The following is a 104,959-nucleotide window of genomic DNA, read 5'->3' as shown; positions in this document are numbered from 1 at the left end:
CCGACCACCGAGATCAACCCCCCTTTGGTCGTGGTCTGCTTCTTTTTTTTATAAGAGACTGGCCGTACGCTCTGCTGGGCTTGGCCTGGCTCTGCCTGGCTGGGCTTGCGGGGGGGGGGGGCGGCGCCCCGCCACCCCGTTTCCTGTATCTGTACCTGTACCTGCTGTACCTGTACCTGTACCTGTACCTGTACCTGCTGTACGTATGCCGTATGCGAGGAGACGCAGCGCAGATGTCCGACGCGAACGCCCCCTGGCTCGTCGTGGGCCTCGGCAACCCCGGGCCCGAATACGCCGCGAACCGGCACAACGTCGGGTTCATGGTCGCCGACCTCCTCGCCGAGCGCATCGGCGGCAAGTTCAAGCGTGCGCAGAAGGCTCAGGCGCAGCTCGTCGAGGGCCGGATCGGCGCGCCGGGTCCGAGTGGCCGTCGGGTTGTGCTGGCCAAGCCCATGTCGTACATGAATCTCTCCGGCGGTCCGGTCATGTCGCTGCGTGACTTCTACAAGGTGCCGACCGCGAATATCGTCGCGATCCACGATGAGCTGGACATCGACTACGGCGCGCTGCGGCTCAAGCTCGGCGGCGGAGACAACGGGCACAACGGTCTGAAGTCGATGACCAAGTCGATGGGCGCGGACTACCACCGGGTGCGATTCGGGATCGGCCGTCCGCCGGGCCGGATGCAGGTCGCGGATTTCGTTCTGAAGGACTTCTCGTCCACGGAGCGCAAGGAGCTTGCGTATCTCGTGGACCGCACGGCGGATGCGGTGGAGTGTCTGGTGACTGAGGGCCTGGAGCGGGCTCAAAGTACGTACAACTCCTGATAAAGCCGGGCCGCGAGTTGACCGGGCGCGTGTGCATGGCCAAGGATCGCGGCCCATGAGCCCGAAGCGGACCCGCATGCTCCTTTACGGCCAACGGGCGGCGATGGCGTGCGTTGCCGCACTGCTGCTCGTCGCCGGCGTCTGGTCGTCCTGGGGCACGGCTCAACACGTCCTGCTGGCCAAGGGCCGTGAACACGGCACCCTGAAGATCGCCAGTTGCGGCAAGGACACCTGCACGGGCCCGTACGAGCCCGAGGACCCGGCCCCTCCCCGCTCCGGCGTGACCATCGACAAGTCGGTTGCCGTGCGGAAGGGCGCGAAGCTCGCGGTCGTGGTGAAGCCCGGTACGCACGAGGTGGTGCGGACGGGCACGGCGGGTGCTCTGTTCGCCTGGCTCCCGCTCGGCGGCGCGCTGGTTCTGGCCGGTCTGGTGATCGGCGGCGGACTGCGGCTGACGCGCGTGGCCTGGGCAACGGCGGCGGCGGGCGGGGCGCTGCTGGTGGGGGCGTTCTTCGCGCTCTGAACGATCCGGCTCCCTTACCGGAACGTCGCATTCACCTGATCGTTATCCAGGACTATTGGGACAAGTGTCAGCGCTTGGGGCGGATGCGTCACGAGGTGTCTTGACCGGCCCGCGAGTTCACAGGACGCTGAGCCGCCCCCCACGGCATCCGTCCTCTCTCACGTTGGATTGCCCATGCGCACCCTCACGTCCTCCAGCGCACTGGTGGCGGCAGCGGCTCTCTCGCTGCTGGCCGCGCCTTCCGCGCTCGCCACCCCTCCCGGCGACAACGGCACCGTGAAAATCCACGATGCCAAGACCGGTGAGGAACTCCGCAAGAACGAGCCGCACGTCTGCTCCTTCTATCTCGACGCCTTCGGTTTTGACGCCCGCCAGCAGGTCGACTGGCGCATCGAGGCCTGGGCCCCGACCGCCGACGTCAAGGGCGAGACGGTTCAGTCCGGTTCGCTGACGCTCGACGGCGACGGCCACGGCAGGACCACGGATCTGGGTCTGCCCGACGGCCACTACAAGCTGTTCTGGAACTTCGACGGCGAGCACGGCCGGGCCAAGCACAAGGTCTTCTGGACCGACTGCGGAAGCGAGGACTCGAAGCCGGACGACAAGCCGAGCGCCACGGTGAGCGACAAGCCGGGCGAGCAGCCGAGTGAGCAGCCGTCCACGCCGGCCGCGACTGCCCCGACCGCCCCGACCGCCGCGGGCGACTCGAAGCCGAGCGCGGCGCCGAGCGCCGACGGCACCTCCGGCGACCTCGCCGAGACCGGCAACGGCGCGCCCATCGGCCTGCTCGCGACGCTCTCGGTCGCGCTGGTCGCGGGCGGCGGCTATCTGCTGGCCCGTCGCCGCACGGCCCAGCGGCACTAAGAAGCGCTGAGAGGCGCTGAGAAGGGCGCCCCCGCCTGGAGAACTCCGGCGGGGGCACCCCGTATCGCATACCGGTGCTTGTCCCGCCGCGCGGCAACGGGTGTGGGGCGCAGCCCCCGGAATGCACCGGGACGACGGATGCCCCGCACCTCACCGGCCTCACCGGCGCGGGGCATCCGCCATTCATGTCTGGCCGCGGGCGTCAGCCCGTGTTGCGCAGGCCGGCCGCCACACCGTTGACCGTGAGCAGCAGCGCCCTCGACAGCAGCGGGTCCGCCTCCTCGCCGCGCTTTGCCGCCGCGCGCTGGCGGGCGAGCAGTGAGACCTGGAGGTAGGAGATCGGGTCCAGGTACGCGTCCCGGATGCCGAACGTCTGTTGCAGCGCGGGGTGGGAGTCGAGCAGCTGCTCACCGCCCGTGATCCGCAGCACCTCGCGTACCGTCAGCGCGTGCTCGGCCTCGATGGTGGCGAAGACGTGCTTGAGGTCCTCGGGCACGAGCGTGTCGACGTAGTGGCGGGCGATACGCAGATCGGTCTTCGCCAGCGTCATTTCGACGTTGGCGATGAAGTTGCGGAAGAAGTGCCACTGCTCGTGCATCTCGTCCAGGACCGTGTCCAGGCCGGCCTCACGCAGCGCCTTCAGTCCTGACCCGACGCCGAACCAGCCGGGCACGATCTGCCGTGACTGCGTCCAGCCGAAGACCCACGGGATGGCGCGGAGGCCGTCGAGACCGGCGCCGGAGTCCGGCCGCCGGGAGGGGCGCGAGCCGAGGTGGAGGTCGGCGAGCTGGTCCACCGGGGTGGCTGCGAAGAAGTACGCGGGCAGGTCCGGGTCCTCGACCAGACGCCGGTAGGTGGCGTGCGCGGCGTCCGACACGGTGTCCATCGCCGCGTCCCAGCGGGCCAGCGCCTCGTCGGACTGGCGCGGCGCCGTGTGCAGCGCGGAGGCCTGCAGTGTCGCCGCGACTGTCAGTTCCAGGTTCTCCCTGGCGAGCGACGGGATGAGGTACTTGTCGGAGATGACCTCGCCCTGCTCGGTCACCTTGATCTCGCCCTCGAGTGTGCCCCACGGCTGCGCGAGGATCGCGTCGTGGGAGGGGCCGCCGCCGCGGCCGACGGTGCCGCCGCGACCGTGGAAGAGCCGCAGCCGTACGCCGTACCGGTGTGCCACATCTCGCAGCCGCCGCTGCGCCCGGTGGATCTCCCACTGCGAGGTGGTGATGCCGCCGAACTTGGACGAGTCGGAGTATCCGAGCATGACCTCCTGGACATCACCCCGGAGCGAGACGAGCCTGCGGTACGAGGGGTCGGCGAGCATCGCGTCGAGGATGACGTCCGCGGCCTTCAGCTCGTCGGTCGTCTCCAGCAGGGGCACGATGCCGATCTTTGCCCAGCCGGCGTGCAGATCGATCAGACCGGCCTCGCGTGCGAGCACCGCCGCCGCGAAGACGTCGTCCGCGCCCTGGCACATCGAGATGATGTACGACTCGATGACTTCGGGCCCGAAGCGTTCGAAGGCCTCCTTGACGGTGTGGAAGACGCCCAGGGTCTTCTGTCCCGCGGCGTCCAGCGGCGCGGGCGTCGGGGCGAGCGGCCGTCGTGAGCGCAGTTCCTTGGCGAGCAGCTTCTGCCGGTAGTCGCGCGGCATGTCGGCGTATCGCCAGGATTCCTCGCCGAGCCGGTCGAAGAGCTGCCCGAGCGCGTGGTGGTGCGCGTCGGCGTGCTCGCGTACGTCCATCGTGGCGAGCTGCAGTCCGAAGGCGGCGAGTGTGCGGATCGTGCGGTCCAGGCCGCCGTCGGCGAAGTGTCCGCCGCGGTGTGCGCGGAGCGACGTCTGGATGAGGGTGAGGTCGTGCAGCAGTTCGGCGGTGCCGAGGTAGTCGCGGCCCGCCTCGTGCGGTGTGCCCTTGGCGAGGCGCTCGCGGGTGTTGACGAGCTTCTGCCGGATGCAGGTGGCCTTGAGGCGGTACGGCTCTTCGGCGTTGAGCCGCTTGTAGCGGGGGCTGATCTCGGGCAGCCGCTCGAGGTCCGTCTGCAGTGATGTCAGCAGCTCTTCCGTCGCGCCCGCGTAGCGGATGGAGTTGGAGAGCAGTCCGCGCAGATGGTCGATGACCGCGATCGCGTCGGTGATGCCGTGCTCGTGCTGGAGGATCAGCACTTCCCAGGTCACCGCGGGGGTGACGTTGGGGTTGCCGTCGCGGTCGCCGCCGATCCAGGTGCCGAAGGTCAACGGCCGGGTGCCTGCGGGCAGTTCGACGCCGACTCGTTCCAGCTCGGCGGACAGGTCCTCCAGCACGTCGCCGACGGCGCCGGCGTGCAGCTCGTCGAGGTAGTAGATGGCGTTGCGTGCCTCGTCGGCGGGCTCGGGCCGCACCACGCGCAGCTCGTCGGTCTGCCAGATGAGGTCGATGTTCTCGGCCAGCCGGAGATCGTGCCGGCGCCGGTCGGCGGCGATGACGGGGGTCTCGAGGAGCTCGGCGATACGGCGGAGCTTGTTCAGTACGGAACGCCGTGCCGCTTCGGTGGGGTGCGCGGTGAACACGGGCCGGACGTTCAGGTTCCTGACGGTCTCGCGCAGATGCTCGGGGTCGGCGTCCTTGAGCATGTCCGCCGTACGGGACAGCAGTCCGCCTTCGGCGGCGCGCCGCTCGCGCATCTCGTGGCCGCGGTGCACCTGCTCGGTGACGTTGGCGAGGTGGAAGTAGGTGGAGAAGGCGCGTACCAGCTTGGCCGCGGTCTCGAGGTCGGTGTCGCCGAGCAGCTCGGCTGCGGCCTCACCGTCGCTGCGCGTCAGTGCGCGGACCCGCTCGACGAGCTCGAGGAGCTCGGGGCCCTCCTGCCGGACGAGGGTTTCGCCCAGCAGATCGCCCAGTCGGCGGATGTCGGCGCGCAGCTCGGCGCTGGCGGTGGGGGTCTGGTCGGCACTGCTCACAGGTGCGGCTCCTTGCAGTGTTTGAGCACGTCTGGAGGGGTCTGGAGGCTGCGGACCGCGCTGTCCGACGACACCCAGGATAGGTGTCCATTTCCCTGACGTTATCCACAGGTCTCTTGCCGCGGGGCCGCACACCTGCATACTTACGATGGCGTAGGTTACGCATCCGTAGCCTCGATCTTCAGTCCCATCTCTCACCCCACAGGGGACCCTCATGGCCACAAGCCCGCATCTGCTGGACGACGCCCCGAAGCCGTCGGCAGCCGACGATCTCCCCTTCGCCACGCTGGGCGGGGACAAAAAGCGGTCGCTGGAGCAGATCGCCCTGCTGCTGTTCATCACGGTGCCCTTTGTCGCGCTGCTCGCCGCGGTGCCTCTGGCCTGGGGCTGGGGTGTGAGCTGGCTGGATCTCGGCCTGCTGGTGGCGATGTACTACATCGGCTGCCACGGCATCACGATCGGCTTCCACCGCTATTTCACCCATGGCTCCTTCAAGGCCAAGCGTCCTCTCCGGATCGCTCTCGCGATCATGGGGTCGCTGGCGGTCGAGGGCCCGCTGGTCCGCTGGGTGGCGGACCACCGCAAGCACCACAAGTTCTCCGACGCGGAGGGCGACCCGCACTCGCCGTGGCGCTTCGGCGAGACCGTGCCGGCGCTGATGAAGGGCCTGTGGTGGGCACATATCGGCTGGATGTTCGACGAGGAGCGCACGTCCCAGCACAAGTACGCACCGGATCTGATCAAGGATCCCGCGCTCCGTCTCATCTCCCGCCACTTCATCTACTGGACGATTCTGTCCCTCGCGATCCCGCCCCTGGTCGGCGGCCTGGTCACGATGTCCTGGTGGGGCGCGTTCACGGCCTTCTTCTGGGGTTCGCTGGTCCGTGTCTGCCTGCTCCACCACGTCACCTGGTCGATCAACTCCATCTGCCACGCGGTCGGCAAGCGCCCCTTCAAGTCCCGCGACCGCTCGGGCAATGTGTGGTGGCTGGCGGTGCTGTCCTGCGGCGAGTCCTGGCACAACCTCCACCACGCCGAGCCGACGAGCGCGCGGCACGGCGTGCTGCGCGGCCAGATCGACTCCAGCGCCCGGCTGATCCGCTGGTTCGAGCAGCTGGGCTGGGCGTACGACGTGCGCTGGCCGGATGCGTCACGTATTGACGCCCGGCGCAGGATTGACGCCGCCGAGACGGCATGATTGACGACGTGGCGATCGACGGCGGTACCAGCAGCACGGACAAGAACCGGCCCTCCGGGAGCCGGCGAGCGCGCCGCGTCCGTATGACGGGGGCGGAACGCCGGGAGCAGCTGTTGGACATCGGCCGCACCCTCTTCGCCGAGAAGGGCTTCGAGGGCACCTCGGTCGAGGAGATCGCCGCGAAGGCCGGTGTCTCCAAGCCCGTGGTGTACGAGCACTTCGGTGGCAAGGAGGGTCTGTACGCCGTTGTGGTGGACCGCGAGATGCGCCAGCTGCTGGACATGGTGACGAGCGCGCTGACCGCGGGGCATCCACGCGAGCTGCTGGAGCAGGCCGCCTTTGCGCTGCTGGACTACATCGAGACGTACACGGACGGTTTCCGCATCCTGGTGCGCGATTCTCCGGTCGCCCAGTCGACCGGTACGTTCGCGTCGCTGATCAGCGATATCGCGACCCAGGTCGAGGACATTCTGGGTCTGGAGTTCAAGGCCCGCGGTTTTGATCCGAAGCTGGCGCCTCTGTACGCGCAGGCGCTCGTCGGCATGGTCGCGCTGACGGGCCAGTGGTGGGTGGACGCCCGCCGTCCGAAGAAGGCGGAGGTCGCGGCGCATCTGGTGAATCTGGCCTGGCACGGTCTGGGCAGCCTGGAGGCGAAGCCGCGGTTGATAGGGCACCGCAAGAACTGAGCGGCGCCGCCTCCGGCCCCGGGGCGAGCACAGGCGCGCGGCGTCAGCCGCGCCGTCCGGGAGCGCGCCACCCGACGGCGCGCCGTCCGGGGGCCGTCTCCCGGCACAGGGCGACCGCCGCGACGACCGCGACGCACAGCACCAGGGCCCAGACACGGCGCGACGGATCCCAGCCCGCCGACAGCGGCTGGGCGAACGGATCCAGGGCGTCCGGCAGCGGCAGCAGCACCGACACGATCACGCCCATCACCACCCCCGGGGCCGCCAGCGCACCGCCGCCGGTGCCCGCGCCGGTGCCGTTGCCCGTGCTGAGCCTGAACCCGAGCGCGGCGAGCGCGATCACCATCGCCAGCAGTGCCGCCGCCTCCAGGGTGAGGCCGGGCTGCGGGAGCAGTGGCCGCTCGTCCGGGTTCACCGCCATGGCGCCCAGGAGCAGCACCGCCGTCCAGCCGGCCGCCGCCCCGAGCAGCGCGACGAAGATCCGCAGCCCGTGCACCACCCAGCGCGGAGTCGGCACCACTTCCGTCGTACGGGCGGCCGGGTCGTCCAGCAGGAAAGCCGCACCCACCGCGATCAGCACGGCCGCGGAACGGATCAGCAGGACGACGTCGATGAGCCGCATGCCGCCGGAGACCAGGGCGGGGACGCCCACCAGCAGCACCGCGGCCGTCACGGCGATCAGCAGCGGCAGCGTGCGGGCGGAGCGCAGCGCGTACGGCAGGAGCAGCGGGAACAGCCTTCGGGGCCTCACGCGCAGGCCCGCTCGCCGGCCGGCACCTGCGCCGGCGCGCGTACTCCGAGGAGCTCCGCGGCACGGTCGGTGGTGGTCCCGGTCGCGGTCAGTTCGCGCCATGACGCCTTCACCCGCTCGCCGATCCGGTCGGACGGACCGTCCAGCAGCTTCAGCGCGAACTCCCGTTCCCTGGCGTCGAAGTCGAGTCCGCTGGACGATTCGAGAACCAGCAGGCTCAGACCGCCGGTGGTGCGGCCGGTGAGGTCCTTGAGGGCGGCTTCGGAGTCGCCGGTGGCCTGACCGGCCAGCCACAGGGTCAGTACGGCGCGGGCGCCGCAGACGGTGGTCCCGCCCTCTTCCCGCGGCAGCGTGCCCGTCACCACGCGGTAGGCGAACAGCGCCGAGAACTCCGCCACCGCGTCGCTCTCCGCGTCCTGTCCCGCATCGCCCGCGCTCCACCAGGTGCCGACGGGCACGGCGCCCGGCGTCCCTTCCCGGCGGTCGTCGGCGTCCCAGGCGGTGTACGGCAGCGGCTTGTTGGCGTGTGCCTCGATGCCGTCCCGGAAGATCCGCTGGCGTACGGAGTAGCGGGCGTCGGCCACGGCGTCCGGGGTACGGGCGAGAACGCCGTGCACCACGCCGTCCCACTCGGTCACCCGCCCCTTGAACTCGGGGAACGCGCAGTAGGTGACGCTCTTCCTGGTCACGCACTGCTGGCCGGCGGCCGGGTGCTCGGTGACGTCGGCCCTGGCCCGTACGACACTGTCGGGCAGCGGCCGCATCTGCAGCGCGCCCGCGACCACCGCCACGGCCGCTGCCACGGCGGCGCACGCCCACAGCGGACGTGTGCCGCGGCGCGGCGGTCCGGGCGCCGCGCCCGGCCGGCCGCGCAGCAGGGCGCACGCGGCGAGCAGCACGGTGAGGCCGGTCAGCCACAGCAGATGCAACCCGGCCGGCCTGCCGACCAGCGCCGACGGCAGCGGCTGCACAAACTCGTCCTCCATGGCGACGACAGCCAGCCAGCGCCAGCCCGCGGTGTTCTGGACGGCCGCGATGAAGGTGAACACCGCGAGCAGGGCCAGTGCGAGCGAGGCCGCGGCGGGAGCCGGGAACAGTCGCGCGAGCAGCACCCCGAGGACTCCGGCGAGGAGCACCACGGCGGGGCCGGTCGCCACCTCGAGCCACTGGACGGTACCGACGGCTCCCGGTTCGGCGGCGAGGTAGCCGATCCTGGCGAGGCTGAGGCCCGCGCAGAGCAGGACCGCGGGGAGCACCGCCAGCAGATGGGCGAGGGAGCGGCCGCGGGCGCCGACGACAAGCACCTCGTACACCGGCTCCACGCCGTTTCGGACGGCCCGCAGCACACCGAAGTCGGCGGCGAGCAGGGTGCCTGCGGCGAGCAGCAGGGTCGGCAGCTGGATGTAGCGGGAGCTGTCCTGCAGGACCGGGTAGCGGTTCGCCGCGTCCCCGGTCGCCAGGGCGTAGCCCCATAGCGCGAGGTAGCCGGCCAGGGCGCCGAGCATCGCCGGGTGGCGCAGCAGGCGCAGCGCTTCCACGCGGGCCAGCGCGAGGACCGCGCCGCGCGTCCCGCTCTGCCCGGCCGGGGTTGCGGCCCGGTCCGTCTTGCCACGGCGGGCGTCGCCGACGACGGTCATGCCGCGTGCTCCTTCTGGGCGGTGGCGTCGAGGAGCAGCAGGTAGCCGTCCTCCAGGGTGGGTTCGAGGAGGGGCGCGCCGGCGGGGGCGGTGCCGATGTTCCGTACGGTTCCGACTCCGGTGCGCCATCCGGCGAGGGCCCGCGGGTCCCGTTCGGCGCTGCTCCATACGCGGCCGGCGGCGACGGCCGCGAGCGCGGGCGGCTCGCCGTCGAACTTCACGGTTCCGTGGTCCAGTACGACGACGCGGCGGCAGAGCGCGGCGACGTCCTCGGTCTGGTGGGTGGACAGCAGTACGGTGCGGCCGTCGCCGAGGTCGGCGATCAACTCCCGGAATCGCAACCGCTGTTCGGGGTCGAGGCCCACGGTCGGCTCGTCCAGGATGAGGAATTCGGGGTCGCCGACGAGTGCCGCGGCGAGCGCGACGCGCTGGCGCATACCGCCGGAGAGCTGCTTGATCTTCTTGCCGCGCCGGCCCGGCAGCCCGACCGCGTCGAGTACCCGCAGGACTTCGCGGTGCCTGGCGGCGCGGTCGGTCAGCTCCTTCAGGATGGCGACGTAGTCGACGAACTCGAAGGCGGTGAAGGCCGGGTGGAAGCCGGGGTCCTGCGGCAGATAGCCGAGGCGGCGCCGGATCCCGAGCCGCCCCTCGGGCGTCCGCGGGTCCATGCCGAGCACCGAGATGTCACCGCCGTCGGGCAGCGCCGCGGTGGCGAGTGTCCGCAACAGGGTCGTCTTACCGGCGCCGTTCGGGCCCAGGAGCCCGGTCACGCCGGGTCCCAGGGTGAAGGACACCCCGGCCAGTGCCTTGAAGCTCCGGTAGTTCACTGCGAGTTCACGGACGGTGACCGCGGCTGGGCTCATCGGGATTTCCTTCCGGTTCACGCGCGTGCGTGCTGGGTGTCCCGGTCGTACCGGGTGCGGGTCAGGGTGATGGAGAGGGCGGCGGCGAAGAGCACTCCGGCCGCGGACAGCTGTCCGGCGGCGCTCAGCAGCGCGTCCTGTACGGGCCCGAAGGCCGCCAGCAGGCAGAGCGTCCAGGCTCCGCCGACGACGCCGGCCGCCGCGGTGGGGTCGATGCGCGCCGACAGCGCCAGCGTGAGCGACGTCAGCGCGAGGGAGGGCAGCAGCCAGCCGAGTGTCTCCAGGGCGGGGCCGGGCAGCGCCACGGCCGCGGCGGCCGTCGGGACCAGGGCCGTGGTGACCACGGCGACCGTGCGCAGCATCAGCAGCCGCAGTCCGTACACGGGGGTGACGAGGGTGATCTCGTACATCGGATCGCTGCGCGGGCCGAAGGAGAGGGCGACTCCGATCACCGGCAGCGCGGGCGCCACCACGAAGAACGGCAGCGAGGCGGAGGCCGCGTGCCCGAGCCGGGCGACGACCAGGGCGAGCAGCAGCGTGACCACGGCTGCGGTGAGCCAGGAGCGGCGCAGTGCGGGTGTCGCGGTGATCAGCCGTGCCGTGTGGCCGGGTACCCGCAGCCGGTGCAGCGCACGTTCGGCGGGCCCTGGCCGGGGCACGTCCTTGGCGATGGCCAGCCGAGCCCATCCCGCCTCGGTGCGGGAGGTGTCGGCGTACGCGGCGAGCCGTGCCCGGCAGTGCGCGCACTGCGCCAGGTGCCCTTCCGCGCCGGCGAGAGCGGGCGGGCCGAGCTCCCCGGCGGTGTAGTCGCGCAGCAGGGCGTCCGGGAGGTGTACGCGGCTGTGCGGTACGGGGCGTCCCGGGCTCCCCCGGCTGCCGGTGTCCCACGGGGAAGTCATCGCCTGCTCCTCTCCTGCGCCCCTCATGTCCTCTCCTGATCCGCTCATGCCAGCTCCTTCCGGAGCCGCTGGCGTGCCCTCATCGCACGGGTTTTGACGGTGCCTGCCGGAATCCGCAGCACTTTCGCGGCCTCGGCGGTGGTGAGGCCGTCGACCACGGTGGCCTGCAGCACCGCCTTGAGTTCCGCCGGCAACTTCTCCAGGGCGTGCGCGAGTTCGCCGTGCGGGATGCCGTGCAGCGCCTCGTCCTCGGCGGAGGGCTGTTCCTGGTGCCGGAACCGGCCGAGTGCCCGGATAAGCCGCTGCCGTGCGCCGTGCCCTCGCTGGATGTCGACGAGCCGGCGGGATCCGATGCGCCACAGCCAGCCGGCCGCGTCCGCGCCGTGTTCCTCGCGGTAGCGCGCGGTGCCCCGCCACACGGCGAGGAAGGTCTCCTGTACGACGTCGTCGACGACGCCGGGATCAGGACACCGGTACTGGAGCCGGGCGACCAACCACGGCTCGTAGCGCCGGTAGAGCAGCTCGAAGGCACGGCTGTCGCCGTCCTCCACCGCGCGCAGCAGGTCCCCGTCACTGGGGTGCTGCTCCTCCACGTACGCCACATCCCCTCATCGGACGGGCGGGTCGGATCGGTTCACGGAAGTCGGAGATTCTTTTCCGGCCCCTGCCCCCACCAGCATTCAGCCAACCGTGGCTCTGTACAGGCCATTTACCCGCCGTTCCGTAGGCCACTTTTCGACCATTGGCCACTGAACTACACATAGGCCATTCGGAACTCTTTCGTCCCCCCACGCCACAGACGTACCTTCGCCATCGCTCGGGCCCGACCAACCCGAGGACGGGTCCGACCAACCCGAATGAAGAGGGGAATTCGCATGCCCAAGAACCTCACGTCACTGGCGCGCCCTGCCGCCGTCCTCATGGCCACTGGAGCGATCGCCGGAGTGATGGGTGTCGCTCCGGCAGCCGCCGCGCCTGCCCAGGCCACCGCCGTCCCGTCGTGCATCACCATCAAGAACACGTCGAGCTGGGCCACCACGACGACGCGGGTGACCAACAACTGCCGTGGGACGTACCGCTACTACTTCAAGTGGGACCGGCACACCGACGGCCCCTGTGAGACCTACGGGCCGGGCCACTGGCACTCCGAGACCGTGGCCATCACCGCGCGTTTCGCGGGTCTCGGCGGCTGCTGATCCGGCTGCCTGTCCCCTGACCGGTCCGGCTGCCCGTCCGGCGGCTGATCCGGTCGGTCTGAGCGGCTGACGTCGCACCGCACCAAGGCGAGGGGCCTTCCCTGAAGCCCTACTCCAGGGAAAACCCCTCGCCGACCGTGGTGCGCGTCGGTCCGCGCATGCCCGCTGCTACGCCGGCTCCAGGAACTCCAGCCGGTTGCCGACCGGGTCCTGCGAGTAGAAACGGCGGTGCCCCGGGAGGCCATCGTCCCAGACCACCTTCGCGCCGCGCTCCTCCAGCCGCGCCGCGTACGCCTCGATGCCCGTGACCCGCAGTCCGGGGTGGGCCTTCCTGGCGGCCCGGAAGTCCGCCTCGATGCCGAGATGGAGCTGGACGGGACCCTGCTGGAACCAGCAGCCGCCGCGGGCCGCAAGCACGGGAGGCTTGGGGATTTCCGTCATACCCAGGACATCGGAGTAGTACGCGCGCAGAGCGTCCTCCGAGCCGGGCGGCGCGGCCAGTTGGACGTGGTCGACGGCGGTGAGCATCAGAACCCCTTTCGCCCGACGGCGAAGATCCGGCGGAACGGGAACACCGTGCCGTGCGGGCCCGGCGGATACGCCTTGCGGAGCAGATCGCGGTACTGGCCCAGGAATTCGGCCTCGGCCGTGGCGTCGTCGCCGAGCGCGGTGAGGACGGGACGCAGCGCCGTGCCCTTGACCCAGTCCAGCACCGGATCCTCCCCGGCGAGGAGCTGGAGATACGTGGTCTCCCAGACGTCCGCCTCGCAGCCGAGATCCACCAGGCGGGCGAGGTAGTCGGCAGGGTTCAGGATGTGGACGAAGCGCCGCCCGCGGTCGCCGAGCCGGCCGCGCCACTGCGGGGCTTCGCAGAGCTCGCCGAGGAGGGCGTGGCTGGGGGAGGTGAAGTTGCCGGGGACTTGTAAGGCGAAGGTGCCGCCGGGAGCGAGTCCCTCGATCCAGACCGGGAAGGACTCGGGATGGTTCGGCACCCACTGCAGTGCCGCGTTGGAGACGATCAGGTCGTACGGTTCGTCGGGCGTCCAGTACGCGGCATCGGCGGGCCGGAAGTCCAGCCAGCCGCCGCCGGGTGTGGCGCCTGCGTGCTCCTTCTCCGCGATCGCGAGCATCTCCGGGGAGAAGTCGAAGCCCGTGATGTGGGCGGTGGGCCAGCGGTCGGCGAGGAGTGCGGTGACATTGCCGGGTCCGCAGCCGATGTCCGCTATACGGGCGGGACGGTCGCCATTGGGCAGCCGGGGTATTCGGGCGAGAAGGTCCACGAATGGTCGTGTGCGGTGCCCGGCGTAGCGCAGGTACTGCTCCGGATCCCAGGTTGGTGCGGAATGCATGTTCGAGCCCCCTTGCAGGAACGGTGTGCCGAAGCGGAATGAGGTTCCGGCCCGACCATGCCCAAGCCTGCGCCCGAATATATCTTGATGTCAAGAGACTTCACGTCGACAGACCCTCTACACTGATCGACATGGAGGACGAGGTCGATCGACTGGTCGCAGCATGGCGCCGTGAGCGCCCCGACCTCGACGTGGAACCGCTCGAGGTACTCAGCCGCGTCTCCAGGCTCGCCCGCCATCTCGACCGGGCCCGGCGGCTCGCCTTCTCCGAGCACAATCTGGAGCCGTGGGAGTTCGACGTACTCACCTCGCTGCGGCGCGCGGGGGCTCCGTATCAGCTCTCACCGGGACAGCTGCTGACCCAGACCCTGGTCACCTCCGGCACCATGACCAACCGCATCGACCGGCTCGCCAAGAAAGACCTGGTCGAGCGGCTGCCCGACCCCAGCGACCGGCGCGGTGTGCTGGTGCGCCTCACGCCCGAGGGGCGGGACCGCGCCGACCAGGCGCTGGCCGGGCTGCTCGCGCAGGAGCGCGCGATCCTCTCCGAGCTTTCCCGGGCACAGCGGGCCGAACTGGCCGCGCTGCTACGCCAGTTGACCGCCCCGTTCGACAACGTTCCCGGCTAGGTCGACCGGACCGACCCCGGCGCGGCGCGCGAGAGCGACCGCGGCGAGCGTGGAGTGCACGCCCAGCTTCCCCAGAACGTTCTGCATATGCGTACGAACGGTGTGCGGAGACAGGAAGAGGCGCTCGGCCACTGCTTTGCGCCCCAGGCCCGCGACCATGCAGCGCAGCACCTCACGCTCGCGCGGCGTGAGCGACTCGACGAGCTGCTCACTCTCGGTGCGGTGCTTGCGGGCCGCGGTCAGCTCTCGCAGTACGCCGGTGAGCAGGGCGGGGGGCAAGTGGGTCTCGTCCCTCAGCACTCCCCGTATCACCGCGAGCAGCCGCTGCAGCGAGCAGTCCTTGGCGACCCAGCCGGAGGCGCCGGCCTGGAGAGCGAGCGCGGCGCGGCGCGGGTCGTCCTTCTCGGCGAGCACGACCGTACGGACGGCGAGATGGCCGGAACGGACGCCGGCGACCAGGGATATGCCGTCGACGACACCCTCCTCGCCGTTGTCGGACACGGCACGGGCGACGGCTACGGCACGGCCGCCCGGCACCGCGAGGGCGCCGAGGTCGGCGTCGACCAGCATCACATCGAATCTGCGGCCGTCGGCGGCCGCCCGCTCCAGGCACCGCAGCGCGGCGGGGCCGCTGCCGGCCGCGGCGACATCCACATCGGGCTCGGCCGCAAGAGCGGCGGCGAGTGACTCGGCGAAGATGCGGTGGTCGTCCACCACCAGAACCCGGATACGAACCACAGACACCCCCAGTGTCGGAGGACGGACCGGCGCGGGTACGCCGCCCGGGTATTCGGGGTAGTTCAGCGGTCGCTCGGCCGCCGCCGTGCTGTGACTGATACCCCGCCCCGGGCGTCGTACCCGACTGTCTCGCCCCCTGATCAACACCGGCCCCCACCGGTGCTGAGCATCAGCGTACGGCTGGGGGGCCGGAGCGGAAGGCTATTTGCAGAACTGATTGGCCAGGGTGTTTAGGGTGGGCCGCATGTTTCGTATTGCGACAGAAGTCGACAAAGATCGGCGGATGCTGCTCGGTGAGCGGCTGGACCAGAGCAACTCGGGGCGGTCACCGGCGATACGGGGGTTGCGGGGTACACCGCACGACGACGAAGTGCCGCTGGAGGTCTGGGCGCTCGAACCGGGCACGGCCGAGCTGGCGGGCGGGCTGACGGCACTGACCTGGGGACGCTGGCTCCATGTGGATCTGCTGTGGGTCGCGGACGCCCACCGCGGCACGGGCCTCGGCACCCGGCTGCTGGGCGAGGCGGAACGGACGGCGAAGCAGGACCGGGGCTGCGTGTACGCACGCCTGGAGACCTGGGACTTCCAGGCGCCGGAGTTCTACCGCAGGCGTGGGTACGAGGTGGTGGGCAGGGTGGACGACTACCCGCCGGGGGCAACGGAGTTCATCCTCACGAAGCGGCTGGCGTAGCGGGCCGAGGGCTCATGACACCCGCGTCGCGCCCCGGGAAGGCGTCGCCGGGAAGATCCTCGGCTCCGCGTGACCGGCGGACGCGAACGCCTCCAGGACCGACTTCGTCACCGTCGGCGTCGTCGGCGCATCCGTCAGGACGATCGCCGAGCCCCCGAAGCCGCCGCCCGTCATCCTCGCGCCCAGCGCGCCCGCCGCCAGCGCTGTGTCGACCACCAGGTCCAGTTCCGGGCAGGAGACCCGGAAGTCGTCCCGCAGCGAGGCATGCCCCTCGGTCAGCACCGGGCCGATGGCGCGCACCTCGCCCGCCTCCAGAAGGCCGATCACCCGCTCGACCCGGTGGTTCTCGGTCACGACATGCCGCACCAGGCCGCGCACCTCCGGATCGTCCAGCCGGTCCAGCGCCCGGGCGAGGCCCTCGTACGGAACGTCCCGCAGGGCGGGAACGCCGAGCGCCGCCGCGCCCGCCTCGCAGCCCGCGCGGCGTTTGCCGTACTCGCCGTCGCTGTGGGCGTGCTTGACACGGGTGTCGACGACCAGGAGTTCCAGGCCCAACGCCGCCAGATCGAAGGGGATCTGGCGCTGGGAGAGGTCCCGGGTGTCCAGATGCAGCGCGTGCCCGTCCGTGCAGCACGCCGAGGCCGTCTGGTCCATGATCCCGGTGGGCGCGCCGACGTAGACGTTCTCGGCACGCCGGCACAGCCGGGCCATCCGACACCGCTCCAGGCCCAGTTCGTACAGGTCGTTCAGAGCGAGAGCCGTGACGACCTCGAGCGCCGCGGAGGAGGAGAGGCCCGCGCCCGTGGGCACGGTGGACTCGTAGTGCAGGTCCGCGCCGGCGGCCGGGTGGCCCGCCTCGCGCAGCGCCCAGACGACGCCCGCAGGGTAGTCGGTCCAGCCGCCCGCCCCTCGCCCCGGCGCGAGGTCGCCGACGCGCAACTCGACCGCGCCGCCCTCGACGTTCGCCGAGTGCAGCCGCAGTACGCCGTCGTCGCGGCGCGCCGCGGTGACGACCGTGGTGTGGGGCAGCGCGAAGGGCATCACGAAACCGTCGTTGTAGTCGGTGTGTTCACCGATCAGGTTCACCCGGCCGGGGGCCGCCCACACACCGTCACTCATGAAGCGTTCTCCCTCCCACGGGCAAAGGCCCAGGCGTCCGACACGATGCCCGCCAGGTCGGCGCGGCTGGGCTGCCAGCCCAGGAGTTTGTGCGCGGTGGCCGCGGAGGCGACGAGCACCGCCGGGTCGCCGCCGCGGCGCGGGGCCACGACCTCCGGGACCGGATGGCCGGTGACCTTGCGTACGGTTTCGATGACCTCACGGACCGAGAAGCCGTTGCCGTTGCCGAGGTTGCAGATGAGGTGCTCGCCGGCGGTCGGCGCGTCCAGCGCGAGCAGATGCGCCTCGGCGAGGTCGGCGACATGGATGTAGTCGCGGACGCAGGTGCCGTCCGGGGTCGGGTAGTCGTCGCCGAACACCGAGATCGACTCGCGCTTGCCGAGGGCGACTTGAAGCACCAGCGGGATGAGATGCGACTCGGGGTCGTGGCGCTCGCCGCAGGTGATGTTGCCCGACGGGCCGTACGCGCCCGCCACGTTGAAGTACCGCAGGGAGACGGCCGCGAGGCCGTGCGCCGCGGCCTCGCCCGTGATCATGTGGTCGACGGCGAGCTTGGACGCGCCGTACGGGCTGGTGGGGGCCGTCGGGTCGGTCTCGGTGATCGGCGTGGAGACGGGTTCGCCGTATGTCGCCGCGGTGGACGAGAAGACCAGCTTGCGCACGCCCGCGTACCGCATGGCGGCAAGCAGCGCCATGGTCCCGCCCACGTTGTTGGTCCAGTACTTCTCGGGGTTCACCACCGACTCGCCGACCTGCGAGAAGGCCGCGAAGTGCAGCACCGCGTCGTACGAGGAATCCAGCCACTTGGCCGCATCCTGGATCCGGCCCTCGATGAACTCGGCGCCCGCCGGAACCCCTTCCAGGAACCCGGTCGAGAGGTCGTCGAGCACGGTCACCCGGTGGCCGGCCTCCAGCAGATGCTGCGCCACCACGCTGCCGACGTATCCCGCGCCACCCGTGACCAGGTACTTCTTCTGCGGCATGCCACTCACTCGCTCGCTACCTCTCGCAGTCGCTCGGCCGCGGTTTCCGGCGGCACGTCATTGATGAACACGCTCATACCGGACTCGGAACCCGCGAGGAACTTCAGCTTGCCGGAAGTCCGGCGGATGGTGAAAAGCTCGAGATGAAGCCCGAAGTCACTCCGGTTGACATCGGCGAAGGGCGCCTGGTGCCAGGCCGCGATGTACGGCGTCGGCGGCTCCCCCGTACCGAAGATCCGGTCGAAGCGTCTCAATAGTTCCAGATAGATCTGTGGGAACTCTGTGCGCGCCGCGTCGTCCAGCGCCCGAAGGTCCGGAACACGCCGCAGCGGGTACAGATGCACCTCGTACGGCCAGTGCGCCGCGTACGGCACGAACGCGACCCAGTGCTCACCCTCCAGCACCATTCGTACGCCCTGCTCACGCTCGCGGGCGACCAGGTCGTCGAAGAGATTGCGGCCGGTCTCGGCCCGATGTCCGGCGGCCGAGCGCAGCATCAGCGCGGTGCGCGGGGTGACGAAGGGGTACGCGTAGATCTGGCCGTGCGGGTGCCCCAGCGTCACCCCGATCTCGGCGCCCCGGTTCTCGAAGCAGAAGACCTGCTCCACCTGCGGAAGTTCGGCGAGCTCGGCGGTGCGGTCGGTCCAGGCCTCCAGCACCAGCGCGGCCTGCTCCTCGCCGATGTCGGCGAACGAGGCGTCGTGGTCGGAGGTGAAGCAGACGACCTCGCAGCGGCCGGAGTCGCCGGCCAGGGACGGAAAGCGGTTCTCGAAGACGGCGACGTCGTAGTCGGCGGCCGGGATCTCGCTGAGGCGGCCGTCCCTGGACGGGCAGAGCGGGCATTCGTCGGCCGGCGGATGGTAGGTGCGGCCCTGACGGTGCGAGGCGATGGCGACCGAGTCGCCGAGCAGCGGGTCGCGGCGGATCTCGGAGGTGGTGGAGATCGGGTCGAGCGGCCGCCGGTCCACGGCGTCGCGTACGGCGTCGTCGCGGGAGTCGTAGTAGAGCAGCTCACGACCGTCGGCGAGCCGGGTCGACGTCTTCTTCACTCTGGAGCTCCCTCAGCCTCCCAGCAAACAGAACCGCACATAACAAATCACAAGCCAACAGCCATCGTCAATGGGCATGCAGCATGCGCTTACTTAGGACATTTCAACCAGATGAGCCATTGAACGAGGGGAACCAGGGGAACCAGGCGAACCAGGTGAGATCCGAGCCGGCCGTGCCGATCCTTCGGTACGAGGACGTCGGTGACCACGCCCGAGGCCACAGACCTCGAGGACGCGTAACGCCTACTCCGCCGCCGGCCCGGACGACGAGGCGATCGTCGCCCGGTCCAGCAGTCCGGTGCGCGCCGCCAGCGCCGCGGCCTCCAGCCGGGAGCCCACTCCCAGCTTCATCAGCACCCGCTGCACATGCGTACGGGCCGTGCTCGGCGCTATCCCCATCCCGGCCGCGATCAGCCGGGTGTCCTCGCCGTCCGCGACCCTGACCAGCACCTCGACCTCGCGCGGAGTGAGCAGCTGCAGCAGTCGCTGCCCCTCGTCGTCCGGCTGCGCGGCCGGGTTGAGCAGCTCGGCGAACGCGCCCTGCAGCAGCTGCGGAGCCACCACGGCCTCGCCCGCCCGCGCCTTGACCATCGCCCGCTCGACGCCCTCGATCCGCTCGTCGTGACGCACATATCCGGAGGCGCCGGCCGCGAAGGCCGCGGCGATCCCTCGCGGGCTCGGCACCGGGCCGAGGACCACCACAGCCACCTGCGGGCGCTCCCGCTTGATCTTCACGATCGGGTCGAAGGCGCCCGGTTCCGCGGGTGCCGCCGTGCCCAGCAGGCACACCTCGGGCGCCCTGGCCACCACCAGCTCGGCCGCGCCGGCCCCCGGAGCGGCAGCAGCGAGCACCCGGTGCCCACGCAGTTTCAAGGCCGAGGCGAGTGCCTCGGCGAGCAGTCGGTGATCATCGACCACCACGAGCCGCACGCCCATCGAGCAACCCCCATCCCCGCGAGCTGGCCCCCCGGCCCTCCTGCCCCGGCAAGCTACACGCTTGTTCGACGTTGCGCGCCCCTAACTCGGCAGAAGCCCCCCAGAATGCCGAATTCTTCGCCAAACAGGGCTACAACAGGTCTAGTCATGACTGAGGCCCGGCACATCGGAGAACCGATGTGCCGGGCCACTGACCGGAGTTGTGCCGCGCGCGGCGTGCGCCCGGTCGGAAATCAGTCGGCCGTGCTGAAGGCGACAGCCAGGTACTTCTTCCCGAACGACGCGCCGGATGAGGTCGGCTTGCTCATCAGGACCGCGCCGATGTACAGCCGGCCGTTCGCGTAGCGGTACTCGGCGTAGTCCGAGGAGAAGCTGGTCTCCGCCTCACGGACCGGCTTGTCGGCCGGATTGTCCATCAGCACCGTCTGCTTGAAGGTGGCGCCGTCGATGCTGATGACCTGGCCGCCCTTGTCATAGGGGGGCCACCTGTAGGCGATGATGTTGCCGCCGTCCATCCGGATCGGGAACATCGTGTACCGGTCGCCCGCGTCGGCCCGGTCGCTGGTGGGCTTTCCGGTGGCGAGGTCGAAGGAGAGGATCTCGTTGGTGTCGCCGTACTCCCCCGTGCCCTCGTGGTCCGCGGTCGGCAGGTAGATCTTGCCGTTTCCGACGACGACCTTCTGGCACTCCTCGACCTCGGTGGAATCGCACCGCGCCTCGTACTTGTCACCGGTGGCCGGGATCTTGGCGCGCAACGCACCCTTCTCGTCGAGCGAGAAGAAGTCCGAGATGCCGCCCGAGCCCGTGTCGCCGACGTTGGCGGCGACGACCAGCGGCTTGGTGGAGACGATGCTCGCGTAGCCGACGCCGGGCGGCAGCTTGTACGAGAACAGCGGGGTGCCGTTGGCCGGGTTCAGGCCCTGGATGCTGACCTGCGCGTTGTCGTACGAACCGCACTTGCGGACCGCGACGAGCGCCTCGCCGCCGCCGTACCCCATGTCGTAGCACTGCTCGCCGTTGACCGTGGGCTTCCAGCGGACCGCGCCGCTGTTGAGGTCGAACGCCCCACCGCCGTCGGTGCCGCCCGCGGCGACCGTGGTGCCGCTCTGGGTGACCTCTCCGAACTGGGCCTTGGAGTCACCGGACTTGGCGCTGGTGACGGACTTGCTCCACAGCAGCTTGCCGGTGTTGAGATCGACGACGCCGACCTCGGTGCACGGCTGGAAGTTCTTCGGCGGAGTCCGCTTGGCGGCCTCGAAGACGATCGCGGCCTTGAAGTCCTTGGACACATGGCGCGAGGCCGCGCAGACCTGACCCGGGAGCGGGACGGTCCACAGCGGGGTGCCCTTGGCCACGTCGTAGCCGACGATCGAATTGATCCCGGGCTTGACGTAGGCCTTGTCGGTGACCCAGGAGCCCTTGACGCTCGTGAGGTCGGTGCGCACGGGCTCCGGCAGCTGGAAGGCCACCTTGGAGTGGATGTTCGCGGGCGCCTGCTCCTTGCCGGGGCCGTCGGCGGCCTTGCCGCCGCCGGTGGAACCGCCGTTGGAGCCCTCGGAGCCGCCGCCCGAGCTGTTCTTGCTCTCGTCCTTCTTGCCGCCGCCGTCGTCGTCCTTGGAGGCGAACCAGATGCCGCCGACGACGATCAGCACCACGGCGAGCGACGCCGCGATGATGATCTGCATCTGCGTGCTCAGCTTCTTGCCGCCGCCACCGCCACTGCCGCCGGGCTGGGGCTGTGCGTACTGCGGCTGCGCGTACTGCGGCTGCATGGGCGTGGTCGGGTAGCCGTAGCCCGGCTGGGCCGGCGGCTGTCCGGCCGGAGGCGTCTGCGGGTAGCCGTAGCCGGGCGCCTGGCCCGGCGCCTGCGGATAGCCGTAACCGGGCTGGCCCTGCGGCGGCTGGGCGGGCGGCTGCGTCTGCGGATAGCCGTACGAAGGGCCCTGCGCGGGTGGCGGCGTCGGGGCTCCGAAGCCGCCGGGCGGCGGATCCTGCGGAGCGCCGAACCCGCCCTGCGGCGGCGGCCCCGGCGGCTGGTTCGGCGGCGGTCCCGGCGGTTGGTTCGGCGGGGGTGGTGGCTGCGTCATGGCGTACTTACCTCTGGAGAAGGGGAGTTGGGCCTGAAGGACTCAGGACGCGGTCACTTGCCGAAGGCCATCAAGGTCTTCGTCTCCTTCTCCTCCGCGTCGTTGCTGGCGCTGACGCGGCCACTCGCGATGAAGAACCGGCCGTCCGCGTACACCATCTTGGCGGAGTAGAAGGAGTTCTCGATCTCAGCGGTCGAGGCCGGGTGCTGCAGCAGCACCTTCGGCGCGCCACCCGTCGGCGCGATCGTGGCGACCGCACCGCCCTTGTCGTACGACGCTTCCTTGTAGACGAGTACGCTCCCGTCCTGCATGCCCAGCGGCGTCATCGAAGTGTCGCCGCCCGCGGGCGAACGCCACTTGGGCTTGCCGGTGTCGAGATTGAACGCGACGACCTCGTTGGCCCCGCCCGCCCGGGCCGGCTCGGTCGACATGTAGAACGTGCTCGCGTCGGCGGCGACGCCGGTGCAGCCCTCGAGGTTCTGGCCGAAGACCACGAACGAACCGCCGCAACGCGGCTGGAACTTGTCCTTGCCGCCGTCGATCTGCGAGCGCACCGTGCCGTTGTCCTTCAGCGCGACGATGGACCACTTCTTCGGCTCACGCTGCGTCAGGGAGATGACCAGCGGGCTGGCCGAGTAGACCTTGTCGATCTCCCAGCCGACCGGAGCGTTGAATGTCCACTTGGGCTTGCCGGTGGCCGGGTCGACCTCCGACAGCTGCTGCTTGGGCTTGTTGTAGTCCGACGTCGGGCAGCTCGCCGCGGCGATCAGCTTGGGGCCGCCCGCGAAGGCGAACGGCTTGCAGCCCTCGCTCGGGCCCTTGAAGAGCTGCTTGCCGTCGGCCATCGAGAAGCCGTAGGAGTTGCCGCTGCCCCCCGCCGCGAGGGTGTTGCCGCTGATCGACAGAGTGAAGTCGGAGAGCGAGCTGAAGGCGCCACTGGCCTTGGGAATCGGCTTCTTCCAGCCCGCCTTGCCGGTCTTGAGGTCGATCATCTGCAGATTGAGGCACTTGGACTTCTCGGTGAGACCGTCCTTGACCCCCACGACGATCTTGCCGTCGGCGGAGGTCTGCGCGGGCGCGGAGCAGATCTCGGCGCCGAGCGGCAGACTCCACTTCTTCTTGCCGTCGGTCGCCGAGTAGCCGACGACCTCCTTGTACATGCCCTTGACGACGGTGTCGCCGACGACCCACGGGCCGAACACATCGGCGCCGTTGCGCGGCAGGTCGACATCGTTCTTCGTCAGGAACAGGACCTTCGCCTCGCCCGGCTTGCGCCCGGCGTTGAGGTCGTCGTCGGTCTGACGGCCGTCGCCGCTGCCGTCGCCCTGGTCGACGGACACCGAGCCCGTCGGCTTGGGGTCGTCGCTCTTGCTGACGTTCTGCTTGTCGTCCTTCTCGTCGTCACCGCCGCTGACGGCGAGGTAGGTGCCGCCGCCGATCACCAGCAGCGCGGCGACGGCCGCGCCGACGACGACGCCGGGCTTGCCCTTGAAGAAGCCGCCGATGCCACCGCCGCCCCCACCGGGCGGGGTGGGCGCGCCGGGGTACTGCGGCTGGGTCGGGTAGCCGCCGTAGGGACCCGGCTGCTGGTTGTACGGGCCGGGCTGCTGGTTGTACGGACCCGGCTGGCCGGGGGCCTGCTGCGGGTAGCCGTAACCCGGCTGGGCGGGCGGCTGTTGCGGGTAGCCGTAGCCGGGCGCCCCGGGAGGAGTCGCGGGCGGCGGCCCCTGCGGGGCGGGCGGCATCTGCGGCGGCTGCGCGGGCGGCTGAGGAGCGCCGAAGCCTCCCTGTGGCGGCTGGTTCGGCGGCTGCGGCGGCTGGTTCGGCGGCTGTGTCATGAGTGTTTACCTCTGGAAATGGGGAGATGGGAGAAGGAGTTGGGCTGTCCGAACGACTCAGAACGCGGTCACTTGCCGAAGGCCATCAGTGTTGTCGTCTCCCTCTCCCTGGCATCGTCGAGCCCGGTGATCCTGGTAGCGGTGAGGAAGAACCGGCCGTCCGCATACACCGTCCGCGGTTCGCTGAAGCCGGCCTCGATCTCGGCGGTCGACAGCGGGTGCTTCAGCACGGCTTTCGGTGCACCGCCCGCCGGCGCGACGGTCGCGACCGCGCCACCCAGGCTGAAGGTCGGGGCGATGTAGACCACGACGCTGCCGTTCTCCACGGTGACCGGCATCATCGTGCGGTCGAGTCCCGCCGTTGAACGCCACTTGGGCTTGCCAGTGTCCAGGCTGAAGGCCACGACCTCGTTGGTCTCGGCCGGCTCCGTGGCCAGATAGAGGGTGGACGCGTCCGCGGCGACGCCGGTGCACCACCCCTGGATGTCCCCGCGGAAGGCGATGGTCGAACTGGTGCAGCGCGGCTCGAACTTGTCCTTGCCGACCTGGAGCTGCGAGCGCAGCTTTCCGCTGTCCGTAAGGGAGATGACCCGCCGTTTGACGTTGTCGAGGGACTCGTTGATCTGCAGCCTGATGGAGACGACGACCGGGCTGACCGAGTAGACCTTCTCGACCTCCCAGTCGGAGGGGAGCGCGTACGTCCACCTGGCCTTGCCGGTGGCCGGGTCGACCTCCTGGATCTCCTGCTTGAAGTTCTCCGCGTCGCTGGTGGGGCAGCTCGCGGCGGCGATCAGCCTGGTGCCGCCCGCGAAACCGTGGGGCAGGCAGCGGGAGGACGCCGTCCTTGCCGTCACCGCTGAGCGCGAACCAGGTACCGCCGCCGAGCACCAGCAGGCCCGCGACCGCCGCGCCGATGATGGCTCCGGGCCTGCCCGTGAAGAAGCCGGAGCCACCGCCGGGCGGGGTGGGTCCGCCCGCGTACTGCGGCTGGGTCGAGTAGCCGCTGTACGGCCCCGGCTGCTGACCGTACGGACCGGGCGGCTGGTTGTACGGGCCGGGCTGCGCGGGCGGCATCTGCGGAGGCTGGGCAGGCGGTTGCGGAAACCCGTGCTGCGAGCCCTGGGAAACGCCAAAGCCACCCTGCGGCTGTTGCTGGCCGGGCGGCTGAGTCATCGGTACGTCCCCCTTGGTGCGGCCCACTGCCTGAGCCGGTCTCCCCCGCTGTTCCGGCGAGCGTTTGCTCCGAGAAGGAGCGATTCGGACATGGACTGCGCTGTTTCAGGTCAGTCGAGCGGAGCTTCTTTCTATCACTCGGCCATGCTCGAACAAGGGGCCGGTCCACCCCTGTTCCCAAGGGAGGACCGGCCCGTGATGCGGTTGTTACGCGCTCTGCACCGCTCCTTTACGCGTCCTCGGCGAGTTCGAGCCAGCGCATTTCCAACTCGTCGCGCTCGCCGATCAGTTCACGCAGCTCCGCATCCAGTTTCGCCACTTTCCCGAAGTCCGTGGCGTTATCGGCGATTTGGGCGTGCAGATTGGTCTCCCGGTCGGAGATCTTGTTCAGCTGCCGCTCGATCTTCTGCAGTTCCTTCTTCGCCGCGCGGGCGTCGCCCGCGGACTTGGCCGCCGGCTTCTCCACCGCGGCGGAGGCGGGCGCCGGCGTCGGCACGGCGGCCTCGATCATCCGCTGCCTGCGCTCCAGATACTCGTCGATACCGCGCGGCAGCATCCGCAGTGTGGCGTCGCCGAGCAGCGCGAACGTCCTGTCCGTCGTCCGCTCGATGAAGAAGCGGTCGTGCGAGATGACGACCATCGAACCCGGCCAGCCGTCGAGGAGGTCCTCGAGCTGGGTCAGCGTCTCGATGTCGAGGTCGTTGGTGGGCTCGTCGAGGAAGAGGACGTTCGGCTCGTCCATCAGCAGCCGCAGAATCTGCAGCCTGCGCCGCTCACCGCCGGAGAGGTCACCCACAGGCGTCCACTGCTTGTCCTTGGTGAAGCCGAACTGCTCGCACAGCTGACCCGCGGTCATCTCACGGCCCTTGCCGAGGTCGACCCGGTCGCGTACCTGCTGCACGGCCTCGAGTACCCGCAGGGCCGGGTCGAGTTCGCCGACCTCCTGGGAGAGGTAGGCCAGCTTCACGGTCTTGCCGACGATGACGCGGCCGCCGGCGGGCTGCTTGTCGCCGTCGCTGCGGGCCGCCTCCGCCAGGGCGCGCAGCAGCGAGGTCTTGCCGGCGCCGTTCACGCCGACGAGGCCGATACGGTCGCCGGGGCCGAGCTGCCAGGTGAGGTGCTTCAGCAGCACCTTCGGGCCTGCCTGGACGGTCACGTCCTCCAGGTCGAAGACGGTCTTGCCGAGGCGGGCGTTGGCGAACTTCATCAGCTCGGAGGTGTCGCGCGGCGGCGGCACATCGGCGATCAGCTCGTTCGCGGCCTCGATGCGGTAGCGCGGCTTGGAGGTACGGGCGGGGGCTCCGCGCCGCAGCCAGGCGAGCTCCTTGCGCATCAGGTTCTGCCGCTTGGCCTCCTCCGTCGCCGCGATGCGCTCGCGTTCGGCGCGCGCGAAGACGTAGTCGCTGTAGCCACCCTCGTACTCGTGCACCGCTCCGCGCTGGACGTCCCACATCCGCGTGCAGACCTGGTCGAGGAACCAGCGGTCGTGGGTGACGCAGACGAGCGCCGAGCGGCGCGCCTGCAGATGCTTCGCCAGCCAGGCGATGCCCTCCACGTCGAGGTGGTTGGTGGGCTCGTCGAGGACGATCAGGTCCTGCTCGGCGATGAGCAGCTTGGCGAGCGCGATCCGGCGGCGCTCACCGCCGGAGAGCGGCCCGATGACCGTGTCCAGACCCTGTTCGAAGCCCGGCAGGTGCAGGTCGCCGAAGAGCCCGGTGAGTACGTCACGGATCTTGGCGTTGCCCGCCCACTCGTGGTCGGCCATGTCACCGATGACCTCGTGCCGGACGGTGGCCTCGGGGTCGAGCGAGTCGTGCTGGGTGAGCACCCCGAGCCGCAGCCCGCCGCTCTGGGTGACCCGTCCGGTGTCGGGCTCCTCCAGCTTGGCGAGCATCCGGATGAGGGTGGTCTTGCCGTCGCCGTTGCGGCCGACGACGCCGATGCGGTCCCCCTCGGACACGCCGAGGGAGATCCTGTCGAGCAGGGCACGTGTTCCGTACACCTTGCTGACTGCCTCGACATTGACGAGGTTGACGGCCATTTCACTCCTGGGACGGGGGATGGATCGACGTCCAGGGTAGTCGCCCGGCCGGACCTGTTTCCGGCAGCCGAGGATCGCCGGGTTCCGGCGGCCCGTGGACGACCTGTGGCCCGTTTTCGGCCAACGTTCAGCGCCTTCCTGTCGCGAGCAACCAGGACACCCCTGCCCAACTCTCACAGGCCGCACAGGTCGTACCGGGCCACACCTGAGGGAGCGGGCACATCGGGGGCGTGTCCGGCCGGTTCGGCCGTGGGCTCTGACCAGTCCGATGCCGTCGTGGCACTCGCAGACGAGGAACCGATGACCAGACATCCCATATCCTCTGGTACCCGCCTACGCCGTACAGCGGCCGTCGCCGTGGCACTCGCCGCGGTCGCTGCCGCGACCGGGGCCGCTCCGGTCGCCGGAGCGGCGCCGACGACCACCGCACCCAAGCTCAAGCTGATCGCCGCCGCCGACTCCGTGACACTCGACCGCTATGAGGGCGAGCCCGGGGTCAATCTGGACCTCGGGACGTACCTCACCGTCGACGGGGGGCCGCTGGAGTTCAAGGTCACGCGCCCGTCCTACAAGAAGCCCGTGACCGCCGCGCAGATCATCCACGAGGGGAAGAAGACGCGGACCAAGCCCCTTCCGGCGGGTCTGGTGAAGGACTTCTCCGGCCTGCCGGGCTTCCTCAAGGTGACGATCAGCAAGGCGTCCGGCGCGAAGGTGCTGGACACCACCCAGGCGTTCTGCCCGAACAGCGCCGCCGGCCGGATCCGGCCGGACGCCCCGGCCACCTCGAAGTACCCCGAGGAATGCCCCAGGAACCCCTTCACGCTCGGCTCCGTGTGGGGTGTCGAGAAGGGCTGGGCGGCCAACACCAGCCGGGGCCGCGAATCCGCCCCGGCCGATCTGCCTCCCGGCGAGTACACCGCCAAGGTCTCCGTGGCGAAGACCTACCGCGACCTGTTCGGCATGGCGAACGAACAGAAGACGATCAAGGTGAAGGTACGGAAAGTCACCGAGGGCGGGGGCGGGCCGGCGGCCTCGCGCTCGGCGCACTCGGCGATGGCCGGGCACTCCGCGCACGGCTCGGGGCACGGCGCCGATCACGGCGCCGCGGCGTCGGGCCACGCGAGCCACTACGGCGTCGACGGACGCGGTGCGGACGCCCCCGCCCCGCCCGCGCTGTCGCACGCTCTGCAGGACCGCGGCACGGCGACGCACCTGGGAGACGGGCCCGGACACACCGACGGCTCCCGGAACGCGCCCGCGCTGCAGCCCAACGCCCACCGCCCGACCGGCCGGGCGAGCGTGCCCAACGTGCCCAAGCCCGACCTGCGTTCGCTCCCGGCATGGGACATCGCCATCTCCGACGGCGAGGACGGGGACGTCCCCGGCAAGGACTATCTGGCCTTCAGCGCCAACGTCTGGAACGCGGGCCCCGCGCCACTGGTCGTCGACGGCTTCCGCAGCCCCGGCAAGAACCTGATGGACGCCTACCAGTACTTCTACGACGCCAACGGCAAGCAGATCGGGTACACGCCCACGGGCGCCATGGAGTGGGACCCGCGAGTGGGCCACGAACACTGGCACTTCAAGGACTTCGCCAGCTACCGCCTGCTCAGCGCCAACCAGGCCGAGATCGTGCGCAGCGGCAAGGAGGCCTTCTGCCTGGCCAACACCGACGCCATCGACTACACGGTGAAGAACGCCAACTGGCACCCGAACAACACGGATCTGTCGACCGCCTGCGGCGAGCAGAACTCGGTGTCCGTGCGCGAAGTCCTCGACGTCGGTTCCGGCGACACGTACACCCAGTACCGTCCCGGCCAGTCCTTCGACGTCACCGACCTGCCGAACGGCACCTACTACATCCAGGTGATCGCCAACCCCGAACACCGCCTCCAGGAGACGAACCTGAAGAACAACGTCGCGCTCCGCAAGGTCGTACTGGGCGGTAAGCCCGGTGCCCGCACGGTGAAGGTGCCTCCGCACGATCTGATCAGCGCTCCCTGATCCGGGGCCCGGTCGCAGCCCTGCCCATAGCCGGGCCGCGACCGGGCACACCCTTGAGCCCGGCTCCCGGGAAGCGGCTCCCGGGAAAGGGTCGTAGGAAGAGGCGGCTGCTAGGAAGCGGTCCGGCGGCCTCTGCCCGCCGTCTCGACCAGCAGCCAGCCGATGAGCGCCATGGCGACGGCGACGGGCGCGGTGACCCGTACGGCGACCAGCATCGCGGACCTGCCCTCCAGCATGCCGCCGAAGCCGACCATCGACAGACCGAGCACGCCGAACAGGCAGAGCGTGATCCCGAGGGCGGCGGCGGGCCCCGATCCGCCCTTTCCGGCGGCTCCGGGGGCCGCGGTCACCGGCCGCTCGAAGGTGCGGAAGGCAGCGACGAGCAGCGCGGTCACCACGGCGGCCACCGCGATACGGACGGGGACCTGCGCCCACCAGGCGCCGGAGGCGGGGGCGGGCAGCGGTATGCCGAGGGCGAGCATCGCGCCGTACACACCGAGCATCGCGGTGAGATGCCACAGGAACGCGGTCATCGCGATGCCGTTGGCGGCGACGACGGCCCGCCAGACCCTGGCCCGCTGCACAAAGCGTGTACCGGGCGTACGGAGCAGCTCCACCGCGCCGACCAGCCACAGTCCGTGGAAGAGGAGCGCGAGGGTCGGCGGGGCCATGTTGGAGACCTTCTCGCCGGGCATCCCGACCATGCTCAGGGGGTACGGGCCGAACGCGACCAGCCCCGCGGCACCGACGAGTCCGGCGGCCGCGAGCGCGGAGGGCATCCGGATCCGGCCGTCGGCACGGAGGAAGCCGAGCTGGTGGACGGCGAGCCAGACGAAGGCGAAGTTCAGGAACTCGACGAAGGGCACCCCGCCGAGGAAGCGCAGCACGTCCACGAGCGCGGCACCGGCGACGAGCGCGCCGAAGACGCCCCAGCCGTACCGCTCGTGCAGCTTCAGCAGCGGCGGCGTGAAGGCGACCATCGCCAGGTAGATACCGATGAACCAGAGTGGCTGGGCGACGAGCCGCAACGCTACGCCGATCAACCCGGTCGAGTCACTGCCACTGCCACTGCCACTGCCACTGCCGAGAAGCTGGACGATCAGTGCGGCCGCGCCCCAGACCAGGATGAAGACCATGGTGGGCCGCAGCAGCCGCTGCAGCCGGGCCCTCAGGAAGGCGGCGTAGACGGAGCCGTCGGTCTTCCGGGCGAGGGAGCGGTACGAGAGGGCGTGCGAGAAGCCGCCGACGAAGAAGAACACCGGCATGATCTGCAGGCCCCAGGTGAGCAGCTGCAGCTCGGGCACGACGGCGAGGAGATTCCCGACGCCGTCCCCGGTGACGACGGCCATCAGCCAGTGCCCGAGCACGACGGTCCCCAGCGAGGCGACCCGCAACAGGTCGATGTACCGGTCCCGGGTCCCGGGCGTGGCAGCGGCGAGCTCACGAACGCTTGATCCCATGCGAGTACGGTGCCGCGGGGGCGCGGGGGCTGGTGAGGGCGCTCGTACTCAACCGGGATCTGAGTACCTCCACCCACCCACCCGTCCTCGCACGCGGGGGTTTCGGGGCAGGGGGTTTGCGGGGCAGGGGTTTGCGGGGCAGGGGGTCCGGGCGTGGCCCTCAGGCCCCGACCACCGTCGCACCCCTCGCCGGGGACGGCGCCACCCGTGCCGTACGGCACGTGCCCGAGGACAGGAGCGCCTGTGCCACACCCCGCGCCGCGTCCTCGTCCTTCGTCAGGAACGCCGTCGTCGGGCCCGAGCCCGAGACCAGGGACGCCAGTGCGCCCGCCGCCGTGCCCGCCGCGAGGGTGGCGGACAGCGAAGGGCGCAGCGAGAGCGCCGCGGGCTGCAGGTCGTTGGCGAGCGCGCCCGCCAGCGCCGTCGCGTCGCCCGTGCGCAGGGCTTCGAGCAGCGTGGGGGACGCGATCGGCTCGGGGACGGCGATGCCTTCGTTGAGGCGGTCGAACTCTCCGTACACCGCCGGCGTCGACAGGCCGCCGTCCGCCACCGCGAACACCCAGTGGAAGTCCCCGCCGACCTCCAGCTCGGTCAGCTGCTCGCCGCGGCCGGTGCCCAGCGCCGCGCCGCCCACCAGGCTGAACGGCACATCGCTGCCCAACTCGGCGCAGATCGAGAGGAGTTCGGAGCGCGACGAGCCAAGACCCCACAGCGCGTCGCACGCCAGCAGTGCACCCGCGCCGTCCGCGCTGCCACCCGCCATGCCGCCCGCGACCGGGATGTCCTTGGCGATGTGTATGTGAACGTCCGGGGACAGTCCGTGGCGGGCCGCGAGCAGTTCGGCCGCGCGCGCCGCCAAGTTCGTACGGTCCAGGGGGACTTGATGCGCGTCCGGGCCCGAGCACGTGATCGTCAGCGACTCGGCCGGGGTCACCGTGACCTCGTCGTACAGGCCGACCGCCAGGAAGACATTCGCGAGGTCGTGGAAGCCGTCGGGCCGCGCTCCGCCCACCGCCAGCTGGACGTTCACCTTCGCCGGGACCCGTACCGTGACGCTCACGCCTTGGCCTCCGCGATCCGTGCGAACTCCTCGACCGTCAGAGCTTCCCCGCGCGCCTGCGGGGAGATCCCGGCCCCGACCAGCGCCGCCTCCGCCGCGGCCGGCGATCCGGCCCAGCCCGCCAGCGCCGCCCGCAGCGTCTTACGGCGCTGCGCGAACGCCGCGTCGACCACCGCGAAGACCTCCGCCTTCGAGGCCGTTGTCTTCAGCGGTTCGGTGCGGCGAACCAGGGACACGAGGCCCGAGTCCACATTCGGGGCCGGCCAGAAGACGTTCCGGCCGATCGAGCCCGCCCGCTTCACCTCCGCGTACCAGTTCGCCTTCACCGAAGGCACTCCGTACACCTTGTTGCCCGGCTTGGCCGCGAGCCGGTCCGCGACCTCCGCCTGGACCATCACCAGCGTCCGCTCGATCGTCGGGAAGCGGTCCAGCATGGTGAGGAGGACCGGCACGGCGACGTTGTACGGGAGGTTGGCGACCAGCGCGGTCGGCGGCGGTCCCGGCAGCTCCTCGACGAGCATCGCGTCGGAGTGGACCAGCGAGAAGCGGTCGGCGCGCGACGGCATCCGGGCCGCGATCGTCGACGGCAGCGCACCCGCCAGCACATCGTCGATCTCGACGGCGACGACCCGGTCCGCTGCCTCCAACAGCGCCAGGGTCAGCGACCCGAGCCCGGGGCCGACCTCGACGACGACGTCGTCCTCCCGCACCCCGGCGGTCCGTACGATCCGGCGGACCGTATTGGCGTCGATGACGAAGTTCTGGCCGCGCTGCTTGGTGGGGCGTACGCCCAGCGCTGCGGCCAGTTCACGGATGTCGGCGGGGCCGAGGAGTGCGTCGGGCTCAGTGGTGCTCACCGATACAGCCTACGGCCGCAGTGCGGCCACGGACTCGCCCCCCTTTGCACGAAGAGCTTCTTCGCCCGGTACGTCTGCTCCGCCGCGGACGCGTCCTGCGGCCGCCCGCCGCCGCCCAGCGCATGCCAGGTCTGGGTGTCGAACTGGTACAGCCCGCCGTAGGCGCCCGACGGATCGACCGCCCCCGGCCGCCCGCCGGACTCGCATTGCGCGAGAGCGCCCCAGTTCATCCCGTCCGCGCCCGCCACGGAGTCCGGCAGCCGCCTGGTGCCCACCTTCACCTGCTGGGCGACCGGCTCCCGCACCACCTCCTCGGCGATCTTCTTCGGCTTCTGCAGCACCCCGTTGACCGTCCGCAGGGCGTACGTGACCCGGCGCGCACCCGGCCGCCCCGGACGTGCGACGACCTCGGTGCCCGCGGCCAGCGAGGGGTCCCCGGTCTTCTCGGTCTCGAAGTCGATCGGCTCCTCGCGGACCGCCTTGGCGCCGGTGATCCGCGTGACGCTGATCGTCTGGCCGTCACGCGGAAAGCTGGTGAGCGGCACGGAGGTGGTGTCCTGCCCGTGCAGCGCGATGCCCACCTCCTCCAGCGTCTCGCGCACACTCGCCGCGTTCGTACGGATGGTGCGCTCGCTCCCGTCGGCCATCAAGGTCACGGTGCGCTCGGTGCGTACATCCAGCGCGAGGCCCGTGCGGGAGATCGCCGAGGAGCGGGAGGCGGACAGATACGCACCGTCGGCCCGCACTCCGAGCTGACGCAGCGCGCCGTCGACCGTGCGGGCGGTGGTCCACACCCGGCGACGCCGGCCGTCGAGGGTGAGCATCACGGGCCGGCCGTAGCGGACGATGACCTGGTCGCCGCTGGCGAGGGCCGCGCCGGGGGCCGGGGCGATGATGTCGTGCCCGGTGATGTCGAGGCCCTCGTCCTCGAGGAGCTCCTGAACATCGTCGGCGAAGGTGTGCATGGTGCGCGGTACGCCGTCGACGCTGACCTGTACCGCCTTGTCGTTGGCGACGAAGGCCGAGGTGCCGCCGGCCAGGAAGGCGACGACGAGGGCCTGCGGGACGAGCCGGCGGAGGGTGCCGGGCTTCTCCACGGTCCTGCGGCGGCGGGCGGCGCGACGGGCTTCGGCGCGGCCACCCGCCCTGGCGGGGGCGTCCATGGCCGGCACGGCAGCACCCGGGCTCCGGCTCGGCAGCGACGACGCGGGCGCTTCGTACAACGGCGGCTCGGGCACGTCGTACGGCATGGGCTCGGGCACGTCGTACGGCGGCGGCGGTTCGGGCGCTTCGTAGAACGGCTCGGGCACGTCGTACGACACCTCGGCCGGCTCGTACGGCATCGGCTCGGTCGCTTCGTAGAACGGCTCGGGCACGTCGTACGGCATCGGCTCGGGCGCCTCGTAAAACGGCTCGGGCGCCTCGTACGGCTCCGCTGTCCTGGCGGTGGCGCGGCGACGGCCGCGCCCTCTTCGGTCACTGCCCTGCGAATTGCTCACGACGCTCCGTAGGTCCGGTCCGGTCCGCGCGATGGCGTTGCAGGGCCGGGACACTAGCGAAGCTGTGGTCACTCTCCAAAGCGGCTCGACTACGCAGAGTGGTGACATTTTCCGCGCCGAGCCCGCCGCCGGAGCCGGCGGCACTCTCCGAGTTAACCCTCAGTAATCAAATGCGCGAGCCGTATTGGCCGAGATCGCCGCGGCCAGCGTGTCCTCGTCGAGGCCTTTCACCGCCGCCATCGCGCGCAGCGTGACCGGAATGAGATAGGGCGCATTGGGCCGACCGCGGTACGGCGCCGGTGTGAGAAACGGTGCATCCGTTTCGACGAGTACGAGCTCCGCCGGGGCGACGGCGAGCGCGTCCCGCAGCGGCTGCGCGTTCTTGAAGGTCACATTGCCGGCGAAGGACATGAAATAGCCTGCGGCCGCACACACTTCGGCCATTTCCGCGTCACCCGAATAGCAGTGGAAGACGGTGCGTTCGGGGGCGCCCTCCTCCGCGAGAATCCGCAGGACATCGGCGTGCGCCTCGCGGTCGTGGATGACCAGCGCCTTGCCGTGCCGTTTGGCGATCTCGATATGGGCCCGGAAGGAGCGTTCCTGGGCGGCCATGCCCTCGGGGCCCGTACGGAAGGAGTCCAGGCCGGTCTCGCCGACCGCGCGCACCTGCGGGAGTGCGGCCATTCGGTCGATCTCGGTGAGCGCGTCGTCCAGCGCGCTGTCGCCGCCCGCCTCCCGCACACCCTGCCGCGACCAGCCATCGGGGTCGCCGTGCACGATGCGTGGCGCCTCATTGGGGTGCAGGGCGACGGCTGCGTGCACGCTGTCGTGCGCGGCGGCCGTCTCCGCGGCCCAGCGGGAGCCCTTGATGTCGCAGCCCACCTGGACCACCGCAGTCACGCCGACGGCCGCGGCCCTCGCCAGTGCCTCCTCGACCGTGCCCTCCTGCATGTCCAGGTGGGTGTGCGAATCGGTGACCGGCACGCCGAGCGGTGCGGGCAGCGGCGGTGGTGCGGACTTCGAACTCATGGGCGCGATCCTACGAGGCTCGCGCCCTGCGTCTCACTCCCGGTGGAACAGCCTCACTTGCGGTGGAACGGGTGCAGGAGGTCGGAGAGGTGCCAGTGGTGAGGTTCCGTCGGCTGGGCCTGCTCGGCGCCCGCCACTTCGGGCACCGCCCTCTCCGCCGACTCCCTCTCCACCGACTCGCGCTCCACGGGCGCCGCGGCGGCGGCCGGGACGGACTTCTTCTCAGCGGGTGGCGACATCAGGTTCCGTACCGAGGAGACCTGTCCGGACCGCATGATCCGTACGACATGTCCGCCGCAGTTGATGCAGTTCGGGCTCGAGAGCGGGGACGGCACTCGCGCGCCCGCGGCCTTATAGACAACGAATTCCTGGCCGTTGGTGTCGACGTGGTGCTCTATCTCGTAGGACTGCTCCCAGCCGTGCCCGCAGCGCATGCAGGCGAAGGCATACGCCTCGTGGACCTTGGCGGTGCCTGTGATCTCACTCATGCCAGCTCCTCTCCACTGACCCAGTGGACGCCCATACCGGCGGGAGCGCATCAGCGCCTGTCGATTAATGGTCTGGTTTTTGGCGTTCCCATGCAGAAAAGGTCAGGACACGGTCTACCCTTTGCCTTTTACGATAGTCCTTTACCGTCCGCAGGGACCGGCCGATCCGCATTCTTTGCCGCCACCACGGCATCGAAGACCTCGCGCTTGGGAAGCCCCGCGTCAGCGGCGACCGCCGCAATGGCCTCCTTGCGCCGTTCGCCTGCCTCCTCGCGCACCCGCACCCTGCGCACCAGCTCGGCCGGGTCGAGATCCCCGGGCCCCGACTCGGGCGCACCCTCGACGACGACAGTGATCTCGCCACGTACGCCCTCGGCCGCCCAGGCCGCCAGCTCACCGAGACCGCCGCGCTTGACCTCCTCGTACGTCTTCGTCAGCTCGCGGCAGACGGCGGCCCGGCGCTCGGCGCCGAAGACCTCGGCCATCGCGGCGAGGGTGTCGTCGAGCCGGTGCGGGGCCTCGAAGTAGACGAGAGTGCGCCGCTCGTTCTCGACCTCGCGCAGCCGGCCGAGCCGCTCGCCCGCCTTGCGCGGCAGAAAACCCTCGAAGCAGAAGCGGTCCACGGGCAGCCCGGACAGGGCCAGCGCGGTCAGTACGGCGGACGGACCCGGCACCGCAGTGACCTTGATGTCCTGCTCGACAGCGGCGGCGACCAGCCGGTAACCGGGGTCGGAGACGGACGGCATGCCGGCATCGGTCACCAGCAGCACCCGGGAGCCGCCGGTCAGCGCCTCGACCAGCTCCGGCGTACGGGCGGACTCATTGCCCTCGAAGTACGACACGACGCGCCCCTGCGTGTGCACGCCGAGCGCCTGGGTGAGCCTGCGCAGTCGCCGGGTGTCCTCCGCGGCCACGATGTCGGCGCGCTCCAGCTCGGCGGCGAGCCGGGGCGGTGCGTCGGCGACATCACCGATGGGGGTCCCTGCGAGTACCAGCACGCCTGTCGGGGGTCCGGGGGTCGTCCCCCGGGAGAGCACAGTTGTCACATACGCCATCCTCGCAGGACCGGACGTACGACTCGCACAGTCGCGTTCCCTACGATGGCGCGGTGACCAGTACCGCGCCACAGACCCAGCAGGGCAAGGACGCCGATCAGCAGCCACCCGGCTGGCAGCAGCGGCTGCGCAGATTCGGCTACGTGCCCCGGCCCGTGATCGGGCTGCGCGAACGCCTGGTGCCGCCCTACACGAGCCCCTCCGAGCGGCTGTGGCCGGTCTTCGGCATCCCGCCGTCGGTCGTGAACCCGCTGCTGCGCTGGGCGGCATGGGGCGGGCCGCTGCTGGTGGCGCTGGTCGCGGGCGTGCTGCGGTTCTGGAACCTCGGCAGGCCGAAGGCGGTGATATTCGACGAGACGTACTACGCGAAGGACGCCTGGGCCCTGATCAATCAGGGGTACGAGGGCAGCTGGCCGAAGGATGTCGACAAGCTGATCCTCAAGGATCCGTCGAGCGTCCCGATCCCGACCGACCCCGGCTATGTGGTGCATCCGCCGGTCGGCAAGTGGGTCATCGGCCTCGGCGAGCACTTCTTCGGGTTCACGCCCTTCGGCTGGCGCTTCATGGTCTTCGTGCTCGGCACGCTGTCGGTGCTGATGCTCTGCCGGATCGGCCGGCGGCTGTTCCGCTCGACGTTCCTGGGTTGCCTGGCGGGTGCGCTGCTCGCCGTGGACGGACTGCACTTCGTGATGAGCCGCACGGCGCTGCTCGACCAGGTGCTGATGTTCTTCGTGCTGGCCGCCTTCGGCTGCCTGGTCGTCGACCGGGACCGGGCGCGGCAACGGCTCGCGGCGGCGCTGCCGACGGACGAGGAGGGCGTGCTGCGCCCGGATGCGACGGTCGCGGAGACGCTGCGCCTCGGCTGGCGTCCATGGCGGCTGGCTGCGGGCCTGATGCTGGGCCTGGCCGCCGGCACCAAGTGGAACGGCCTGTATGTGATGGTCGCGTTCTGCCTGATGACCGTCCTGTGGGACGTGGGCGCCCGCCGGACGGCGGGCGCGGTGCACCCGTACCAGACGGTGCTGAGGAAGGACGTGGTGCCGGCCTTCGTCTCGACGGTGCCGGTCGCGATCGCGACGTACATCGCGTCCTGGACCGGCTGGATCGTCACGGACAAGGGCTACTTCAGGAACTGGGCCCGGACGGATGGCAAGGGCGGCAGCTGGACCTGGCTGCCGGACTGGCTGCGCAGCCTGTGGCACTACGAGAACGAGGTCTACGAGTTCCACGTCAATCTGACCTCCGGCCACACGTACCAGTCGAACCCGTGGAGCTGGATCGTGCTGGGCCGCCCGGTCTCGTACTTCTACGAGGACCCGAACGCGGGCACCGGGGGCTGCCCGCCGGACGCCGGGGACAAGTGCGCCCGGGAGGTACTGGCGCTCGGCACACCACTGCTGTGGTGGGCGGCCTGCTTCGCGATCTGCTACATCCTGTGGCGCTGGCTGTTCCGCCGGGACTGGCGCGCGGGCGCGATCGCCTGCGGCATCGCGGCGGGCTGGGTGCCGTGGTTCTTCTACCAGGAACGCACGATCTTCCTGTTCTACGCGGTGGTGTTCGTGCCGTTCCTGTGTCTGGCGGTCGCGATGATGATCGGCGCGATCCTCGGTCCACCGGGCTCGGACGAACGCAGGAGGGCGATCGGAGCGATCGGCGCGGGGGTGCTGGTGCTGCTGATCATCTGGAACTTCATCTACTTCTATCCGCTGTACACGGGCAGACCGATCCCGGTGGAGGACTGGCGCAACCGGATGTGGCTGGACACCTGGGTGTAGCAGGAACGGTGGCGGGCGCTCACATCTTTTGTGCCCGCCGTGGTCGTCGCCGGCTTGCTGGTCGTGTCCGGTCACCCTTCGACAGCGAGCCGAACTCGGTTGGCAGATCGGTCCGCGGCGCGACGACCCGAGCGGAACTACCGGCCCTGCACCCGAAATCGGTTGGCTGTACGTGTGGCCTGGCCTGATACTCCGGCATGAGCAGAATCGCGCAGGTCATCGTGTTGGCGATGGACGCGGACGAGGTCATGGAACCGCTGACTCGGCCTGACGAGTCGCGTACCTGGCGGGGTCAGTTCGAGCCTCTCGACCTCTTCGTCGGCGGGTGGGTCATCGAGTTCGACCGGATGAGGCCGCGCTCCGGACTGCTGAAGCACCTGGAGTCGCTTCCGTGGCCCGACCCCCGGAAGGTGCAGGTGCTGATCCATGACGAGGAGGACGACTGCTTCGGCCTGTGGATACTTTACGACGGCGCACTGGTCGAGGTACCACTCCCGCACACCCAGCGGTTCTACGATCCGGCGCCGCCGACCGATGGCCACCCGCCGAGCCCGGGCTATCTGTGGCGGACGGACGCAGGCAGCACCGTGCCGGCACGCCTCTCGGCAGAACGCCAAGATCCGCGATCGGCCTGGTAGCGAAAGAGCCGTTCCAGCTGCCGCAACGGTGACCGAACTGCCGAAGCTGTGGGAGAGACACAGCTCGTCGGCATACTCCTGCACGGCTCCAACTGCGGGAGCAAGGCCCTACAGGCGCAAGGTGGTGATAGGCGGGGGGAATCAACGATCACCCATCAGCAGCGGACGACCCTTGCGCGGCCTCGTCGCCTTCGGCGCGGAACTCGTCCAGCAGATCGAAGAACATCTCCATCGCGGGCCTGCCTGCCGCCTCCGCCGCACGCTCGATCTCGACCGCCCAGCCCAGCGCACTGGAATACGACATGCCCAGCCGCTTCCACAACCACTCGGCGAAGGGGCCGGTACGCCAGAAGTCGAACTGCTCCTCGACACCGTGAACCTGCAAGGCGACCCAATACCCGGTCAGCATGGAGTCCAGATGCTGCAGCGAGCTACGACGGACCCACATCCCCGGGCGCAGCCGCACCTCCTCCAGGAGGTCGTACACGCCCTGAAAATCAGCGACGGGTCTTGGTGCCCGGCCGACCTTCCCCACCTCTGTCATCCCCGCACCCTACTGACCGGCACCACGACCAACCGAGAGCAGGGAGAGGGCAGTTGAGAGGTCAGCACCGGGAGGCGTACGACACGAAGTCCGTCCAGGCCGCGGCCCTGACGGTGAACTGCGGGCCCTGGGCGTCCTTGGAGTCGCGGACGTGCACCGTGCCCGGGGTGGTCGCCACCTCGATGCACTCGCTGCCACTGCTGCTGTCGCTGTAACTGCTCTTGAACCAGTCCAGCTTGGAGGCATCCCCGGCAGAAGTCTTGCGGATCATGTTTCTCCCAGCACTTGCTCGATGAAGGCCAGAGACTCCCGTGGGGTGAGAGCCTGGGCGCGGATCATGCCATAGCGCAGCTCAAGGATTCGGAGGTGCCTCGGATCCGAGACAGGGCGGGCCGCAAACGCTCCCTCGGACCTGCCCACGGCCGTACCGTCTCCGAACTTCAGCACCTCGATCACGCCGTCGATCCCGGCGTGGATCTCACGGTCGGTCGGCATTACCTGGAGCGAGACGTTACGCAACTTGCCCACCTCCAACAGACGTTCGAGCTGTTGGCGCCACACCATTGTGCCTCCGATCGGGCGGCGCATCGTCACCTCCTCCTGGACGAAACTGAGTGAAGGAGGAGGCACCCGGTCGAAGATCGACCGCCGGGCCATGCGTGCGACCACTCCGCGCTCCACCTCGTCCTGCGGGTAGGCCGGCTGCCGCATCTCGAACAGGGCTCTCGCGTACGCCTCCGTCTGCAGTAACCCGTGGACGCTGTGATTGGCATACACCCCGATCTCGACCGCCCGCGCTTCCATGCGCGCCAGGTCCCGCACCTTCTTCGGGTACCGAACCTCCGCCACGTCCTTCTTCATCGCGGCGATCAGACCGCCCGCGCCCAGCACCTCGTCCGCCCTGTCCAGATACTCCTGGCGCGGAATCCGCTTGCCCGCCTCGACCTTGTAGACCAGGTCCTCCCCGTACCCGATCGCCACCCCGAACTCGGCCGCCCGCATCCCCGCCGCCTCGCGGCGCAGCCGCAGTTGGCGCCCCACCGTCGCGACGACCGCCGCGCCCGACTCGTCCTCCGGGTCAACCTCCCAACCGGGCTCGTCCGCTTCGCCCCTGGGCCGCTCTGTGCCGTCCGCCTGCCCCCGCACCCGTGCCACCTCCGCCCGTACCGCCGTATCCGGACGCCCCTACCCGTACGCCCTCTCCGGACAGCCCGGACAGCGCCGGACAAGCTCCCGACAGTCACCGTACGCATTCCTCGCCCGCCTGCTCACCGGTGCGCACCTGAGCGACTGGGACCTGCCGTACGGGGTTGTCGCGAACGCCGAACACCTCGTCGCCGAGCTCGCCGCGAACGCGGCCACGCACGGCCGACTGCCCGGCCGGGACTTCCTCCTCGACCTCCGTACGACGGAAGGCGACAGCGCGCTCCGGATCGAGGTGACCGACACGCGGGGTGATCGCCTCCCGAGCCTTCACGCCCAACCGCCCTCCTCGGACAGCGAGTCAGGGCGCGGGCTGCTGCTCGTCGAGGCGCTGGCCGATCGCTGGGGCGTCACACCGGGGCCCGTCCCGCGCAAGACGGTGTGGGCCGAGCTGGACCTCGTGCCGGAAAGTTCGGGGCGTCCGAGATGACGCCAGCGCCGCCGCCGTACGGCACGCCTTGACCGCCGGTCTCCCGCCCGACGGCGTGCGCCGCGGAACCGGGAGACTGCCGCGCCTGCCGGACCTCGCACACCGAAAGCCGGACTGATCCCGCCCTGGTCGTCGCGGCTCCCGGCCCGATCGTCGCGGTCCGATAACGGCCACCGCCCCCGTCACTCCTGTCCCGTAGAGTGCACGCGATGCATCTTCTTGAACACGCTTTCCAATAGGCACAGTCAAGGAGATGTGCTCCTGGGGGAGGGGACCGCAGCAATGCGCAGTGGAGCAAGAGTCGCCGTGGTCGGCGGCGTGTTTCTGGTGGTCGCCGGTGGCGTGGGCTACGGCGGCTACAACCTGTACAGCGGGCTGACCGGCAATGGCGGCAAGAGCGGGACCGACGCCAAGACCGCGTCGGCGCCGAGGAAGACCGGGCCGCCCAGCGCGGACGAGATCAGCGAGACCGCCAAGGACTTCCTGGCGGCGTGGGCCGGGGGCAACGCTCCGGAAGCGGCGCAGTTGACCAACAACGCCGCCGAAGCCGAGCCGTTGCTCGCCGGGTACCGCGATCAGGCGCGTGTCTCCGCCGCCGTGATCACTCCCGGTACGCCGGTCGGCGCGAAGGTGCCGTTCACCGTCAAGGCGACGGTGACGTTCGAGGGGCAGAGCAAGCCCTGGTCGTACGCCTCCGAGCTGACCGTGGTGCGGGGGCAGACCACCGGCAGGCCGCTCGTCGACTGGGCGCCGACCGTGGTTCACCCAAAGCTGACGAAGGGCACCAGTCTCAAGACGGACCAGGCCTCGGCCCCGCCGATCAAGGCCGTCGACAGCCGTGACCGGGAGCTGACGAAGGAGAAGTACCCGTCGCTCGGGCCCGTCCTGGACAGCCTGCGCAAGAAGTACGGCAAGGACGCGGGCGGCACCGCCGGTGTGGAGCTGGTCATCTCGTCCGCGAACGCCTCCACGCCCGACCAGACCCTGCTGACCCTGACCAAGGGCAAAGAGGGCAAGCTCACCACCACCTTGGACGCGGATGTGCAGGCAGCCGCCGAGCAGGCGGTGAAGAAGTACGCGCAGGCTTCGGTCGTCGCGGTGAAACCGAGTACGGGTGAGATCCGGGCGATCGCCAACAACCCGGCGAGCGGCTTCAACGCGGCGGTGCAGGGCGCGCAGGCGCCCGGATCCACGATGAAGATCGTGAGCGCGACGATGTTGATGGACAACGGAATCGTCCGGGGCCCCGGCGCCAAGGTGGAGTGTCCGCAGACCGTTTCGTGGGAGGGCGTGACGTTCGAGAATCTCAAGAAGTTCGAGATCAAGAACGGCACTCTCAAGGACAGCTTCCGCCGCTCCTGCAACACCGCCTTCATCAAGGCGATCAAGCCCCTCACCGAGAAGAACATCGCCGGCACCGCGCTGGGCGAGACCGCACGCAAGTACTTCGGCATCGGCCTCGACTGGCAGACGGGCATCGCCACCGTCGACGGCAGTGTGCCCGAGTCGGCGGGTGCGGAGACCGCGGCCTCGTACATCGGACAGGGCAAGGTCACGATGAACGCGCTCAACATGGCGTCCATCACCGCCACCGCGAAGAGCGGCGGCTTCCACCAGCCGGTGATCGTCCCGCAGGCCCTCGACCACCGTGAACTGGCCACCGCGCAGCCACTGCCCGGCTCCATCGCGAGGGCGCTGCGCGAGATGATGAGCGCCACCGCGCAGTACGGCACGGGCCAGGCCGCGATGGCCGGGGTCCGCGGCGAGAAGGGCGCCAAGACCGGCTCGGCGGAAGTCGACGGTCAGGGCAAGTCCAACAGCTGGTTCACCGGATACGCCGACGATCTGGCGGCGGCCGCGGTCGTACAGTCCGGCGGGCACGGCGGCGACGCGGCAGGCCCGGTGGTCGCCTCGGTGCTGCAGGCCCGCTGATCCGCCGTCCGACGAGAGAACAGGCGGCCTGATCCGCCGGCCGACCGGAAAAGCAGCTCGCATGGCCCGTACAGCTACCGCTAGCGTGCGGGCCATGAGCACTCACCACACCGACGCGCACCCCCGTTTCGCCGAGGCTCTGCGCGAGCTGGGACTCGAGGTCCCGGTCCGTCGCTTCCCCGACGCGACCCGCACCGCCGCCGAAGCGGCCGCCGCGATCGGCTGTGACGTCAGCGAGATCGTCAAGTCGCTGATCTTCGAGGCGGATGGAGTGCCGGTCCTGGTGCTGATGGACGGCTCCTCTCGGGTGGACGTCGAGCGCGTACGGGAGGAGCTGGGCGCCGAGTCCGTCAAGCGCGCGAACGCCGATCTCGTCCGGGAGACCACCGGCTACGCGATCGGCGGCGTACCGCCCTTCGGGCACGCCACCAGGACCCGGGTGCTGGCCGACCGCGCCCTGCTCGACCACGACGTGGTGTGGGCAGCGGCCGGGACCCCGCACGCGGTCTTCCCGCTCGATCCCAAGACGCTGATCGCGCACGCGGGCGGCGCGGTCGTGGACGTGCGCGAGCGCACGGCGTGACGGTTCTCGTCGCCACGGCGGTCCTGATAGCCGCGGTCACGCATGCCTCGTGGAATGCCCTCGCCCACACCATCAGAGATCAGCTGGTCGCCTTCACACTGATCGCCGGCGGCGGCACGGTGATCGGGGCCGTGCTCGCCTGCTTCTCCCCGCTGCCCGAGGCCGCCGCCTGGCCGTATCTGATCGCCTCCGCGCTGCTCCACATCGGCTACCAGGCTCTGCTGATGCGGTCGTTCACTCTGGGCGACTTTGGCCAGATGTATCCCATCGCCCGGGGTACCGCGCCGCTGGTGGTGACCGTACTCGCGGCGCTGTTCGTCGGCGAGAGCCTCAACGGCTGGCAGTTGGCGGGCGTGGCGATCGCCTCGGCGGGACTGGTGGGCGTGGCCCTGTGGGGCATCAGGGGCTCGGAGGCCCATCCGCACTGGCCGGCGCTGCTGGCCGCGCTGGCGACCGGTCTGTCCATCGCCGCGTACACGGTGGTCGACGGTGTCGGCGTACGCGCCTCGGGCACGCCCCTCGGCTATATCGCCTGGCTGATGATCCTGGAGGGGGCGCTGATCCCGGCATACACGCTGTACGTCCACCGGGGCGGCCTGCTCGCCCAGCTGCGCCCGTACGCGGCCCGCGGGCTCCTCGGCGCACTGCTTTCGGTATCGGCCTACGGACTGGTGCTGTGGGCGCAGACCAAGGCGCCGCTCGCTCCGATCGCGGCACTGCGCGAGTCGTCGATCATCGTGGGCGCGGCAATCGGGGCGGTGTTCTTCAAGGAGAAGTTCGGCGGTCCGAGGATCGCGGCGGCGGGGCTGATGGTGGTGGGCATCGGTCTGATGCTGCGGGCGAGTTGACGATCACCGAACCGCGCGGGGTGTTCCCCTCCCAGACGTTCGAGTTCTCCAGTAGGCCACGGCCTCCGCGCCGAAGCCGGCCACAACGAACAAGCCGAGTCATCCAGGTGGATCCGGAGAACCCCGGGTCGGCAGCGGTCGCGCGACGGTCGGGCTTCAGCTACGACAAACAAGTTCCGGATGCGGACGGCAACCGATTCGACTGGTACGTCTGCGGCCTGTCCGACGGACCTGATCAGCAGGTCAAGTGACTTCCTTGCGTCCGGAGTGTTGTCCTGCAGAACGAGTTCTGCGTCGCGGCCGGTTCGGCGTAACAGCTCAGTCGCCCTCGACGGCCTGCATGAAGGCCGTGTTCACCGCGAGCAGTCCGCCGTCCAGCACCGCAATGTGATCGGCGGCAGTGTTGGCTCCGGAGTTGCCGGGCCGCAGTCGGCCGGACACGGCCTCGCCGGTGTTCGCGAGAAAAACACAGCAGCGGATGGAAGCCGAAGCCGCCCTCATAGGTCGGTGCGGCCTGTTCCTTTTCCGAGTGGCCGGTGACCAGCGTGGCGTCGAGGTCCAGGACCAGCCCGGGCAGAATGCGTCCCGCGGCCCGGGCTGCGGGAGTGCCCTCGCCTTGCTCGGCGCCCTGCAGCCAGGCGACCTTCCGGGCTTGGGCACGGGCCGAGCGCAGAGAGGACAGCGCCCTCTCATCGGTGTCGGCGAGCAGCCGCCAAGCCGTCGGTGTCGAGGCGACCGAACCGAACACCCCTGCCTAGTCCCGCTGTACGGCCAGATCCGCAAGGGCCTCGCCGCCATCGGCGAACATCACCGCCAGGTCGGTGGCGATCCGGCCCGGATCATGCCCGGTCCCGCGCGGGTGCGCCGGCCCGGCTTCCCGCGAGTGCGTCAGCCGTGTGCGGGGACTGCGCAAGCGGTTCCTCGGTTGCCCGCCCCTGCGGGGGTTGCTCCGTTCGTACTACGAGGACTCAGCAGGTGCGTGCACACGCAGCTAGGGTGACAAATGATCCAAATCGGATCATCAGCAGCTAGTGGAGGAATCCATGCGTATCGCGCGCATATTCGGCGTCTGTGCACTGACGGCGGCGGCCCTGATGGGCACGAGCCTCACGGCCCACGCGCAGTCGGGCGGGGATGGCGATCAGGGCGGCGGCTTGAAGTACAAGATCGTCCAGAAGGACTTCCCGGAGTCGCCCAGCGGTGAAGAGCACACGGTCTGGTGCCCGTCCGGATGGAAGGTCTTCGGTGGCGGCGTCCGGGTGAACAGCCTCGATTCCGTCGTTGTCCGGAGCAGTTACCCCGCTGCGAACGGTAGCGGCTGGGTGGGTGCCGCGCTTGACGCCGCCACTCCCGTCGACCTGACCGTCTACGCCATCTGCGCCAAGGTGAAGAACGGCTGACGCTGCTCCGACCGATCCACGTCGGTGCGGACGGAGGAGCAACCGGAACGCGGGCAGGTCTCCGTCGTGTTCCGGTTGTCCGCCTCTACGGCACCGTTTGCCGGCGGACAGCAACAGCACCGAAAGGCCACCAGCAGCATCGTTGCCCATGGTGCGAGTTGGCCATTCAAGGTCCTCAGCACGTTGTGCGGTCGTGGCGCACGCACGGGATCACTCGCGATGCACGACAGCCCACGCCAGCGGCCGGAGTAATTACTGCTTCAGCAACGCTTGACCTCGATCATCGTGGGCGCGGCGATCGGAGCGCTCTTCTTCAAGGAACGGTTCGGTGCGCCGAGGATCGCGGCGGCGGGACTGATGGTGGTGGGCATCGGACTGATGCTGCGGGCGGGCTGAACCGCAAGAGGTGCTGCGGGCGTCCCACCCGGCATGGGGATGATCACGCACCGAATACGTCAGCTGCTCCGCTTCGGCCTGTTGCAGGCCCGCTGCTGCGCCTTCGCCGTCGCGCTCGTCGGCGGCATCGCCGTCTCGGGCCTACTGCCCGCACTGCCCGTCGCGCGCTACGACCTCGTGCTGATCTACGGGATCCTGCTCGCGGTGGCGGCCAGGAAACTCGGCTGGGACAGTGCACGCGACACGGCTGTGATCACCGGCTGCCATCTCATCGGGCTGCTCTTCGAACTGGTCAAGGTGCGGATGGGGTCCTGGAGTTATCCGGAGGAGGCGCTGACGAAGGTCGCGGGTGTGCCGCTGTACGGGGGCTTTCTCTACGCGGCCGTGGGCAGTTACGTCTGCCGCGCCTGGCACTTGTTCGAGCTGCGCCTGGACGGCTACCGGCCCCGGATCATGGCGGTGCTGGCCGGTGCCGTCTATCTGAACTTCTTCAGCCATCACTGGCTGCCCGACCTCCGCTGGGCACTGGCCGCGACGCTGCTGTTGGCGACCGCCGGGACCTGGGTGCACTACCGGGTGGGGGCGCAGGAGCACCGTATGCCGCTCGCTCTGTCGTTCGTTCTCATCGGGTTCTTCCTCTGGGTCGCGGAGAACATCGCGACGTACGCGGGCGCCTGGAGCTATCCGGACCAGCTGAGCGGCTGGCAGCCGGTGTCCGTGGCGAAGTTCGGGGCATGGGCGCTGCTGATCAGCGTCACCTTCGTGCTGGCGGCCGGGCAGCGCCGCGCGGCACCCCGATTGTCATAGGCGGGCAGTACGGTCCAGTCATGGCAGCCAGAATCGATTTGACCCTCGACTGCGCGGACGCGCAGCTGCTCGCGGAGTTCTGGAAGCTGGCGCTGGGATATGTGGACGAGCCCCCGCCCGCTCCGTTCAAGACCCGCGAGGAGTGGCTCGCGCAGTTCGACCTGCCGGAGGACGACTCCGAGGACGACGGGGCGTGGCTGTGCGATCCCGACGGCGTCGGCCCCCGGCTCTCCATCCTCAAGGTCCCCGAGCCGAAGACGGCGAAGAACCGGCTCCATATCGACATCCGGGTGCCGGGCCACGGCAGTCCCGATGAGCGGTGGGCCAGGATCCGGGCCGAGTCCGAACGGCTGGTGAAGGCGGGCGGGACGGTCCGGGAGGAGGTCGACGGGCACCACATCGTGATGGCCGATCCGGAGGGCAATGAGTTCTGCGTCGCCGCGGGCCAGGCCTAGCTATCCGGCCTAGGGATCCGGCCGAGGGACCCGCCTAGGGATCCGGCCGAAGGACCCGCCAAGGACCCGCCGAGGGACCGGCTCGGGGGCCACCGGGTCATTCCCGGGCGATGATCTGCCCGAACGACGTGTTCACCGCGAGCAGTCCGCCGTCCACCCGCAGCGTCGTGCCCGTGATCCAGGCCGCGTCGCGCGAGGCCAGGAACGCCACCGCCGCCGCGATGTCCTCCGGCTCTCCGACCCGTCCCAGCGGGTAGATGCGGCTCAGCGCGTCAAGGCTCGCCTCGCGGCCCGACCAGGAGGGCGTACGGACCGTGCCCGGGTTGACCTGGTTGACGCGGACGCCGCGCGGGGCAGCGTCGCCGGCCAGGGTGCGGGTCAGCGAGGCGAGGCCCGCCTTGGCCGCGCTGTAGGCGTGGTTGCCGAAGTCCTGCTCGCTGTTGACGGAGCCGATGTTGACGATCGCGCCCCGGCCGCCCGCGGCGGCGAGATGGGGCAGTGCGGCGCGGGCGCACCGGAAGGCGCCGGTCAGGCTGGTGTCCAGGTCCCGGTGCCAGGAATCGTCCGACTGGTCCTCGACGAGCGGGGTGTCGGGGCTGCACGAGAACGCGTTGTTGACCAGGACGTCGAGGGTGCCGAAGCGTTCGACGGCGTACGCGACGGCCGCTTCGACCGCCGTACGGTCGCCCACGTCGCAGCCGAAGGAGTCGGCCCCGGGGATGGACCCGGCCGTCTTCGCGGCGTGTTCCGCGTCCACGTCGGTGACCAGGACGCGGGCGCCTTCGGAGGCGAGCCGACGGGCGGTCGCCTCACCGATACCGCGCGCCGCGCCCGTGATCAGTACGCCGTAACCCTCGAAACGTGTCATAGCGCTGCTCATAGCGCTGAACGTACCGCCCTGATCAGCGCCTGGGCCCGCGGATCGGCCGTAACTCCCTTGCGCATGCCGTTGGTTACGTAGCCGAGCGCGATGCCCGACTCCGGGTCGGCGAAGCCGAGCGAGCCACCGCGCCCCGGGTGGCCGAAGGAGCTGGGGCCGAGCAGGGGGCAGGCCGGGCCGTGCAGCATGAAGCCGAGGCCGAAGCGGGTGGCCACGACCAGAACGCGGTCCGGGCCGACGGACTCCTCGGTGCGGGCGAGGGTCACGGTGGCCGGGGCGAAGAGCCGTGGTCCGCCGTCGACCACACCGATCGTCGCCGCGTAGAAGCGGGCCAGCGCGCGGGCGGTGGATATGCCGTTGGATGCGGGGAGTTCGGCGGCGCGGTACAGCGGATCGTTCTCGTCCGGAAGCGGGTCGATCACTCCGAAGGCGCGGCGGCTGAGCGACTCGGGGTTGGCGTAGGCCTCGGAGACCGCGCGCTTGGGGCGCAGTTTGAGGCCGCCGCCGTCCGCCGTGGGCGGCTCGTCGACGGCGCCGATCCGGCCGACCCGGTGGGCCTCCTCCTGCGGCAGCCCGATCCAGAAGTCCAGGCCGAGCGGGCGGGCGATCTCCTCGGCGACCCAGCGGCCGATGGTCCTGCCGGTGACCCGGCGCACCAGTTCGCCGAGCAGCCAGCTGTAGGTCTGCGCGTGGTAGCCGTGGTCCGTGCCGGGCTCCCAGGCGGGGCGCTGTGCGGCGAGCGCGGCCGGGCCGCTCGCGCCGTCCGCGGCCTCGGCCGGGGTGAGCGGGCGGTCGAGGACGGGCAGCCCGGCGCGGTGCGAGAGGAGCTGGCGTACGACCACGCGCTCCTTGCCGGCCGCCTTGAACTCCGGCCAGTACGTGCCGACCGGGGCGTCCAGGTCGATCTGGCCGCGCTGGTGGAGCAGGAGCACCACGGCCGCCGCGACGCCCTTGGTGGCGGAGCGGACGACCTGTGCGGTGTCCACGGCCCACGGCGCATGACCGTCCACGTCGCGGCTGCCCGCCCACAGATCGACGACCTTGCGCCCGTCCCGGTAGACAGCGACGGCCGCGCCGCACTCGCCGCGCTGCTCGAAGTTGCGTATGAAGGCGTCGTGAACCGGCTCGAAGCCTTCTGCCACCGTGCCCCGGACGTCCACCGCGCCTGCTCTCCCGCTGCCGCTCATCCCCCCATGGTGCAGGGTGGTCCGGACCACCCGACTCGCGGGTCGGCTCAGCACGGACCGGTCGGCTCAGCACGGATCGGGCAGGGTCAGCTCAGCATGATCGAGACGTCGATGTTGCCGCGGGTCGCGTTGGAGTACGGGCAGACCTGGTGCGCCGCCGTCACCAGGTCTGCGGCAAGCTCCTGGTCGACCAGCGGCAGCGAGACATTGAGCGCGACCGCGAGCCCGTACCCCTGCGCCTCGTTGGGGCCGATCCCCACCTTCGCGGCGACCGTGGATCCGGTCAGGTCCACGCCCGCCCTGCGGCCGACCAGGACGAGTGCGTTGTGGAAACAGGAGCTGTAGCCGGCTGCGAAGAGTTGCTCCGGGTTGGTGCCCTGACCGTCGCCGCCGAGGGCCCGCGGCATCGCGACGCGCAGCTCGAGCTGCCCGTCATGGCTGGTCACATAGCCGTCCCGGCCGCCGTGCGCGGTGGCCTCCGCCACGTACATGATCTTTGTCGGCCGGGCGTCGGCGCGGTCGCTCACTGTGCGTCCCCGAGTTGATCGCAAGGCGATAAGTACATTGCGCACAATGTATCGAAGGGCATTGACGCGGTGTTACTCGGGGGTAGCCGAATCCGTCGCCACCGCGACCCGCCGTGTCAGCTCGTGCAGTTCACCGCGCAACCGCGCGATCTCCGGCGCCTCGAGACCGGTGCTCAGCAGCAGCCGGGCCGGCACCCGCTCGGCGCGTGAACGCAGCGCCTCGCCCTGGTCGGTGAGCACCAGCCGTACCGAACGCTCGTCGGCGGCCGAGCGTTCACGCCGCACCAGACCCGCCGCCTCCAGCCGCTTGAGCAGCGGCGAGAGAGTGCCGTAGTCGAGCCGCAGCGCGGCACCGAGCTCCTTGACCGGGATCTCCCCCCGCTCCCACAGCACCAGCATCGTCAGGTACTGCGGGTAGGTCAGGCCCAGTTCGTCGAGGAGCGGTCGGTAGACGGCCGTCACCGCGCGCTGGGCCGCGTACAGCGCGAAGCACAGCTGGTCGTCAAGGAGCAGCGATGCCGCCGCCGTTCCGCTCGTTTCCTCGTTCACGAGCCCATTGTCACGGACTTCGGGTCGAAACCGAACGGGAGCTCCAGGCGGTGCGCCCGCATCAGCTCCTCGTCGCCCAGCAGGTCCTGCGTACGCCCGTCCGCCGCGATCACGCCTTCGCTGAGGATCACCGAGCGCGGGCAGAGCTCCAGCGCATACGGAAGGTCGTGCGTGACCATCAGTACGGTGACGTCCAACGACCGCAGGATGTCGGCCAGTTCGCGGCGCGAGGCCGGGTCGAGGTTGGACGAGGGCTCGTCGAGGACCAGGATCTCCGGCTCCATCGCCAGCACCGTGGCGACCGCGACACGGCGGCGCTGGCCGAAGGAGAGATGGTGCGGCGGCCGGTCCGCGAACGGGGCCATGCCGACCTGCGTCAGGGCCGAGACGACCCGGGCCTCCAGCTCCGCACCGCGCATGCCCGCCGCCGCCGGGCCGAAGGCCACGTCCTCGCGGACCGTCGGCATGAACAGCTGGTCGTCCGGGTCCTGGAAGACGATGCCGACCCGGCGGCGGATCTCGGCGAGGTTCGCCTTGGCGACCGGCAGGCCCGCGACCGACACCGAGCCCACGCCGCCCGCCAGGATGCCGTTGAGATGCAGCACGAGCGTGGTCTTGCCCGCGCCGTTGGGGCCGAGCAGGGCGACGCGCTCGCCGCGTCCGACCGTGAGGTCGACGCCGAACAGTGCCTGGTGGCCGTCGGGGTAGGCGTAGGCGAGGCCGGAGACTTCCAAGGACAAGGACGATGCGGAGGACGTGGACGACGTGGACGACAAGGGCGCGGTCATAGGGTCCAGCCAAGCAGACAGACCGCGAGGGCGGTCAGCGGGAGTGCGGCGGCACCGGTCCACTGCGCACGGGTCGCGGTCACCTCGTCGATGACCGGCATGGTCCCGGCGTATCCCCGGCTCACCATCGCCAGATGAACCCGCTCGCCGCGCTCGTAGGAGCGGATGAAGAGCGCGCCCGCGGACTTGCCGAGGACGCCCCAGTGGCGCACGCCGCGCGCCTCGAACCCGCGTGACCTGCGCGCGATCGACATACGGCGCATCTCGTCGGTGATGACATCGCCGTAACGGATCATGAAGGACGCGATCTGGACCAGCATCGGCGGCAGCTTGAGCCGCTGCAGGCCGAGCAGCAGGGAGCGCAGCTCGGTCGTCGAGGCCAGGATCACGGAGGCGGCGACGCCGAGCGTGCCCTTGGCGAGGACGTTCCAGGCGCCCCACAGGCCGGGGACGCTCAGCGAGATGCCGAGTACGGACACCTGCTCGCCCGGGACCACGAACGGCATGAGGACCGCGAAGGCCACGAACGGGATCTCGATGAGCAGCCGGCGCAGCAGAAATCCGACGGGGATGCGCGCCAGGGAGGCGACCGCGGCGAGCAGCACCGCGTACAGCCCGAAGGCCCAGACCGCCTCGCGCGGCGTGGAGACCACCACCAGCACGAAGCAGAAGACGGCGGCGAGCTTGCAGTGCGGAGGCAGGTCGTGGACCGGAGAGTGCCCGTGCCGGTAGAGCTTGTGGGTGTGGCCCGCGCCCATGTCAGACCGATTCCGGTACGTGGGTGGGCGCGGCGTCCGTCGTGTGGCGGCGGCGCACGGACCAGAAGATGCCGGTGCCCGCGACGACCGTGACGCCGACGCCGATCACGCCCGCGAGGCCGCCCGAGATCCGGGCGTCGGCGATGTCCTTGACGCCGTAGTCGGCGAGCGGGGAGTCCTTGGCGGCGTGCTCCTCGACGTTCTTGTCGATGCCCTTGTCGGCGGCGACCTTCTCCAGGCCGTCGGGGCTGGCGGAGGCGTAGAAGGAGACAAAGCCCGCGAGGACGAGGGCGGTGACCAGGCCGGTCGCCCAGACCACGCGCGGCGAGCGGGCGGCGGCCGGGACCGGCCGGGCGGCGGGGGCGTCGACCAGCTCGCCGCCGACACGCAGCTTCAGCGGAGCGGCCAGGCCCCGGGCTCCGTACACCAGGTCCGGGCGTACGGCGACGACGGCGCCGACCGTCAGCATCGTGATCACGGCCTCGCCGACGCCGATCAGGACATGGACACCGACCATCGCGGTCAGCACCTTGCCGACGGCGACGTCGGTGGTCCCGCCGATCGCGTAGATCGCGGTGAAGACGCAGGCCGCGGCCGGTACGGAGATCAGCGCGGCGGCGAAGGAGGCGACGGTGACCGAGCGGCGCTTCCGCGGCAGCACCGTGACCAGGCCGCGGAAGAGCGCGTAGGCGACGACGACCGTGACCACGCCCATGACGGTGATGTTCACGCCGAGGGCGGTGAGGCCGCCGTCCGCGAAGAGGATGCCCTGCATCAGCAGGACGACGGATATGCAGAGCACACCTGTGTACGGACCGACCAGGATGGCCGCGAGCGCGCCGCCGAGCAGATGTCCGCTGGTGCCGGCCGCGACGGGGAAGTTCAGCATCTGTACGGCGAAGATGAAGGCGGCGACCAGGCCGGCCAGCGGCGCGGTGCGCTCTCCCCCATGGCCTTCGGCATGGGAGGTACCCCCGAGCTCACGGCGGGCGCCGCGCAGGCTGACGGCAACGGCACCGGCGGCAACGACTCCGGCGGCCACCGACACAGGTGCGTTGATGAATCCGTCGGGGACATGCATGGACGACTCCGCTTCGGACAGATGAATAAGTGTTCAATGATAGTGCCCTATTGCACATCAGTTGCAAGAGCGGGTCTGTCACAAATGAACTGGCGCCTTCGGCCCAAAATATGGGACATTAGAGGGCATATCGGGCGAGTGTGAGGAGCCGGCCAATGACCCCAGCCGTCGAAGATCATGCACGGGCCCGAATCGTCACCGATGCTCCACAGTTCCGCTCCGTCCGCGTCGCACTGCGCTACGAGCCTGTGGAGCACCCGGATGCGGTGTCTTTCGCCTTCCCCAGCGGCCGCGACTGGACCTTCCCCCGCGCACTGCTGGAGACGGGGCTCCGCTCACCCGCCCGCCTCGGCGACATCGAGGTCTGGCCCTGCGGCCGGGTCCAGACGATAGTGGAGTTCCATACCCCGGACGGTGTAGCGGTGGTGCAGTTCGACACCACGTCGCTGATCCGCTTTCTGCGGCACACATACGCGGTGGCCGCACCCGCCACCACAGCTTGACGGGCACGGCCACCGGGTTCCGCGGCGGCCCCCGTCCCCACGGTGCCGACGCGCTGCCGGGGACGCACGCTCCGCTCAAGCGGCGCCCCCGGGGCTTTGCGCTCTCTGAGAGAGCCTGATTCAGACGCGCGCCAACGCGCGCTCCTCGTCCGGGTCCTCGGGACTGTCGGCGAGCTCCTTGTGCAGCTTCTCGCCCTCCACGTCCACATTGGGCAGCACCCGGTCCAGCCAGCGCGGCAGCCACCACGCCTTGTGGCCGAGCAGCGCGAGCACCGCGGGCACGATCGCCATCCGGACCACGAAGGCGTCGAAGAGGACCGCGATCGCGAGACCGAAGCCGATCATCTTCACCATCTGCTCGCTGGAGCCGATGAAGCCCGAGAAGACCGCCATCATGATCACCGCGGCTGCGGTGACCACCCGGGCCCCGTGCTTGAAGCCGGTGACGATCGCCTCGCCGGGCCGCTCGCCGTGGACGTACGCCTCACGCATCCGCGTGACCAGGAAGACCTCGTAGTCCATGGCGAGACCGAAGACGACGCCCACCATGAAGATCGGCATCATCGACATGATCGGGCCGGTCTGCTCGACGCCGAAGAGCGAGCCGAGCCAGCCCCACTGGAAGACGGCGACGACCGCGCCCAGCGCCGCGACGACGGAGAGCAGGAAGCCGAGTGCCGCCTTCAGCGGTACCAGCACCGAGCGGAAGACCACCATCAGCAGCAGGAAGGCGAGACCGACGACGAGCGCGAGATAGGGCACCAGCGCGTCGTTCATCTTCTGCGAGAAGTCGATGTTCATCGCGGTGGCGCCGGTGACCAGCACGTCGTCGCCGCTGCCGGCCCGGATGGAGTGGACGAGGTCCTCGGTCTCGGCCGAGGACGGCCGGTCCTTCGGTACGACCGTGACCATCGCGGTGTCGCCGGCCTTGTTGAACGCCGGCGGGGTGACGGCCACGACGCCGTCGAGGCCCTTGATCTCCTTGACCGTACGGTCGGCCGCGGCCTTGTCGCCGTCGACGACCACCAGCAGCGGACCGTTGAAGCCGGGGCCGAAGCCGTCGGACAGCAGGTCGTACGCCTTGCGCTGGGTGGTGCTGACCGGCTGCGCACCGTCGTCCGGCAGACCCATCTCCAGCGACGCGGCCGGTACGGCCATGGCACCGAGGCCCACGACACCGACCAGCAGCACGGCGACCGGCCGACGGATCACGAAGCGCGCCCAGCGGGTGCCCATGTTCGGCTTGTCGCTGACCGGCCGGCCCTTGCGGGCCTTGCGGCCGAGTACCCGCTTGCCCGCGAAGCCGAGCAGCGCCGGGATGAGGGTGAGCGCGATGAGGACCGCGATCACGACCGTGCCGGCCGCGGCGAAGCCCATCTTGCTGAGCATCGGGATATTGACGACGGCGAGGCCGACGAGCGCGATGACCACGGTCAGGCCCGCGAAGACGACCGCGGAGCCCGCGGTGCCGACGGCCCTGCCTGCCGCCTCCTCGCGATCGCGGCCCTCGGCCAGCTCGGCGCGGTAGCGGGAGACGATGAAGAGCGCGTAGTCGATGCCGACCGCGAGGCCGATCATCGTCGCCAGCGTGGAGGTGGTGGAGCCCAGGTCCAGGACGTTCGCCAGCGCGGTGATCGTGGAGATCCCGATGCCGACGCCGATGATCGCGGTGAGCAGCGGAAGTCCGGCGGCGACCAGCGAGCCGAAGGTGATCACGAGCACCACCGCGGCGATGCCGACGCCGATGATCTCGCCGGCCCCGGTCTCCGGGACGGCCTGCAGCGCGTCGCCGCCGATCTCCACCGTCAGCCCGGCGTCACGCGCCTCGGTGCCGGTCTCCTCGAGCGCCTTACGGGTCTCCTTGGTCAGCTCCATCGAGCTGACCTTGTACGAGACCGACACGTACGCCGTCCTGCCGTCCTTGGAGACAGCCTTGACGCCGTACGGGTCGGTGACGGAGGCGATCTGGCCGGAGCCGGACTTCAGCTCCGCGACCGCCTTGTTCACCTCGGCTTTGTTGGCCGGCTCGGTCATCTTCCGGCCGTCGGGCGCCTGGAAGACGACGCGGGCGGTCGCGCCGTCGGGGCTGGCCCCGGGGAAGCGCTTTTCCAGCAGGTCGAAGGCCTTCTGCGCCTCCGTGCCCGGTATGGAGAAGGACGAGGAGGTGGCGGTGGACGCGGAGGCCGCGCCGACCCCGGCGAGTGCCAGCAGCGCCACCCACAACAGGGCGACGAGGCGGCGGCGCCGGAAGGCGGACCGCCCGAGTTTGTAGAGAAACGTGGCCACGAGGGCGTACTCCCGTTGAGTGGGGTGAACAGGGCATGGGGAGCCGGCCCGACGACGAGAGCGGCGCGCGTCAGGAAGGTGGAGCCGGTGGTGCGGGGAGGGTGGAGCCGGTGGTGCGGGGAGGTCTGCGGGTCAGACGCCGAGCGCGGGGAAGAACACGGCGTCGAGGTAGTCGGTGAGGAAGGTCCGGTCGGGGGTCCGGTCCTCGATCAGCTGCCGGGCGACGAAAGCGCCGACCAGCATGTGCGGGACGAAGTCGAGTGCGGGGTTGTCCACCCTGACCTCGCCCCTTTCCACGGCCCGCCGCAACAGCGTGTCGAGTCCGGTGATCTCGGGCTCGATCAGCAGTTCCCGCAGGGCCTGGTGGAGATCGGGGTTTCCATGGATGGCCTGGGCCAGACCCCGCATCAGCGCGGAGTCCTTCTCCATCTGACAGTCGTCGGTGCGGTCGAGCATCGCCTGGAAGTCACCGCGCAGGGTGCCGGTGTCGATATCGGCGACGCTCACCGGCTTGTTGTGCCGCAGCGCCCTGGCCACCAGCTCCGGCTTGCTCCGCCACTGGCGGTAGAGCGTGGCCTTGCTGGACCGGGTCCTGGCGGCGACGGCGTCCATCGTCAGGGCGTCGTAGCCGACTTCGCGCAACAGGTCGAGGACGGCTTCGTACAGCTCCGCCTCGCGCTCAGGCGTGAGCCGGGTGCGCGTCATGGCCGACCTCCTGTCACATGCGAACGAAACGGTTTCGTACAGCTCCACGATAACCAAGCCCCTCAGCGAAACGAAATCGTTTCGCATGTGGTGTCGGTCACGAATCCGAAGAGGGTTCACCCCCTCCCACAAGTTGCCGCACCCACCCGGCACGGAAAGCATTGAAGGGTGAGTGACGTCGCGTATCTCCGTTTCCCGCATCTGTACGACGACTTGCTGTGCTTCGCCGCCGAGGATGATCTCTGGGTCGCGCCCCTGGTGCCGGAGGGGCACCGGCCGGAACGGGCCTGGCGGCTCACCGTCGACCGGACCAGAGTCGGTCATCCGCGCTTCTCCCCGGACGGCCGCCATATCGCGTACACGACCTGGCGCAGCCTCGACCCGGAGATCCATCTCGCACCGGTCGCCGGCGGACCGGCAAGCCGGCTGACCTACTGGGGCTCCGCCGACACCCGGGTCTGCGGCTGGGACCCGGACGGCAACATCCTGGCCGTCTCCTCGCACAGCCAGCCCTTCTCCTACTTCTCCTGGGCCTACAAGGTGGCCACCGACGGCTCCCCCGGCCGACGACTGCCCTGGGGCCCGGTCTCCGACCTCCAGGTCGCGGACATCGAGGAAGAGCACCGCTCGCTGCTCCTCACCGGCAAGCCGCCGCACGAACCGGCCGCCTGGAAGCGGTACCGGGGCGGAGCGACGGGCCGACTGTGGCTGCACGGCAAGCGGCTGCTCGCCGACCTCAACGGCCATCTGGACTGTCCGATGTTCGTCTCGGGGCGGATCGCCTTCCTCTCCGACCACGAAGGCGTCGGCAATCTCTACTCCTGTCTGCCCGACGGAACCGATCTCCTTCGCCACACCGACCATGACGCCTTCTATGCGCGGCACGCCTCGAGCGACGGTCGCAGAGTCGTCTACCAGTGCGCGGGCGAACTGTGGATCGCCGACGATCTGACGGACCCGGGCGCGGTGCCGCGCAAGCTGGAGGTACGGCTCGGCGGCCCGCGCGCCGGACGCCGCAGCTACCAGGTGCCGGCCGCCAGCCACGTCGACGCGATCTCGGTCGACGAGACGGGACGGGCCAGCGCCGTCAACGTACGCGGCAGCCTGTACTGGCTCACGCACCGCGACGGTCCCGCCCGCACGATCGCGGACACCCCAGGCGTACGGGTACGGATGCCGGAGATGCTCGGCAGCGCGGGCCAGGTCGCCTATGTCACGGACGCGGACGGTGCCGACGCCATCGAGATCTCGTATCTGCCACGGGCGAGCGGGGGCCGGGAGCCGCGGCGGCTGGCCTCCGGCGAGTTGGGCCGCGTCCATGAGCTGGTGTCGGACCCCCTCGGTGAGCGGATCGCGATCGCCTCGCACGACGGGCGGCTGCTGCTGATCGACGCCACGGAGGAGTCCGGGGGCACCTCCACGGCCGAAGGCTCCGGAGACACCTCCCCGGCCGAGAGCTCCGGGAGCGGAGCGGTGACGGAGCTGATCCACTCCACCAACGGGCCGGTGCGGGACCTGTCGTTCTCACCGGACGGTACGTGGCTGACCTGGTCGCACCCGGGCATCGGCCGCTCGCTGCGGCAGATCAAGATGGCCCGGATCACCGACCGTACGATCGTCGACGTCACCAACGGCCGCTTCGAGGACGAGAATCCGGTCTTCACCAGGGACGGCCGCTATCTCGCCTTCCTCTCCTGGCGGGGCTTCGACCCGGTGTACGACGTGCACACCGGGGACCTGTCCTTCCCGCTGGGCTGCCGCCCCTATCTCGTACCGCTGTCCTCCGCGACGCCGTCGCCGTTCGCGCTGTCGCCGGACGGACGGCCCGCGGCCGGCGGACTCGACCCGCTGGTCGACTCCGAGGACAGTACGGCGGTGATGGTCGAGATCGAGGGCCTGGAGAGCCGGGTGACGCCCTTCCCCGTGACGGCCTCCAAGTACTCCGCGCTCCATCCGGTCAGCGGTGGCGGACTTGTCTGGCTGCGCTGGCCGATCTCGGGCGCGCTCGGCGAGACCTTCGCCAATCCGGCGGACACCTCCGGACGTCCCACGCTCGAGCACTTCGACATCATCAAGGCCCGCAAGACCGAACTGGTCGGCCATCTCGACTGGTTCGGGGTGAGCGGCGACGGCAGCAGACTGGTGGTCGTGGACGAAAGTGAGCTGCGGGCCGTCCCGGCCACGGAGTCGGGCGACAGCGACTCGACGGTCTATCTGGACCTGCGCCGGATCCTGCACGATGTCGATCCGCCGTCCGAATGGCGCCAGGCGTACGGCGAGGCGGGCCGCATCATCCGCGCGTACTTCTGGGAGCCGGGGATGTGCGGCATCGACTGGGACGCGGTGCTGGAGCAGTACCGTCCGCTGGTCGAACGGGTCGCCTCGCCCGACGAGTTCGCGGATCTGCTGCGCGAGGTGCTCGGCGAGCTGGGTACGTCCCATGCGTACGTCACACCGGCCCGGCGGAACGAGGGGCCGCCGCACTACCAGCGGCCGATAGGTCTGCTGGGCGTGAATCTGGTCTGCCGGGACGGGAGTTGGATGCTCGCCAGGATCCTGCCCGGCGAATCGTCGGACTCCAAGGCGCGATCGCCGCTGGCCGGTACGGGTATCCGCGAGGGCGCGATCCTCACGCATGTCGACGGCCGCCCGGTGAATCCGGTGGCCGGTCCGTACCCGATGCTCGCGGCGGCGGGCGGCACGACGGTCGAGCTGACCTTCCAGCCGCCGGAGGGCGAGGGTCCTTCGCGCCGGGTGGCGGTGATCCCGCTGGTGGACGAGCGGCCGCTGCGGTACCAGGACTGGGTGGCCAAACGCCGTGAGGTCGTACGGGAGTTGAGCGGCGGCAAATGCGGCTACCTGCACATCCCGGACATGGGCGGCTCGGGCTGGGCGCAGTTCAACCGCGATCTGCGCCTCGAGGTGTCCCGGCCGGCACTGATCGTGGATGTACGGGGCAATGCCGGCGGCCACATCAGCGAACTGGTGGTGGAGAAGCTGACCAGGAAGATCGTGGGCTGGGACCTGACGCGCAACGCCCAGCCCGTGTCGTACGCCTCCAATGCGCCGCGCGGTCCGATCGTCGCGCTGGCGGACGAGGCGACGTCCTCGGACGGCGACATGATCACGGCGGCGTTCAAACTCCTGGGCCTGGGCCCGGTGGTGGGCAGCCGGACCTGGGGCGGGGTGGTCGGCATGACGGGCCGCCACCGCCTGGTGGACGGCACGGTGATCACGGTCCCGATGAACGCGGCCTGGTTCAACGAGTACGACTGGTCGATCGAGAACCACGGCGTGGAGCCGGACCTGGACGCGCTGCGCACTCCACTGGACTGGGCGGAGGGCCGCCATGCCCAGATGGACGACGCGATCGGCCTCTGCCTGGACCTGCTGAAGACACACCCCCCGGCGGAGCCTCCCGGCTACGAGAACGCCCCGGACCTGCGCCGCCCGAAGCTCCCACCGCGGGGGGCGTGAGGGAGCGTTGAGCCTTGGGGTACGCGCCGCTCACCGCAACTGCGCCGCGTACCACCCTCGATGCTGGAGCCGTCGCGGACTGAGGGCGGGAGTCACTGACCCTGAGACGACCTGTCGGCGAGAACCAAAGCAAGCGGCCCGGCCGGGAGCAGGAAGCGGCCCTGCGACGCCGCGTTGATCGCGTCAGGCATGAGCCACCAGGAGAGCTTGAAATCATCCTCGGTCGCGGTGAGTTCCTGCGGCCCGCACGTCAGATACTGGGCCTCGAAGAGATGCACCCGCGCCGTCGAGTCGAGGGTGATGGCGTACGAGCCGAGCGGCCGCCATGTCCCAGCGGTGATGCCCGCCTCCTCCCGCAACTCGCGGCGCGCACACTGCTCGGCCGTCTCGCCGTCTTCTCTCCGACCGCCCGGCAGGAACAGGTACTCGCCGCCGTGGCGGGGGAAGTCAGCACTCAGCACGGCCACCATGCCGTCGGCGTCCCGGGCCACCACAACGGAGGCGTCGCGGACGGGCCCGCGGGCTTGGATGTCGTCGCTCATGCCTGGCGAGAGTATCGGTCACCAGCGCACCATCGCCGCGAACGGCACGTTCATGACGACGGGTTGCCACCCCCACCGAGGCATGGGGTGACCCCATGCCCCAACGCAAAGGCGGGCGGGGACAGCGCTGCGCCGCGTACGCGGAAGGGGCGCACCCGTCGTCACGGGTGCGCCCCTCATCCACGCGGCACAGCGCAAGCGCTCGCGTCAGATGTCGTAGTCCTGGTGGAACTTGTCCTCGGCGTCCCGCATGGCCTTACTGGTCATGTCCTGGTCCCGGCCACGCGAAATCCGCTCCGAGGATTCCTCCCGCGGCTGCGAACCACGCTGCGGCTGAGTACCACGCTGCGGCTGCGAACCACGCTGCGGCTGAGTACCACGCTGCGGCTGCGACCCACGCTCCGGCGCCTGGTCCTTCGCACCGCTGGTCTGTCGCTTCGCCTGCCGCTTGGTCTGCTTCGCCTGCTCTTCGAGCTTCGAGGCCTTGTCCTGGAACTGGTCCTTCATGCCCATGAAGATTCACTCCTAGAAGGGTGTGAGGGGGGTCGGGGGCTGTTACGCCCCCTGGGCCTCGACCAGCGTGGCACGCAAGAACATACCTCGCATTTCGATCAATAACGCTGTGTACGTGCCTCCTCGTCCGCCGCCCCGCCCGCCCCCACGAGCCCCTTCCCGACGCCCCCCAGCCGAGGCTCGAAGCGCCGCATCTCCCGCTGCCCCACCGCCCCGATCAGCGACGGCAGATAACCCCGCACCGACTGCATTCCCCGCAGCCACCACTGCGCGTACACATGCGAGGACCGTCGTTCGATCCCGGCCACGATCCGGTCCACCGCCGGGCCGAGCGGATACGTCTTGTTCGAGGGCCACGGCAGCCGCTGCCGCAGCTCCCGCATCACCTCGTCCTGGTCCGCGCCGCGCACCATGTCCGTGTCCGTCCAGGACAGATAGCCGACCCCGACCCGCACACCCTTGTACCCGACCTCCGCGCGCAGGCTGTGCGCGAACGCCTCGACGCCCGACTTCGACGCGCAGTACGCCGTCATCATCGGCGCCGGCGTGATCGCCGCCAGCGACGCGATCTGCAGGAAGTAGCCGCGGCTCTCCACCAGCACCGGCAGGAACGCCCGGCCCGTGACCGCGCTCCCGATCAGATTGACCTCGATCACCCGCCGCCACGCGGCCGGGTCCGAGTCGACGAACGGGCCGCCGGAGGCGACACCCGCGTTCGCGACGACGATGTCGACCTTGCCGAAACGCGCCTTGACCTCCTCCGCGACCCGGGCCATCGCCTCGTGGTCGGTGACGTCCGCGTACCAGTGGTCGCTCTCGGTGTGCAGCCGCTCCGAGACCTCCTTCAGCACGTCGGGCTCCAGCCCCACCAGCGCCACCTTCGCGCCGCGCGCGGAGAGCTTGCGGGCCAGCAGCTCACCCACACCCCGCGCCGCGCCCGTGACGACCGCGACCTGTCCCTCCAGGCTGGTCCTGCTCATGCGGCCTCCTCCTTGGCATTCTGCTTCACGGTCGCCTTCGCGTTCACGGTCACGTTCCCGTCCCCCTTGGCGTTCACATTCACGTATGTACCGGCCAGCTCACGGATCTTCGCGGTGACCACCTCCGGCGCCTCCACCGGTGTCATATGTCCCATCCCGGCGAGCTCCACGAGTTCCACGCACTCGGGCAGCGCGGCGGCCAGCCGCCGCGCGTGCACGATCGGCGTGAGCCGGTCGGCCGTGCCGGACACCACCACCGTCGGCACCCTCAACTCCCGTACGCCCACGTCGAGATCGAGCTCGGCGAGCACATGCGCCCAGGCCACCCGGGCCGCCCGCGGACAGGCGTGCACGATACGGGCGCACTCCGCCACCCGCTCCGGCGCCGAACCGGGGCCCATCGTCCCGTACTTGAGAATGCGCTTCGAGAGCGGTGTCACCGGGCCGAGCGGGGCGCGCGCCCCGAGGATCATCCGGGTGAGCCGGGTCCGGGTCCGGCCCGCGCGCAGCGGCAGCACCAGCGAGTCCTCGACCAGCCTCGCGCTGCCCGTGCTGCACAGCAGGACAGCGGCCGCGTGCTCCGTGAAGGCGGCCCGGCCCGACGCGGCCATCAGCGTCATCCCGCCCATGGAGTGCCCGGCGAGCACAGCCTTCTCCCCCGGAGCCAGTGCCGCTCCGAGTACCGCTTCGAGGTCGTCGGCGAGCAGATCCGTACCGACCGCGGCAGTCGGCGTACGGCCGTGACCGCGCTGGTCGTAGACGACCACCCGGTGATCGGCCGCCAAGTCCCGTATCTGCGCGGCCCAGAAGTGCGTCGAGCAGGTCCAGCCGTGGGCGAGCACCACGGTGGGCGCGCCCTCGGGACCGTGCACCTCGACATGGAGCCGCGACCCGTCGGCGGAGACGGCGGTCAGTTCGCGATCGGCGACGGGAGGAGCGCCCGTACGCCGCAGCAGCCGGCTCATCGCACGGCCTCCGGGGACTGCGCGGGCTCCACGGCCTCGACGGCCTCGACGGCCGACTCGGCGTCCACTGCCGGCTCGGCGCCCACAGCCGGCTCGGCGCCTTTCGCGGACACCCGGACGACCTCGTACTCCGCGAGGTCCACCTCACGCGTCGCCCGCCGGAACTCTCCGGTCGTCCCCGGCCAGAGCGTGGTGTTACGGCCGTTGGCGTCCAGATACCAGCTGTTGCAGCCGCCGGACTTCCACACCGTCCGCTCCATCCGCTCCTGCACCCGCCGGTTCCAGGTGTGCACGGCGGACGGCCGGGCCGCGAGCGCCGCGCGTCCGCCCAGAACGTTCAACTGCCGCATGTAGTCGGCCAGATAGTTCAGCTGCGACTCGATCATCAGGATCATGGAGGAGTTCCCGAGCCCGGTGTTCGGGCCGATGATCGTCATCCAGTTGGGGAAGCCCGCCGCGGTGGCGCCGCGCAGTGACTCCATCCCGTCCTTCCACGCCTCGGCGAGCGTGATCCCGTCGGCGCCCACCACACGCTCGGCGATCGGCATGTCCGTCACACGGAAGCCCGTACCGAAGATGATCGCGTCGGCCTCGGTCTCGGTGCCGTCCGCCGCTACCAGCGTCGACCCGCGCACTTCCGCCAGCCCGGAGGCCACCACGTCCACATTCGGCTGCGCGAGGGCCGGGTAGTACTCGCTCGACAGCAGGATCCGCTTGCAGCCGATGCGGTACGAGGGCGTGAGCTTGCCGCGCAGCACCGGGTCCTTGATCGAGCGGCCCATGTTGCGCTTGGCGATCGACTCGATGAGACCGAGTTCGTTCGGCCGCTTGGTGAACGCGCTGACCTGCAACTCCCTGATCCCCCAGAGCAGCCCGCGGCGCGCGGCGCCGGTGAACGGCAGCCGGCGGTGCAACCATCGCTCGGCACCGGTGATCGCGCGGTCCATGCGCGGCAGCACCCATGGCGGCGTCCGCTGAAACAGCGTCAGCTGTGCGGCCTCCGGCTGGATCGACGGCACGATCTGGATCGCCGACGCACCGGTCCCGATCATCGCGACGCGCTTGCCGCGCAGGTCGTAGTCGTGGTCCCAGCGGGAGGAGTGGAAGACCTTGCCAGGGAAGTCGGCGAGCCCCGGAATCTCCGGAATCTTCGGGTCCGACAGCGGCCCGGTCGCGGAGACCACGACATCGGCGGTCAGCATCCCCTTCGAGGTCTCGATCTCCCAGCGCAGCTCGTCCTTGTCCCAGTGCATCATCAGCACTTCATGGTTGAGGCGGATGTGGGAGCGGAGCCGGAAGGTGTCCGCGACATGCTCCAGATAGGCGCGGATGTGCTGCTGCCCGGAGAAGGTGCGCGGCCAGTCGGGGTTGGGCGCGAAGGAGAACGAGTAGAGATGCGAGGGCACGTCGCAGGCGCATCCGGGATAGCTGTTGTCCCGCCAGGTCCCGCCGACCGAGTCCGCCCGCTCCAGGACGACGAAGTCGGTGATCCCTTCGCGGCGCAGCCGGACCGCGGCCCCCAGGCCGCCGAACCCGGATCCGATCACCGCCACTCGTACGTGCTCGTGCTGGCCCATGCCGCCGCCTCCCGCTGAACGTCACAACCATGCCAGCGATCACTGGCACAGTTGGGAGAGTAGAGCAGCAACATACCCAGCGGTAGGGGTCGGGCCGGGCGAGTTACTGCCGGTACAACATAGGCTGACCGACGTGGCAGAAGGACGAGCAGGGCGCGAGTACCGCATGCAGGAGCTGGCCAAGGAGGCAGGCATCACGGTGCGCACGGTGCGCTTCTACCGCGAGCGCGGACTGATTCCGCCACCCCGCCGCGAGGGCCGTATCGCCTGGTACGACGAGCATCATCTGGCCCGGCTCCGTACGATCGCCGCGCTGCTGGAACGCGGCCACACGCTCAACGGCATCGCGGATCTCGCCACCGCCTTCGAGAGCGGACGCGACGTCGGCGAGGTGCTCGGCCTCGGCGAACCCACCGAGGAGACGCCGGTCAGGCTCAGCCCGGAAGAGCTCGCCGACTACTTCGAGGGCGAGGTCACTCCCGAGAACCTGGCCGCCGCGCTGGACCTCGGCTATCTGGCGACGGACGGCGACGAGATCGTCCACATCAGCCGCCGCCTGCTGGACGTCTCGGCGGCACTCGTACGGGAAGGCGTACCGCTCGCCGTGGTCCTGGACGCGGGCCGCCGGGTCCGCACCCACGCGGACGCTCTTGCCGAACTCTTCGTCGGGATGCTGAGCGCCCACACCACGGAGGGCGGTGCGGACCGGCTGCGTCCGCTGGCGAAGAGCGTCGTGGACGCGGAGCTCTCGATGGCGATGGACCGCCTTCTGCGCAAGACACCCGACCGGTAGCGGCCGCAGGGCACGGCCCCGCCGGACCGGCGCCGCGGACGACTGCCGGTACGGCGACAGCCCGTAGGCCGCCCCCGCTCGCGCACCGCCCGAGCGCGTGCACCGCCACAGCCCGTAGACCGCTACCGCTCGCGCACCGCTAGAGCTCGTAGACCGCCGTCACCGGCGCATGGTCGCTCCACCGCTCCCCGTGCGTCGCCGCCCGCTCGACCCACGCCTTCACCGCGCGCTTCGCCAGACGCGGCGTCGCCACCTGGTAGTCGATCCGCAAGCCGGTCAGGGACCACGCTGGACGGGTCGGCATCCTGCGTGACGTGATCCCGGACTACGAAGATCCCGCCGAATCCCCCGGAACTCGCCGCAAGCGCCCCACGGCGTTCCTGCGGCCCGAGGGTGGGGGCCGAGAGTGGCTGGTCCCGTCCAGCGACGTACGGCGCGCGTAACGCCCCACCAAGCGGCCCCGTCCGGCGACGGCGAGCAACACAGCCGGGCGGGGCTTTCCGCTGCCGCTCCCTACAGGTCGAACACGGCGGTGACGGGCGCGTGGTCACTCCACCGCTCCGCGTGGCTCGCCGCCCGCTCCACGTACGCCTTCACGCAGCGCTCGGCCAAGCGAGGTGAACTGACGATCAGGTCGATCCGCCAGCCCGCGTCGTTGTCGAAAGCCCGTCCCCGGTACGACCACCAGGAGTACGGACCCTCCTCGTCCGGATGCAGCGCGCGCACCACGTCGACGTACTCCGCCTCGTCGAAGACCCGGGTCATCCACTCCCGTTCCTCGGGCAGGAAGCCGGAGTTCTTCTTGTTGCCCTTCCAGTTCTTGAGGTCGGCCTCCTGGTGCGCGATGTTCCAGTCGCCGCAGACCACGACCTCGCGTCCGTCAGCCGCCGCCCGCGCCTTCAGCTCGGCGAGGTACGGCAGGAACTCCGCCATGAACCGAGTTTTCTCGTCCTGCCGCTCCGTCCCCACCTCGCCCGACGGCAGATAGAGGCTGGCGACCGTGACGCCGGGCAGATCCGCCTCGACATACCGACCGCTCGCGTCGAACTCGCTCGACCCGAACCCGATCCGCACCTGGTCCGGCTCACGCCGCGTGTAGAGCGACACGCCCGCGCGGCCCTTCGCGGCGGCCGGAGCGTGCACCGTGTGCCAGCCCTCCGGCTCGCGGACCTCGTCGGGGAGCTGGTGCGCCTCGGCCCGTACCTCCTGGAGGCAGATGGCGTCGGCTGCGGTACCGGCCAGCCACTCCACAAAGCCCTTTTTGGCCGCGGCGCGGAGACCATTCACATTCACGGTTGTCACGGTGAGCATCCCGGCACCCTACCGAGCACCACACCGACAGCCCGCATCGCATACATGTACGATCGTCCGCATGATTTTCCGCCAAGTGCCCTTCGACCACCCCGATGCCGTCAAACTCAATGACCAGGTGCAGCTCGAATACGCCGAGAGATACCAGAGCGAGGGCGATGTCACACCGCTCGACGCCACGATGTTCCTGCCGCCGCGCGGCCTCTATCTTCTCGCGTACGACGATCACGACCGTCCCGTCGCCAGCGGCGGCTGGCGCTCGCAGGAAGCAGGCGGCGAGGGCTACAGCGACGGAGACGCGGAGCTCAAGCGCATGTACGTGATCCGCGAGGCGCGTGGCCTGGGCTTCGCCCGCCGGATCCTCGCCGCGCTGGAGGACGACGCCCGCGCCGCCGGCCGTACCCGGATGGTTCTGGAGACCGGCACCAAGCAGCCCGAGGCGATCGCCCTTTACACCTCGTCCGGCTATCTGCCGTGCGCCAAATTCGGCCACTACCGCCATTACGACGAGAGCCGCTGCTTCGCCAAGCCTTTGTCGCGCCCCTGACATAAACACGATTCCCGTGGCACTCTGCCTCACGCAAGCCGATCCGCACCGCCTCATCCCCCACCCTGCCCGCGCGACTCCATGCGCGGGCACGGCAGAAGGAGACATGCGTGAGACGCCATCGCACCGCCGCCGGGATCCTGTTGACCGTCGGCACCCTGCTCACCGGAGCGCTGTCCGCCACCACAGCAGGCGCAGCCCCCGCTCCGTCCCCCGCACCCGCTGTCTTCAACCAGCAGCAGACACAGGGCTTCTGGACCGCGGAGCGGATGCGCAACGCCACTCCGCTCGATCTGATCCAGGCCGTTCCCGGCTCGGTCAGAGCCCCGCGGTCCGGTAGCAAGGAGACGGTCGTCCCGCCGACCGCCGTGTCCCCCACCGCCTTCCCGCAGGCCGGCGGCGCGTGGACGGGCGGCGGCGCCGTGGTCAAGACGTCCGGCCGGGTGTTCTTCACCTTCCAGGGCCGTACGGCATCCTGCTCCGGCGACTCGGTCACCAGCCAGAACGGCAGCACAGTGATCACCGCGGGCCACTGCGTGAAGTACCAGGGCAGCTGGCACACCAACTGGGTCTTCGTGCCCGCGTACAACAACGGCCAGGCGCCGTACGGTCAGTGGTCCGCCACCAAGACGTTCTCGACGGACCAGTGGGTGGCGAGCGAGGACATCAACTACGACGTCGGCCTGGCCGTCGTCGCCCCGCTGAACGGCAACAAGCTCGCCGATACGGTCGGTGCGCAGGGCCTGAGCTTCAACGGCGGCTACAACAAGCCCATGTACGCCTTCGGCTTCCCCGCGGCCGCCCCGTACGACGGCACAAAGCTGATCTACTGCAGCGGCAACAGCTCGAAGGACTTCCTGTTCTCAAAGGACCACAGCCTGGGCTGCAATATGACGGGCGGCTCCAGCGGCGGCCCCTGGTTCACCTCGTTCAGCGAGGCCACCGGCACCGGGCTGCAGGCATCGGTGAACAGCTTCGGCTACACCTTCCTGCCGAACCGGATGTTCGGCCCGTACTTCGGCAATGAGGCCAAGGCCGTCTACGACAAGGCCCAGACCTCCTGATCCCTTCGGGAGCCGGCGGGGGCCGCTCAGCCCCCCGCCGGTCCCGCCCGGCGCGTTCGGGCCGGGTCAGCGCCGCCCGCTGCCCGCAGGCACGCCGTCACCGGACGCGCCCGCCATCTCGTCCTCGTCCTCGCCCTCGGTGTCCACATGCGGCAGGATCCGGTCCAGCCACCGCGGCGTCCACCAGGCCGCCCGCCCCATCAGCGTCATCACCGCCGGCACCAGCAGCAGCCGCACCACGGTCGCGTCGATGAGCACGCTCACGGCCAGGCCCAGTCCCAGCATCTTGACCACGATGTTGTCGCTGACCACGAAGGCGGCGAAGACGCTCACCATGATGAGCGCGGCGCAGGTGATGACGCGTGCGGTGATTTCCAGCGCGTGCGCGACGCTCGCCTTCGGGTCGCCGGTACGCAGCCAGGCCTCGTGCACGCGGGAGAGCAGGAAGATCTCGTAGTCCATGCTCAGCCCGAAGACGATCGCGAACATCATCATCGGCACATAGCTCTCGATGGGCACCTTGCCCGACACCCCCAGCGCCGGGCCGCCCCAGCCCCACTGGAAGACGGCCACCACTACTCCGTACGAGGCGGCGATGGACAGGACGTTGAGCACGGCCGCCTTGACCGCGACCAGCAGCCCGCGGAAGACGATCAGGATGATGAGGAAGGCGAGGGCGACCACCACGGCGATGATCAGGGGCAGTCTGCTGGAGACGATGTCCAGGAAGTCGACCTGGGCCGCGGTCGTCCCGGTGACATAGCCCTGTGCGGAGGTGCCGTTGACGGCCTCGGGCAGGACGTCGTCGTCCAGCCGGTTGACCAGCTCGGTGGTGACCTCGTCCTGCGGCGCCTGCTGCGAATAGGCGGTGCCGACCAGTACGTCTCCGTCCTGAGTTGGCTTCAGCGGGCTGATCGCGGCGGCCCCGGGCACATGGGCGAGCGCCTTCTGAGCCTGTGTCGCGAGCGCCGCGCGGTCGGCGGCCGGCACCGAGGTCTGGTCGATGACAAGGGTCATCGGCCCGTTGGACCCGGGGCCGAAGGCGTCGGACATCAGGTCGAACGCCCGCCGGTCCGTAAAGGACTTCGGGTCGGCGCCGTCCCCGATGTGGCCGAGCTGGATGGAGAACAGCGGGATGGCGAGCACGGCAATGACGGCCACCCCGCCGGTCAGGAACCACCACGGCCGGCGCTCGACGCGCTGCGCGTACCGGCGCCAGCTGCCGTGCTCCCCGGCGCCCGGCACGGCGCCCGGCACGGCGTCCGTCTCCGCGACCGGCTTGCGCACCCGGTACGTGTCGATCCGCCGGCCGATCAGCCCCAGCAGCGCGGGCACCAGGGTGAGCGCGCCGGCGACCGCCGTGATCACGGTGACGGCGGCCGCCACCCCGAGTTTGGAGATGAAGCTGACCCCGGAGACCGACAGTCCCATCAGAGCGATGATGACCGTACATCCGGAGACGAGCACCGCCCGGCCGCTGGTGGCCACCGCCCTGCCCGCGGCGACCACCGGATCGGCGCCGTTCATGAGGTTCTGCCGGTGCCTGGTGATCAGGAACAGCGCGTAGTCGATGCCCACGCCGAGACCGATCATGGTGGCGAGCGTGGGTGAGACGGTGGCGAAGGTGAACGCGGCGGCGAGCAGCCCGAGGCAGGCGAGCCCGCAGATCACACTGATCAGCGCCGTCAGCAGGGGCACACCGGCGGCGAGCACACTGCCGAAACCGATGAGCAGTACGAGGATCGCCACGCCGAAGCCGATCAGCTCACTGATCCGGTCGTTGGCCGCGGGCCTGGCCAGCTCACCCAGCAGGCCGCCGTACTCCACATCCACCCCGGCGGAGCGCAGCGGCTGGACGGCCGTGTCCACACCGTCGAGATACGACTTCTCCAGAGTGGACGGCTGCACATCGAAGCGGACGGTGATGTACGCGGTTGCGCCGTCCGTGGAGAGGGGGCCGATGTTCTGTCCGGACGGCTGCTGCGGGGGCCGCGTCGAGCCCGGCGGAGGCAACGGGTTCTGCGCGGACAGCACATGCGGCAGCTTCTGGAGGTTGCCGATCACCGTGGACATCTGCGAGGCGAAGCCGGTGAGCGGCTTGGCCGTGTCGCTCAGGACGATCTGGGCCGCGTAACCGCCGGCAGCGGGATCGTGTTCCTTGAGCACCTCCCGCCCCTCCGTCGACTGGACGCCGGGCAGCGAGAAGTTGTCGGAGTAGTCGCCGCCGTACGCGTGCTGCAGAACCTGAAGGCCCGCGAGTGCGACGAGCCAGGCCAGGACGACGACCGCACAGCGGCGGGCGCACCATTCACCGAGCCGCCGCAGCAGGCCTTTGCGGGCCGCGGGTGCGGGGGCAGAGGCGGAGGTGGAGGACGCGGCCGGGGAGTCGTGCGGAGGCTGAGCCAACGACATGCCTTTCTCCCGACGAGAACCGGCGCACGGATGGCTGCCGAGGTCTGGAGGTGCTCTCTCCGACACCGGTCCAGAGAAAGACACAGCGAACATTCAGCATTAAAAGCCCGATCCGACCGCACGGCATGCGCACTTCCGTGTGGAAGGCGCTCCTTGAGCGTTGGTCGGAGTCAGCTCACTTCGGATGCTCAGCTCACTTCGGATGCGTGGAGCCGAGTGCGCCGGGACTTCTGGGCACCCAACCGGGTACGGCCGCCACCTGCTTCGGATCGGGCTCGCGCATCAGGGCGCGCCAACCGTCCTGGCCGCCGTTGCCGTCGAGCCGGACGTCAATGTCCTTGATCTGTCCGGTGTCGTGGAAGTACAGCACCACCATTTGGCGGTCGGAACCCTCGTCGTAGAAGTCCGCCGTGACCTTCCCCCGGGCGCCCTTGCCGAACTCCTTGATCCAGTTGGCGGCCGTCTTCTTGGTCTCGTCCTCGGTGCCGTCGCTGCTCGCGAGCGACTGCAGCCCTTCGGCCCGCTCGTCAGCGATCCGCCAGACGATCTCTTGCGTCACTTCCAGTGAACCGGTGGACGGGTAGCCGACCACCCTCAGTGGCTCATGGTTGGCGTAGTCCTCGGCGTAACGCACGGCGGCGTCGTCCGAGGGCGAACACGCCGTCAGCACTGCGAGCATCAGACCGGCTGACAGAGCCCCTGTCAGCCTTCGTGTTCCTGCGGCCCGGCTCATTCGGCGCTCATGGGCGGCATGATTCAGGATCCGCTCGATCGGGTTGCGCGTGCCGCGACAGCGGGCCAGGACATCGTCCAACGTGGTGTGGCTCTTTCCTCGGTCTCTTGCGTCGAACACCGCGCGAATCCGGTGACTTTCGACAAGCAGAGGCGCGAACGACGAGATCCCGGTCGGACGGTGACCGTCTGACCGGGATCTCGTGAACAGCGTTGTTGTGGACCTGTGGGGATTTGAACCCCAGACCCCCTCGATGCGAACGAGGTGCGCTACCAGACTGCGCCACAGGCCCTTGCAACGAGTGAAACCTTAGCACCCCCATTGGGGTGCTTGGAAATCCGTTCCCTCGCTGGTCACGGAAGCAGCCCGGCGGAGCCGGGACGCGTCCGCTCTCACTCGTTGGCGGCGCGCGGCCGGTCTTCTTCCGCGTACTGGTCGAAGAGCGGCGTACGGCCGCGGTCGCGGGTGCGGCGGGGCGAGGACGTCCGCTGGCGCGGAGGCGCATCGGCCGGCGGCTCCGCTTCCTGGGTCGGCTCCGCGGTCGAGGAGCGCGCCGAGCTCCAGGTCTCCGGGTCGCTGAAGTCCACACCGCTCGTTGCGCGCGGGGCGACCGGAGCGGTGACGTACGTCGGCAGCGGGACCGGGACCGGGTCCCAGCTGTCGCCGCGCGCCGGGCCGCGTTCGCGCTGCTGGTCGACCCACTCCGCGTGGTCCGTCTGCTCGACCAGCGCGCGGCGTCCTGCCTCCTGCGGGGAGAGCGTGACGGCGGGCTCGGGCTCGGGGCGCGTCTCCTGCTCCTCGTCCGGCTCGACGGTGGACCCCGCCGCGGCCTGGTGCCGGCGCGGATGGTTCTCGCGCAGCCGCTGCGCCGCGGCCTCCGCCCGGCGCCGGTCCATGGTGAACGCGAAGCGCCGCCGCTCCTTACCGCGCAGATGCACGATGTACACGCTGAGGAGCACCGCGGGGAGGGCCGGGGCCCACAGGAGTCCGAGCCCGCCGACCGCGGCCACGATCGCGCCGAGGGTGAAGGCGAAGAAGAGGACCACGATGGTGCGTCTGCGGCGGGCCAGGACCTTGGTACGGCGGGCGCGCTCGGCGGCGGCGCCGTTCGGACGCGGACGCCGGGCGCCGGGCCGGGCCGACGGCCGGTACTGCGCCGGGGCCTGGGGCGGTTCCGCCTGCGCGGGCACCGGGCGGGCCGGGACGTCGAGCCGGGCTTCGGTACGGGCCGGGGGCGCGGCGAAAGCCCGGACGTCCACGGAACTCAAACGGTCCGTGGCCGCGTCCGGGTCCACGTCGGCCCCGGCCTCCTCGGCCGCGCGCTCTCGCAGCTCCTTGGCGTACCGGCGCTCCATCGCCCCGCGTCCGGACAGCAGCCGGATGGCGGTGGAGAAGCGTTCCGTCGGACGGGCTTCATTGAGCTCGTCCTGCCTGCGGAGCCACATCGGCACCAAGTAGGCGGCCCAGGCCCCGACGATGACTGCGTAGATGAGGCCACTGCTGCTCACACTTCACACCGTAGAGGGGTTCGCATGAGGGCATCCGCCAATTGGCCCGGTGTGTCGCACGATCTGGCTGATATCACGGACTTTTTTTGTGATTGTTCAGATCAGTTCATGGCTGACGGCGATCAATTTCGAACATTTATTTTATTTCCCGTGGCGTTCCGGGTCGTGCCTGGTGCCAGCGGCGGAGCAGTCCCTCCGGTACCTCTTCGGCCGTGAGCGCGAAGACCAGATGGTCCCTCCACGCACCGTCGATGTGGAGATAGCGGGGCCGCAGTCCCTCTTCGCGGAATCCGAGTTTCTCCACAACCCGGCGGCTGGGGCCGTTCTCCGGGCGAATGCAGACTTCGATGCGGTGCAGTCCGACCGTACGGAAGCAGTGGTCGACGGCGAGGGCGACGGCCGTCGGCATGACGCCGCGGCCCGCCACCGCCCGGTCGACCCAGTAGCCGACATGCCCCGAACACATCGAGCCCCAGGTGATCCCGGCGACCGTCAGCTGACCGACGAGCTGTCCCCGGTACTCGATGACGAAGGGCAGCATCCGCCCGGCGTTGGCCTCGGCGCGCAGATGGCGGACCATCTGGCGGTAGGTGGGGCGCTGGGCGACCGGGCTGCCGGGGGCCGGCGGCGGAATCGTCGCCTCCCAGGGCCGCAGCCAGTCGCGGTTGCGCCGGTTGACCTCGCGCCAGGCCCGCTGGTCGCGCAGCTTTATCGGACGAAGGGCGATATCGCCGTCCGCCAGGATCACCGGCCAGAACGGGGTGTTCAGCTTGGGCTCCCGGGGGTCCCCCCGGACGGAGTCCGGGGGATGGGTCTGGGGTGGTCTCCACCGCGGATCTGTTCGACGGCGTGGATCAGGAGCTTCTCCAGTACGGCGAGTCCGTCGCGTACTCCGCCCGTGGAGCCGGGGAGGTTGACGATCAGGGTCCGGCCGGCGACACCGGCGAGGCCGCGGGACAGGGCCGCGGTGGGTACCTTCTCGCGCCCGTACGCGCGGATCGCCTCGGGGATGCCGGGGATCTCGTGGTCGAGGACGCGGGCGGTGACGTCGGGCGTCCGGTCGGTGGGCGAGATGCCGGTGCCGCCGGTGGTGAGGATGACGTCGTACGCGGCGGCGACGCCGTCCCGCAGGGCCTGCTCGACGGGGTCGCCGTCCGGCACGACGCGCGGGCCTTCGACCTGGAAGCCGAGCGCGGACAGGCCCTCGGCGAGGATCGGGCCGCCCTTGTCGGCGTAGACCCCGGCGGAGGCACGGTTCGACGCCGTCACAACAAGGGCCCGGTACGGCGCGACCGGCTCGGTCGCCTCGCCGTCGGTCGCCTCGGGGGCGGTCGCCCGGGTGCCGGCCGCGTCGAGGTCGGCGGCTGTGAGGTCGGCGGCTTCGGAGCCGGGCCCGTGGCTGTGGCCGTACACCTCTCCGGCCCGCGGTGCGGGGCTCATGAGCGGATCCAGTCGCCGGACTTGCCGCCCGTCTTCTCCTCGACCCGGATGTCGCTGATGACCGCCGCCTTGTCCACGGCCTTGATCATGTCGACGACGGTGAGCGCGGCGACCGAGACCGCCGTCAGGGCCTCCATCTCGACGCCCGTGCGATCCGTCGTCTTCACCGTCGCGATGATCTCCACGGCGTCGTCCGCGACCTTCAGATCGAGTTTCACGCCGGAGACCGCGAGGGGGTGGCAGAGCGGGATCAGATCGGGCGTGCGCTTGGCGCCCATGATGCCCGCGATACGGGCCGTGGCGAGTGCGTCGCCCTTGGGGACGCCCTCACCGCGCAGCAGTTCCACGACCCGCGGTGACACCAGGACCCGGCCGCTGGCGCGGGCGGTACGTGAGGTGACGTCCTTTCCGGAGACGTCGACCATGCGGGCCGCCCCCGCCTCGTCGATGTGCGTCAGCCTGTCGTGCGTGCTCATTGGTGCGGCGCTCCCGGTCCGGGCCCTCAGGGCCTGTGTGGGCAGACACGGTACCGCCACCGCACGCAGGTCACCCGATGAGGACCACTTCCACCTCCGCGTCGGGCTCGACCGAGGTGTCGGCCTCCGGGACGACGATCAGGCAGTCGGCATGGGCGAGCGCCGCGATCAGATGGGAGCCGGATCCGCCGACCGGGGAGACGGTGCCCGATTCGGGGTCGTACGTACCCCGCAGGAACTGCCGCCTGCCGGAGGGTGACGACAGGGCCTTGTCGGCCTTGAGCACGGCACGGGCCTTCGGCCGATGGACGTCCTTCAGGCCCATCAGGGCACGGATCGCGGGACGTACGAACAGTTCGAAGGAGACGTACGACGAGACCGGATTGCCCGGCAGCGCCAGCAACGGGGTGTGCTCAGGGCCGATCGAGCCGAAGCCCTGCGGCTTGCCGGGCTGCATGGCGAGCTTGCGGAAGTCGATCCCGCTGCCCGGCACGTCCTCGTCGCCCACGGACGAGAGGGCCTCCTTGACCACGTCGTACGCGCCGACGCTGACGCCGCCCGTCGTGACCAGCAGATCGGCGCGGATCAGCTGGTCCTCGATGGTGGCGCGCAGGGTCTCCGCGTCGTCCGTGACCGCGCCCACCCGGTAGGAGAGGGCGCCGGCGTCACGTGCGGCGGCGGACAGCGCGAAGCTGTTGGAGTCGTAGATCTGGCCCTCGCCCAACTTCTCGCCGGGCTGGATCAGTTCGCTGCCGGTGGAGAGCACGACGACACGCGGACGGGGCCGTACGCGCACGGTGCCGCGGCCGATCGCGGCGAGCAGTCCGATCTGCGGCGGGCCGAGGACCGTGCCTTCCTCCAGCGCCAGATCGCCCGCCTGGACGTCGCTGCCGCGCCGGCGCACATGGGCCCCTGCCTCAGCCGGGCGGTGGACGCGGACTTCACCGCTCGCACCCTCGGGGGCCTCGCCGGCCGGGCGCATCGTGGTGGCCGCTCCGCCGCCCGTACCGCCGTCGGTCCACTCGACCGGGACGACCGCCTCCGCGCCGGGCGGCAGCGGGGCGCCGGTCATGATGCGCACGGCCTGGCCGGGGCCGACCGTGGGCAGACCGCCGCCGCCGGCCGCCACATCGCCGATGACCGCGAGGACCGCCGGGAACTCCTCGCTGGCGCCCGAGACGTCGGCCGTACGGACCGCGTACCCGTCCATGGAGCTGTTGTCGAAGGGCGGCAGGGCGACCGGCACCGTGACGTCCTCGACGAGGACGCAGCCCTGGGCGTCGGGCAGTTGCAGCTCGATCGGGTCCAGCGGACGGATCGCGCTGAGGATGTCCTCCAGATGGTCGTCCACCGACCAGATCGTGCTGCTCACAGCGCTACATCTCCTCGGTCACATAACTGCGAAGCCAGGTCCGGAACTCCGGGCCCAGGTCTTCACGTTCGCACGCGAGTCTGACAATCGCCCGCAAATAGTCGCCACGATCGCCGGTGTCATAGCGGCGGCCCTTGAAGACGACGCCGTGCACCGGCCCGCCCAGCTTCTCGTCCTCGGCGAGCTTCTCGAGGGCGTCGGTGAGCTGGATCTCGTTTCCGCGGCCCGGCTCGGTCTGCCGAAGTATCTCGAAGACCGCGGGGTCCAGGACATAGCGGCCGATGATGGCGAGGTTGCTCGGCGCCTCGGACGGCTCGGGCTTCTCCACCAGCTTGGTCACCCTGACCACGTCGGACTCGCCGGTGGCCTCGACGGCCGCGCAGCCGTACTGATGGATCTGGGCGGGGTCGACCTCCATCAGCGCGATGACACTGCCGCCCTCCCGCTCCTGGATGTCGACCATGCGGGCGAGCAGCGGGTCGCGCGGGTCGATCAGGTCGTCGCCGAGAAGGACCGCGAAGGGCTGGTCACCGACGTGCGGGGCGGCGCACAGCACGGCGTGGCCGAGGCCGCGCGGGTCGCCTTGGCGCACATAGTGCATGGTGGCGAGGTCGCTCGACTCCTGCACCTTCGCCAGACGTTCGGCGTCGCCCTTGCGGGTGAGCGCGCTCTCCAGCTCGTAGTTGCGGTCGAAGTGGTCCTCGAGCGGGCGCTTGTTGCGGCCTGTGATCATGAGTACGTCGGAGAGGCCGGCCGAGACCGCCTCCTCGACGACGTACTGGATAGCAGGCTTGTCGACGACAGGCAGCATCTCTTTGGGAGTGGCTTTCGTGGCAGGCAGGAACCGGGTTCCGAGGCCTGCGGCAGGGATAACAGCCTTGCTGATCCTGGGGTGCGACTGAGTCATGCGATGCACACTATCCGGTAAGTATGGGCTGAAGATGAGCCTCCGGTTAACTTCGTGCTCATAGAGGCGCATACGCGAGGTTTGTGAAGGTGGCATGAGCGGCGACTTGTCCGGAAAGAGTGCGGTACGACGTGAACTCCTCGACGCCCGGGGCCTTCTGTCCACTGAGGACGTCCAAAAGGCCGCCGCGGTTCTCGCGCGACAGGCCCTGGGTCTCCCGGAATTGACCGAAGCGGACACGGTCGCCGCATATGTCTCGGTGGGGCGCGAGCCCGGCACGCGCGCGCTGCTCGACGCGCTGCGCGAGCGGGGCGTACGCGTCCTGCTGCCGGTCCTGAAGGCGGACAACGACCTGGACTGGGGCGTTTACAGGGGCTCGGAGCATCTGGTGCGCGCGGGCCGCGGGCTGCTGGAGCCGGACGGCGAGCGGCTGGGCGTGGACGCCGTACTCGAAGCGGATGCCGTGCTCCTTCCGGGGCTCGCGGTGGACGCGCGCGGTATGCGACTCGGCCGCGGAGGCGGTTCGTACGACCGAGTCCTCTCCCGTCTCGCAGCCGCCGGTGCCGACCCCGCGCTGGTGGTTCTGCTGTACGCGAACGAGGTGCTCGCGCGGGTCCCGGAGGAACCGCACGACCACCCCGTGCACGCGGTGGTGACACCCACGGCCGTCAGTCGCTTTACGGAGTGAGCTTGAGGGTGTCGACGGTCTTCGCCTTCACGGCCGCTTCGCCGTAGGCCCAGTCGAGCAGCTCACCGTTGGCCCACTTGTCCGTCTGGTCGGTGTAGTGCGCGCTGTACGCGTGCCCCGACGCACCGGTCAGACTGATCCAGCGTGACTTGTCCCAGTCGCCGACGTTGACGACCATCCGCATCGACGGCACCCAGATGACGCCGTAGCCGCCCGCCGCGTTCCAGCCGGTGGCGTTGACCGCCGCCTCGCCGCCGCCCAGGTTCCACGGGCCGCGGTTGAGGACGAACTGCAGGAAGCCGGGACCCTCGGTACCGAGGGTCTGGTTCTTCAGCGTCAGCTGGTGCAGCCTGCCCCAGCTCCAGCTGGAGGCGTCCTTGCCGAGCTCGGCCGTCAGCTCCCAGCGGGCGTCCTCCATGGCCCTGGCGAGCAGCTGGTCCCGCGTGGTGGTGGCCGCGTCCGTACGGCTGGCCGGGGAATGCCACCACTGGTTGTTCTCGTCCTTGAGGATCCTGCGCACGACCTCGAACCAGCGGTCACCGCCGTCCGGCTGCGCCGACTCCGCGTCGCGCTGGCCGCACTCCCGCACCCGCTCGCTGAGCTGGTCGTCCGGGGCGGAGCTGTCGGCCGGGCGGACGTTGAGGCACTCGCCCTCGACCCGCAGCTCCTTGGGCAGCTTGTTGCCGAAAGCAAGCTTGAGGACATTGCGCCAGACCCCGTTGAAGTACGCGGCCGCACCGGAGTCCGGCTCCTGGGTGTAGTCCCAGCCCTCCAGCAGCTTCTGCGCCTCGCGGACGTAGCTGTCCGAGACATCGATCTTGAGCAGATACGGCGTCAGCAGCTTGGCGATCTCGCTGCTGTTGTCCATCTGCATGGTGCGCATGTCTTCGGTGGAGATCTTCCCGCCGCCCTGGATCTTCGACTCGATGAGGTCGTTGATCCGCTGGCTGCGGGCGCCGTAGGCGTAGTCCTTGGTCAGCAGGTACGGGTACTTCTTCGCATCGATCACCGACTGGTTGGCGGTGACGATGTAGCCGCGCTCGGGGTCGTACTCGTACGGAAGCTCATCGAAGGGGATGTAGCGCTTCCACTTGTACCGGGGGTCCCAGCCGGGAACGGGCTTCGTGCCGTCGCCCTCGGCGCGGACCGGGATCTTGCCGGGAGCCTGGTAGCCGATATGGCCCTTGACGTCGGCGTAGACGAGGTTCTGCGAAGGGACCTCGAAGTTCTTGGCGGCCGCGCGGAAGGAGTTGAAGTCCTTGGCGCGGTTGAGCTCGAAGACCGCGTCCATGGATTTGCCGGGCTGCAGCGCGGTCCACTGGAGCGCGACCGCGTATCCGGCGCCACGGTCAGGGGCGGCGTTCGGGACGGGGGCCTTCTGGCCGACCTTCTCCAGCTCGCCGCTGCGGTCGGAGACCAGCGGGCCGTGACCGGTGGAGCGCACCGTGATCGTCTTGGCGGAGCCGCCCGCGACCTTGATGACCTCCTTGCGGGTCGTCAGCGCCTTCTCCTCGTTGCCCACCTGGTAGCGGTCGCCGGTGAGTTTCTCGAGGTAGAGGTCGGTGACGTCGGCACCGAGATTGGTGAAGCCCCAGGCGATGTCCTGGTTGTGACCGATGATCACGCCGGGCAGGCCGGAGAAGGTGTAGCCGGCGGTGTCGTACTGGCAGGTGGCCGAGACGGTCCGGCAGTGCAGGCCCATCTGGTACCAGAGCGAGGGCAGCGACGGCGCGAGATGCGGGTCGTTGGCCAGCATCGGTTTGTTGGTCGTCGTGTACTTGCCGGAGACGACCCAGGAGTTGGAGCCGATGCCGCTGCCGCTGGGGCCCAGCAGGGCGGGGATCGTGTCGAGGGTCTTGGAGAGCGCGGAGAGCTGGGAGTTGAGGCCCTCGGCTGCGCCCGCCGCGCTGTTCCCGCCGCCGCTGCCGCCGTTGGACCTGTCGGACGGCTTGGCTGCCGGGTCGAACTTCCCGGTCGCGGGGTCTATAGCGCCCCTGTCGACAATCGGCTTGTTCCGGTCGTACGGATAGGCCGGATACAGGTCCTTGATCTGCTTCTCGCTGAGCCTGCTCGTCAGCAGCGAGCGGTCGATCTCCTCCTGCATATTGCCGCGCAGGTCCCAGGCCATCGCCTTGAGCCAGGCCACCGAGTCGACGGGCGTCCACTTCTCGGGCTTGTAGTCATTGCTGAAGGCGAGGGCGGCGTACTCGACCGAAAGGTCCTTGCCCTCGCGGCCCTTGAGGTAGGCGTTGACGCCGTCCGCGTAGGCCTGGAGGGACTTCTTGGTCGCGGGCGTGAGGAGGGTGTCGTACTCCTTCTGCGCCACCTGGCGCCAGCCGAGAGTACGCAGGAAGGCGTCCGTCTCGACCTGTCCCGAGCCGAACATCTCGGAGAGCCGGCCGGCCGTCATATGGCGGCGGACGTCCATCTCCCAGAAGCGGTCCTGCGCCTGGACGAAGCCCTGGGCGCGGAACAGGTCTTGGTCGCTGTCCGCGTAGATCTGCGGGATGCCGTAATTGTCGCGTCTGACCTCGACCGGGCCGGAGAGGCCGTCGAGTTTGACCGTTCCGGTGGTCTGCGGGAACGAGGCGCGCACGGTACTGATGCTCCAGTACGTCCCATATCCGACACCCGCGACAAGCGCCAGCACCAGGACGATCACGAGCAGGCGGGCGCGTCGCCCCTTCTTCTTCTTGGGGGAAGAGGCGGTTGTGTTGGCGGGCATCGCTGTCCTTCGAGGCGCAGGCTGGTCCTGGAGTGCTGGGAGCAACCATAGGCGCAGCGCTCCACCGGCCCGGACGCGGTATCCGTAAGGCGACACCCGGACCCTCGCTCGCACGGATGATCGACCCGTCAAGGAAACGTTAAAGATTAGGTAAGGTAACGAAGTGTCGCCGGCTGGATGAGCGATCCGGCGTGAAGGCGCTAGGGAAGGATCGGCCACTGACTGTCCACCAGCTCAACGAACTCCTGCTCATCTGCTCGCTCGTTCTGCTCATCGCCGTCGCGGCGGTACGCATCTCGTCCCGCAGTGGGCTCCCCAGCCTGCTGCTGTATCTCGGGATCGGGATCGCGATCGGGCAGGACGGCATCTTCGACGTCAGGTTCGACGACGCCGGACTGACGCAGGTGATCGGCTATGCCGCACTTGTGGTGATCCTGGCCGAGGGCGGCCTGGCCACCAAGTGGAAGGAGATCAAACCCGCGTTGCCCGCGGCGGTCGTGCTGTCGACCGTCGGCGTCGCGGTGAGTGTGGGCATCACGGCGGCCGGAGCGCACTATCTGGTCGGGCTCGAGTGGCGGCAGGCGCTCATCATCGGCGCCGTCGTGTCCTCGACGGACGCCGCGGCGGTCTTCTCCGTACTGCGCAAGGTGCCGCTGCCGTCCCGGGTGACCGGTGTACTGGAGGCCGAGTCGGGCTTCAACGACGCCCCCGTGGTGATCCTGGTGGTGGCCTTCTCGACGCCGGGTCCGGTCGACGACTGGTACGTACTGGTCGGGAAGATCGCGCTGGAGCTGGCGATCGGCGCGAGCATCGGCCTCGCGACGGGCTGGCTGGGCGCGTTCGGGCTGCGGCATGTGGCGCTGCCCGCCTCGGGTCTGTACCCGATCGCGGTAATGGCGATCGCGGTGGTGGCGTACGCGGCCGGCGCCATGGCGCACGGCAGTGGCTTCCTCGCCGTCTATCTCGCCTCGATGGTGCTCGGGAACTCCAAGCTGCCGCACGCGCCGGCGAACCGCGGATTCGCGGAGGGCCTCGGCTGGATCGCGCAGATCGGCATGTTCGTGCTGCTCGGTCTGCTGGTGACGCCGCACGAGCTGCTCGACGACTTCTGGCCCGCGGTCGTGGTGGGTCTGGTGCTGACCATGGTGGCGCGGCCACTGGAGGTCTTCGTCAGCCTGCTCCCCTTCCGTATTCCGTGGCAGGAGCAGGTGCTGTTGTCGTGGGCGGGACTGCGCGGCGCCGTCCCCATCATTCTCGCCACCATCCCGCTGGTCACCTCCATCGAGGGCAGCGACCGGGTCTTCAACATCGTCTTCGTCCTGGTCGTCGTCTACACCCTGGTCCAGGGACCGACGCTGCCCTGGCTGGCGAAGGCACTGCGGCTCGGCGGCACGTCCGACGCCGCCGATCTGGGCATCGAGTCGGCGCCGCTGGAGCGGCTGCGCGGGCATCTGCTGTCCGTGGCGATCCCGAGGGGATCGAGGATGCACGGCGTGGAGGTCGCGGAGCTTCGGCTGCCGGCGGGCGCCGCGGTCACCCTGGTCGTACGCGACGGAAAGAGCTTCGTACCGCTGCCGTCCACCGTGCTGCGGCGGGGTGACGAGCTGCTGGTGGTGGCGACGGATCCGGTGCGGGACGCCGCGGAGCGGCGACTGCGGGCGGTCGGACAGGGCGGAAAGCTGGCCGACTGGCTGGGAACGGGCGGAAACGCCGGAAGAAGATCCACGGGAAGATCCGGCTAATCACAGGCGATCTTGGAATGTGTGAGCTATTTCCCAGGTACGAATCGAAGATTCCCTGTAGCATCAAGGCACACTGATCGACCAACTCTGCCTGACGCAGAGCTGGCGCGACCGTATGGCGGCCGCGGAGCCCTCGCAGTGGGCCCCGGTATCTACCGCAGTTCCGCGCAAGAGGACAGCTCTCGGCGGCTCACGTGCGTCTCGTACCACAAGTACGACGCGTACCCGGGGAGCGCTACCAGGCGGCAGAAAGGCACGGACCGTGGCATCCACGGTCAACCACCGTCCTGGATACGGGCAGCTCCTGCGCACACCCGGCGCCTGGACATTCCTGCTCCCCGGCTTCCTGGCGCGGCAGCCCTTCGCGATGCTGACCATCGGCATCGTCCTGCTGGTGCAGCACACCACCGGTTCGTACGGCAGCGCCGGCGCCGTCGCCGCCTTCACCGGTGTCTCCATGGCGCTCTTCGCGCCGCAGAGCGGCAAGCTCGCGGACCGTTTCGGACAGCGCGCCGTACTGCTGCCCGGCGTGCTGGTGCACGCCGCTTCCGTGTCCGCGCTGACGGCGCTCGCGCTGGCGCACGCGCCCCTGTGGGCGCTGTTCGTCGCGGCCGTGCCCACGGGTGCTTCCGTACCGCAGGTCGGGCCGATGGTGCGAGCCCGCTGGGCGGCCAAGCTGGAGGGTTCGCCGCTGATGTCGACGGCGGCCGCCTTCGAATCCGTGACGGACGAGTTCACCTTCGTCGTCGGACCTGTGCTCGCGACCGCGCTGTGCACCGGAGTGCACCCGGCGGCCGGACTGATCGCCGAGGCGACACTGACGCTCGCCGGCGGTCTGTTCTTCGCCGCCCAGAGCGGCACGCAGCCTGCGGTACGCCCCAAGGCGACGGCCGCCGAACCGCACGCGTCCGCGCTCTCCGCCCCGGGAGTGCGGGTGCTGGCCGTGGCCTTCCTCGGCATCGGTTCGGTCTTCGGTGGAATGCAGGTCTCGCTGACCGCCTTCGCCGAGGAGATCGGCAACCCCGGCGCCAACGGACTGCTGTACGGGATCTTCGCGGCCGGCAACATGCTGGCCGGAATCGCCTGCGGTGCCATCGCCTGGAAGAGCGGGCCGCGGCGGCGGCTGGTGCTCGGCTACGCCGGGCTGACACTGGCGGCCTCCGCACTGTGGGCGGTGCACTCCGTGGCGCTGCTCGCGGGGCTGGGACTGCTGGTCGGCCTCTGCATCGCGCCCGCCCTGATCAGCGGCTACACGCTGGTCGAGTCGCTGGTGCCGGCTTCGGCCCGTACCGAGGCCTTCACCTGGCTGACGGGCGCCGTGGCGCTCGGTCAGGCGGCGGCCGTGACGGTGGCCGGGCGGCTGGCCGACGAGAACGGCGCGAGCGCCGGATTCGTGGTACCGCTGGTGGGCACGGCGCTGGCGCTGGTCACCCTGGTTTCGCTCCGCTCGCGGCTCTCGCCGAAGGTTGCGGGGCGGATCGCGGCGCGTGGGATGAGTCACCGCGTGCCGCTGACGGTGGACTGATCCAGCGGAATACGTCACTATGGACCGTCGTTAGCACTCATTGAGTGAGAGTGCCAGGAGGAAGACAAGTGCCGACCTACCAGTATCAGTGCACCGAATGTGGCGAGGGCCTCGAGGCGGTGCAGAAGTTCACCGATGACGCCCTGACCGTGTGCCCCGGCTGTGATGGACGCCTGAAGAAGGTGTTCTCGGCGGTGGGCATTGTCTTCAAGGGATCCGGCTTCTACCGGAACGACAGCCGTGGTGCGTCCTCGAGCAGCTCGCCCTCGTCGACGTCATCGTCGCCGGCGTCCGCGTCGTCGTCCACGAGCGCGAAGTCGTCGGACTCGAAGCCCGCCGCTTCTTCGTCCTCGACGTCGGCTTCCTCTTCGTCGGGCTCGTCCTCGAGCTCCAGCGGCAGCTCCGCCGCCTGACGCGATTCGGCCCCACCTGACACAGTTCGGCCGCCTGACGCAGTTCGGCCGCCTGACGCAGTTCGGCCGCCTGACGCCTGCTTTTCCGGACCCTGCCGTTGTGTACGGCGGGGTCCTTGGCGTTTTCGCGTACGGATAGTGTGATCGCCATGGCGACGAATGCGACCAACGCGAACGCAGAGATCGGCGTTATCGGCGGCTCGGGCTTCTACTCCTTCCTGGAGGACGTCACCGAGATCCAGGTGGACACCCCGTACGGCAGTCCCAGCGACTCGCTGCTCCTCGGCGAGATCGCCGGGCGACGGGTCGCCTTCCTGCCCAGGCACGGACGCGGCCACCATCTGCCGCCGCACCGCATCAACTACCGCGCCAATCTGTGGGCGCTCCGGTCGGTGGGCGTGGGGCAGGTGCTGGGGCCGTGCGCGGTGGGCGGGCTGCGGCCGGAGTACGGTCCCGGGACGCTGCTCGTGCCCGACCAGTTCGTGGACCGCACGAAGGCGCGTGCGCAGACGTACTACGACGGTCTGCCGTTGCCGGACGGGACCATTCCGAACGTGGTGCATGTGTCGCCCGCCGATCCCTACTGCCCGGATGGGCGCAAGATGGTGCTCGCGGCCGCGCGCGGGCGGGACTGGGAGCCCGTGGACGGCGGGACGCTGGTGGTGGTCGAGGGGCCGCGCTTCTCCACCCGGGCGGAGTCGCAGTGGCATGCGGCGATGGGCTGGTCGGTGGTCGGCATGACCGGGCACCCGGAGGCGGTGCTCGCCCGTGAGCTGGGGCTCTGCTACACGTCGATGACGCTGGTGACGGACCTGGACGCGGGGGCGGAGACAGGTGAGGGCGTCTCGCAGGGAGACGTGATGAAGGTCTTCGCCGCAAGTGTCGACAGGCTGCGCGCGGTGCTCTTCGACGCGGTTGCGGGGCTGCCGGCGGGTGAGACGCGGGACTGTATCTGTTCGCATGCGCTGGACGGCATCGACACGGGGCTTCAGCTGCCGTAGACCTTCGGCCCGATGCGGTGAACCCTCCTGTGGGTGAGGGAGTTGTCCACAACGCTGGGGTCGTCCACAGGCGTCGGCGGGATGCGCGCGGAGAGTGGATCGTGAGGAGTGGTCAGTCCAACTCCACTCCTCACGGCAGGCGGTGTGTGTCATGTCGCTTCCCCCTCCTTCTCTCCCTCCCCTCCCTTCCCCTCTCTCCGCTCTCCCTTCTTCCCTCCCTTCTTCCCTCCCTTCTCCGCTCCCCCCTCTCCCTTCTTCCCCGGCGCCGGAGCTGCTCGGCGTGCCGCCGTTCGCCCCGCTGCGGGTGCGCGGCGGGGCGCACCGCTTGCGGCGGGCGGTGCTCCGGCGGCGACGTGCGATGGCGGCGGGGCTCGCCATGACGGCGGCGGCGCTTGCCGCTTCGGGTGCGCGTGGAGCGGATGGTGGCGGCGCCGAGGCGTTGGCTGCCGCGCCGCAGCGTGAGCGGCGGCCCGCCGCCGCGATGGTGTCCGCTCCGGTGCGTATCGCGGATGCCGCCACGGTCCGGCTGCTGCGTCCGGGAGACCGGGTGGATGTGATCGCTGCGGCCAACTCCCCTGTGGGTGAAGGGACTGCGGCGCGGGTGGTGGCATCGGGCGCCCGAGTGACCGGAGTTCCGGGGTTGCGCGGGGCTTCTCCGGACGGCGGTGCGCTGGTTGTCCTGTCTGTGCCGCGCGCCACCGCCGCGGCACTGGCGGGCGCGGGAGCGACATCGCGACTGGCTGTGACGGTGTGCTGACTCGGACCCGGCGCGTCCGTGGTGCTGACGTACCGTCAGGCGCTCTCTTCGCGTGTGCGGACTGGACAGCGCGGCTACGCGCTGACGTAGGTTTCGGAGCGTTTGGCTCCGTGTCCTGCACATGCGAAGAGAGGCTCAGTGGTGAGCGAGAAGAAGGTCAGCGTCCTGGAGGGTTTCAAGGCCTTCCTGATGCGCGGCAATGTCATCGACCTGGCCGTCGCCGTGGTCATCGGCGCGGCGTTCACCCAGATCGTGAATGCCGTGGTGAAGGGCGTCATCAATCCGCTGGTAGGTGCGTTCGGCACCAAGGATCTCGACTCCTACAGCTCCTGCCTGAAGGGCACCTGCAAGGTGGTGCACGGCGAAGTGGACGGCATCAGGATCATGTGGGGGTCCGTGCTCGGCGCCACGCTCACCTTCCTGATCACCGCGACCGTCGTCTACTTCCTGATGGTGCTGCCCATGTCCAAGTACCTGGCCAGGCGGGCCGCCCGGGATGCCGCCAAGGAAGGCGCGAAGGAAGTGGTCGAGCTGACCGAGCTCGAGGTCCTGAAGGAGATCAGGGACGCGATCGTGGCACAGCGGGAATCGGGCCGCGACCAGTAGCGACGGCTCAGATGTGGTGCGGCGGCTTCTCGTCGAGGAAGCGCGCCAGCTCGGCGACGCTGTCGCCGCTCGCGAGAGGCCGCTCGCCCCACCCGCGGTCCGTATCGTCCGCGGATTGCTGGTCCAGCGGATCGTCGAAGATCAGCTTCGGTTTTGGGGACTGCTGCCGCGGCTGCTCCGCATCACGCGGTCCGGGGGCGGGGGCGGTGCTCATACGTCCAGGGTACGGCGGCGAGTACAGCTGCGGGTACGGCGGCGGGCGACCTGGACGCCGGGGCGGATACGGCGGCGGCAACCTGGACGCCGGGGCGGGCACGGGTGCGGGCACGGCTGCGGGCACGGGTGCGGGCACGGCTGCGGGCACGGCTGCGGGCACGGCTGCGGCGACCTGGACGCCGGGGCGGGCACGGCTGCATGCGACCTGGGCGCCGCGGCGGGTCGGACTCGCGGGTGGCCCGGCCCACGGCTGTGCGCGTCCCGCCCGCCCAGCAGCTCGCCCTCTGCTGTGCTTGCCGCATGACTCATACGCCCGGCGCCGACCGTCCAGTGACCCCGTCGAGCATCCTGCGTCCGCTGGTCGCCCGCCGCCGCGACGAGGAACACCGCGCCGCCACCCCGCTCGAGCTCTTCTTCGACCTCTGCTTCGTGGTGGCGATCGCCCAGGCCGGTGTGCAGCTGGTGCACGCCGTCGCCGAGGGGCACGCTGCGGACGGCATTCTCAGCTATGTGCTGGTCTTCTTCGCCATCTGGTGGGCGTGGATGAACTTCACCTGGTTCGCTTCGGCGTACGACAACGACGACGCCCTGTACCGGGTGGTGACCCTCGTCCAGATCGCGGGAGTGCTGATCCTGGCGGCCGGCGTCTCCCGGGCCTTCCAGGACCACGAATTCCTGGTCGTCTGGCTCGGCTATCTGGTGATGCGTCTCGCGCTGACCACGCAGTGGCTGCGCGCCGCCCGTGCCGCGTCCGGCGCCGAGCGGACCATGGCCCTGCGGTACGCGGGCGGCGTGATCCTCTGCCAGGGCGGATGGACCACCCTGCTGTTCGCGCCCGAGTCGGCCCGCGGCTGGATCTTCCTGGTGATGGCGATCGCCGAGATGTGCGTACCGGTGTACGCCGAGAGGGACTTCCACACCAACTGGCACCCGCGCCACATCGCCGAGCGCTACGGCCTGTTCACCATCATCGTGCTCGGCGAGACGATCGCGGCGGCCACCGGCGCCGTGAAGTCCGGCATCGACGAGAACGACGCGCTGGGTGAGGTGCTGCCGATCGCCGCAGGCGGCCTGCTGATCGTCTTCGCCGCCTGGTGGATCTACTTCGTCGTCCCGGCCCATGACCGACTGGCCTCCAACAAGCAGGGATTCCTCTGGGGTTACGGCCACTACGGGATCTTCGCCTCGGCCGCCGCGATCGGCGCGGGCATCGAGGTCGCGGTCGAGCAAGCCGTGGGCAAGACGCATATCTCCACCACCGCGGCATCGGCCGCGGTCACCATCCCCTCCGCCGTGTTCATACTGCTGGTGTGGGGACTCCACTCGCGCTACTTCAAGGTGGGGATCGCCCAGCAGCTCATCCTTCCCGTCGCCGCGCTGGCGACCCTGCTCTGTACGTTCGCCGGGGAGTGGGCGGTCCTGGCGGCCGGGACCGTGGCGGCGGCGGCGACCGCGGCCGGCGTCACGCTCACCGCCAGGATGGCGGCCGGGTCGTGAGCGACGCCATGGCCGGGACGTAGCCGTGGCCGGGGCGCTGAGCCAAGTCCCGTGGTACGCATGGGCTTCATGGCAACAAATGACGCACCGACGGGCGGGACGACAGACGGGCCGAGGGACAGGCCGGCCGACGGACAGGCCGACGGGCTCACGGACAGGCTCACGGGCGGCCTGACCGATGTGGCCGGCCTCCGGGTCGGCCACGCGCGGGTGCCGGGCGACCGCGCGCTCAGCGGCACCACCGTCGTCCTCGCACCCGAGGGCGGGGCCGTCGCCGCCGTCGACGTACGGGGCGGCGGCCCGGGCACCCGGGAGACCGACGCCCTCGACCCCCGCAACCTGGTCCAGCGCATCGAGGCCGTCGTACTGACCGGCGGCAGCGCGTACGGGCTCGACTCCGCCGCCGGAGTGATGGCCTGGCTGGAGGAGCAGGGCCGCGGTGTACGGGTCGGGCCCGAGCCCCACCATGTCGTGCCGGTCGTGCCCGCGGCCTGCGTCTTCGACCTGGGGCGCGGCGGCGACTGGCAGGCTCGCCCGGACGCCTCGACCGGGCGAGCGGCGGTGGAGGCGGCGGCCTCCACCGAGAGCGGTGCACCGGTCGAGGAAGGCGCTGTGGGCGCCGGTACCGGAGCGGTGGTGGGACGGCTGAAGGGTGGGCTCGGCACGGCCAGTACCGTCCTCGGCTCCGGGGTCACGGTCGCCGCACTGGTGGTCGCGAACGCCGTGGGCTCGGTGATCGACCCCCTGACCGGTGCGCTGTACGGCCAGTACTTCGAAGGCCGCGTCGACTACCCGCCGGCCGAGGTCCACGCGGCGGCGTGGCAGCGGCTGGACGAGACGGGCCGCGCGAGCGGATGGCCTCCGCTGCCGCCACTGAACACCACCCTCGTCGTCGTCGCGACCGACGCCGATCTCAACCGTGCCCAGGCCCAGAAGCTCGCGGGCACGGCGCACGACGGCATCGCACGCGCCGTACGCCCCGTCCATCTCCTCAACGACGGCGACACCGTCTTCACGCTCGCCACCGGCGCCGTCCCGCTCGACGCCACCAACCCCCTCGCCCTCAACGAGGTGCTCGCGGCGGGCGCGGACGTGGTGACCCGGGCGATCGTGCGGGCGGTTCTCGCGGCCCGGAGCGTCAAGGGGCCCGGCGGCACCTTCCCTTCGTACCGGGATCTGTACGACATCGACTGACGTACAGGACAGCCGTGTTGACCGGCAGGACGGGAACTTCCCGCGTACTCCCCTTCGTTTTCCCGAACGCAGGACACGTTGTCAGACCCAGGGGCTACGTTTAGCAATCACCAAGTGACTTGCGGCGACGGCCTGGAGACCCACCTTGAACGATCCGTACGAGACAACCGAGACGCAGCTCGAGCGACTCCTGGGTCGGGCGCTCAACTCCTTCGATCTGCCCGACACGACAGTCGAGCGGCTCGAATCCGCGCTGGCCCATGCCAGTTCGCTGCATTCGTCGCACCACAGTGCGGCCCTGCACCGTGCCACGTACCGGCATGCCTATCTGCTGAGCGACGGCACCTCCCTGGTCCTGTGGGAGCTGGTGCACAACACCGGCCGCGACGGCGCCGAGCAGCACGAGCTCTACACCGAGGAGTCCGAGGTCCGCCTCGCCGCGTCGCGGCTGCCCGCCGGTTTCCCGGGCTTCGCCGGGCCCGCGGACACCGGACGGGACTCCGACGTCGAAGACGACGACCTCGACGCCGATCTGGAACTGCTCACCTCGCTGATGTCCGCGCCCCCTGCCCCGCTCCCCCGGATGTACGTCCCGGACGACTCCGCGGACCACGCGCGCCGCGTGCTGCGCCGCGCGGAGAACGCCGACCGGCCGGGCGAGGAGACCGCGCGCCTGCTGCGGGCCGCTTTCGCCCACCACATCACGCAGGTCTTCGGCCGCCAGTGCCGGGTGGAGGGGAAGGACGCCGGCTTCACACTGTACGAGCACGCGTTCCTGCTGCTCGACGGCACCGAGACAAGCCTGTGGGAGGTGGAGCACACGGCGACGCCCGACGGCCGCCATATGTGCGAGGTGTACGCCGCGGAGCACATAGCGCGCGAGGCGATGGAGCTGCGCGCGAGCGTGCGGTGAACCGGGTGCGGTGAGCGTCCGCCCAACGGCCGGAGGGAACGAGGCCTGTCCCTTGGTCAAACTCTGTCTCTGATCTTGGTCAAGATCACGCCAACCCCGGCCCTCTGCCCACATTCACTCCATAAACTCCGGCCCGTCTTTGCGGCGAACGGCCGCTCGGGGGAATGGAGTTCAACCATGGCTGAATCCGGCAAACGAGGAAACATCCTCCTGACCTGGGGACCTACGATCCTGTTCGGCGTTCTGCTGCCGTGGATCACATACGGAATGCTGATCGACCACGGCATCCACGAGGTCCCCGCCCTGCTGCTCATCTCCTGCTGGCCACTGGTCGAGCTGACGATCTACTTCGCCATGAAGCGGCGCGTGGACGAGTTCAGCATGCTGATCCTGATCACTCTGCTGCTGGGAGCGGTCAGCGCCCTCGCGTACAACAGCGCGAAGCTGCTCTTCCTCAAGGACTCCGCGCTGACCGGGCTGCTCGGGCTTGCCTTCCTCGTCAGCCTCACGCTCAAGCGGCCGCTGATCTTCTACTTCGGCCGCAAGTTCGGCACGGACGGTACGCCTGAGGGCATCGCCGACTGGAATGCGATGTGGGACAAGTACCCGGGCTTCCGTACCGGCCAGCGGCGGTTGACCATCGTCTGGGGCGTGACGTTCCTGGCCGAGGCGGGCGTGAAGGCCGGGCTGGTCTACGTACTGGACACGGAGACGATGGTCGGGGTCTCCAACGTGCTGCCGATCGTCATCCTGGCGGGCCTGATGGTGTACACGATCCGGGCCGGGAAGCAGGGCCGCGCGCGCCGCGAGGCGGCGGAGGCGGCGGAGGCGGCGGAGGCGGCGGAGGCGGCAGCGGCGGCTGAAGCGGAAGCGGCAGGAGCGGCGGCCTCGGCTCGGGCCTGAACCGCCGCTCGTCCGTTGTCAGTTGTCCGCCGGGGCATGCGGCGGACACATTCGGGCCCTGACCCGCGGCCCGGCAGGGCCCGACGACGCAGCGAGGCTCGGCCCGGGACATGTCCCGGGCCGAGCCTCGTCGTACACCTTGGCCGCGTCAGTGCGAGAGCACGGGCTCCAGGTCCACCGGGCCCTCGGTCTCCGTCTCCGCGTCCGCCCCCTCCACATGCTGCTTCGGCCGCGCCGGCAGCGCGAACATCACCAGGAAGATCACGACCAGCACCGCCACCACCCACCACAGCGAGTTCTGGAACGCATCCGCGAAGGCGTTGCCCACCGCGCTCGGCGCGATCCGATCGTCGATCGACCCGAAGAAGACCACCGAGACCAGGCCGAGCCCGAGCGCATTGCCCATCTGCTGCGTCGTGTTGATCAGCCCGGACGCCGAGCCCGAGTGCTCACGCGGCACGTCCGACAGAACCGCGTCCGTCAGCGGTGCCACGATCAGGCCCATCCCGACGCCCATCACCACGAGCGGCAGGCTCATCTGCCAGGAATGGATCGCCGTGCCGTACCGCCCGGCCTCCCAGATGTAGAGCAGCAGCCCTGCGGCCATCGTCACCGCGCCCCCCTGGAGCACCTTCCGGCCGAAGCGCGGCACCAGCTTCTGTACGGATATCCCGGCTGCCGCGGACACGGCGATCGAGAACGGGACACCGGTCAGGCCCGCCCGCAGCGGGCTCCAGCCGAGACCGATCTGCATGTACAGCGTCCAGACCAGGAAGAAGATCCCGCAGGCGATACCGAAGGTGAGCTGCACGGCGATACCGGCGGCGAAGCTCTTCACCCTGAACAGCGAGAGCTCGACCAGCGGGGAGCCGTCCTTGCGGGTCTTCTTCTTCTCGTACGCCACGAAGGCGGCGAAGACGACCAGGCTGCCGGCCATGCACAGATGGCCCCAGAGCGGCCACCCCAGCTCACGCCCGCGGGTCAGCGGATAGATCAGCATCAGCAGTCCGAGCGTGACCAGCGCGACGCCGACCAGGTCGAGCTTGAGCGCCTTCGGGGCGCGGGACTCGGTGATGAACTTCCGGCCCAGGATCAGACCGGCGATGCCCACCGGCAGATTGATCAGGAAGATCGGTCGCCACTCGAGACCGAAGAGGTTCCATTGGGTCAGCAGCGCGCCGAGCAGCGGTCCGGACACCGCGCCGAGGCCGATGGTCGCGCCGAACATGCCGAAGACCTTGCCGCGTTCGTGCGCCGGGAAGGTGACATGGATGATCGCGAGCACCTGCGGCACCATCATCGCGGCCGTCGCGCCCTGCAGCAGACGGGAGGCGACCAGCATCTCCTCGTTCGCCGCGAAACCGCAGAGCGCGGAGGCGAGCGTGAAGCCGGAGATGCCGATCAGGAAGAGGCGCTTACGGCCGTAGATGTCACCGAGCCGGCCACCCGTGATCAGACCGGCGGCGAAGGCGAGCGCGTATCCGGCAGTGATCCACTGGATCGCGCCGAACGAGGCGCCGAGGTCCCGCTGCATGCTCGGGATCGCGATGTTGACGATGGTGACGTCGACCAGGTCCATGAAGGCCGCGGTCATGACGATGGCGAGCGCGATCCAGCGACGACGGTCTGATGCCGTATCCGGTACGGCGGGCTGTGAACTCATAACGGTGAATCTAGAGTGGATATAGGTCAGTCCATGTCCTAGATAGCGGGCATTCTGAAGAACATGACGGACACTCCGGCACGACTCCTGAATCTGCTCTCCCTTCTCCAGACTCCGCGCGAGTGGCCGGGCAGCGAGCTCGCCGAGCGCCTCGAGGTGAGCCCGCGCACGATCCGGCGCGACATCGACCGGCTGCGGGACCTCGGCTATCCGGTCGAGGCGACGAAGGGGGCGGTCGGCGGATACCGCCTGGTCGCGGGCGCGGCGATGCCTCCGCTGCTCCTCGACGACGAGGAGGCGGTGGCGATCGCGGTGGGCCTGCGGGCGGGGGCCGGCCATGCCATCGAGGGCATCGAGGAAGCTTCCGTACGGGCTCTGGCCAAGCTGGAACAGGTGCTTCCGTCGCGGCTGCGGCACCGGGTCACCACGCTCCAGGCGGCGACGATCCCGCTCACCCGGGGCGACGGCGCGACGATCGACCCGCAGACGCTGACCGTCATCGCGGGCACGGCGACCGGGCGCGAGCGCCTCCGCTTCGGCTACCGCGCGGGTGACGGGACCGAGACCAAGCGGCAGGTCGAGCCGTACCGGCTGGTCTCGACGGGCCGTCGCTGGTACCTCGTCGCGTACGACATCGAGCGGGACGACTGGCGTACGTTCCGGGTCGACCGGGTCTCGGAACCCTTTGCCACGGGGGCGCGCTTTGTGCCGCGGGAGCTGCCGACGGGGGATGCGGCGAAGCTGCTCGGGCACTCGATGTCGCGGCAGCCGGAGTACGACATCGACGTGAGCTTCGAGGCGCCGGCGGCGTTTGTGGCGGCGCGGCTCCCGGAACATCTGGGCGCGCCGGTGCCGACGGGCGAGGAGACGTGCAGGCTGCGGGCGCGGTCCGCGGACTCGGTGGAGTGGCTGGCGCTCCGACTGGCCCTGGTGGACTGCGAGTTCACGGTCCATGGCCCGGGGCGGCTCTCGGAGTACGTAACGGACCTGGCCGCACGCCTGAGCCGCGCGGCACGGTGAGCCTCTGCTTGCTGCGGGTGCTTGTTGCCCGGGCCTGGGGTCGTCCGGTCTTGTCCGGTGCGGGCTGCCTCCGGCGGGGTGCGGGGTCCTGTGGCCCGGGCCTGGGGTCGTCCGGCCTTGTCCGGTGCGGGCTGCCTCCGGCGGGGGCGTCCGGTCTTGTCGGGTGCGGGATCCGGTGCCCCTCCGGGCTCGACTCCTCGGGGTCGGCGGCGTACAGGCTCTTGGCGCGTGACCCCGGTTTTGCCGCCAATCCCCTGCGGGGACGACCCTGCACGGCACCTCCCCACCCGGACGAGACGGTGCCGCCCGCTGTGTGCTCTCGGTTCGCCGGTGGAAACCACCCACGAAGAGCAAGCCACCACGCCCCCGGCCCACGCTCACCACATGACCGGGCAACTGGCGGGGGTGACACTGCACGGCACCTCCCCACCCGAACGACACGGGTGCAGCCCGCCGCGGGGGTTCAGCGGTTCGCCGGTGGAAACCACCCACGGAGAGCAACCGACAACGCCCCCGGCCCACGCTCACCACATGACCGGGCGACTGCCGACAACGCCCCCGGCCCACGCTCACCACATGACCGGGCAACTGGCAGTTCCGGGAAAGGCCGGGATAGCGGCCCCCGTCACCGGACAAGGGCCTCCGTCCGGGGTGGCCCGGGCAGGGAAGGACCCCGGCACCGGGGGGGAAGGTACCGGGGTCCGCTTTGGGGGGGCGGTTACGCCGCCGCGTCGAAGCCCGTGTCGCGGGCCATCCGCTTCAGCTCCAGCAGCGCATGCTTCTCGATCTGGCGGATTCGCTCGCGCGTCAGGCCGTGTTCCTTGCCGACCTCCGTCAGCGTGCGCTCCCGCCCGTCCTCGATCCCGTACCGCATCCGGATGATCGACGCCGTACGGTGGTCGAGCCTGCCGATCAGGTCGTCCAGCCCCTCGCTGCGCAGCAGCGTGAGCACCGACTGCTCGGGCGACACCGCCGAGGTGTCCTCCAGCAGGTCACCGAACTGCGTCTCGCCCGCGTCGTCCACCGCCATGTTCAGGCTGACCGGGTCGCGCGCCCAGTCCAGGACGTCCCTGACCCGCTCCGGCGTCGAGCCGAGCTCCTTCGCGACCTCGGCCGGCTCCGGCTCGCGGCCGTTCTCGCGGTTGAACTCGCGCTGGACGCGGCGGATGCGTCCGAGCTCCTCCACCAGGTGGACAGGGAGCCGGATCGTGCGGGACTGGTCGGCTATGGAGCGGGTGATCGCCTGGCGGATCCACCAGGTCGCATACGTCGAGAACTTGAAGCCCTTGGCGTAGTCGAACTTCTCCACCGCGCGGACCAGGCCGGCATTGCCCTCCTGGATCAGGTCGAGCAGCGGCAGACCGCTGCGCGGATAGCGTCGCGCGACGGCCACCACGAGCCGGAGGTTGGAGCGGATGAAAATGTCCTTCGCGCGCTCGCCTTCGGCGACCAGCGCCTCGAGCTCCTCGCGCGTGGCGCCGCCGGCATCGCTCTCCACCTCTTTGTCGAGGATCTGGCGCGCGAACACACCGGCCTCGATGGTCTGGGACAGTTCGACTTCCTTGGCGGCGTCGAGCAGCGGCGTACGCGCGATCTCATCGAGGTACATGCCGACCAGGTCGCGGTCGGCGATCTCCCCGCCCACGGCGCGAACGCTGCTTGCCCGGCCGGTCCCACTGGAGTCGGACTGACGACGGGCGACGGCACGGGTTGCCATGCGAGCTCCCTTGCTGAGTAGGTCGCGACACCCTTCCGGGTGCCCTGCATCCGATGGAAACAACGACTGGAATCGGGACAGAATTCCCACGCGGCCCATCATTTTCGTGATCATGCAGTACCCTGTCCGGTCACCCGGGGAGGACGAATGCCGCAGGAACGTACAGAGGTGCAGGTCAGCGCAGGCACGGAAGCCGATCTCGACGCCCTCACCGAGCTGTACAACCACTACGTACGCGAGACGGCGATCACGTTCGACACAGCCGCCTTCACCCCCGAGCAGCGCCGCCCTTGGCTGCACTCCCACCCTGAAGACGGCCCCCACCGTCTTTTGGTTGCTCGGGATGTCCGTTCTGCCCTCATTCTCGGCTACGCGACGAGCAGCCCTTTCCGCCCCAAGGCCGCGTACTCCACCTCCGTCGAGGTCAGCGTCTACTGCGCCCCCGAGGCGGCGGGCCGCGGCATTGGCACGCTGCTCTACACATCGCTGTTCGAGGCTCTGGACGGCGAAGACCTGCACCGCGCGTACGCCGGGATCGCCCTGCCGAACGAGGCCTCGACCCGCCTGCACACCCGCTTCGGCTTCCGCCACATAGGGACGTACGAGCAGGTGGGCAGGAAGTTCGGGAAGTACTGGGACGTGGCCTGGTACGAGAAGAAGCTGGGCCTGGAGGGGTAGGCCGTCAAACGGCTCGGGCCGAACCGCACTGGGCCGAGCCCGCTGAACCGGGTCGGACTAACCGAACTGGACGGACCGCTTCGCCAGGCCCATCCAGAAGCCCTCGATCACGCTCCGCCCGCTCTCGAGCTCGCCCTGAGACGCTCCCAGCGTGACGAAGAGCGGCGCGAAGTGCTCGGTCCGCGGATGGGCCAGCCGCCCGGCCGGTGCCTTGTTCTCGAAGTCCAGCAGCGCGTCCACATCGGCCGCCGCGAGCGCCCGCTGCCCCCAGTCGTCGAACTCCGCCGACCAGCCGGGAGTCCCCTGATGCCGCAGCGCGGCCAGATTATGCGTGAAGAAGCCGCTGCCGACAATCAGCACGCCCTCGTCGCGCAGCGGCGCGAGCCTGCGCCCGATCTCCAGCAGCTTCTGCGGGTCGAGCGTGGGCATGGAGATCTGAAGTACGGGTATGTCGGCGCCCGGGAACATCTCCACCAGCGGGACGTACGCTCCGTGGTCCAGGCCGCGGTCCGGGATGTCCTGCACGGACGTACCGGCTCCGCGCAGCAATTTCCGTACGGAGTCGGCGAGTTGCGGAGCACCGGGAGCGGCGTACGTCACGCGGTAGTAGTGCTCGGGGAAGCCCCAGAAGTCGTACACCAGCGGCACGGTCTCAGTGGCGCCGAGCGCGAGCGGGGCCTCCTCCCAGTGGGCGGAGACCATCAGGATCGCCTTGGGGCGCGGCAGGCCGGCGGACCAGGCGGCGAGCTCGCCGGGCCAGACGGGGTCGTCGGCGAGCGGCGGGGCACCGTGGGAGAGATAGAGGGCGGGCATGCGCTCCGCGGTGGGGGTGGCACTCATGACAGCTCCCGGTCTACTTGAACTTTCAAGCTACCCCAACTCTAACTCCATATAGTTCAACTTTCAAGAATGGGTCGTAGAGTGGAATCCATGAACACGGCATCCACCGGCGGGGGCGACGCCGAACCGCGCTGGCTCACCGACGACGAGCAGCGCGTCTGGCGCTCATATCTGCACGCCACCACCCTCTTCGAGGACCACCTCGACCGCCAATTGCAGCGCGACGCCGGTATGCCGCACATCTACTACGGCCTGCTCGTCCAGCTCTCCCAGGCCCCGCGCCGCCGCAAGCGAATGACCGAGCTGGCCATCGACGCCAAGATCACCCGCTCCCGGCTCTCGCACGCGATCGCGCGTCTGGAGAAGAACGGCTGGGTACGCCGTGAGGACTGCCCCTCCGACAAGCGCGGGCAGAACGCCGTACTGACGGACGAGGGCTTCCAGGTCCTGCAACGGACCGCACCCGGCCATGTCGAGGCCGTACGCCAGGCGATGTTCGACCGGCTCACGCCCGAACAGGTGGGGCAGCTGGGCGAGATCATGCGGATCATGGCCGAGGGGCTCCAGCCGCAGGACTCGGGCGCGGACCTGCCCTGGCTCCGCTGACGCGGCACGCGAAGGGCCCTTGCCCGGGTTCACCACCCGGGCAGGGCCCTTTCCGCTTGACCTCTCAGCGTCCGCCGAGCTCGCGTCAGTGCGCGACGACGGGAACCTTGATCTCGTCCTCGACACCGTCACCCGAGGCCGCGGTGACCGAACCGGCCCCCGGACGCCCGGTGTTGATCAGCGTGAGGGCGATCGCGGCGGCGGTGGCGAGGATGCCGACCGCCCACCAGATGGCGCTCGAGTAGCCGTGCACCATGGCCTGCGCCTGCAGCAGCTGCTGGTTGGTGGCGCCCGCCGCGTGCGAGGTGATGTACGCGGTCGTGGCCGAGGCGGCGATGGTGTTCAGCAGCGCCGTACCGATGGCACCGCCGACCTGCTGCGAGGTGTTGACCATGGCGGACGCCACACCGGCGTCCTCCGGACGCACCCCGTGCGTGGCCAGCGACATGGCCGGCATGAAGGCCGTACCCATGCCCAGACCCAGCAGCAGTTGCGCGGGCAGGATCAGACCGGCGTAGGAGGAACCGACGTCCAGCTGCGTCAGCATCAGCATGCCGACTCCGGCGACCAGGAAGCCCGGGCCCATCAGCAGCCGCGGCGCGACCCGGGTCATCAGCCGGGCACCGATCTGGGTGGAGCCGGTGATCATGCCCGCGATCATCGGGAGGAAGGCGAAGCCGGTCTTGACCGGCGAGTAGCCCCTGACGATCTGCAGGTAGTAGGTGAGGAAGAGGAACAGCCCGAACATCGCGATGATCGCGAGGCCCAGCGAGAGGTAGACACCGCCGCGGTTGCGCTCGGTCAGGACGCGCAGCGGCAGCAGCGGCGACTTGACCTTCGCCTCGGTGAGGACGAACGCGGCGAGCAGCAGGGCGGAGGCGACGAACAGACCAACGGTGGTGGTGTCGGACCAGCCGTCGGACTCGGCCCGGGTGAAGCCGTACACCAGCGAGACCAGACCCAGGGTGGACAGGACCACGCCGGGAATGTCGAGCGTGGAGCGGTTACGGGCGCCGGCCGGCTCACGGATCACGAAGTACGCGCCGGCGGCGGCGACGATCGCGAACGGGATGTTGACGAAGAACGTCCAGCGCCAGTTGAGGTACTCGGTCAGCACGCCGCCGAGGATCAGACCCACGGCGCCACCGCCACCGGCGATCGCACCGTAGATACCGAAGGCCTTGGCGCGCTCCTTTGCGTCAGTGAACATCACCGCGAGCAGCGAGAGCGCGGCGGGCGCGAGCAGCGCGCCGAACGCACCCTGCAGTGCGCGGGAGCCGAGCAGCATCGCCTCGCCGGTCGCCGCGCCGCCGAGCGCGGAGGCGCCGGCGAAGCCCAGCAGACCGACGACGAAGGCGCGCTTACGGCCCCACAGGTCGGCGATCCGGCCGCCGAAGAGCAGCAGTCCGCCGAAGGCCAGCGCATAGGCGGTGATGACCCACTGCTTGTTGGCCTCCGAAATTCCCAGATCGTGCTGGGCGTGCGGGAGCGCGATGTTCACGATCGTCGCGTCGAGCACCACCATCAGCTGGGCCAGGGCTATGAAGACCAGGGCTTTCCAGCGACTCGGGTCCGGAAGTGAGATGTCGGCTGTTTTTGGCATGCGAGAAGCCACCTAAGGATGCGAAGAGGTCATAACGGGACGTGGTCAAGAAGTCGTAGGGGGGACTGGCGGAGCCGCCCGAAGTAATCGGAAGTGACGGATCTACTGCTTCACGGGGTGCTCCGCAGGTCCTCCAAAGTCGCGGCCGTGCCCGGCAGTTCGGAGCGTGCGGGCGCTTCCAGACCGTCCAGGAACAGCTGCAGATGACGGTGTACGAACCGGTCCATGTTCGGGCACACGGTGCCCGGCAGCGGCCGGGTGAGCTGGGAGAGCGCGACGAGCAGATCTCCGACGGCGATGTCGGTACGCAGACGGCCCGCCTTGTGCGCGCGTTCGAAGAGGCCGTCGACTGCCTCTTCCAGGCGTTCCTGCTCATGGGTCAGGTCGGGAAAGTGCCGTTCGAAGGTGCCGGTCAGCAGCGGGCACAGGGCCCCGATCCGTTCGTCCGCGGCCGCGTGGGCGAAGCGGCGAAGCGCCGCGAAGGTGTCCGCTTCCTCGGCGGCCGCCTCCTGCGCCCGTTCCGTGGTGCGAGCGAGAACGAAGAGGACGACCTCATGGATGAGGGCGTCGCGGTCGGCGAAGTGCCGGTAGAGCGTGGCGTTTCCGACGCCGGCCCGGCGGGCGATCTCGTCGAGCGGGACCTCGGGTCCGAACTCGACGAACATCTCGCGGGCGGCCGTCACGATCCGCTCCCGGTTCCGCAGGGCGTCTGCCCGCGGCCGTGGGGAGCGGCGCGCTTCGGTGTCGGCGGCGGGGCTCACGGCTCCACTTCCTCTCTGTCCGGCTCTCTCATCCGGTCTGTCTCCCGGCCCGGCCTGTCCGGCCTGGCCGGCCTGTCCGGCTCGTATCGCTCCCGAATCGCTCTCGTATCGCTACGCAAGCGGGGACCGCTTCCCCGTTTCGCGGGGGACACGAGTTCAAACGGGGAAACCCTCCCCGGTTATTTCCCGCATTGAATGTGACCTGCATCACACATTGGCCGCGGGAAATACCCACGATCGGCTCACCCCGCGCGCGGCCGGCCACCACCCGTCACAGGCTGATCGCACAGCGCAGCGAGGGCCGGCCTGCTGCCGCGGACCCCGAGGCGATTGCATGGAGCAGACGCGCCACCGGATACGCGGAGCCGGCAGGCACCGGCGCCTCAGCGCGCTCGCCCTCCTCGCCTCACTCGCGCTCGCCGCCCTCACCACGGCGAGCGCCACGCTCCCCGCCCCCACGCGGGCATCGGCGGGACCCGTGGCCGCCCAGGAGCGGGGGCTCGGCCCGTGCCGGATCGCGTCCACCATCGGCGTGCAGATGTCGGAGGGAATGCCCACCCCGCCCGGATATTCGCGCTCCACCGGCGAGGTCCGCGCCCTCAACCTGATGATCGACTTCCCGGACGCACCGGGCCCGGGGCCGGCGCTCGACCGGCTCGCGGAGTTCTTCCCGCAGACTTCGGAGTGGTTCAAGACCAGTTCGTACGGACGGCTCAGCTACCGCCCGGACGCGCCGGTCACCGACTGGCTGCGGATGCCGATGCCGTTCGCGGCGTACGGGATAGAGCGCGGCTCACCCTACGAGCCCGGCTACCGCAAGCTCGTCCAGGACATCGTGGCCGCCGCCGACCCGAAGGTGGACTTCAGCACATACGACCTGGTCAACATCCTGGTCACACCCACTGCCGGCCCCTCGGCGCTGGACACCGTGCTCTCCGTGACCTTCTCGGGCAACGACGAGGCCCCGCTCGCGGACGGCGTGCCGCTGGCCAACACGTCCTTCGTCTACAGCCGCCAGGACGACGGCTCGGGGTCGTACGACGAGACGGGCTTTCGCGTACTGCCCCATGAGAACGGCCATGTCTTCGGCCTGCCCGACCTCTACACCACCGAGGGCGGCGGCGCGGTCGGCCACTGGGACATCATGTCCGAGGACTGGGGCGCCAACAACGACCTGCTGGGCTGGCACAAGTGGAAGCTCGGCTGGCTGGACGCCGACCAGATCAGCTGCGCGTCCGCGCCCGGCACCACCGAGTACTCGCTGACCCCGCTGGCCACCTCGGGCGGCGCCAAGATGGCGATCGTCCCGGTGACCGAGGACTCCGGGTACGCGGTGGAAGTACGCACCAGGGCGGGCAACGACGAGGCCGTGTGCGAGCCGGGCGTACTGATCTACCACGTGCAGTCCGACGTGGACACCGGACAGGGACCGGTGTCGGTCTCCGACAGCAAACGCAACAGCGGCGGCTGCACCCGGCGGCCCAATGTGCACGCGGAGCTCTCCGACGCGGCGTACGGGCCCGGCCAGACCTTCACCGACGCCCGGAACAGGATCCGTATATCGGTGATCCGCGAGGACCCGGGCGGCAGCTACCGGGTGCGCGTGACGCGTTCTTGACCGACCGGTCGTGCGACCTGCTCCTGGACCGGCCCGCGGAGCTCCCGCTTGAGGATCTTCCCTGTGGGATTACGGGGTATCGGCTCGTCCCGCAGCAGGACATGCGCCGGCACCTTGAAGGCCGCGAGGGACCTGCCGACATGTGCCCGCAGCTCGTCCACGGCGACGGTGGCCCCGGCGCGCAACTGCACCACGGCCGCGACCTCCTCCCCCAGCACCGGGTGCGGTACGCCCAACACAGCGGCGTCGGCCACCTCCGGGTGATCGTGCAGGACCGCCTCGACCTCGACGCAGTACACGTTCTCTCCGCCGCGGATGACCATGTCCTTGAGCCGGTCGACGACGCTGACCCGTCCCTCCCGCACGGTCGCGAGATCGCCGGTCCTGAACCAGCCGTCGTGGAACGCGGCGGCGGTGGCGGCCGGATCGTTCCAGTAACCGCGCACGAGGGACTGCCCGCGCAGCCACAGCTCACCGACCTCGCCCTCGGGCAGCGGCTCGCCGGTGGGCCCGGCGATCCGCACCTCGGTCGCGGACGACGGCCGCCCCACACTGCCCGGGTTCTCCCGGTAGCCGGCGCCGTAGTTGGCGAGCACGCCACCGCTGGTCTCGGTCAGCCCGTAGCCGTTGCGCGGCTCGATCCGCTGTCCGTACCGGGCCGTCAGCCGCGCCACGAGATCGGGCGGCGCGGCGGCCCCGCCGGTGCTGAGGTGCGAGAGCGTCGCCAGCTCCGACCCGGCCCGCTCGGCTGCGTCGAGCAACTGCAGCGCGGTGGTCGGCACGCCCGCGTAGTACGTGATGCGGTGCCGCTCGATGAGCTCGAGGGCCTGCTCGGCGTCCCACTTCCGCATCAGTACGAGCGTTCCGCCGGCCGCCATCGTCGAGTACAGCGTGGTGAACGCGGCCACATGGAAGAACGGGAACGTCAGCAGGACGACGGGCGCGGGCCCCTGCCCCGGCATCACTCCGCGCGCGAGCGCGGAAGCGGCCGCGTGGAACCGCGGATTGAGTGCCGCCCCGGCCTGCGCGAGCTGTGTGGCGACGGCGCCCTTGGGCCGCCCGGTGGTCCCTGAGGTGTAGATGATGGTGGCGTCGTCCTCGGCCCGGACCTCGACGGCGGGCGGCGCGGCGAGCGGATCCGGGCGCTCGAAGTCCTCGTACCGCTCGACCCCTTCGGTCTGCTCGACTCCTTCGGTCGGCTTGCCCCCTTCCGTCGGCTCGACCTCGTGGTGGAAGACGACGGCCCGGACGCCGGCCCGCTTGCGCCAGGCCTCGACCCGCGGCAGCCGCTCCCCGTCGACGAGGAGCACGCGCGGCGAGCAGTGGTCGAGGGCGTACGTGAACTCGTCCTCGGTCCACCAGGCGTTGAGCGGCACGGCGACCAGCCCGGTCAGCTGTGCGGCCCAGAAGGCGATCTGCCACTCGGGGTGATTGCGCATCGCGATGACCGCCCGGTCGCCGGGCCGCAGCCCGTACTCCTCGACGAACCGCCGCGCGAGCGCGGAGGCGGCGGCGAAGAACTCCCGGTAGGTGTACGTCCCGGTGGCGGCAATGAGGAACGGCCGGTCGCCGAACGCCCAGGTGGCCTCGACGAACTCCCGCAGGGTGCGCGGCCCGTCCGCGTACAGCAGTCCACCGTCCTCGCCGCGGACGACGGCGAAGGGGGCCCCGGGGGCAACGAGCGCTTCGGGAGCATGCGCCGGGGCGGGCGCGGGGGCGGACGGATCGGGGTGCGGGTGGGGGTGCGGCACGGACGACCCTCTCTAAGCGCTTGCTCAGTACGCTGGCGTACGCTATGCCCGCACCCGGGCACCGTCAAGGTGGGTGTACCGCCCACCGAGGCCTGATCACCGCTGTGTGCCGACCGCCTGCCACAGAGCCTGGCGGCAGGCCCGGACGGCGGGATGCCTGCTGCGGTCACCCGCTACACTGTCGGCGGTGGCGCAGCCCTCACCGGCCGCACCACCACAACACTGTCGGGACCCCAACTGGCTGGATCCGTCCACCTTCGGGCGAATTCCGGACGCGTTTCCGACAGATCCCGGCCTCCGTAGCTCAGGGGATAGAGCACCGCTCTCCTAAAGCGGGTGTCGCAGGTTCGAATCCTGCCGGGGGCACCAGCGAAAAGACCCCCAGCCGATCATGGCTGGGGGTCTTTGACATCCACGTCTGACATCAACGGGCACAGTCACTCACGGCCGGGCCGCCGCTTGAGCAGCCGGTCCATGTGGCTGATCGCCTCGCGCTGCGTGTCCTGGACGACGTGCGTGTAGACGTCCATGGTGATGCTGATCTGGCTGTGGCCGAGGATCTCCATCACGACGCGAGGAGCGACACCGGCCGCGGTGAGCAGAGTCGCGCAGCCGTGCCGAGCATCGTGCAGCCGGATGACACGAAGGCCGGCAGAGTCGGCGATGCGGGTGAACGAGCGATACACGTTGCGCGGCTCGACCGGGCGACCGTTGCGGGTGGCAAAGACGTAGCCGCCCTCATCCCACGACTCCCCCGCACGCTGCCTGGCACCGGTCTGCCGCATGCGGTGCCAGCGGAGCGGCGCGATGCACATCGCCGGGAGCGGTACGGCCCGACGACGACGGCCTTTGGGATCGTCGTTGTAGAGAACGCCACGGCGTCGCTGAGTCTGCTGCCTGACGTAGAGGACGCGGCCGTCCAGGTCGATGTCTTCCCAGCGGAGACCGACGATCTCGCCACGCCGCAGGCCCATGGCAATGGCGAGCACGAACGCGGCGTACAGCGGATCCTTTCGAGCCGCCGCTAGGAAATCCAAGGTCTCGTCGAGAGACCAGGGGCTCAGCTCCCGTGACGTGGCCTGCGGGGCCTCAACGAGCTTGGCCACGTTCCGGGTGATCAGCTCCTCATTGCAGGCCGCGGACAAGGCCGTACGGAGCACCCGGTGAGA

Annotated in this window: 99 protein-coding genes, 2 tRNA genes and 2 pseudogenes (1 of these 103 running past the window's edge); 41 read left to right on the top strand and 62 right to left on the bottom strand. The window is 70.0% G+C overall.

All coding sequences use genetic code 11. The features are described from left to right. The first annotated feature begins 233 nt into the window (after nt 1–233). The 3 genes from pth (at nt 234) to ACFWDI_RS01810 (ending at nt 2,214) form a co-directional block, all read left to right on the top strand. A complete protein-coding gene (gene pth, locus ACFWDI_RS01820; RefSeq protein WP_385300718.1) occupies nt 234–827 on the top strand; it encodes an aminoacyl-tRNA hydrolase in 594 nt (197 codons plus the stop codon). Nucleotides 828–882: 55 nt separating this feature from the next. Further along, nucleotides 883–1,350 carry a hypothetical protein gene (locus tag ACFWDI_RS01815; RefSeq protein ID WP_385300717.1) on the top strand — a complete coding sequence of 156 codons (468 nt, stop codon included), beginning with the start codon at nt 883–885 and terminating at the stop codon, nt 1,348–1,350. A 174-nt stretch (nt 1,351–1,524) separates the two neighbouring features. Further along, nucleotides 1,525–2,214, top strand: a complete 690-nt coding sequence (locus ACFWDI_RS01810; protein ID WP_385300715.1) for an LPXTG cell wall anchor domain-containing protein — start codon at nt 1,525–1,527, stop codon at nt 2,212–2,214. Nucleotides 2,215–2,416: 202 nt separating this feature from the next. Here ACFWDI_RS01810 and ppc read toward each other — a convergent pair whose 3' ends face one another. Next, nucleotides 2,417–5,146 (bottom strand): phosphoenolpyruvate carboxylase, encoded by a 2,730-nt coding sequence (gene ppc / locus ACFWDI_RS01805; protein ID WP_385300713.1) that lies wholly within the window; start codon nt 5,144–5,146, stop codon nt 2,417–2,419. Between the two features lie 214 nt (nt 5,147–5,360). Between ppc and ACFWDI_RS01800 the strand changes: the two genes are divergently transcribed. Next, nucleotides 5,361–6,344 carry an acyl-CoA desaturase gene (locus ACFWDI_RS01800; protein WP_385300712.1) on the top strand — a complete coding sequence of 328 codons (984 nt, stop codon included), beginning with the start codon at nt 5,361–5,363 and terminating at the stop codon, nt 6,342–6,344. Further along, entirely contained in the window at nt 6,341–7,030 is a 690-nt protein-coding gene (locus ACFWDI_RS01795) for a TetR family transcriptional regulator (protein WP_385300711.1), read from the top strand. Before ACFWDI_RS01800 ends, ACFWDI_RS01795 begins: the two co-directional genes overlap by 4 nt. Before the next feature lie 43 nt (nt 7,031–7,073). Here the strand turns inward: ACFWDI_RS01795 and ACFWDI_RS01790 are convergent, their stop codons facing one another. Genes ACFWDI_RS01790 through ACFWDI_RS01770 form a run of 5 tightly spaced genes read right to left on the bottom strand, consistent with a single transcriptional unit; the run spans nt 7,074 to nt 11,782 of the window. Continuing rightward, entirely contained in the window at nt 7,074–7,781 is a 708-nt protein-coding gene (locus tag ACFWDI_RS01790; RefSeq protein ID WP_385300710.1) for a hypothetical protein, read from the bottom strand. Further along, on the bottom strand, nt 7,778–9,418 hold the full coding sequence (locus ACFWDI_RS01785; protein ID WP_385300709.1) for an ABC transporter permease: 1,641 nt from the start codon (nt 9,416–9,418) through the stop codon (nt 7,778–7,780). Before ACFWDI_RS01785 ends, ACFWDI_RS01790 begins: the two co-directional genes overlap by 4 nt. Further along, nucleotides 9,415–10,281, bottom strand: a complete 867-nt coding sequence (locus ACFWDI_RS01780; protein ID WP_362682377.1) for an ABC transporter ATP-binding protein — start codon at nt 10,279–10,281, stop codon at nt 9,415–9,417. The genes ACFWDI_RS01785 and ACFWDI_RS01780 overlap by 4 nt, the downstream gene beginning before the upstream one ends. 17 nt (nt 10,282–10,298) lie before the next feature. After that, a complete protein-coding gene (locus ACFWDI_RS01775) occupies nt 10,299–11,228 on the bottom strand; it encodes a zf-HC2 domain-containing protein (protein WP_385300708.1) in 930 nt (309 codons plus the stop codon). Next, entirely contained in the window at nt 11,225–11,782 is a 558-nt protein-coding gene (locus ACFWDI_RS01770; protein WP_385300707.1) for an RNA polymerase sigma factor, read from the bottom strand. Before ACFWDI_RS01770 ends, ACFWDI_RS01775 begins: the two co-directional genes overlap by 4 nt. A gap of 273 nt (nt 11,783–12,055) precedes the next feature. On the opposite strand from ACFWDI_RS01770, the gene ACFWDI_RS01765 reads away from it, so the two are divergent. Then, nucleotides 12,056–12,376: a hypothetical protein gene (locus ACFWDI_RS01765; protein ID WP_385300706.1), complete on the top strand. Its 321-nt coding sequence runs from the start codon at nt 12,056–12,058 to the stop codon at nt 12,374–12,376. 168 nt (nt 12,377–12,544) lie between these two features. On the opposite strand, the gene ACFWDI_RS01760 is transcribed toward ACFWDI_RS01765, so the two are convergent. Then, nucleotides 12,545–12,904 (bottom strand): VOC family protein, encoded by a 360-nt coding sequence (locus ACFWDI_RS01760; RefSeq protein ID WP_385300704.1) that lies wholly within the window; start codon nt 12,902–12,904, stop codon nt 12,545–12,547. Next, nucleotides 12,904–13,725: a trans-aconitate 2-methyltransferase gene (locus ACFWDI_RS01755; protein WP_385300703.1), complete on the bottom strand. Its 822-nt coding sequence runs from the start codon at nt 13,723–13,725 to the stop codon at nt 12,904–12,906. Before ACFWDI_RS01755 ends, ACFWDI_RS01760 begins: the two co-directional genes overlap by 1 nt. Before the next feature lie 131 nt (nt 13,726–13,856). Between ACFWDI_RS01755 and tamR the strand changes: the two genes are divergently transcribed. Then, on the top strand, nt 13,857–14,354 hold the full coding sequence (gene tamR / locus ACFWDI_RS01750) for a MarR family transcriptional regulator TamR (protein WP_324973496.1): 498 nt from the start codon (nt 13,857–13,859) through the stop codon (nt 14,352–14,354). Here tamR and ACFWDI_RS01745 read toward each other — a convergent pair. Next, nucleotides 14,313–15,092, bottom strand: a complete 780-nt coding sequence (locus ACFWDI_RS01745) for a response regulator transcription factor (protein ID WP_327328355.1) — start codon at nt 15,090–15,092, stop codon at nt 14,313–14,315. The genes tamR and ACFWDI_RS01745 overlap by 42 nt on opposite strands. Before the next feature lie 244 nt (nt 15,093–15,336). Here ACFWDI_RS01745 and ACFWDI_RS01740 point away from each other — a divergent pair, with 244 nt between their 5' ends. Beyond that, nucleotides 15,337–15,783 (top strand): GNAT family N-acetyltransferase, encoded by a 447-nt coding sequence (locus tag ACFWDI_RS01740; RefSeq protein ID WP_385300702.1) that lies wholly within the window; start codon nt 15,337–15,339, stop codon nt 15,781–15,783. Nucleotides 15,784–15,795: 12 nt separating this feature from the next. Here ACFWDI_RS01740 and galK read toward each other — a convergent pair whose 3' ends face one another. From galK to ACFWDI_RS01705, 7 genes are all read right to left on the bottom strand, one after another. After that, nucleotides 15,796–16,902: a galactokinase gene (galK, locus tag ACFWDI_RS01735; protein WP_385300701.1), complete on the bottom strand. Its 1,107-nt coding sequence runs from the start codon at nt 16,900–16,902 to the stop codon at nt 15,796–15,798. Further along, entirely contained in the window at nt 16,899–17,885 is a 987-nt protein-coding gene (gene galE / locus ACFWDI_RS01730) for a UDP-glucose 4-epimerase GalE (RefSeq protein WP_385300699.1), read from the bottom strand. Before galE ends, galK begins: the two co-directional genes overlap by 4 nt. Nucleotides 17,886–17,890: 5 nt before the next feature. Then, on the bottom strand, nt 17,891–18,934 hold the full coding sequence (gene galT, locus ACFWDI_RS01725; RefSeq protein ID WP_385300698.1) for a galactose-1-phosphate uridylyltransferase: 1,044 nt from the start codon (nt 18,932–18,934) through the stop codon (nt 17,891–17,893). A gap of 243 nt (nt 18,935–19,177) precedes the next feature. Beyond that, nucleotides 19,178–19,870 carry a LuxR C-terminal-related transcriptional regulator gene (locus ACFWDI_RS01720; RefSeq protein ID WP_385300697.1) on the bottom strand — a complete coding sequence of 231 codons (693 nt, stop codon included), beginning with the start codon at nt 19,868–19,870 and terminating at the stop codon, nt 19,178–19,180. 233 nt (nt 19,871–20,103) lie between these two features. Next, a complete protein-coding gene (locus ACFWDI_RS01715) occupies nt 20,104–21,957 on the bottom strand; it encodes a PQQ-binding-like beta-propeller repeat protein (protein ID WP_385300696.1) in 1,854 nt (617 codons plus the stop codon). Between the two features lie 53 nt (nt 21,958–22,010). After that, nucleotides 22,011–23,795: a PQQ-binding-like beta-propeller repeat protein gene (locus tag ACFWDI_RS01710; protein ID WP_385300695.1), complete on the bottom strand. Its 1,785-nt coding sequence runs from the start codon at nt 23,793–23,795 to the stop codon at nt 22,011–22,013. Between the two features lie 68 nt (nt 23,796–23,863). Further along, nucleotides 23,864–24,649 (bottom strand): hypothetical protein, encoded by a 786-nt coding sequence (locus ACFWDI_RS01705; RefSeq protein ID WP_385300694.1) that lies wholly within the window; start codon nt 24,647–24,649, stop codon nt 23,864–23,866. Between ACFWDI_RS01705 and ACFWDI_RS01700 the strand changes: the two genes are divergently transcribed. Further along, nucleotides 24,640–24,795, top strand: coding sequence for a hypothetical protein (locus ACFWDI_RS01700; protein ID WP_385300693.1), 156 nt, complete (start codon nt 24,640–24,642; stop codon nt 24,793–24,795). The two genes, ACFWDI_RS01705 and ACFWDI_RS01700, sit on opposite strands and share 10 nt — an antisense overlap. Before the next feature lie 402 nt (nt 24,796–25,197). Here the strand turns inward: ACFWDI_RS01700 and ACFWDI_RS01695 are convergent, their stop codons facing one another. Continuing rightward, entirely contained in the window at nt 25,198–27,009 is a 1,812-nt protein-coding gene (locus ACFWDI_RS01695; protein ID WP_385300692.1) for an ABC-F family ATP-binding cassette domain-containing protein, read from the bottom strand. Between the two features lie 300 nt (nt 27,010–27,309). Between ACFWDI_RS01695 and ACFWDI_RS01690 the strand changes: the two genes are divergently transcribed. Further along, a complete protein-coding gene (locus tag ACFWDI_RS01690) occupies nt 27,310–29,013 on the top strand; it encodes a lysyl oxidase family protein (RefSeq protein ID WP_385300691.1) in 1,704 nt (567 codons plus the stop codon). Nucleotides 29,014–29,123: 110 nt separating this feature from the next. Here ACFWDI_RS01690 and ACFWDI_RS01685 read toward each other — a convergent pair whose 3' ends face one another. The 7 genes from ACFWDI_RS01685 to rsmI all read right to left on the bottom strand — a co-directional run bounded on the left by ACFWDI_RS01685 (nt 29,124) and on the right by rsmI (nt 36,452). Then, complete coding sequence (locus ACFWDI_RS01685; RefSeq protein ID WP_385300690.1) at nt 29,124–30,473, bottom strand: acyltransferase; 1,350 nt, start codon at nt 30,471–30,473, stop codon at nt 29,124–29,126. A gap of 160 nt (nt 30,474–30,633) precedes the next feature. Beyond that, a complete protein-coding gene (locus ACFWDI_RS01680) occupies nt 30,634–31,533 on the bottom strand; it encodes a 4-(cytidine 5'-diphospho)-2-C-methyl-D-erythritol kinase (RefSeq protein WP_385300689.1) in 900 nt (299 codons plus the stop codon). Further along, on the bottom strand, nt 31,530–32,390 hold the full coding sequence (rsmA, locus tag ACFWDI_RS01675) for a 16S rRNA (adenine(1518)-N(6)/adenine(1519)-N(6))-dimethyltransferase RsmA (RefSeq protein ID WP_385300688.1): 861 nt from the start codon (nt 32,388–32,390) through the stop codon (nt 31,530–31,532). Before rsmA ends, ACFWDI_RS01680 begins: the two co-directional genes overlap by 4 nt. Beyond that, nucleotides 32,387–33,778: a ubiquitin-like domain-containing protein gene (locus ACFWDI_RS01670; RefSeq protein ID WP_385300833.1), complete on the bottom strand. Its 1,392-nt coding sequence runs from the start codon at nt 33,776–33,778 to the stop codon at nt 32,387–32,389. Before ACFWDI_RS01670 ends, rsmA begins: the two co-directional genes overlap by 4 nt. Before the next feature lie 270 nt (nt 33,779–34,048). Then, nucleotides 34,049–34,918, bottom strand: coding sequence for a TatD family hydrolase (locus ACFWDI_RS01665; RefSeq protein WP_385300686.1), 870 nt, complete (start codon nt 34,916–34,918; stop codon nt 34,049–34,051). Nucleotides 34,919–34,971: 53 nt separating this feature from the next. Continuing rightward, nucleotides 34,972–35,406: a hypothetical protein gene (locus tag ACFWDI_RS01660; RefSeq protein ID WP_385300685.1), complete on the bottom strand. Its 435-nt coding sequence runs from the start codon at nt 35,404–35,406 to the stop codon at nt 34,972–34,974. A 128-nt stretch (nt 35,407–35,534) separates the two neighbouring features. Next, the gene (rsmI, locus tag ACFWDI_RS01655) at nt 35,535–36,452 is read right to left on the bottom strand and encodes a 16S rRNA (cytidine(1402)-2'-O)-methyltransferase (protein WP_385300684.1); all 918 of its coding nucleotides are present in this window, start codon (nt 36,450–36,452) and stop codon (nt 35,535–35,537) included. Between the two features lie 62 nt (nt 36,453–36,514). Here rsmI and ACFWDI_RS01650 point away from each other — a divergent pair, with 62 nt between their 5' ends. Further along, nucleotides 36,515–38,236, top strand: a complete 1,722-nt coding sequence (locus ACFWDI_RS01650) for a dolichyl-phosphate-mannose--protein mannosyltransferase (RefSeq protein WP_385300683.1) — start codon at nt 36,515–36,517, stop codon at nt 38,234–38,236. A gap of 197 nt (nt 38,237–38,433) precedes the next feature. Then, nucleotides 38,434–38,874 carry a hypothetical protein gene (locus ACFWDI_RS01645; RefSeq protein WP_385300682.1) on the top strand — a complete coding sequence of 147 codons (441 nt, stop codon included), beginning with the start codon at nt 38,434–38,436 and terminating at the stop codon, nt 38,872–38,874. A gap of 148 nt (nt 38,875–39,022) precedes the next feature. On the opposite strand, the gene ACFWDI_RS01640 is transcribed toward ACFWDI_RS01645, so the two are convergent. From ACFWDI_RS01640 to ACFWDI_RS01630, 3 genes are all read right to left on the bottom strand, one after another. Then, nucleotides 39,023–39,418, bottom strand: a complete 396-nt coding sequence (locus ACFWDI_RS01640; protein ID WP_385300681.1) for a hypothetical protein — start codon at nt 39,416–39,418, stop codon at nt 39,023–39,025. Nucleotides 39,419–39,479: 61 nt separating this feature from the next. Then, nucleotides 39,480–39,689, bottom strand: a complete 210-nt coding sequence (locus ACFWDI_RS01635; protein WP_385300680.1) for a DUF397 domain-containing protein — start codon at nt 39,687–39,689, stop codon at nt 39,480–39,482. After that, entirely contained in the window at nt 39,686–40,564 is an 879-nt protein-coding gene (locus tag ACFWDI_RS01630; protein ID WP_385300679.1) for a helix-turn-helix domain-containing protein, read from the bottom strand. Before ACFWDI_RS01630 ends, ACFWDI_RS01635 begins: the two co-directional genes overlap by 4 nt. A gap of 118 nt (nt 40,565–40,682) precedes the next feature. On the opposite strand from ACFWDI_RS01630, the gene ACFWDI_RS01625 reads away from it, so the two are divergent. The 4 genes from ACFWDI_RS01625 (at nt 40,683) to ACFWDI_RS01610 (ending at nt 44,414) form a co-directional block, all read left to right on the top strand. Further along, complete coding sequence (locus ACFWDI_RS01625; RefSeq protein WP_385300832.1) at nt 40,683–41,051, top strand: ATP-binding protein; 369 nt, start codon at nt 40,683–40,685, stop codon at nt 41,049–41,051. A gap of 282 nt (nt 41,052–41,333) precedes the next feature. After that, nucleotides 41,334–42,983, top strand: coding sequence for a penicillin-binding transpeptidase domain-containing protein (locus tag ACFWDI_RS01620; RefSeq protein ID WP_385300678.1), 1,650 nt, complete (start codon nt 41,334–41,336; stop codon nt 42,981–42,983). 94 nt (nt 42,984–43,077) lie between these two features. Then, on the top strand, nt 43,078–43,566 hold the full coding sequence (locus ACFWDI_RS01615) for a YbaK/EbsC family protein (protein WP_385300677.1): 489 nt from the start codon (nt 43,078–43,080) through the stop codon (nt 43,564–43,566). After that, nucleotides 43,563–44,414: an EamA family transporter gene (locus tag ACFWDI_RS01610; protein ID WP_385300676.1), complete on the top strand. Its 852-nt coding sequence runs from the start codon at nt 43,563–43,565 to the stop codon at nt 44,412–44,414. The genes ACFWDI_RS01615 and ACFWDI_RS01610 overlap by 4 nt, the downstream gene beginning before the upstream one ends. 345 nt (nt 44,415–44,759) lie before the next feature. Here the strand turns inward: ACFWDI_RS01610 and ACFWDI_RS01605 are convergent. Beyond that, a pseudogene (locus tag ACFWDI_RS01605) lies at nt 44,760–45,270 on the bottom strand (transposase); the annotation flags it as partial. 187 nt (nt 45,271–45,457) lie between these two features. Between ACFWDI_RS01605 and ACFWDI_RS01600 the strand changes: the two are divergent. The 4 genes and pseudogenes from ACFWDI_RS01600 (at nt 45,458) to ACFWDI_RS01585 (ending at nt 47,472) form a co-directional block, all read left to right on the top strand. After that, complete coding sequence (locus tag ACFWDI_RS01600; RefSeq protein ID WP_385300675.1) at nt 45,458–45,814, top strand: hypothetical protein; 357 nt, start codon at nt 45,458–45,460, stop codon at nt 45,812–45,814. Between the two features lie 267 nt (nt 45,815–46,081). Beyond that, a pseudogene (locus ACFWDI_RS01595) lies at nt 46,082–46,210 on the top strand (EamA family transporter); the annotation flags it as partial. A 39-nt stretch (nt 46,211–46,249) separates the two neighbouring features. After that, nucleotides 46,250–47,017: a DUF817 domain-containing protein gene (locus ACFWDI_RS01590; RefSeq protein WP_385300673.1), complete on the top strand. Its 768-nt coding sequence runs from the start codon at nt 46,250–46,252 to the stop codon at nt 47,015–47,017. A 20-nt stretch (nt 47,018–47,037) separates the two neighbouring features. Next, nucleotides 47,038–47,472 carry a VOC family protein gene (locus tag ACFWDI_RS01585; RefSeq protein ID WP_385300672.1) on the top strand — a complete coding sequence of 145 codons (435 nt, stop codon included), beginning with the start codon at nt 47,038–47,040 and terminating at the stop codon, nt 47,470–47,472. Between the two features lie 97 nt (nt 47,473–47,569). Here the strand turns inward: ACFWDI_RS01585 and ACFWDI_RS01580 are convergent, their stop codons facing one another. The 7 genes from ACFWDI_RS01580 to ACFWDI_RS01550 form a co-directional block, all read right to left on the bottom strand. Further along, nucleotides 47,570–48,352: an SDR family NAD(P)-dependent oxidoreductase gene (locus ACFWDI_RS01580; protein ID WP_385300671.1), complete on the bottom strand. Its 783-nt coding sequence runs from the start codon at nt 48,350–48,352 to the stop codon at nt 47,570–47,572. Continuing rightward, a complete protein-coding gene (locus ACFWDI_RS01575; RefSeq protein WP_385300670.1) occupies nt 48,349–49,539 on the bottom strand; it encodes a serine hydrolase domain-containing protein in 1,191 nt (396 codons plus the stop codon). Before ACFWDI_RS01575 ends, ACFWDI_RS01580 begins: the two co-directional genes overlap by 4 nt. An 86-nt stretch (nt 49,540–49,625) precedes the next feature. Continuing rightward, nucleotides 49,626–50,030 carry an organic hydroperoxide resistance protein gene (locus ACFWDI_RS01570; protein ID WP_327328360.1) on the bottom strand — a complete coding sequence of 135 codons (405 nt, stop codon included), beginning with the start codon at nt 50,028–50,030 and terminating at the stop codon, nt 49,626–49,628. A 108-nt stretch (nt 50,031–50,138) separates the two neighbouring features. Further along, nucleotides 50,139–50,615, bottom strand: a complete 477-nt coding sequence (locus ACFWDI_RS01565) for a MarR family winged helix-turn-helix transcriptional regulator (protein WP_385300669.1) — start codon at nt 50,613–50,615, stop codon at nt 50,139–50,141. Beyond that, complete coding sequence (locus ACFWDI_RS01560) at nt 50,612–51,403, bottom strand: energy-coupling factor ABC transporter ATP-binding protein (protein WP_385300668.1); 792 nt, start codon at nt 51,401–51,403, stop codon at nt 50,612–50,614. The genes ACFWDI_RS01565 and ACFWDI_RS01560 overlap by 4 nt, the downstream gene beginning before the upstream one ends. Further along, on the bottom strand, nt 51,400–52,161 hold the full coding sequence (gene cbiQ, locus ACFWDI_RS01555; protein WP_385300667.1) for a cobalt ECF transporter T component CbiQ: 762 nt from the start codon (nt 52,159–52,161) through the stop codon (nt 51,400–51,402). The genes ACFWDI_RS01560 and cbiQ overlap by 4 nt, the downstream gene beginning before the upstream one ends. Nucleotide 52,162: 1 nt before the next feature. Beyond that, entirely contained in the window at nt 52,163–53,242 is a 1,080-nt protein-coding gene (locus tag ACFWDI_RS01550) for an energy-coupling factor ABC transporter permease (RefSeq protein ID WP_385300666.1), read from the bottom strand. A 155-nt stretch (nt 53,243–53,397) separates the two neighbouring features. On the opposite strand from ACFWDI_RS01550, the gene ACFWDI_RS01545 reads away from it, so the two are divergent. Beyond that, complete coding sequence (locus ACFWDI_RS01545) at nt 53,398–53,745, top strand: SsgA family sporulation/cell division regulator (protein ID WP_385300665.1); 348 nt, start codon at nt 53,398–53,400, stop codon at nt 53,743–53,745. Between the two features lie 120 nt (nt 53,746–53,865). On the opposite strand, the gene ACFWDI_RS01540 is transcribed toward ACFWDI_RS01545, so the two are convergent. Beyond that, complete coding sequence (locus tag ACFWDI_RS01540; protein ID WP_385300664.1) at nt 53,866–56,031, bottom strand: MMPL family transporter; 2,166 nt, start codon at nt 56,029–56,031, stop codon at nt 53,866–53,868. A 132-nt stretch (nt 56,032–56,163) separates the two neighbouring features. Then, nucleotides 56,164–56,736: a TetR/AcrR family transcriptional regulator gene (locus ACFWDI_RS01535; protein ID WP_327324154.1), complete on the bottom strand. Its 573-nt coding sequence runs from the start codon at nt 56,734–56,736 to the stop codon at nt 56,164–56,166. Between the two features lie 168 nt (nt 56,737–56,904). Here ACFWDI_RS01535 and ACFWDI_RS01530 point away from each other — a divergent pair, with 168 nt between their 5' ends. Beyond that, the gene (locus ACFWDI_RS01530) at nt 56,905–60,213 is read left to right on the top strand and encodes a S41 family peptidase (RefSeq protein WP_385300662.1); all 3,309 of its coding nucleotides are present in this window, start codon (nt 56,905–56,907) and stop codon (nt 60,211–60,213) included. Nucleotides 60,214–60,305: 92 nt separating this feature from the next. On the opposite strand, the gene ACFWDI_RS01525 is transcribed toward ACFWDI_RS01530, so the two are convergent. The 5 genes from ACFWDI_RS01525 to ACFWDI_RS01505 form a co-directional block, all read right to left on the bottom strand. Further along, entirely contained in the window at nt 60,306–60,755 is a 450-nt protein-coding gene (locus tag ACFWDI_RS01525; protein ID WP_385300661.1) for an NUDIX hydrolase, read from the bottom strand. Nucleotides 60,756–60,962: 207 nt separating this feature from the next. Beyond that, the gene (locus ACFWDI_RS01520) at nt 60,963–61,268 is read right to left on the bottom strand and encodes a hypothetical protein (RefSeq protein ID WP_385300660.1); all 306 of its coding nucleotides are present in this window, start codon (nt 61,266–61,268) and stop codon (nt 60,963–60,965) included. A 98-nt stretch (nt 61,269–61,366) separates the two neighbouring features. Further along, nucleotides 61,367–62,248 carry an SDR family oxidoreductase gene (locus ACFWDI_RS01515; protein ID WP_385300659.1) on the bottom strand — a complete coding sequence of 294 codons (882 nt, stop codon included), beginning with the start codon at nt 62,246–62,248 and terminating at the stop codon, nt 61,367–61,369. Next, nucleotides 62,245–63,213 carry an alpha/beta fold hydrolase gene (locus ACFWDI_RS01510; RefSeq protein ID WP_385300658.1) on the bottom strand — a complete coding sequence of 323 codons (969 nt, stop codon included), beginning with the start codon at nt 63,211–63,213 and terminating at the stop codon, nt 62,245–62,247. The genes ACFWDI_RS01515 and ACFWDI_RS01510 overlap by 4 nt, the downstream gene beginning before the upstream one ends. Then, nucleotides 63,210–64,790 carry a flavin-containing monooxygenase gene (locus ACFWDI_RS01505; RefSeq protein ID WP_385300657.1) on the bottom strand — a complete coding sequence of 527 codons (1,581 nt, stop codon included), beginning with the start codon at nt 64,788–64,790 and terminating at the stop codon, nt 63,210–63,212. The genes ACFWDI_RS01510 and ACFWDI_RS01505 overlap by 4 nt, the downstream gene beginning before the upstream one ends. Before the next feature lie 166 nt (nt 64,791–64,956). Here ACFWDI_RS01505 and ACFWDI_RS01500 point away from each other — a divergent pair, with 166 nt between their 5' ends. Beyond that, a complete protein-coding gene (locus ACFWDI_RS01500; protein WP_327328361.1) occupies nt 64,957–65,583 on the top strand; it encodes a MerR family transcriptional regulator in 627 nt (208 codons plus the stop codon). Between the two features lie 139 nt (nt 65,584–65,722). Here ACFWDI_RS01500 and ACFWDI_RS01495 read toward each other — a convergent pair whose 3' ends face one another. Next, entirely contained in the window at nt 65,723–65,887 is a 165-nt protein-coding gene (locus ACFWDI_RS01495) for a hypothetical protein (protein ID WP_385300656.1), read from the bottom strand. 209 nt (nt 65,888–66,096) lie between these two features. Then, entirely contained in the window at nt 66,097–66,894 is a 798-nt protein-coding gene (locus ACFWDI_RS01490; RefSeq protein WP_385300655.1) for an exodeoxyribonuclease III, read from the bottom strand. A 61-nt stretch (nt 66,895–66,955) separates the two neighbouring features. Between ACFWDI_RS01490 and ACFWDI_RS01485 the strand changes: the two genes are divergently transcribed. Both ACFWDI_RS01485 and ACFWDI_RS01480 read left to right on the top strand, forming a co-directional pair. Next, the gene (locus tag ACFWDI_RS01485) at nt 66,956–67,441 is read left to right on the top strand and encodes a GNAT family N-acetyltransferase (protein WP_385300654.1); all 486 of its coding nucleotides are present in this window, start codon (nt 66,956–66,958) and stop codon (nt 67,439–67,441) included. A 110-nt stretch (nt 67,442–67,551) separates the two neighbouring features. Then, entirely contained in the window at nt 67,552–68,505 is a 954-nt protein-coding gene (locus ACFWDI_RS01480) for a trypsin-like serine peptidase (protein WP_385300652.1), read from the top strand. Between the two features lie 66 nt (nt 68,506–68,571). Here ACFWDI_RS01480 and ACFWDI_RS01475 read toward each other — a convergent pair whose 3' ends face one another. From ACFWDI_RS01475 to galU, 9 genes are all read right to left on the bottom strand, one after another. Further along, a complete protein-coding gene (locus ACFWDI_RS01475) occupies nt 68,572–70,917 on the bottom strand; it encodes an MMPL family transporter (protein WP_385300651.1) in 2,346 nt (781 codons plus the stop codon). A 193-nt stretch (nt 70,918–71,110) separates the two neighbouring features. Continuing rightward, the gene (locus ACFWDI_RS01470; protein ID WP_385300650.1) at nt 71,111–71,596 is read right to left on the bottom strand and encodes a hypothetical protein; all 486 of its coding nucleotides are present in this window, start codon (nt 71,594–71,596) and stop codon (nt 71,111–71,113) included. Nucleotides 71,597–71,868: 272 nt separating this feature from the next. Further along, nucleotides 71,869–71,942 (bottom strand) — tRNA-Ala (locus ACFWDI_RS01465). Nucleotides 71,943–72,042: 100 nt separating this feature from the next. Beyond that, the gene (gene glpR, locus ACFWDI_RS01460; RefSeq protein WP_385300648.1) at nt 72,043–73,158 is read right to left on the bottom strand and encodes a gephyrin-like molybdotransferase receptor GlpR; all 1,116 of its coding nucleotides are present in this window, start codon (nt 73,156–73,158) and stop codon (nt 72,043–72,045) included. Nucleotides 73,159–73,294: 136 nt separating this feature from the next. Further along, a complete protein-coding gene (locus ACFWDI_RS01455) occupies nt 73,295–73,906 on the bottom strand; it encodes a GNAT family N-acetyltransferase (protein ID WP_385300647.1) in 612 nt (203 codons plus the stop codon). A gap of 17 nt (nt 73,907–73,923) precedes the next feature. Continuing rightward, nucleotides 73,924–74,598, bottom strand: a complete 675-nt coding sequence (locus tag ACFWDI_RS01450) for a molybdenum cofactor biosynthesis protein B (RefSeq protein WP_385300645.1) — start codon at nt 74,596–74,598, stop codon at nt 73,924–73,926. After that, nucleotides 74,595–75,074 carry a cyclic pyranopterin monophosphate synthase MoaC gene (moaC, locus tag ACFWDI_RS01445; protein WP_327324194.1) on the bottom strand — a complete coding sequence of 160 codons (480 nt, stop codon included), beginning with the start codon at nt 75,072–75,074 and terminating at the stop codon, nt 74,595–74,597. Before moaC ends, ACFWDI_RS01450 begins: the two co-directional genes overlap by 4 nt. Nucleotides 75,075–75,144: 70 nt before the next feature. Continuing rightward, nucleotides 75,145–76,446, bottom strand: a complete 1,302-nt coding sequence (gene glp / locus ACFWDI_RS01440) for a gephyrin-like molybdotransferase Glp (RefSeq protein ID WP_385300643.1) — start codon at nt 76,444–76,446, stop codon at nt 75,145–75,147. 4 nt (nt 76,447–76,450) lie between these two features. Beyond that, nucleotides 76,451–77,353, bottom strand: a complete 903-nt coding sequence (gene galU / locus ACFWDI_RS01435) for a UTP--glucose-1-phosphate uridylyltransferase GalU (RefSeq protein ID WP_327324196.1) — start codon at nt 77,351–77,353, stop codon at nt 76,451–76,453. Nucleotides 77,354–77,447: 94 nt separating this feature from the next. Here galU and ACFWDI_RS01430 point away from each other — a divergent pair, with 94 nt between their 5' ends. Further along, nucleotides 77,448–78,041 carry a 5-formyltetrahydrofolate cyclo-ligase gene (locus ACFWDI_RS01430; RefSeq protein ID WP_385300641.1) on the top strand — a complete coding sequence of 198 codons (594 nt, stop codon included), beginning with the start codon at nt 77,448–77,450 and terminating at the stop codon, nt 78,039–78,041. On the opposite strand, the gene ACFWDI_RS01425 is transcribed toward ACFWDI_RS01430, so the two are convergent. Continuing rightward, nucleotides 78,031–80,766, bottom strand: a complete 2,736-nt coding sequence (locus ACFWDI_RS01425; protein WP_385300640.1) for a penicillin acylase family protein — start codon at nt 80,764–80,766, stop codon at nt 78,031–78,033. The genes ACFWDI_RS01430 and ACFWDI_RS01425 overlap by 11 nt on opposite strands. 191 nt (nt 80,767–80,957) lie before the next feature. On the opposite strand from ACFWDI_RS01425, the gene ACFWDI_RS01420 reads away from it, so the two are divergent. The 6 genes from ACFWDI_RS01420 to mscL all read left to right on the top strand — a co-directional run bounded on the left by ACFWDI_RS01420 (nt 80,958) and on the right by mscL (nt 86,810). After that, nucleotides 80,958–82,508 carry a potassium/proton antiporter gene (locus ACFWDI_RS01420; protein WP_385300638.1) on the top strand — a complete coding sequence of 517 codons (1,551 nt, stop codon included), beginning with the start codon at nt 80,958–80,960 and terminating at the stop codon, nt 82,506–82,508. 262 nt (nt 82,509–82,770) lie between these two features. Next, on the top strand, nt 82,771–84,033 hold the full coding sequence (locus tag ACFWDI_RS01415; RefSeq protein ID WP_385300637.1) for an MFS transporter: 1,263 nt from the start codon (nt 82,771–82,773) through the stop codon (nt 84,031–84,033). A 68-nt stretch (nt 84,034–84,101) separates the two neighbouring features. Continuing rightward, nucleotides 84,102–84,446 carry an FmdB family zinc ribbon protein gene (locus tag ACFWDI_RS01410; RefSeq protein WP_385300636.1) on the top strand — a complete coding sequence of 115 codons (345 nt, stop codon included), beginning with the start codon at nt 84,102–84,104 and terminating at the stop codon, nt 84,444–84,446. Nucleotides 84,447–84,595: 149 nt separating this feature from the next. Further along, nucleotides 84,596–85,447: an S-methyl-5'-thioadenosine phosphorylase gene (locus tag ACFWDI_RS01405; RefSeq protein ID WP_385300635.1), complete on the top strand. Its 852-nt coding sequence runs from the start codon at nt 84,596–84,598 to the stop codon at nt 85,445–85,447. A 151-nt stretch (nt 85,448–85,598) separates the two neighbouring features. Beyond that, entirely contained in the window at nt 85,599–86,204 is a 606-nt protein-coding gene (locus tag ACFWDI_RS01400; RefSeq protein ID WP_385300634.1) for a hypothetical protein, read from the top strand. A 141-nt stretch (nt 86,205–86,345) separates the two neighbouring features. Beyond that, the gene (gene mscL, locus ACFWDI_RS01395) at nt 86,346–86,810 is read left to right on the top strand and encodes a large conductance mechanosensitive channel protein MscL (protein WP_385300633.1); all 465 of its coding nucleotides are present in this window, start codon (nt 86,346–86,348) and stop codon (nt 86,808–86,810) included. A 7-nt stretch (nt 86,811–86,817) separates the two neighbouring features. Here mscL and ACFWDI_RS01390 read toward each other — a convergent pair whose 3' ends face one another. Further along, nucleotides 86,818–87,024 carry a hypothetical protein gene (locus ACFWDI_RS01390; protein ID WP_327324204.1) on the bottom strand — a complete coding sequence of 69 codons (207 nt, stop codon included), beginning with the start codon at nt 87,022–87,024 and terminating at the stop codon, nt 86,818–86,820. A 302-nt stretch (nt 87,025–87,326) separates the two neighbouring features. On the opposite strand from ACFWDI_RS01390, the gene ACFWDI_RS01385 reads away from it, so the two are divergent. The 4 genes from ACFWDI_RS01385 to ACFWDI_RS01370 all read left to right on the top strand — a co-directional run bounded on the left by ACFWDI_RS01385 (nt 87,327) and on the right by ACFWDI_RS01370 (nt 91,533). Continuing rightward, nucleotides 87,327–88,523, top strand: coding sequence for a low temperature requirement protein A (locus tag ACFWDI_RS01385; protein ID WP_385300632.1), 1,197 nt, complete (start codon nt 87,327–87,329; stop codon nt 88,521–88,523). Nucleotides 88,524–88,592: 69 nt separating this feature from the next. Beyond that, nucleotides 88,593–89,717, top strand: coding sequence for a P1 family peptidase (locus tag ACFWDI_RS01380; RefSeq protein WP_385300630.1), 1,125 nt, complete (start codon nt 88,593–88,595; stop codon nt 89,715–89,717). A gap of 145 nt (nt 89,718–89,862) precedes the next feature. Next, on the top strand, nt 89,863–90,630 hold the full coding sequence (locus ACFWDI_RS01375; protein WP_385300629.1) for a DUF6227 family protein: 768 nt from the start codon (nt 89,863–89,865) through the stop codon (nt 90,628–90,630). 177 nt (nt 90,631–90,807) lie between these two features. Further along, nucleotides 90,808–91,533 carry a VC0807 family protein gene (locus ACFWDI_RS01370; RefSeq protein ID WP_385300628.1) on the top strand — a complete coding sequence of 242 codons (726 nt, stop codon included), beginning with the start codon at nt 90,808–90,810 and terminating at the stop codon, nt 91,531–91,533. A 148-nt stretch (nt 91,534–91,681) separates the two neighbouring features. Here the strand turns inward: ACFWDI_RS01370 and ACFWDI_RS01365 are convergent, their stop codons facing one another. After that, complete coding sequence (locus tag ACFWDI_RS01365) at nt 91,682–93,196, bottom strand: MFS transporter (protein ID WP_385300627.1); 1,515 nt, start codon at nt 93,194–93,196, stop codon at nt 91,682–91,684. Between the two features lie 63 nt (nt 93,197–93,259). On the opposite strand from ACFWDI_RS01365, the gene ACFWDI_RS01360 reads away from it, so the two are divergent. Continuing rightward, nucleotides 93,260–94,216 carry a transcriptional regulator gene (locus ACFWDI_RS01360; protein WP_327324210.1) on the top strand — a complete coding sequence of 319 codons (957 nt, stop codon included), beginning with the start codon at nt 93,260–93,262 and terminating at the stop codon, nt 94,214–94,216. A 718-nt stretch (nt 94,217–94,934) separates the two neighbouring features. On the opposite strand, the gene ACFWDI_RS01355 is transcribed toward ACFWDI_RS01360, so the two are convergent. Continuing rightward, nucleotides 94,935–95,933: an RNA polymerase sigma factor RpoD/SigA gene (locus tag ACFWDI_RS01355; protein ID WP_385300626.1), complete on the bottom strand. Its 999-nt coding sequence runs from the start codon at nt 95,931–95,933 to the stop codon at nt 94,935–94,937. 147 nt (nt 95,934–96,080) lie between these two features. On the opposite strand from ACFWDI_RS01355, the gene ACFWDI_RS01350 reads away from it, so the two are divergent. Next, nucleotides 96,081–96,611: a GNAT family N-acetyltransferase gene (locus ACFWDI_RS01350; protein WP_385300625.1), complete on the top strand. Its 531-nt coding sequence runs from the start codon at nt 96,081–96,083 to the stop codon at nt 96,609–96,611. 57 nt (nt 96,612–96,668) lie between these two features. On the opposite strand, the gene ACFWDI_RS01345 is transcribed toward ACFWDI_RS01350, so the two are convergent. Further along, a complete protein-coding gene (locus tag ACFWDI_RS01345) occupies nt 96,669–97,451 on the bottom strand; it encodes a dioxygenase (protein ID WP_385300623.1) in 783 nt (260 codons plus the stop codon). An 81-nt stretch (nt 97,452–97,532) separates the two neighbouring features. Between ACFWDI_RS01345 and ACFWDI_RS01340 the strand changes: the two genes are divergently transcribed. Beyond that, the gene (locus ACFWDI_RS01340) at nt 97,533–98,057 is read left to right on the top strand and encodes a MarR family winged helix-turn-helix transcriptional regulator (protein WP_385300621.1); all 525 of its coding nucleotides are present in this window, start codon (nt 97,533–97,535) and stop codon (nt 98,055–98,057) included. Between the two features lie 85 nt (nt 98,058–98,142). Here the strand turns inward: ACFWDI_RS01340 and ACFWDI_RS01335 are convergent, their stop codons facing one another. Both ACFWDI_RS01335 and ACFWDI_RS01330 read right to left on the bottom strand, forming a co-directional pair. Next, a complete protein-coding gene (locus ACFWDI_RS01335; protein ID WP_385300620.1) occupies nt 98,143–99,660 on the bottom strand; it encodes an MFS transporter in 1,518 nt (505 codons plus the stop codon). A 110-nt stretch (nt 99,661–99,770) separates the two neighbouring features. After that, nucleotides 99,771–100,421, bottom strand: a complete 651-nt coding sequence (locus ACFWDI_RS01330) for a TetR/AcrR family transcriptional regulator (protein ID WP_385300619.1) — start codon at nt 100,419–100,421, stop codon at nt 99,771–99,773. Nucleotides 100,422–100,755: 334 nt separating this feature from the next. Between ACFWDI_RS01330 and ACFWDI_RS01325 the strand changes: the two genes are divergently transcribed. Continuing rightward, entirely contained in the window at nt 100,756–102,039 is a 1,284-nt protein-coding gene (locus tag ACFWDI_RS01325; protein ID WP_385300618.1) for a M6 family metalloprotease domain-containing protein, read from the top strand. Here ACFWDI_RS01325 and ACFWDI_RS01320 read toward each other — a convergent pair. Next, on the bottom strand, nt 102,012–103,790 hold the full coding sequence (locus ACFWDI_RS01320) for a class I adenylate-forming enzyme family protein (protein WP_385300617.1): 1,779 nt from the start codon (nt 103,788–103,790) through the stop codon (nt 102,012–102,014). The two genes, ACFWDI_RS01325 and ACFWDI_RS01320, sit on opposite strands and share 28 nt — an antisense overlap. Before the next feature lie 293 nt (nt 103,791–104,083). On the opposite strand from ACFWDI_RS01320, the gene ACFWDI_RS01315 reads away from it, so the two are divergent. Continuing rightward, nucleotides 104,084–104,159 (top strand) — tRNA-Arg (locus ACFWDI_RS01315). A 68-nt stretch (nt 104,160–104,227) separates the two neighbouring features. Here ACFWDI_RS01315 and ACFWDI_RS01310 read toward each other — a convergent pair. Continuing rightward, on the bottom strand, nt 104,228–104,959 hold the 3' portion of the coding sequence (locus ACFWDI_RS01310; RefSeq protein ID WP_385300615.1) for a tyrosine-type recombinase/integrase. The gene runs 420 nt beyond the window's last position; 732 of the gene's 1,152 nt are visible here — the last part of the coding sequence; its start codon lies off the right edge, out of view; the stop codon is at nt 104,228–104,230.

This window comes from Streptomyces sp. NPDC060064, from assembly GCF_042736455.1.
Lineage (GTDB): Bacteria > Actinomycetota > Actinomycetes > Streptomycetales > Streptomycetaceae > Streptomyces.
The sequence above is the reverse complement of the archived record's forward strand: the minus strand, read 5'-3'. Positions and strand labels throughout refer to the sequence as shown.

Excerpts from the sequence above, each read along its gene's own strand:
- pth (WP_385300718.1), top strand. The coding sequence starts at position 234 with ATGTCCGACGCGAACGCCCCCTGGCTCGTCGTGGGCCTCGGCAACCCC.
- ACFWDI_RS01815 (WP_385300717.1), top strand. The coding sequence starts at position 883 with ATGAGCCCGAAGCGGACCCGCATGCTCCTTTACGGCCAACGGGCGGCG.
- ACFWDI_RS01810 (WP_385300715.1), top strand. The coding sequence starts at position 1,525 with ATGCGCACCCTCACGTCCTCCAGCGCACTGGTGGCGGCAGCGGCTCTC.
- ACFWDI_RS01800 (WP_385300712.1), top strand. The coding sequence starts at position 5,361 with ATGGCCACAAGCCCGCATCTGCTGGACGACGCCCCGAAGCCGTCGGCA.
- ACFWDI_RS01795 (WP_385300711.1), top strand. The coding sequence starts at position 6,341 with ATGATTGACGACGTGGCGATCGACGGCGGTACCAGCAGCACGGACAAG.
- ACFWDI_RS01785 (WP_385300709.1), bottom strand. The coding sequence starts at position 9,418 with ATGACCGTCGTCGGCGACGCCCGCCGTGGCAAGACGGACCGGGCCGCA.
- ACFWDI_RS01780 (WP_362682377.1), bottom strand. The coding sequence starts at position 10,281 with ATGAGCCCAGCCGCGGTCACCGTCCGTGAACTCGCAGTGAACTACCGG.
- ACFWDI_RS01775 (WP_385300708.1), bottom strand. The coding sequence starts at position 11,228 with ATGAGCGGATCAGGAGAGGACATGAGGGGCGCAGGAGAGGAGCAGGCG.
- ACFWDI_RS01765 (WP_385300706.1), top strand. The coding sequence starts at position 12,056 with ATGCCCAAGAACCTCACGTCACTGGCGCGCCCTGCCGCCGTCCTCATG.
- ACFWDI_RS01760 (WP_385300704.1), bottom strand. The coding sequence starts at position 12,904 with ATGCTCACCGCCGTCGACCACGTCCAACTGGCCGCGCCGCCCGGCTCG.
- ACFWDI_RS01755 (WP_385300703.1), bottom strand. The coding sequence starts at position 13,725 with ATGCATTCCGCACCAACCTGGGATCCGGAGCAGTACCTGCGCTACGCC.
- tamR (WP_324973496.1), top strand. The coding sequence starts at position 13,857 with ATGGAGGACGAGGTCGATCGACTGGTCGCAGCATGGCGCCGTGAGCGC.
- ACFWDI_RS01740 (WP_385300702.1), top strand. The coding sequence starts at position 15,337 with ATGTTTCGTATTGCGACAGAAGTCGACAAAGATCGGCGGATGCTGCTC.
- galK (WP_385300701.1), bottom strand. The coding sequence starts at position 16,902 with ATGAGTGACGGTGTGTGGGCGGCCCCCGGCCGGGTGAACCTGATCGGT.
- galE (WP_385300699.1), bottom strand. The coding sequence starts at position 17,885 with ATGCCGCAGAAGAAGTACCTGGTCACGGGTGGCGCGGGATACGTCGGC.
- ACFWDI_RS01720 (WP_385300697.1), bottom strand. The coding sequence starts at position 19,870 with ATGGGCGTGCGGCTCGTGGTGGTCGATGATCACCGACTGCTCGCCGAG.
- ACFWDI_RS01715 (WP_385300696.1), bottom strand. The coding sequence starts at position 21,957 with ATGACGCAGCCACCACCCCCGCCGAACCAACCGCCGGGACCGCCGCCG.
- ACFWDI_RS01710 (WP_385300695.1), bottom strand. The coding sequence starts at position 23,795 with ATGACACAGCCGCCGAACCAGCCGCCGCAGCCGCCGAACCAGCCGCCA.
- ACFWDI_RS01695 (WP_385300692.1), bottom strand. The coding sequence starts at position 27,009 with ATGGCCGTCAACCTCGTCAATGTCGAGGCAGTCAGCAAGGTGTACGGA.
- ACFWDI_RS01690 (WP_385300691.1), top strand. The coding sequence starts at position 27,310 with ATGACCAGACATCCCATATCCTCTGGTACCCGCCTACGCCGTACAGCG.
- ACFWDI_RS01685 (WP_385300690.1), bottom strand. The coding sequence starts at position 30,473 with ATGGGATCAAGCGTTCGTGAGCTCGCCGCTGCCACGCCCGGGACCCGG.
- ACFWDI_RS01670 (WP_385300833.1), bottom strand. The coding sequence starts at position 33,778 with ATGCCGTACGACGTGCCCGAGCCGTTCTACGAAGCGACCGAGCCGATG.
- ACFWDI_RS01665 (WP_385300686.1), bottom strand. The coding sequence starts at position 34,918 with ATGAGTTCGAAGTCCGCACCACCGCCGCTGCCCGCACCGCTCGGCGTG.
- ACFWDI_RS01660 (WP_385300685.1), bottom strand. The coding sequence starts at position 35,406 with ATGAGTGAGATCACAGGCACCGCCAAGGTCCACGAGGCGTATGCCTTC.
- ACFWDI_RS01645 (WP_385300682.1), top strand. The coding sequence starts at position 38,434 with ATGAGCAGAATCGCGCAGGTCATCGTGTTGGCGATGGACGCGGACGAG.
- ACFWDI_RS01640 (WP_385300681.1), bottom strand. The coding sequence starts at position 39,418 with ATGACAGAGGTGGGGAAGGTCGGCCGGGCACCAAGACCCGTCGCTGAT.
- ACFWDI_RS01635 (WP_385300680.1), bottom strand. The coding sequence starts at position 39,689 with ATGATCCGCAAGACTTCTGCCGGGGATGCCTCCAAGCTGGACTGGTTC.
- ACFWDI_RS01620 (WP_385300678.1), top strand. The coding sequence starts at position 41,334 with ATGCGCAGTGGAGCAAGAGTCGCCGTGGTCGGCGGCGTGTTTCTGGTG.
- ACFWDI_RS01615 (WP_385300677.1), top strand. The coding sequence starts at position 43,078 with ATGAGCACTCACCACACCGACGCGCACCCCCGTTTCGCCGAGGCTCTG.
- ACFWDI_RS01600 (WP_385300675.1), top strand. The coding sequence starts at position 45,458 with ATGCGTATCGCGCGCATATTCGGCGTCTGTGCACTGACGGCGGCGGCC.
- ACFWDI_RS01590 (WP_385300673.1), top strand. The coding sequence starts at position 46,250 with ATGATCACGCACCGAATACGTCAGCTGCTCCGCTTCGGCCTGTTGCAG.
- ACFWDI_RS01585 (WP_385300672.1), top strand. The coding sequence starts at position 47,038 with ATGGCAGCCAGAATCGATTTGACCCTCGACTGCGCGGACGCGCAGCTG.
- ACFWDI_RS01580 (WP_385300671.1), bottom strand. The coding sequence starts at position 48,352 with ATGAGCAGCGCTATGACACGTTTCGAGGGTTACGGCGTACTGATCACG.
- ACFWDI_RS01575 (WP_385300670.1), bottom strand. The coding sequence starts at position 49,539 with ATGAGCGGCAGCGGGAGAGCAGGCGCGGTGGACGTCCGGGGCACGGTG.
- ACFWDI_RS01570 (WP_327328360.1), bottom strand. The coding sequence starts at position 50,030 with ATGTACGTGGCGGAGGCCACCGCGCACGGCGGCCGGGACGGCTATGTG.
- ACFWDI_RS01560 (WP_385300668.1), bottom strand. The coding sequence starts at position 51,403 with ATGACCGCGCCCTTGTCGTCCACGTCGTCCACGTCCTCCGCATCGTCC.
- cbiQ (WP_385300667.1), bottom strand. The coding sequence starts at position 52,161 with ATGGGCGCGGGCCACACCCACAAGCTCTACCGGCACGGGCACTCTCCG.
- ACFWDI_RS01550 (WP_385300666.1), bottom strand. The coding sequence starts at position 53,242 with ATGCATGTCCCCGACGGATTCATCAACGCACCTGTGTCGGTGGCCGCC.
- ACFWDI_RS01545 (WP_385300665.1), top strand. The coding sequence starts at position 53,398 with ATGACCCCAGCCGTCGAAGATCATGCACGGGCCCGAATCGTCACCGAT.
- ACFWDI_RS01535 (WP_327324154.1), bottom strand. The coding sequence starts at position 56,736 with ATGACGCGCACCCGGCTCACGCCTGAGCGCGAGGCGGAGCTGTACGAA.
- ACFWDI_RS01525 (WP_385300661.1), bottom strand. The coding sequence starts at position 60,755 with ATGAGCGACGACATCCAAGCCCGCGGGCCCGTCCGCGACGCCTCCGTT.
- ACFWDI_RS01520 (WP_385300660.1), bottom strand. The coding sequence starts at position 61,268 with ATGGGCATGAAGGACCAGTTCCAGGACAAGGCCTCGAAGCTCGAAGAG.
- ACFWDI_RS01515 (WP_385300659.1), bottom strand. The coding sequence starts at position 62,248 with ATGAGCAGGACCAGCCTGGAGGGACAGGTCGCGGTCGTCACGGGCGCG.
- ACFWDI_RS01510 (WP_385300658.1), bottom strand. The coding sequence starts at position 63,213 with ATGAGCCGGCTGCTGCGGCGTACGGGCGCTCCTCCCGTCGCCGATCGC.
- ACFWDI_RS01505 (WP_385300657.1), bottom strand. The coding sequence starts at position 64,790 with ATGGGCCAGCACGAGCACGTACGAGTGGCGGTGATCGGATCCGGGTTC.
- ACFWDI_RS01500 (WP_327328361.1), top strand. The coding sequence starts at position 64,957 with ATGCAGGAGCTGGCCAAGGAGGCAGGCATCACGGTGCGCACGGTGCGC.
- ACFWDI_RS01495 (WP_385300656.1), bottom strand. The coding sequence starts at position 65,887 with ATGCCGACCCGTCCAGCGTGGTCCCTGACCGGCTTGCGGATCGACTAC.
- ACFWDI_RS01490 (WP_385300655.1), bottom strand. The coding sequence starts at position 66,894 with ATGCTCACCGTGACAACCGTGAATGTGAATGGTCTCCGCGCCGCGGCC.
- ACFWDI_RS01485 (WP_385300654.1), top strand. The coding sequence starts at position 66,956 with ATGATTTTCCGCCAAGTGCCCTTCGACCACCCCGATGCCGTCAAACTC.
- ACFWDI_RS01475 (WP_385300651.1), bottom strand. The coding sequence starts at position 70,917 with ATGTCGTTGGCTCAGCCTCCGCACGACTCCCCGGCCGCGTCCTCCACC.
- ACFWDI_RS01470 (WP_385300650.1), bottom strand. The coding sequence starts at position 71,596 with ATGCTCGCAGTGCTGACGGCGTGTTCGCCCTCGGACGACGCCGCCGTG.
- ACFWDI_RS01450 (WP_385300645.1), bottom strand. The coding sequence starts at position 74,598 with ATGAGCCCCGCACCGCGGGCCGGAGAGGTGTACGGCCACAGCCACGGG.
- moaC (WP_327324194.1), bottom strand. The coding sequence starts at position 75,074 with ATGAGCACGCACGACAGGCTGACGCACATCGACGAGGCGGGGGCGGCC.
- galU (WP_327324196.1), bottom strand. The coding sequence starts at position 77,353 with ATGACTCAGTCGCACCCCAGGATCAGCAAGGCTGTTATCCCTGCCGCA.
- ACFWDI_RS01430 (WP_385300641.1), top strand. The coding sequence starts at position 77,448 with ATGAGCGGCGACTTGTCCGGAAAGAGTGCGGTACGACGTGAACTCCTC.
- ACFWDI_RS01425 (WP_385300640.1), bottom strand. The coding sequence starts at position 80,766 with ATGCCCGCCAACACAACCGCCTCTTCCCCCAAGAAGAAGAAGGGGCGA.
- ACFWDI_RS01405 (WP_385300635.1), top strand. The coding sequence starts at position 84,596 with ATGGCGACGAATGCGACCAACGCGAACGCAGAGATCGGCGTTATCGGC.
- ACFWDI_RS01400 (WP_385300634.1), top strand. The coding sequence starts at position 85,599 with ATGTCGCTTCCCCCTCCTTCTCTCCCTCCCCTCCCTTCCCCTCTCTCC.
- ACFWDI_RS01390 (WP_327324204.1), bottom strand. The coding sequence starts at position 87,024 with ATGAGCACCGCCCCCGCCCCCGGACCGCGTGATGCGGAGCAGCCGCGG.
- ACFWDI_RS01385 (WP_385300632.1), top strand. The coding sequence starts at position 87,327 with ATGACTCATACGCCCGGCGCCGACCGTCCAGTGACCCCGTCGAGCATC.
- ACFWDI_RS01380 (WP_385300630.1), top strand. The coding sequence starts at position 88,593 with ATGGCAACAAATGACGCACCGACGGGCGGGACGACAGACGGGCCGAGG.
- ACFWDI_RS01370 (WP_385300628.1), top strand. The coding sequence starts at position 90,808 with ATGGCTGAATCCGGCAAACGAGGAAACATCCTCCTGACCTGGGGACCT.
- ACFWDI_RS01365 (WP_385300627.1), bottom strand. The coding sequence starts at position 93,196 with ATGAGTTCACAGCCCGCCGTACCGGATACGGCATCAGACCGTCGTCGC.
- ACFWDI_RS01360 (WP_327324210.1), top strand. The coding sequence starts at position 93,260 with ATGACGGACACTCCGGCACGACTCCTGAATCTGCTCTCCCTTCTCCAG.
- ACFWDI_RS01355 (WP_385300626.1), bottom strand. The coding sequence starts at position 95,933 with ATGGCAACCCGTGCCGTCGCCCGTCGTCAGTCCGACTCCAGTGGGACC.
- ACFWDI_RS01350 (WP_385300625.1), top strand. The coding sequence starts at position 96,081 with ATGCCGCAGGAACGTACAGAGGTGCAGGTCAGCGCAGGCACGGAAGCC.
- ACFWDI_RS01345 (WP_385300623.1), bottom strand. The coding sequence starts at position 97,451 with ATGAGTGCCACCCCCACCGCGGAGCGCATGCCCGCCCTCTATCTCTCC.
- ACFWDI_RS01335 (WP_385300620.1), bottom strand. The coding sequence starts at position 99,660 with ATGCCAAAAACAGCCGACATCTCACTTCCGGACCCGAGTCGCTGGAAA.
- ACFWDI_RS01325 (WP_385300618.1), top strand. The coding sequence starts at position 100,756 with ATGGAGCAGACGCGCCACCGGATACGCGGAGCCGGCAGGCACCGGCGC.